The following is a 115,343-nucleotide window of genomic DNA, read 5'->3' as shown; positions in this document are numbered from 1 at the left end:
CGTTACCGCCTGACGGCTCGCGCGTATTGCACGGGCAGCAAGTCGTACGCCTGCTCAACACCCAATTTGAGTGCCGCATGATATGGCCAATATGGATCGCGTAGCATCTCACGGGCTAAGAGGACTACATCGGCATGACCATCGGCGACAACCGATTCGGCTTGCTGCGCATCGGTGATCATCCAACCTACGGCAACTGGCAGTTCTGTTTCCTGACGAATGCGACTGGCGATCGGCACCATGAAGCCCGGTCCCCACGGAACTTGGGAGATGTCAGGCGTAACAAAGCCATGGCTGACATCCAGCATGTCTAATCCGGCTGCCTTGAATCGCTTGGTTAGTGCGATCGACTCGTCCACCGTCACGCCACCCTCGATCCAATCGGTAACCGACAAGCGTGCCGTCAGCGGATAACGTTCGGGCCAGACATCACGCACCGCTGCCAGCGTTTCCAACATGAAGCGAATGCGGTTTTCAAAGCTACCGCCGTACGCGTCGGTGCGTTTGTTGGCTAGCGGCGAATAAAACTCGTGCGCCAAATAGCCGTGGGCAAAGTGCAGTTCCAACCACTGGAATCCAGCCGCCAACGACCGCTGGGCGCTCATCACGAAAGCTTCACGAATTCGCGCGATGTCATCCAGCGACATGGCTCGCGGCACTTTGCTTAACCCGCCACCAAAGGCTTCCGCCGATGGGGCCAGCGTCTCCCAACCAATGCGGCCAGTCTGAATGTGATCATCGCCTTCCCACGGTTTGTTCGCGCTGGCCTTGCGACCAGCATGCGCCAATTGAATTCCCGGCACGGCTCCATGTTGTTTCATGAAGGCCGCGATCTTAGCGAACGGTTCAACGTGTGCATCTAAATAGATGCCACTGTCGCCGGGGCTGATGCGTCCTTCGGGGGTGACGGCGGAAGCTTCAACAATCACCAAGCCCGCGCCGCCGATCGCGCGAGATCCCAGATGGACAAAGTGCCAGTCGTTCGGAAAGCCATCGGTCGATGAATATTGGCACATCGGAGACACCGCCACGCGGTTTCGCAAGACGACGTCCTTGAGTTGAAAGGACTCAAACAGTTTCGGCATTGGTTGTTCTCTAGGTGTAAGCTGTAAGGTTTAAGGTGTAAGGTTTAAGGTCTTTAGTAGCGGAAGCCGTCAAGGCTTTCGAGAACGTCCCTCGATCATTTAAACATTCCGTTCACGTCCGAAATGCTTGACGCATTCCGCTACTTCTATCGCGGGGCTCGGAGAGACTCGGCTACGTGGTCACGTAGCAGCGTCTCTCCGAGACGCTGATTGATTACGAGTCTCGGAGAGACTCGGCTACGTGTCGAGCCAAATACAGGCCACAGTAGACCATCGATGAAATGATATGGTCCTGAGCTTGTTTGGCCAGCCAGGCGTCTAGTTGTTGATCGGGGATCAGGTGAGTGACGATGTCTTCTTCTCCGATTCCACCACCCTGCTCTACTTGTCGTAGTCCGGTGGCGAAAAAGTAATCCATTGTTTCGCTGGTAAGGCCGGGGCTGGGGGCACTACGCCCCAAGTGCTGCCAGTGGGCGGCTTCGTAGCCGGTTTCTTCCAGCAGTTCGCGGCGAGCGGCTTGTTCGAGGGGTTCGCCTGCATATTGAGCGGAATCTCCGGACAGGCCGGCGGGCAATTCGATGCAACGGCTGGCGACCGCTTCGCGCCGCTGCTCGATCAGCAACCAGCGACCGTCTTCGGTGCGTGGCACGACCACCACTACGCCGCTGGCCTGTTTTCGCTGCACGAATTCCCAGCGATCTCGTTGCCAAAGCTGCAGGAATTTGCCTTCGGCGATGATCTTGTCCATGGATACTCTCTGCGTGCTTGAACTAATTGGCTTCTGCGAATAGCATTTTCCCAGCAGAATTGTACTCGTTTCGTCCATGGCGGCATTTCACTGGGAACAACAATCCTATGCACTACTCGTTTGAGGGCAAGAATGCCCTGGTTACCGGATCATCCAAAGGTATTGGCCGAGCAGTGGCAATTGAGCTGGCACGCGGCGGGGCGAACGTCACCATCAACTGCAGTTCCAGCCGCGGAGCCGCAGAAGAAGTTAAAGGGCAAATCGAAAAACTTGGACGCAGAGCGCATATCGTGGTCTGCGACGTATCCGATCAGGCAGCCGTTGACGATATGGTAAAGCAGACCGTCGATCAATTCGGTAGCTTGGATCTGTTTGTTTCCAATGCAGCTTATAGCGATCGCCAGTTGATGATCGAAGCCGACATGAAAGGCTTTCGCAAGACGATCGACATCTGCATGTGGGGTGCTCTGTACGGAGTGATGGCTGCGTCCAAACAAATGGTCCAGCAGGGCAAAGGCGGCGCGATTACGATCGTCAGCTCACCTCACTCGAAGATCGCTTTCCCCACAGCCATGGCCTACAACATGGCCAAAGCGGCCATTGATCATATGGGCCGCACTGCCGCCATTGAACTGGTCAAGTATGGCATTCGCGTCAATATCTTCCATCCGGGTTGGATCGATACACCGGGCGAGCGCAAATTCTTCACTGAACAGCAACTCGAAGAGGGTGCCTCTGGTTTGCCATTGAAGCGATTGGGCACGTCCGAAGAGATGGCTCATGGCATCGCTTTCACCCTCAGCGATCAAGCCGCTTACATGGTGGGCACTACTTTAACAATGGACGGTGGAGTCGAACTGCCCTGGTGGTCCAAACGCACCGAAGGTGGTCAATAGCCAATACGTTTCCCGTAGCCGATCTCGCCAGAGATTGGATGAGTCTTGAGTAATGCGTCCAAAGTCTGGCGACTTCGGCTACGGCCAGAGATTGGATGAGTCTTAAGTAATGCATCCAAAGTCTGGCGACTTCGGCTACGGCCAGAGGTTGGATGAGTCTTGCGTAATGCATCCAAAGTCTGGCGACTTCAGCTACGGCCAGAGGTTGGATGAGTCTTAAGTAATGCATCCAAAGTCTGGCGACTTCGGCTACGGCCAGAGATTGGATGAGTCTTAAGTAATGCATCCAAAGTCTGGCGACTTCGGCTACGGGATGAGCCGGCTACGAATGCTAGCATGAGAACTTGTAGCGATCGTAGTGGTCGTGCTTCAGGCTCTCTTCAATCGGACTGAAACGTCTATAGTCAATGGTCCAGTCCTAACAGTCAGTCTACCGATACGAAGCTTGACCAGATCGGGCTGATCGGGCGTTAGCCGCTAAAAGTCGCGCAAAGTTTTGCGTGGCGCATGATCAGGCTAACGGAACCTCGACGTAAAGGTAGCAAGGATGCGACGCCGAAAACTTAAGCGCTTCGGTACACTGCTGTGTGCTTTCACCATTGCACTTGGTTGTTCACCGAACAAGAAGTTCGTGTTCTCGGAACCCCAAGGCGAGAGCTACTATCAGAGTTTTGCAACTCAGATTGAATATCCCAATGTCCGCTCCTGCTTGACACCCGAAGCGACCGGCACTGCTGCGCCGTTGACCACGGATAACCCAGCAGAACTGCCGGCATGGGAAATGACGCTCGATGAAGCGGTCAAGATGGCCATGCAGCGGGCCGACGTTTTGCGATCGCTGGGGGCCAGCGTTGTGCAAGCGCCGGCTGGTACGCGAACGCGGTTCGATCCAACCTTGACCGAAACCAATCCGCTGGGCGGCGTGGAAGCGGCTCTCTCTGCGTTTGACGCTACGGTTAATAGCCAATTGTTTTGGCAAAAGAACAATCGCCCGGCCAACGTCACTACGCAAAACCCGTTCATTCCAGCCACACTGGACCAGACCCTTGGAGTCTTCACGTCTGAACTGGCCAAGCGAACAGCCACGGGTGCACGATTCGCGCTCCGACATAACGTCAATTACGAACTGAGCAACAACCCGTTTCGTCGATTTACGAGTGAGTATGCTGGCTTCTTCGAAGCCGAATGGCGTCAGCCGTTGATGTTAGGAAACGGTCTGACCTATAACCGCATCGCTGGACCCAACGGTGGCTCGCCTGGCGTTTACAACGGCGTATTGATCGCCCGCGTCAACACGGACATCAGCTTGGCTGATTTTGAACTGGGCGTCATCAGCTTCGTCAACGATGTCGAATCGGCCTATTGGGAGCTGTACTTCTCTTATCGCAACCTGCAAGCTACCGTCGCCGGACGCAACAATGTCTTGTTGACCTGGCAATTGGTCAAAGAGAAGCAACGCATTGGCGCTCGTGGTGGTGAAGCCGATGCCGAGGCTCAAGCGCGCAGTCAGTATTACCAACTCGATGCGCAAGTCAAAGAAGCTCTCTCGGGTACCAATGGTTTATTCGCCGCCGAGCAACGTCTGCGATACCTGCTGGGGTTGCAGGCCACCGACGGTCGCTTGATCAAGCCTGTGCAAGCGCCCATGGAAGGTTTGGTTGTCTACGATTGGAATAGCTCGCTCAGCGATGCGCTGGGACGTCGGGCGGAAATTCGCCGTCAGAAATGGACAATCAAACGTCGCGAAATGGAATTGGTAGCGGCTCGTTTGAATAAGCGGCCCACAGTCGACTTGCTGTCCCTGTATCGCTACCGTGGTCTTGGAAATCACTTGATCGGTGCGGATGAGCCACTCGAACCACAAGACAACCTGTACCAAGATATTCTTAATGGCCAATACCAGGAATGGCAATCCGGTGTCGAACTGGCTTACCCTGTTGGTTTGCGTGCCGCCAGCGTGGCGATCACCAATGCACAATGGAACTTGACTCGCGAGCAAGCATTGTTGCGCGAGCAAGAGTTGCGGATCTCGCACGACCTGAGCAACGCTTCGCGTCAGATCGATCGCGCTTATCAATTGCTGCAGACCAACTACAATCGCCAAGATGCGGATCGTTTGCAGACCGAAGTATTGCGCGATCGCTATCGCGCTGGTCTGACCAACATCGGCTTCTTGTTGCAAGCTCAACAACAGTTGGCTCTCAGCACCAGTGCCTACTTCCGCTCGTTGGTCGATTACCAATTGGCGCTGCGTGACTTGCATCGCGAGAAAGGTTCGCTGCTGAACTACGTACAGGTTGGACTGAGCGAAAGTGAATGGGCTGCGCCGGCTTACCAAGATGCCTACCAACACGGACAGTATCTGGCACCGGTAAATGATCCAAGCCGCGTGTCCCAGCCTGGTCCAGTTACCAGTGGATACTTCAACCCGGCTGAAGCTCGACCACAGTTCATGTCCAACGACCCGATGGTCATCAGTGAACCTGTGCCACCACCGGCGCCGGCCAACAATACGCCGGCCAACGATGCGGGCTCGTCCGCTAGCCCGTCCGACAGTGGCAGCGGCAATAGCAACCCGTCCGATGCTAAACCTGGTGACTCGGGTTCATCGAATCAGAAGGCTGGCTCAGGCGACCTTGGCTCGCTGCGAGCCACGCCCTTCAGCTTGCCCTAAGCCACACCACTTCAGAGCCTGGCCAACATCGGCCAGGTTCACCGACAGATTCTGTCGAAAGCGAGTACTGGGCGTCAGCACTACCACGTGCTGATGCCCAAACTTGTGGCTGATTCTAGGGAAACAGTCGGTGTTGTACCGATTCACCGGACATATCTCTACTACGCGCGTGCCCGGAACTGCGTAAATCAAATTCGCTAGCGCCGCTCCATGAACTGCCACCACGACCTCGGCATGTTGCATCAAGTTAACTTGTTGCGCGAAGTCGAGTTGTTCAAACATGCAGGATTCAAAGCCTGCCGTTGCCAGCAACCCCACCAACTCAGCCTCGTTGGCCACCTTGCGATGCGCGGCAACTTTGCGCGAGATGTAAATGCGTCGCGGCAAGTGCTGGCCCGTTCCCAGCATCATCTTCTGCTTGTCTTGTCCGGCCAACTCTGCTTGGACGGCAGCAATCAACTGCGTAGCGTGCTGCTTCCACGCACCCAGGCCAGGATGACTGGGCCGCAGTAGTTCATCGGGTGCCAGGTGTAGTGCGCAGTGCGGCTGAATAATGCGCTCGGCTGGAACACCCAGAAGCTGTAGCGTGCGGCGCTGATAACTGCTTTGACAGTCGACTACAAACCAGTCAGGCTCCAGGCCTGCCTGGCGAACCATCATCAGTCGTGGCGCTACTTCCAGCATCCAGTGATAATAGTTGTGGCACCATGGATTGTTCAGCAGGACAGCGGTGCCCGGCAGCTTTTGCGGTGCAGGTATGCGCCTGCGGTAACGCAGATCGAGCAACCAGCGCGCTCGCAGGAAACGCGGATCGAACTTCTTAAGGCGTTTGAGATTGCGTGGGTCGTCATCGGGCAAGTAGTAACCGAACTCGGCAACCATCGTCTGATTGGGACCGAGCACACAACAATGTCTGCCGACAAACGAAGATTGCTTCAGCGACACAATGCGCTGGCGAAACGGTGGTTCGGCGTGCGCGGTGCGCGGTTGCGATTGACCATCTCGAATGGTTTGAAAGGGAAACTCGCCCCAATCATGGTCGCAGCCCAGTTCATGAAATCTCACTAGCTCCGGAAATCGCTCGGCCATCTGGTCATACGTGGCCACTTCCCGCGGCGGTAACACGCCTCGGAAATTGAGAGTTTGCCAGGACAGTGGTACCAAATACTTCGAGAATCGCCAGAATCGTCCAATACTTGGTGGTGGCAGATTTGTAGAAGAGTTGACCACCGTGGCGACTCGCTGTGGGTTGATATATCTAGTGTACGTTCTGACAGGCATTCATGGCGAACTATTACTGAGCTTTGATTGTCGTAGCAAGAGCAATCTCTGCGTTTTGCGGAGTGAGCACCAAAAAAGGGTGTCTTGGGTTGCCCGGGGACACTCCTCGTCTGGTGTCGATGTTCGTTTTTTTGGCCCAGCGCGACTTGTTGCGGCATCAAACGCTTGCATTTGCGAAGAAAACTCACCACATTCAAGGTGAAAATCGACGTCCCGAAAAGATTAATCCGCGTAGCTGCCACCATGAATCAGACACCAAACAGCCTGGCTGCGACCAGTGACCCAGTCATTGCGCAGTCCACCGCACACGATCGTAATGGTAGCTCGGATCCAACCAGCATCCTGCGTCAAGTGTTGTCGCTGTACGATCAAGGGCGTTACCTGGACGCCCTGTCCGCCTCCGGTCCGCTGGGTGATCTGCGTACATGGCAGGGGCCTGAAGCACGTGTGTTGGCCGGACGACTGGCCGGCAATTTAGGCGCGCCACGCCTGGGCCGCGCCTTGCACTGGCTGGCCGGGCGCGAGTTCCCCGACCATCCCCAAACTCAATACTACGCGGCCATGAACTACTGGAGCCGCTTTGGCACTGTGCATGCCTGGCGACGTTATCGAAGCCGTGATTTGCCGGCGGGTGCCGATACGACTTTGCAAGCTGATTGGCTGGCGCTCAAGGCTGTGATGCTCGGAGCCATGCGTGACTTCTCACGCGCCGAACCGTATATGATCGATGCCCTGGAGCTCGATCCAGAGAGCGCTTGGTTGCACGTTGAGCTGTCTGAGTTATTGGACCGACAGGACCTGCATGAGGAGTCACTGCGCGCGGCGCAAGAATCCCTGAAACTGCGAGCCAACTTTCGCCCTGGTGTGCAAGCCACCGCACATCGCCTGGTTCAATTGCGACGCGATGATCAGGCCATGCAAGTTCTATTGGATGCCACCCAGCGCTTGCAAAGCGGCGAGGTGTGGTGCCAACTGGCTGCGTTGCAGCGCGAGTTGAAGGACTATCAGTCGGCTTGGGACTCACTGCAAAAAGCTGAGTCGTTTTGGCCACTGGCCAAGTCAGACAGTCATTACCTCAAGTGGCTGGCCGGTGAACGCTGCGATATCGCATACTTCCTGGGGCGATACGACCTGGCTATCGAGCTGGCCGAGAAAACTGAACGGCCTTACTTCAAACGCATGGCCGAGCGTTTGCGCGCAGCCATCGCCAAACGTTCTGCCAGCGGTCACCGGGACGAGCCTCCGCCGCGCGTTCAGTTGCCGGTCCCTTTCGTCCGTCAATTTCACGATACCTGCGTTCCGGCCACTCTCTCTTCGCTGGCCCAGTACTGGAACAAGTCAGTCAAACACGAAGAGATCGTCGAACGCATCTGCTATGAGGGCACCAAAGCTTACGACGAACGCCGCTGGGCAGAAGACAATGGTTTCGCACCGCGCGAGTTTCGCATCACCGAAAACACGGTCGAGCAACTAATTCGGCAAGGGGTGCCGATGACGCTTACCACGGTTGACCCCGGCAGTGCACACTCGCAAGGCATCGTGGGTATCGATGTCTACCGAGGCACGCTGCTGGTGCAGGATCCCAACGAGCGTCATGTGGGCGAAGCTGCTTCGGATAAATTTCTTGAGCACTACGCCAGCACCGGCCCACGCGGAATGTTGATGATTCCATGCGAAGAAGTCTCGCGCATCGCAGGTATCGAACTGACGGATGCCGAACAATATGATGACCATTATGTGGCTGACTGCGCACTGGCCAGGTACGATCGGCAGGCGGCCGTCGTGGCGATCGAGCGGATGGTGGCTCGCGCACCGGAGCACCGCTTGACGTTGCAATGTCAGTTGTCCTTGGCCCGCTACGATGCCAATCCGGCTGACCAGATGCGCTTAGTCGATCGACTATTAGAGCAGTTTCCTACCGACGCCAACTTGATGTTGATGAAGGTGAGCTTGCTAAGTGAATTTGGCCAGCGCACCCAGCGCATCGATATCCTGCGCAGCGCTTGTACGGGCGACAAGACACATCCGATCTTTTGGTCTCGCCTGGCAGCTGAACTGCTGGATGATGCGCGCGACCACCCCGAAGCCTATTGGCAACTCAAGCGGGCTCTGCGATACAACCCCAGCGATGGCCGAGCTCTTTCGCTGCTGGCAGATTTCCTATGGAATCAACAGCAACGCGACGAGGCCCTCGAATACTACCGCCTGGCTGCGTCGCTGAATGAAAAAGATGAAGGGCAATCGCGGCGTTATTTCATGGCCGCGCGGTATCTCAATCAAACGCAAGACGCACTGACTTGGTTGCGCGATCGTTATCATCGCTTGGGTGATCGCAACAGTTCCCCTGGCCGAACTCTGGCTGGATCGCTGGAGGTGATTGATCAGACAACAGAATCGTTGAAGATCATCGACGACACGGCAGCCCGACATCCAGAAGATGGTGAACTGTTGTGTTCGGCCGCGATGTATTTTGCGCGTTACAACCAACTGCCACGCGCTGCCCAGTTGCTGCAAGCTGCTGAAGGCAAGTGTAGCGAGTTGACCTTGCAGCGCTGCAAAGCCTCAATCGCTCTGTACGAAGGGCAACTGGCAGAGGCACGCTCTTTGTTTCTGAATGTTGTGCGACTCGATCCGCTGGATATAGATGCCCGCGAACGTCTCTTGCAATTAGACCTGGATCTCGATGGAAACGAGCTGGCCGAAAGTCGTCTGCGCGAGGCTGTGAAAGAGTTTCCGCACAGCTATTCGCTTCGCGTGATGCTGATTCAATTTTTGCGCAGCTACAAATTATCTGAAGTCGATGAAGAACTGAACCAGTTTCTCCAGTTTCATCCGCGCGACGCTTGGGCTCGGCGCGAGGCAGCCATCGTGGCCATCTCGTCGCATGATCTGACGCGGGCCGCCCAGCAGATTGCCCTGGCCCAGGAACTCGAGCCGCACAACGAGATCGCTTACTTTTTGCAAGGTAAAGTGCTGCAGCAACAGGGTGACATACCCGCAGCCCGCAGCGCCTATCGACGGGCGCTAGAACTGAATATCGACTACGATGCGGCCATCTCCAGCTTGGTGGAAACATGTGATCGTCCCATCGATCGCAGCGAACAACTTGACTTCATCCTGACGCAGCTCCGTAAACAAACCACGTATGGCGATGCGGTGATTTCCTATCGCGATGCGGCCAATGGGCGACTCGAACCGAGCAAATTGCTGGAACACTTGGAGGAGGCTCGGGCGCAGCGACCAGACCTATGGCAGGTCTGGTCCATGGTCACCCAACAATACGCCGCGATGAATGATCGCAAACAAGCGATTAACATTGCCGCGCAGGCAACTGAACGTTTTCCGCTGGTGCCGCGGACCTGGCTGGACCTGGCCATCGCCCATCGACGCGCGGGCGATCACGATGCAGAACTGGCTGCTTTGGAACGAGCTCGCGCCATCAATCCCAATTGGAGCGAAGTTGCCCGTGAACTGTCCGAATTGTATATGAGCCGTGATCAATTTGATCAGGCAGAGGAAGTCCTGCGGCAAATCTTGAAGTCCGATCCTCGCGATGCAGCAGTTTTAGGATCGCTTGGTGAATGTCTCTATCGAGCCGGTAAGAAAGCCGATTCTCTGCAGCCATTGGTTACGGCTTGTGTGTCGACACCGGGTTACGATTGGGCCTGGGCGCGCCTGTGTGAATGGTCGAGCGAAGTGGATGGAGGTCAGAGCGCTAAAGATGCCGCCGAGAAGGCGAACGCTGCCCGACCCCATGATACGCGCTGCCACCGTCGCATGGCCGAAGCGCTCAACGAAATCGAAGATATTCCGCGTGGGCTCGAGTTTATTGAAAAGTCTTTGGCGTTAGATGATCGCAGCGTCGATTCCCATGTACTGAAAGCGTTCTATCTGGGACGCTTGCACATGTGGGACGAGGCGCTCGAGGCCTGCAATCCGCCGGTGTTTGCGGGCGATATCCCGGTCGCACTGCGTATGCGCCGAGCCTACATCCTGTATCGCAAAGGCCTGGTTCCACAAGCCATCGATGAAATGCGCGGTGCTTTGGAACGCGATCCCGATCACTACGGTGCCTGGAATCAATTGGCCGATTGGGCCGATGAACAACAACGCGCCGATGTATACAAGTTGGCTGCGGAGAACATGGTTCGGCTTGATCCTCATCAACCCGCTCCGCGCGGCTACCTGGCCGATGCCTTGTTGGCCGAAGAAGATGGACGGCCAGAGGCCAAGCGGCAGTTGCGTACCGCGCTGGAGTTTTCGCCTGACTATGCATTCGGTACGATGCGTTTGTTCGATTTGCACCTGCAAGACAAAGAACTGGACGACGCCGAAAACGTACTGGAGTTGGGCGCAGCACACCTGCCAACAGGCTATGACAAGTGTCTTAGAGCCCAGTTGCTGGCCGGTCGCGATTCACAAGAGGAGCCTCTGGGCCAGCAGTCACAAGAGTTCATTCTGCAATGGTGCCGCGAAGAACCGAAGGAGCGTCCACCGCTGTTACGAGCTCTGGATCAATTGGACACACGCTTGGGTAATCGCTTGATTGATCATTTGGCGGCGATCGTAACTGGCGATGGTCCCGAGAGCCGGTTGCCATCGATGGCGATGGCCTATGGTCGATTGTTGGCGCGCTTGCGGAATCCGAAAGAGTGCCAGGCCGCTTTGAAATCGCTACCTGATGGTGACGCCTGGCACGAAGCGGCCCGTACGCTCATTCGAGCTCTGGTTCACTTCAAGAAAGAATTCAGTCTGCTCGACGAGATCGTTCACAAGTATCGTAAACGCTTGAAATCAAGAACCGAAACTTGGGCGGCAGTCAACGGCGGTCTGCTCGATTACGGCCGCAACGGCGTGGTGGTCAATTGGTCGAAGGATTGGAACTCGCGCAACGATCTGGTTGCGACTCAAATGGTTCCGGTGGTCGCATCGCGCTGGGAGTTGTTTCAGCTAAAGGCCGCTCGACAGGCAGTTCAGCATGGTCTGTCATTGGCAGAAGACGACAGCACTCCGCTGCTGCGCGTCTGGGCTGGACTGGACGCATTGTTGCAGGGCGATAACGCTCAAGCCTTGCAGCATGCCCGGGCGGTCAGCATGCACCAGATGGCTGGTTGGTACACGTTGGGTTATCGCATGCTGGTGGCCGCGCTGGAATCGATACCTGGACTGCTGGGAGACGATCCGCCACGCACAAAAGCTGAGGCCAGGCAGATGGTGGCTTACTTGACGCCAGGCGTGTTCCCAGTCGAGCCACAGTTTGCCAGCGACCGAGTCACCAAGTGGATTCTGCGTCTACTAGCGGCGAGAGTAGCCAGCGCCCACGGTCTCACACTGCTTAGTTGGCAACATCGTCTGATTGCCTGGTGGTACACCCACCAGTGATTCTATATCTGACGCAAAGCAATCAATCCAATCGATTGGCCCAGGGGCTAGCTAAGCAAAGTTAAAGTTCAGCTGCCCATGTAGTGTCCAGGTGGCGATGTCCTTGATCACTTCTTCTTTGCCTTGGTCGCGATGTAAATCGTGCAGCATGCCCGTGTAAGACTTGAATTGCAATGGCGAGCCTGCTGCGCCGGCTCGAGCAGCCAACTCCGCCGAGGCGCGCGGGTCGGTGATGCGATCGTCCGAACCGTGCAAGAGGAGACTGGGACTCTTCAGTTGGTCGGCATGCTCAATTATCCATAAACCACTATCAATCAAATCCGCACCCAGCCGCAGCGATACGCGGCGATGCATCAAGGCATCTTGTTGATATGCAGCTTGCTCTGAATTCAGGTGGGACAACATCTCTTTGCGCACGGGAGCCTTTAGTTGCCAGTGCGGGGCGATGGCTTTCAAAATTCGAGCCACACGCATGAAGGTTGGTCCCGGCGGATTAACGGCCCGGAGCATGGGGGCCGATGCAATCGATCGCTCCGGCTGGGCAAAGCCGCGCATGACTGCGTTGAGAACTAAATTGCCTCCCATGCTATGTCCATACAAACAGACAGGCACCCTTCGATCATCTGGCCAGCCATCTAGTCGAACCGCTTGATCATTGGGGGCTTCGGTATCCGATGCGCTGTGAGCCAGTTCATCTCCACCTCGCGCCCAAGTCAGCAACCAACCAACTTCGCGCAGCAAACCTTCGTACGAATCGATGCATCCGCGCCACCCAGGGGACAGGCCATGGCCCTGCAAGTCCATGGCGACCACTCCGATGCCCTGTGGCACCAATTGCATGGCTAGCGCTGCATAACGACCCGAGTGATCGCCTAATCCGGGCACGATGGCCATGATCGCAAGGGGAGCCTGCTGAGGCCACCAACTGCGTGCCATGCGGCGACCACGACCTGGCAACAGCAGCCAGCGTTGACGCTCCAGCACTCGGGTCATGGGAGTAGGCACAATCGTTAACGAATCCCTATTTCAGTTCGAAGGTCGCCACCAGAGGCGCATGATCGCTGACATCCAACTCGGCAGTGCTCAGCGTTAGCCGCCCATCCCAATGCGCGTCACCATCGTTGCCCGAGCCGACAATCGCCAGTTCTGGACGCACGGCGATGCCCGTAAAGACCCAATCGCGTGTGGCAGGATCATCGGCCATCAAACTCGGACTGACCACAATTCGATCGAATTGCTTTGGCAAAATGAGATGTGTTTGCCGAGCATCACTTGGGGCATGTCCTAGCAGATCGATCAACTGGGGTGGATTGGCTTGGTCACCGCCGTCGATCAAGTACTTCATTTCGCCGGCCAGTTCACCAACGGGATGTTCGGAGTTGATATCGCCCAGAAAGATGACGTCGTCACCAGCATCGAGTTGTTGTTCAAGCCAGCGACGCGCTAGACGACCTTGCTTAGTACGTTCAGTCTCCGATTCAACCGTGGCTCGCAAGTGCATATTCATGATTGTCAGTGGTGATGCCACATCGGCCCAGCGGAACTCGGCTACCAGGTGCTTCGATAGATTGTAGTACTGCTTGCTATCGAACATCACCTTCGACTGCTCATAGCGGCGAAAATTTACCAGGCCACTTTTCTGAAGAATACCTACATCCTGTTCGGTAAACGAATCGCTGCCTTGAATGAAGGCTGCTCGGTAGGACAAGCTGTGTTTGTCACGCAGTTCTTTGGCGATAGCCGCTAACGTTTGGCCTCCTTCGATCTCTTGCAAGGCGACGATGTGCGCATCGCAGGTGGCGATCGCTTGAGCCACTGCGGCTACTTTCCACTGCCAATACTCAGGCGATGGCGATGATTGTTGCTTGGACAGGTCACTCTTGTTATCGGATTGGTCATGATCGAACATCCACTCGACGTTCCAGGTCATCACGACCAGCTTAGCCGGAGCGGGATCGAGATCCGGCTGGCCAGCCCGGAGGCTAACAGACAAGTTGGCAACCAGAATAACGGAAACAAGATACGCAAGTTGTTTAAGCATTGGGTGAAGTTTTGAGATTAGAGATATCAGCACGTGGACACGTCCGTGCTTAGAAACTTGAAATCAGCGCGCGATGACTCGGTGGAAATGCAATTTGATTTCGCGGGCCACTACGCGGCGCACGCCTTCGACCAGGCAACGGGGTTCGTTTTGCGACTGACCCTCGGCCATGATGGTCTCTAGTTTCGCGCCTGGTGGCACGGTAAAGGTGGTTTGATTGATAATCTGATTGCCTGCATCCAGTTCTGGCACAATAAAATGGCACGTCGCGCCGTAGGTCAACATGCGAGAAGCGTAGGCATCATGGTATGGTCGCAGTCCAGGAAAACTGGGCAGCAATCCATGATGCAAATTAATGATGCGGCCACCGGCAAACATCCAACACGTGTCCGGCGGCAACACTCGCATGTAGCGCGCCAGTACGACGTAATCAACTTCGTATTCGTCCAGCAAGCGAACCATGGCCGCTTCATCAGCGGATCCATCTTCGCGCCCGATCGAATGCCACGGGACGTTGAACTCGGAAGCCAGCGACTGACATCGCGACCGATTGCCGATCATGACTGTGGCGTCGGCATCGATTTGCCCGCTGTGCACAGCTTCCAGCACGGCTCGCGGCGTGGCTTCCTGATACGTGGTGCAGATTGCCAATCTGGGTTTGCGGCCGATCGGTTCGGGCGTCCAGACACGGACTGATAACTTTTTAGCTTTGCCAATCTCGGCCATAGCGCTGCGAATACTGTCCCAATGGCTCTCATCGATCTGCAGTCGGCACATCATGGCGAAGACAGCCGCTTCGTCATGATCGTACATCTGAATTTCGGCGATGTTTGCGCCCTGGCCGGTGATTTCATGAATGATGGGATCTGCCAGCCCGACGTTATCGGGGCCGACGGCGGTAACAACAATTTCCATGGGATTTATCAATTTGCGTGAGGATCGGATGCAATGGCTGCCTGCATTGACAAGCCGCCCATTTGCAGGCCTAATCGTACACGTAGCCAGATTTCTTCGAAATCACCCCCAAAAAGACACGCCAGAAGCGACACTCCAGAGCAACGAACCAACGTGCATGAATAGTGTTTACCAGTTACCTGCAATTAGCCTGATTCGCGTTTCGGGCCGGGATGCTGTGAAGGTCCTCAATGGCTTGTGCACAGCCAAATTGGGATCGCTAGCGGCTGGCCAAGCGACAGAAGCGATGTTTACAGATGACCGCGGCCGCGTGCTGGCGCATGCGATGCTTGCGCTGGAACCAGCTGATACGGGCACCGTTTGGATCGTTGGACTCTTGCCTGCGCCCGCCCAATTGGCGGCGCACATCGACAGATTTATCTTTCGTGAAGATGCCTCCCCCCGGGATGTCAGCAGCCAATTTAGCGCCTGGCTGGTCGATGACCCCGACGAGCAGAGTGCGCTGGGCCTCGCCAGCCCAACAGATCTGGCGCCCGTCGATGTTGCCAGTGGAATTGAAGGGGCCTGGAGCTGTCGCTGGCCTGTGACGACCCTGCACGCGCGTCTGGGCCTCATTCCGTCTGGTTCCCAAGAGCGATTCGCTCAGCAGTTGCGAGACAGGCAACTGACGGTGGGCTCAGCAGATGCCTGGCAGACGCAGCGGATTGCCAACTTCTGGCCCGTGGCTCCCCATGAAATTATGGAACGTACTTTGCCGCAAGAACTAGATCGCGACCAGCAGGCGATCAGTTTCACCAAAGGCTGCTACTTGGGACAAGAAACGGTCGCGCGTTTGGATGCGATGGGCGAAGTACAAAAGAAGTTATGTTTAGTAGAGCTCGACGGTTGGGCCCCCGAGGCGGGTATGAAGCTGGCTCACGAGGGTAAAGAAGTTGGTACTCTAACCTCGGTCGCTCCTGACCTGGTAGCTGGTAAACGCCTGGCCTTGGCTTACATGAAACGTGGTTGGATGAAGCCCGGCAGCCACTTTGAACTGGCCAGTTCCGCTGCAGCGGCGGGAACCGTCACCGGCGGCGTCGTGGTTCCGCATCCCTAACGACATTGGATGACATGACCGATTGGATCATCGATTGCCAGGGCATTTCCAAAGTATTCGGCAGCTTCGTTGCGTTAGATGACTGCCACCTGAAAGTGCCTGCCAACTCCATTGTTGGTCTCTTGGGGCCCAATGGGTCTGGCAAAACCACGCTCCTCCGCACGTTACTCGGATTTCAGCGTCCCACCAAAGGTACGGCGACCGTCTGCGGATTCGATTGCGTACGCGAGAGTCTGGATGTGCGCCGACAAGTGGCCTATCTACCTGGTGATGCGCGGTTGTTTCGATCGATGAGTGGTAAAGGCATTCTGGAGATATTCAGTGGCCTGAGCCCGCATGGTGATCTGACGCGCATGGTGAATGTGGCGGCGCGATTGGAACTGGACCTGCGGCGGCGCGTGATGTTCATGTCGACCGGCATGCGCCAGAAGTTAGCGCTGTCCATCGTGCTTGGTTCCATCGCACCGTTGATCGTCTTGGACGAGCCCACGGCGAACCTGGATCCCAATGTACGCAGTGAAGTGGTGGCCATGGTGCGTGAAGTTCGTCAAGATGGTCGGACTGTGCTGATGAGTTCGCACATCTTTAGTGACATCGAAGATACATGCGACGAAGTTGTCATCCTCCGCGGGGGGCACCTGGTGCATCGTCAACGCCTCGCAGAATTGGATCAACTGCACATTGTGCAAGCTCATGTCAATGGCTCGCAATCGCAACTGGGCGCTCAGTTTCATTGGCCTGCCTTTGTGGCTAGTCGCCAATGCAGTGCAGAGCAAGTGGAACTGCATCTGAGCGGGCCTCCGCAAACGTGGTTGGCTTGGCTGAATGATTTGCCGGTTTCCGATATGCGCATCGAACGAGCGAGTGTCAGTTCCATTTACTCGCGTTTTCACAGGTCCTGAATGTTCCGCTTGCTAATCAAAAAAGCTCTGATCGAATCATGGCCTCTGCTGAGCGCTTGTGGACTGATGGTCTTTGCATTTTGCTGGACACGCGTCTGGATCGTAACGCGGTTTGAACTGGACCGCTTGCAGAGTTTTGTTGAACAATTGCGGCCATTCGAACAGTTTATGCCCGTGCCGCTCGATCAAGTATTAACGTATTCGGGTTCGCTGGCGCTGACCTTCGACGAACCGGTATTGATTCTCTGTATTCTGGTATGGTCGATTTCGCGCGGCTCCGATGTTGTCAGCGGCGAGCTGAGTCGCGGAACGCTGGAAATGCTGCTCGCTCAACCGATCAGTCGCACCAAGCTGATGACGGCTCATTTGTTGGTGGCGATCTCGGGCGTTGTCTTGTTGGCAACGCTGGCCTGGTTGGGGTTGTACATGGGCATTCAAACCAACAGCGTGCGTGAAACCACACAGAACAGTTTCTCATTGCAGTTTTGGACATTGAAAGTACCGATCATCACCGGCGCAGAAGAAACCGTGATGGTGCCGCTGAGCCAGCGGGTGGATGCCAGCCTGTTCATCGCGCCGTGCTTCAACCTGATGGCCTTTAGTATGTTCATCCTGGCCCTCAGCGGACTGATCAGCTCGGTCGATCGATATCGCTGGCGCACCATCGGCTGCGTGCTGGGTTTCTATGTGCTCGAGTTCTTGTTGTTCCTGTTGGCCAAGGCGGCCCCGGAGCTCGGTTGGTGTCACTGGTTTACGTTCTTTACGTTGTATCAACCCGACGGCATCGTACACCTGGCCGGTCGCGATCCGTCAGCCCTGTGGGCTTTGTGGGCGACCCCCGGCGCATTCTGGCCCACGTGGCTGGGACCCTTGGGTATCTCGTTGGCCTTGCTAGGGATGGCAGCCATCTGTTTTGTCAGCTCGATCATCTGCTTCGAACGCCGTGACCTGCCCGCGCCCGTGTAAATGTGGCATAGGCTTCCAGCCTGTGGTGTGGCATAGGCTTCCAGCCTGTGGCGGTAGCGGAATGCGTCAAGCATTTCGAAGTTTGACCGTTTTCGCGAGCCCAATGCTGAAAGCCTTGACGACTTCCGCTACGGGCAAAAAAAGTTTGGCGGACGCAGCGGAGTTTCCTAACTCTTAATGGTGTAACCGAAGCACAACTGTGTGCTTCGAATCATCCCCCACCTTGAAAGGGTCTCGAAACATGTCTCGAAATCGTCGCCAATTTTTTGTCGGATTGTTGGGCGCCTTGTTGGCATTGGCTGGACTGGTGAGCATCGGTAGTCAATCGGTGTCAGCTAAAGATGTACGAGAACCACGTTTGGAAGGCACGCTCACGGGCATCAACGTGGCTGCTCGACGCGTGGTCGTGCGCTTGCAGAATGGGACCTCGCGCACACTGACAATTCCGGCAACCGCCAAGATCGAGCGCAATGACCGCCCTGTATCACTCAACGCGTTCAAAATCGGCGACCGCGTGCAAGCTCGCTTCACCGCAAATGGTGTGACCGTTACCAAGTTCGAAGGCGTAGGACCGTAATGGTTCACTTGACCTCGAAAGGGTTTTCATCGAGCGTTTGTTGCACAAACGCTTGATCGGCTGGGCTAAGTTTATTCAGTGGGACCTTGACCGTGCGACCATCGGCGCGGCGCAATTCGACTGAACCGTTTTCGAGACCCACAAATGCGGCTTCGATTTTGAAGCGGCCGGACTTGTCGCTCCAGGTTCGCGTCGGAGTGCTGATGTCAACGTCGCTTTCGATAGTCTGAATACCTTCAAAGCCTTCGCCGGCATTGCCTGAAGGCTGAGCAAAGGACTTACTGGCACCGACCGGTTGATCTACTTCCGGCGGTGCAAGTTGAATTTGCCGACGCAGCAATGTCAGCTCTCGGCCTGGTTTGCCCCAACTGAGCGTGTCAACTTTGACTTTGCCGCCCGGCATCAGGGCTTTGATGGTTGCGGGAAACCAAAAACTTCCGCTTTCCTGGACCTGCACGATTTGCCCAACGACCAGTTTAGTGGTTGAGTCCACTTCCAAATCCGTCGAATCGACCGGCGAGGGACCTTCGTAGGCTTTGTTGAGCTGGTACTTTTTCTTAAATTCGTCAGACCATTTGGCTAATGCTTTAGCCGCCAATTCTGCAAGCTCATGATCTTTATGTTTTAGCAGAGATCGAATAGCTGACTCGACTTGCGGATCTGGATCCTTGGGGGATTTGGTTTCCAGTTTGGTCAACGTGTCCTTGATAGTCTTGGAGTCGCGACTGGCCAGGCCGGCCAATGCTTCGCGTTTTTCGTTTGGCGACAGAGGAGCTTCTGCCAGGGCTTTGGCCTCGGCAGCTTGCCGCTCCCTCTCTTCCGCTGCGCGTTTGGCCTCTGCTTCCATGCGCGCCAGCTCTTCGGTCGAGAGTCGCTCGAGTTTGATGGTGATCGGAAACGTGGTCGACGAATTGCCCTCCTTGCTGATTAGTTTAAGCGCGACGTCGAGTCCTTGCGTTACTCCATCCTGTTTGTTGAAGACCCACGTGCCAGCGCCATTCATATCGAATGATTCGCCATCGGAGCCGGGCGAAGTGAGTTGATAGGATTTCTTGATATTGACAAGGTTGCCGCTGTCTTGTTGGATCGAGTAACGCGTCACCTCGCTGGCGGCTTGCACACTCTTGTTAGAAGTGTTGCCCATGCGCGGACCAAAGGGTCCAAACCCACCACGCCGATTCTCCTCCTCTTCAGAAATCGAAACACCAGAGTCGACCACCCAATCGCGCTGGTTGTCCTTGGGCAAAATCTCAAAAGGCATCTGCGAAACGTTGCCGAGCAAAAACGGCAAGTGCGAATCGCCTTCCATCGCCAATACACGACCCGTTGTCGTCATCGTGATGCGATTGGTTGTTTGGACCTTACCAGCAAAACTCGGTCGGCTGAACGGACTGGGTGGTCCACCGAAACCCCGGGGCCCAAAACGTCCACCAAAACCTGGTGGGCCAAAGCCACCACTGGGTTGCCGATTCGGCTTGGCCTTCGATGATTCATTTAATCCACCACGATAAGTTAAGGTGGATTGCTCGGCGTTGGCGGAGTTAACTTCGTAATGAATGGTTCCTTGAAAGGTCGTTAGTTCGTCATCCTGATCGACGGTCACGGTTACGTTGTAGGAAAACTTTTGACCAGCTTGCCATTGATAGCGCAGCTCTTGAGCAGTGCCGCAGACTACCGCTCCTTGCCAGACACATAGAGCAATGGCTGGTATAACCCAATCCGCCTTAGGGAAACACATATTCATTCTCCGCGGGAGCTTCAAAGACCCGTGTCGAGGTATTGGTTTCAGAGGGTAAAACGCGAATCAATTCCCAAACATGTTTGAGGGCACGCTCAGCGGCATCCTGTTCGATCCCCGAGCGCTCGAGGAACGCCGCTTCAAGATCGCCGAGCGCATGGATAGTGCCGATTTGCGCCAGCTGGTCGTAAGCCTGCATGCGATCTTCAAACTGTGTGGACTTCAAGAGCTCGAGGGCTGCGCGCTCTTGGGCGCTAACCTCCGGAGCTTGACTGAGTGCCGCTGCTGTGCTGATTGCAGACGTCTGGGGTGAGTTGTCAGTCTCGGGTGTGGAGGGATTTTGCGCTGGCATTGGGCTGTCGGGTGACGCAGACGAATTGTCGATCGGCAATCGCAAGTCCGATAGCCTGGCTTGTTCAGGCGGTAGAGCTTGCGAGCGACGCTGGCCAGTTGGCAAGACCACAATAGCCAAGACCATGACGATGATTGCATGCCGCCAGCTGCCTGTGGGACCCTGCGGTAAACGTGGATCCAGAATTCGTGCCAGGCGATGCTTCACCGGTAAGACATCGCCCAACATATTCAGTGCCAGGTGCGGACCTTGGTATCCCACTACCGTAGCCGCCTTGAAAATGGCTTCGGCATAATCTCGGCGTTGCCCTTTCAAGGCGCGGACTGTTAACTCATCGCAGGCCTCTTCGCAATTGCGCCCCATCGCGCGACTGGCCAACCACACAGCTGGATGAAAGAAATAAAGAGTTCTCAGCACCGCTTGTATAAATCGCCACCAACAATCGCCGCGCTTTAAATGCGTTAGCTCGTGCACCAATACCGCCTCTAACTCAGCCGGTTTGAGCGTCTCCAATACGGCCGTCGGTAGCAAGACAGTCGGCCGGAACCAACCGACCACTAGTGGCGTGGTGCATTGGCCACTATCGCGCAGTTGCACTTGTCCACGCAAACCAACTTTCTGACGCGCACTGTTTAATAGTTGAGTAGTTCTCTCGTCGCCAACATCTTTGGCTTGCGACAGCCAACTCTCCACTAACAACCAGCCATATGCGATAAAACCAAGTTGGCAAATGACCATCCCCAACCAGACCATGAACAAACTGACCTGCCAAGGTGCGGTGCGACTGATGCTGACGATTGTCAAGCTGGAAGAAGTGTTTGTATCACTGTGAACACTGGTCTCATGGATCGCCGCAACTGCGGATGGCGTTGGTTCTGCAAGAGCTACCACTTTTAAATCGGGCCACCACTGCCCGGTCCACCACATGAGTCCAGTAGGTGCGGCCAGGTCAGGTGGCACGACCAGACGAGCCAACACCAGCAGCCACAGTGCAAACCGCAATCGTGCCGATGTCCCACGCAGACAGCGGTCCAGGATGTACAAAAAGACTACGAGCACCGTTACATGGATGCTCATGCTGATCATCCACGTCCACCACGCCCCTGCGAGCCAGTCGAGCTTGTCTAGCAATAACTGACTCATAATTGGCTACTCGGCTTCCTCATCGTATCGATCCAACATGGCTCGCAATTCTGCCACGTCCTTGGCGCTCAGCTTGCGACTCTCAATCAAGCGACTTACCAGCGGCGAGAGCGAACCCTCCAGCACGCGATCGAACATGTCGTCCACCACGCGACCTACCGCCGATTGACGACGCAGTTTGGGAACATATTCGTATATGTTGCCATGGCGACTGGCAGTGACCACACCTTTCTCAACCATGCGGTCGAGCATCGTCTTGACTGTGCTGTAGGCCCAGCCCTGTTGATCGGCCAGCAACCTCTGTACTTCCGTAGCACTCGCCCGACCGTGTTGCCACAGGCATTGCATCAATGCCCATTCAGCACGTGTCAGTTCCACTTGTTTGGCCATGGCCCACTCCTCAGGTTTCTCTACAACTGTAGAGATGATAGCCAAGCGAACAGTTCAAGTCAAATAGAAATTGGTACTTCGTGGGTTTCTTAAGAATCTGAAATATGCCGGCGTGATGTCAAGCCAGCGCAAACTTCAATACATTGCCACTGGCGACTTGGTGAAACCCAAGTCGCGTCAGTAGGCGAATGGTGGCCACATTGTCAGCGGCAGCGACGGTGCGCACCAAGTCCACGCGATCTTCGCGCAGTTGTCGAAGCGATTCAGCCAGCAAGAAAACCAGTTGATCTTCTTTCTGCTGGCCGGTGGGGACTGTTAGCGGCCAGAGATGAGCAACTTGCTCGGGTTGCGGCAGCAACTCGTGACCGATCATCCACAGAATAACTTCCGCCGAAACTTTTCGCTCTTGGCGGCTGGTTAGTTGAAAGCCGACTGGTTCGCTGTGTCCTAAGAGGCTGGCGACATACCATGGCAAGAAGGGCTCGTCGAGCAATCGATCGACGTGTGCCATGCGCCGAATTTGAATTTGAGTGCGATCCATGGGCGGCTGGAACTGGCCCAGATCTAACTCCCAAGCTGACATGGCGATATCGACTTGCCAGCTCTGGCCGGCAAACCAATTTTGTTGCCTCGTATCGTAAGCCGGTAGACCGATCATGCCATCGCCGGGAACCAAGCCCGCCAGGTAGGGTGTGGCCGGTGGCGGAGGACAATATTGAACTTGCATGACGCCCAAGGAAGACAACTTCTGCATGCCATGTTGGAGCAATTGTGTCGCGACGGTTTGTTCGCTTTCGCTGGGGGTCACACACAAACAGCTTATCACCGCTTGTGTCGGATTGAGCGTTTGCAACAGCTCGTCGGGTTCAAATCCAATCAATATGAAGCCCACGATCTGATTGCCCAACTCAGCAACCAGCAACAAATTGGTATCGAAGTAGGGTTTAGCCAGAACGCACAACTCGAGCGTGAGAGGCGTGATCGCCGAAGGTAGACCGATGGCAGCATAGTGGGCACTAAGCACTCGACAGAGTGGCTGAACATCGGTGTTTTGAAAGGTGCGAATCTGCAAAGACACGTTTGTCTTGGAAAGGTCCATGGAGGGCGCGAGCAGTCGACTAGTGATGGGATTGCCGTAAATTGTACTCGTTCCTACCGCGGGTGGCACCCACCCGTACTCCTATCTTCTCCTACTCCTACTCCTACTCCTACTCCTACTCCTACTCACTGCAATTTTGAGTACGAGTACGAGATCAATCGGTGATTCGTCCAAAGTCTGGCGACTTCGGCTACGGATGTGATCTTGTAGCCGATCTCGCCAGAGATTGGATGGATCTAGTGTAGTGCCTCCAAAGTCTGGCGACTTCGGCTACGGATGTGATCTTGTAGCCGATCTCGCCAGAGATTGGATGGATCTATTGTAGTGCCTCCAAAGTCTGGCGACTTCGGCTACGGCGAGTATGCGTGGAGGTGGGCGGATTAGTTAACGACGTTCCGCGGTGGCTTGCCTTCGAGTACGCGGCGAACGTTATGGCAGCCTTTGCGACGCATCTCCAGCAAGCCTTCTTCGCAATAAAAGGCGGCGTGAGGTGTTAACATCAATCGCTCGTGCGCAGGATGGCTGGGATCTCGCCAGGCTTTTAGCAGCGGATGTTCGGGATTGGGCGGCTCGATCTCCAGCACATCCAGGGCAGCGCCCAACAGATGTCCACTTTCCAAGCCACGGAGCACGGCCATGCAATCGACCACCCCGCCCCGCGCGGTATTGACGACGATGCCGCCTGGCTTCATCTGGGCAATGGCAGAATCATTGATCATATGTCGTGTTTCCGTCGTCAGCGGACAGTGCATGCTGACCACGTGGGCTTGCGCTAACAGTTCTTCCAGAGAATCGGCTACGCGAATACCGAGAGCTTTGTCGTAACCGGTATCGATGTTGGGATCGTAATATACTACATCCATGCCTAAGGCTTTACCGCGCAAGGCAGCGGCCGATCCAATGCGGCCCAGACCGACGATGCCGAGCACGCGTCCGCGCAGACGAAAGAGCGGTGCAGCCAGCGCATAGGTCCAGGCCTGGCCGTCTCGCTGACAGCGATGATTGAGGAAGTGCATGCCGCGTCCCAGAGCCAACATCGCGCCGATAGCGGTATCGGCCACTTCTTCGCTACCATAATCGGGAACGTTGGCTACCGGGATACCCAGTTCTCGGGCAACGCGACAATCCACATTATCAAAGCCGGCACCGCAGCGGACGATTAATTTGCAGTGCTGCAACTCACGTAACGCGCGAGCATCGACCTGCACAAAGTGATACACCAGCAACGCGTCGGCTGGCGACAGCCGACCATAAAGATCCGAAGCGACTTGCGCATCGAGCGCTTCGACCTCTGCCAGGTCGCCCAGAATCTCGCGTTCGATATCCAGCGGTTCGTTCAGGAAATCAGTAATCAATACTCGCGCTTTGCCGCCTGCCACTTACTTCTCCTCGGGTTGTTCTTCGTAGCGCTTCAGTTTGCGATCAAGTGTCGAGCGTTCGACACCTAACACCACCGCGGCGCGACTTTTGTTGCCTTTGAATGCTGCTAGCGTCGCCAGAATATGTTCTCGTTCCAGTTGATCGAGACTGATCGGTCGATAGGCTGGAGTGGCGCTAGCGTCGTTTGGGTCGGTGGATGATTGTAGCGAAGAATGGTTGGTCGAAATCAGTGGTGTCAAGGATAAATCGTCGGGCTCGATGATCGCGCCCAGCCCCAGGACCACGGCACGTTCAATGACGTTGCGCAGCTCGCGTACGTTACCTGGCCACGAGTAGCGCGAGAGTAGCTCCAGAGCCTCGGGTGAGATTCCATCAATGCGCCGCCCGGCATGCCCGCGGAACACTTGTAGAAAATGTTCAGCCAGTATGGCCACGTCCCCTGCCCTGGCACGCAAGGGTGGTACGTCGACTTCCACCACGCGCAGTCGGAAATACAGATCCGAGCGGAACTGTTTGTCGCGCACGGCTTGTTCCAAGTCGCGATTGGTGGCGGCGATCACCCGCACGTTGGTCTGAATTGGTTTGTTGCCGCCCAGGCGTTCGAATGTTTGGCCTTCCAAGACTCGCAGAAATTTGGCTTGCAACTCAGGAATCATTTCACCGATTTCGTCTAGCAGCAGCGTACCGCCATGGGCGGCTTCGAACTTGCCGATCTTGCGTTCGGTGGCGCCGGTGAAGGCACCTTTTTCATGACCAAATAGTTCGCTTTCCAGTAGCGTGGGTGCCAGGGCCGCACAGTTCAGACAAACCAATGGTCCATCGCGACGCGGACTGCGCATGTGAATGGCTCGTGCAACCAATTCTTTGCCTACCCCGCTTTCGCCGCGAATAAGTACGGTGGCTGAGGTCGGTCCTGCGCGTTCGATCGCGCTGCGCACTTTTTGCATGGCTGGGCTGCTGCCAACCATCTCGTGTTGCCAACCCAATTCACGCTCGAGGACTTCAATCTTGCGTTGACTGGTGGCCAGCGATTGGCTGAGCTGTTCGCGCGAGCGGAGATGGGTTAAAGCTAAGGCCAGGTTATCAGCCACTGCAATCGTTAATTCCAAATCAGTGTTGCTGAGCATGCGTTGATCGAGTGAGGTATAAACATGCAGCAAGCCTGTGACCTGCTGGTCCTGCTTCAGCGGCGCGCAAATGATACTGCTCGTTTCGCGCTGACCTGATTCACGGGCCAGCGACAACTGTGTATCGGTCTGAACATTGCGCGCCAGTACCGCGCCGCCATCTCGTAGCACCGCGGCTACCAGAAAATCGCTAACGCGCCGATAGGCCTGGCCGGGGGCCTGCCGGGCTGCCAGGACGGTTTGAGCATTTGCACTTGGTGCCCATGCCGGCAATGTCTCTGTAGTCGAGGCAGCGGCCGCACCGGCCAAATCCCCTACTTCGCCTAGCAATAAGACTCCGCCAGCTTGAATTCCCAGTCGATCAAGCAAGCGATCCAGCGCACACTGCGCCAACTGGGAGGCGCTATTGGTGGAAACCATCTCGAACACCAGTCGGTATAGAAACATGGCATCGGAGACATCTTCAGCCGGACCTGGGCGCGCGTCGGTCCAGCGCGAGGCGGTCATGCGTCCGACGATCATCGGCGGATCCTCACCCAGTGCAATCGTCTGAGTGGACGAGACCTGACCGGATTCTGGTAGAGTAGCCGCCCCGAAAGCCTGGCTAAGATCGGCAACGTAGGTCATACGACAACCGGCCACCACAATCGTATCGCCTTCGACCAAGTTATGTTCGTCGGCCAGGATTCGGCCGTTAACCTGCGTGCCGTTGCGCGAGCCCAAATCTCGGACTACCCAGGCCCCCCGCCGCAGGGCGATTTCCGCGTGCCGGCGGCTGGCGCGATCGTCGCGAATGACAATTTGGTTCTCCGACGAGCGGCCAATCACGACCGGAATCTCCTTTTGAAGGCGAAAAACGTCGGTCCAGCGGCTGCCCTGGCTGATCACTAGATAGGCTTGCATCGATAGGCGAAGTCCAAAAGCTCTTGAAAGAGGGGAGAGAAGTGGCAGAGAAGTCGTCGAGAAGTGGTCGAGTTTGTTGCAAACCCTGCGAGCGGTAAGTATCCTCAAAAGGAGCCTCATCCCGAATTCCCGAGCCCTAATCTTAACCTAGGCAGCACAGCTGGTGTGCCCCGCTCTAGGTGGCAACTATTGAGGAAACAAACATGACATGCGGAAGTTCCCGCCGGAGCTGGCTCCGAAATCTCGGTTTCACGGTCAGCCTCTGCACCCTATGGGCAGTGGTTAGTACAACCTCGTACGCTCAGATTGTTTTCGGGGTGGTCGGTGGTGTCAGCATCGATGCTGAGGGTGTTGTTCAATCGGTCACGCAAGCTCAGCGCGATGCCTACCTGGCAGACCTGCGCAAAGCTGTGTTGGGCGCCGAGGGCGATATGGCCAAGCCCAATGCGATGCGCATGATCTCGTTGCGAAAATTGCAAGAGGCCATTCTGCAAGCTCGTAGCACCGGCGAAACCTTGCCAGAAGAGATGCGTTTCTTGGCAGGTTTGCAACGTGTGCAATACGTCTTCGTCAATCCAGAAGAAAACGATATCGTCATCGCTGGCCCAGCCGAAGGTTGGAAGATTCGCGAAGATGGCAGCGTGGTGGGCATCAAGAGCAACAAACCAGTTGTACGCTTGGAAGACTTGATGGTCGCCTTCCGTACCGTCGAAGCTGCTCGCCAAGCCCCGATTTCTGTTTCGATCGATCCCACGGCTGAAGGCACTCAACGTCTGAACCAGGTTCTGCGCGGCGTTACTGGTGGTCCTGGGTTCCAACCGCAAGTCGTCGAAGCCGCCGTGCGTCAAGCCTTTGGTCCTCAAACGGTCACCTTTACGACCGTCTCGACCGATACACGCATGGCTCAAACCCTGGTGGCCGCCGATTATTGCATGAAGCTGTTGGCCATGCACTTGCAAGACTCACCAGTCGCCGGTCTGCCCAGTTACATGGAAATGATTCGCAACGTTCGTCAATCCAAGAATTCGCAACCTCGCTGGTGGATCGCTTGTCAGTACGACGCTATCCGACATAGTGAAGACGGCCTGGCTTGGCAACTGGACGGTCGCGGTGTGAAAGCCATGACCGAAGAAGAATTCGTGGCCACCGACGGTCAACGTTCGGCTGCCAAACACGTCAACAAGCAAGCTCAAATGTGGGCCGACCAGTTCACTGCCAAGTTCGATGAACTGAGTGCTTTCAATGCTTCGTTCGGCGAACTGCGAAATGCGATCGATTTGAATGTCGTCGCCACCCTGATCACCGCTCAACAACTGGACAAGAGCTCCGGCTTGGATCTGGCAGTACTGCGTGGCAGCAAGGGTGATGTAAACACTAACGGTCAAGTTGTCCCCAAAGTGATTCCCGCTCACTGCAGCCTGCTGAAGGGTGTCGCTGGTTGGGTTGTCTCAGCGAGCGGTGGCGTTGAAATCAATCCTTGGCAAATCGTGGCCGAGAATCGCAAACCCGACGCAACCCTCGTCAGCAAGCGCACCCCAGCCATCTCCGGCAACGCCAACAGCTGGTGGTGGGACTAAGTCGCAAGCGTCCCTTGTAGAGCAGCTGTCGCCAGCTGCTTAGAACCTTTTAACCACGGTTTCTTCCGACCACTGGACAAGTGTTACAGGCGAACGACTTGCCGGGCGCTGAGCGGCTGGGGACAGCCGCTCTACCTAGAGCAGCTGTCCTCAGCTGCTTAGAACCTTCTAACCATGGTTTCTTCCGACCACTGGACAAGTGTTACAGGCGAACGACTTGCCGGGCGCTGAGCGGCTGGGGACAGCCGCTCTACGTAGAGCAGCTGTCCTCAGCTGCTTAGAACCTTCTAACCACGGTTTCTTCCGACCACTGGACAAGTGTTACAGGCGAACGACTTGCCGGGCGCTGAGCGGCTGGGGACAGCCGCTCTACGGCCGCCCACGGCTTAGTCGCGGATGACGCGTTTCAGGGCATCGAGCGTAGCGGGTTTGATCAAGTGATGATCAAACCCCGATTCAAAGGCTCGCTGCCGATCGCTTTCTTGTCCGAACCCTGTCACGGCAACCAGTTTGATGTTGGACGTTGTCGAGCTGGCCTTGAGTTGTTCTGCAACTTCGTAACCGCTCATGCCCGGCATGGCGATATCCAAGAAGATCAATGACGGTTGATAAGTAATCACCGTTTCCAGGGCTGATGGCCCGTCAAAGCAGAACTCAACTTGTTGTCCCAAGCTCTTGAGCAGCATGCACAACATGCGCCCCGAAGCGCGGGTATCATCGACCACCAGAATGCGACGCTGGGGCAGATCGGCATCGCTTTGATCGCTGTGGTTTTCTTCGGTCACGGTGATATTCGCTTGACTTTGTTCAACACATGGCAGATGGACCGTAAAACAACTGCCCTGGCCCAGCCCGGGGCTGGTGGCTTCGACTCGACCATTGTGCAATTCCACTAGATTCTGAACCAAAGTTAGCCCGATTCCCAGTCCACCATGAGCTCGCTCGAGCGTTTGATCGACTTGGGTGAAGAGTTCAAAAATCCGTCGCAAATCCTCAGCTGGTATACCCGGTCCATTATCCTCGACTCGTACCTGGCACTCTTGTCCTACTTGTTGCAGGTGAATCTGAATTCTGCCTTCTGAGCCCGTATATTTGATGGCGTTGTTCAGGAGGTTACCGACAATCTGGCACAACCGCGCGCGATCTCCACATACCCAAACTGGTTGCGTGGGTAAGTGCAACCGAACCACGTGCCCGGCTTGTTCAGCTTGGCTGTTTGCGGTACGCGTGGCGCTGCGTACAACATCGGTCATGTCGATCGTGTCTGTGCGCAGGAGTATTTTGCCACCAGCGATCCGCGAGACATCCAGTAAGTCATCGATCAAACCGGTCATATGATGGACCTGGCTGGTCATCACTTGCCGAAGCTCGTCCAATCGCTGCGGATCGGCGGTGACCGATGGCCAGACATCCAGGGCATGAGACAAGGGTGCGAGCGGGTTACGCAATTCGTGCGCCAGCACTGCCAGAAAATGATCTTTACGACGATCGGCTTCGGCCAACTGCTGCGTGCGTAGACCGATGCGACGTTCGAGCTCTTCCGCTTCAAGCTTGCGCTCGTGCCACATGGCAGCCATCAATAGAAACGGGCCAGATATGGTCGCTAGAAAACCTTGCACCACCATTGCACGATGACCTGGCTCTTCGATGGTATTGGCAAAGGCTCCTAAGCCCTCACGCGTCGCAATCGTAATGATGACCGCCATGATGGCGGTGTGGCAAGCTACGGCTACGGTCCCAAAACGCAGGGCAGGCCAATACAACAAAGGAATCAGCAAAAACGGAAGCGAGAATTCATCCAGTCGCTCGCTGAAAATCAGAATGGTGCTCAGCGTTACCAAGGCAAAGCAGACCAGCAACTCCAAACTCCGCCACAGCGTAGCGGTCTTAAATTGAAAGCCTGCTTGAAGCGCCCAGATGATAGGCGCTACGATTAAGATACCCACGCAGTCAGCCAGCCACCAGACAAAGTAAACGTCTTGAAAGCGGCCGTCGTTGAACCACACGACTGCGCCGCTAGGAATCACGCCGCTCACTAGCGGAACTGTTGCAGCTACAATAAGCAATCGTTTTACGTCGAGCGATCGCTCGAGCGAAAAACGTTCGAACGACTTGAAATTCAATAACCACGCACCCAGGGCCGCTTCTAAAATATTGGCACCCGTCATCGACAATGAAAACAGCAGCGCCTTTTGATTGACCAAATCTGAGGCCACGTTGGCCATCGCCGCCGCCAGTAAATAAAGATGCCAATGTCGGACCGAGGTGATGGTTAGTACCATCAAGAACAAACCGCTGGGCGGCCAGAAGGTGGCGACATGACCAGGCTCGAAGGACATTAGATGTCCCACCTGGGCGGCCAACGCGTAAGCAATTCCGAATAAAATTGCCAGGACAACGCGAGGGATGGTGCCAAACGAAGCCGGTTCGGACTCTGAAGTGGAATGCGTCACTGGATGGCCTTCGACTGGTTGTACCAGATGAGCTAGAGCTTCTCCAATCCGAATCAAGGTAAATGCTGCGGTTGCTCGACCTCGGACTTGATGTGATTAAGAACCCGTAAGTGTATATCATGAATTAGTTTGTTGCTCCACCATTGCCAGTAGGCTTGCGGGTACATGTCCACCGTAAACCAAGTATGACCCTCCAGACGCATGCGTCCTGCTCCTAAATCAACCAGGCGAAACTCTCCTCGCTGGCTCGACAGGTAGCCGTCCAAGTGTGGAGGATGAATATGGCGATAAGGGCTCAGTTCGGTCAGCGGGCTGGGCTGGCTGGTTACGTTAAAAGCCAGTCGCAGCGGCTCATCCCAAACTGTAATGGGCTCGACAAACGCACCGGTGGAAAATTCGCAGTAACGCGTGGCGCCAACGCCCGAGCCTTCAATGCGGGCACTCTTGGGATAGGCAATTCCATAAGCTAACCATCCCGTAGGCGGTTCGGTAATCGGGCTGAATGCAATCACATGCGGCCAGACGGTTTGGCAACTGGACGCAATTTCCACACTGCTGACCACTTCCACAGTCGCGGGCGACATACACGTTCGTTCCACCAGGGCCATGACCGGCATCAGCACAATTGCCGGTAAAATACTTCGACTACGCGCCGATTCGGCCATCGCAATAATAAATCCCAGTACGCCGCCTATCACGCCGCCACCATAAACCATCGGCGCCGCCATGGCCACGCAAATCAATCCCTCCAAAGCCGTTAGTAACAACATCAGCATCGCACAGGTAACACAGAACATGCTCAGGCCAAGACAAGCCAGCAGCCCGCTGCGGGTGCGAGATTGAAATTGGTGCGCGGTGATGGCCGACATGATGATCGGTGTCAAGATGAACAAAGCTCGGCCATAGTCGCCTAAGGCGTAGACGGCGATGACGAGCGAACTGGCTCCGAATAGCAATCCGAGAAAGACCGCTCGTAGCGCCTCCAAAGTTGGCTCTTTGGCCAGCGGCGCACTTTGCTCGTTGGCGATTAACGTGTCGGTACTCAGCTTGTTGGTACTCAGCGGAGCAGCCAGCATGTCCAATTCATCACCGGCCTCTCGCGGGCGACTGGGCAAACATCCCAGCACGAGCAAAAAGGGCACATTGATGATGGGACATAACATCCAAAACGCTGTCCAGGGCGACGCATTGATATCCAAGCACCGCTGTACGGTCAGCATCAACCCGATAAATAGAAACGGGAGGGTCCAAGCCAGGATGATCCCTGGGACCCACGCGGGTGCCGAATTAAACACCACGCTCTTGAGCGTTACAAAGGGCAAGATGAAGGCCCAGGGCGTGTAGAACTTGCCCGTGACGGCAAAGATAAGCACGGCTTCGCAGCTGTACTTAAGCAATGCCAAGCCCAGCCCCCAAGCCAGATAGGGGCCAGGTTTGATTGGCCGACTGAGCGCATCATCGACATCTAAATTTCTAAGCATTTCGACGCATCCAAAGCGGGATCTGGTCGGAAACGTCGGAGCTTAGATCCGGGCGGATAGGCAATGATTGTAGAGACCATTACCCCTACATGCTCAACCGCTAGCCAACCGTCGGACTTAACGCGTCTAGTTCCCACAATTTGCATTCTCACAATTTCTGTCGCGGGCTCAAACGCAGCGCCAGAGCAATGACGATGGTCAGAGCGACGGAAGTTATAAACGCACCGATCGGAGATTGTACTCCGGTTAAATCCGAATCCAGACTGGCCGAGCTGACTAGGCTAATGCACATTAGCACTAGCGCGAGTAGTCCGTAACCAAACGTCAGCGCGAACGACATCATCGAAAGACACAAAGCCGCCACCAGCCCCGTCCATTGCTTGAACGCTAGTGGCAAAGCGGAGAGCAATGTCGCCAGCAGCAAATCGCTAATTGAGAATCGCAAGGGTGGCCGCGACATGGGGAACCGAATTAAATAATTGACAGAACTTATCGCGGAGCTGCGCTCAGGCTCTCGCTCGTTACTTGCCCGCCGGGCTGACTCACTAGTGTAACCCCGATTGGTTCCAAATCGGGCCAGTAGGACATGAGAAAACTGTTGCGACCGTCGAAGACTTGCACAGTTTGCTCGCAACTGCGACCTACGGCGCGGCCGTCGGCGGCTGGCCGCAGCGACAATCGATGCGTGCCCACAGGCAGTTCCAAACGCAAAACCTGAATTTCACGGGGCAGTAGACCCCAGCATCGCGTGTCGGCCGACTCGGTGGCTTCCCAGGCTACGCCCACAGCGTCCATGCCCAGTGAAGCCAGGGGAGCTGATGCCTGCAACTGATCTTTGGCCAGATAGACAGCGCCTTTCTTGATCACGCGCCGCGAAACGGCGCGAGCCATGACCTCCGGTAACTTGGCTTCAAAGGTGCGCGTGGCCAGTTCATCCAAGTCGGTCAGTGGCAAAGTGTAACCGGCCAATTGTCCGCCTGAGGAAACTGAGATGACGTCGAACTGTTTCGGCGGACTGGCGATCCGCGGGATCTTTACCGGAGCGAGAGTGGGCGGCACGCTGTATTTGCCTACCGCTGACACAATTCGGTCGGCGATCAGCAAGGCATCGCTGGTCGCATGCTCGGCCACTTCGACTTTGTAAGGCCCACGGCCTACGAGCGCAAACACATAAACAACCCCTGAGCCTTTTGAGCTGTGGACCCCGTGGGTTACCCGCTGAATGTCTTGCGTGATGAATGAAGGATCGGGCAGAAACTGCGCGGTCAGTTCGTAAGCCCGCAGCGCATCGTCATAGTTTGCATGTGTGGCTTCGCGCAGTACACCCCGCAGATAAAAACCGATCGGTGGTGGAGAATAGGCGTTAGAGGCTATCGGCCCCCAACGTTCAGCCGCTTGCAGCTGCAACTTCTCGTGCTTGTCGATCAGCTGCAGCGCATAACTTTCGGCATCGATGCCGTCTTGCATAAGACTCGAGAGCGATAGAAACGTGCGTACCAGAAGCTTCTCGTAATCTTCGCCCGCGTAAGCGCGACGTTGATCGTCGGTCAACATCGAAGTGACGCCCTCGACCGCGCTGGCTTGCTCCAGGTGATCCCACTTGTCGCGTACTTCGCGCAATCGCTTTTCCGCCGAGGCGGGATCGCCGCGCACCAAGTCGGCCATCGCCAGGTCGAGTTCCACTACCGTGGCATCGCGGCCACCCTTGTCGGCCAGTTTGGCCAGACGCTCGTGAGCCGCATCAATCTGGTTGTCGTAAAACAGTTGACGCGGTTGTTGCAATCGCTGGGCATGCGTCGAACATCCCGCTAGGACCACCAGCAGGCAGGCAAATAGTTGCCACCATCTCCAGTGGTTGATGCACGCGATTATTTCCATGCCTTCAGCGGATTGTAGTTCCAGGCTTTGCCGAGATAAGTACTGTGATAGCCCTTGCGGACCGAGGCTTGTTCTTTGGTTTGTGTACCACTGGCCGTATCAATGAGCTCGAGCGTCAATAGATAGTCACGCTGCGTCGATGAGTTGCGTTCGGTCGAGCCGCTGGTCAGCTGGGCATACAGCAGATAGTCCACTGCCTGGCCTTCGCGCTGGAGCACCGCCGTAAAGAGCTGCATGTTGCTGGGCACGAGTAGATCTTCTGGCCGCAAGCGTGTCTCGCGCAGAGCCGCTTCCATGACACGGCGATTGATCACTTGGAACGACGGAGCCCGACTGATCTGCGTATCGATCTGTTGGTAGATTTGATCTTTAAAATCTTTCAACTCTTCGATGCTCTTGTTCTCGATACCTACAAAACACACCGTGCGTGGTATGGGATTACCATCGGGACCAAGCATCGGAGGATGCAATTGATTTTGAGTACCTAGCAACCGAGCCACCGATTCATCGACCAGTGGGTTGTAAACTTCGGCCCCGGCGTCATGACTACCGACAATGTCGGGCTGGTTGTTTTTGATGAGGTGACCGTACGAATAGCCGCGACATCCCACTGCAATGCTAGCAAGTGACAACAGAGCGAGCCCATAGCAGGCGGCTTGTTTGATCGAGTGGCGTTGCATCGCGGACACGTTTCATCCTTCGACTGTGGGAGGCATCACTGACTGCTAGCATCCAAGCCAGCCCCAGCGCGCAGTGACACCGTTAACTGTTTAACTCAAACAGGCTGATTGAGGCAAGTTCATTATTAAATCGACCACCCAGCGGGGTGCTCGTCAATAATTCACCTGCCGTAGCCGAAGTCGCCAGACTTTGGAACGTAGCCGATCTCGCCAGAGATTGGATGAATCTAGTGTGGTGCCTCCAAAGTCTGGCGACTTCGGCTACAGAAGAGCCTCCAAAGTCTGGCGACTTCGGCTACGGGATCGTATGCTAGCGTTTCGAGGTACTGCCATGCTAAGAAATGCTCTGCTCATCGCGCTAGTCGCGTTTCCAAATTGTTTGCTAGCTCAGTGGACGGCTGGGGTTGCGAAAGCTGTCATTACTCCCAAGACGTCGGTCTGGTTGGCAGGCTATGGCGGCACGCGGGTCGCCGATGGCCAGCTGCATGATCTGTGGCTGAAAGTGTTGGCCCTGCAAGACCATGCCGGCAACCGAGCCATACTGATCACTAGCGATTTTCAGGGTGTCCCGAAGTCGATGAGCGATCGAGTCTTCGCCAGGCTCGAGTCCGAGCACGGCCTCCAACGCCATCAGGTTATGTTCACTTTTTCGCACAATCATTGTGGGCCGCGTTTGGGTGATGATTTGATCGACTACTACCCGGTCGACGATGCGCAAGAGAAACTGGTCCAGGAGTACACCGATCAAATGGTGGTCTTGACGGCCAGCACAGTTGGCGAGGCGCTGCGTGTCATGCAACCAGTCGAGCTGCGCGAAGGCAAAGGCTCTACGAGCTTTGCCGTCAATCGACGCAATAACGCCGAAGCCGATGTGCCGCGCCTGCTGGCTGAAGGCCAGCCGCTGGTGGGACCTGTCGACCATGATGTGCCAGTGTTATCGATCGTTGATCAGCAAGATCGCCCGCTGGCTATCGTGTTTGGATACGCGTGCCATCCCACCACGCTCAGTTTCACCAAGTGGTGTGGTGACTATCCAGGCTTTGCGCAGTTAGAAATCGAGCGACACTTTCCCAGTGCCCAGGCGATGTTTATCAACACCTGCGGTGGCGATCAAAATCCGTTGCCTCGGCGCAGTGTGGAGTTGTGTGAGAAATACGGCCAGATGTTGGCCACCGCAGTGCGCGAGGTCCTCAACGCGCCCATGCGGACGATTGCCCCCGGCCTCAAGCAGCAGTTCGCTATGGTATCGCTCGACTACTTGCAAGTGATGGATCGCGGGGCGCTGGAGGCATTCAGTCAAGATGCCAATGCCATTCGCGCTCGTTGGGCTAAACGTTTGCTGCAACAACTTGATCAAGGGCACGACTTCGCTCAAGCGTACCCCTATCCCATTCATGTTTGGCGGCTGGGCAATGATACGCTCATGATTGGCATGGGGGCTGAGACGGTCGTTGATTATGCACTACGGTTCAAAAGCGAGTATGGCGCTAACACTTGGGTCTGTGGTTACACCGACGACATGCTTTCATACATTCCATCGCGCCGCGTTTGGGAAGAAGGTGGATACGAAGGGGGATCCAATCTGTATGAGTATGGCCGCCCAGCCTTGCGTTGGTCGGGCGATATCGAAGATCGCATCACTCAAACCGTTGCAGGGCTAGTGGCCAAGGTGCAGCAGTAGCCTAATCATGTTCCAGTTGATCGCGCTGGCGTAGAGCTGGGAACATCCAAGCCCAGGCAACCACTACGGCCAATGTTCCGACGCCACCCAGTAGCACCGAGGCCACCGGTCCCAGCCAGGCGGCCATGACACCTGATTCGAATTCGCCCAGCTGATTAGAGGCTCCGATGAAGACACTGTTGACGGCGCTGACGCGACCGCGCATGTCATCAGGTGTTTCCAGTTGCACCAGCGATTGTCGAATCACAACGCTCACGCAATCCGCGGCACCCAAGATGGCCAGGCTAGCCATCGACAACCAAAACGATTGCGACAACGCGAATACGATGGTGCCTGCTCCGAAGATGGCCACCGAAATGAACATCTGATACCCCACGCGTCGTCTGAGCGGATATCTTGCCAGCAATAGAGTCATGGTCAATGCTCCGGCGGCCGGTGCGGCTTGCAAGGCGCCCAGACCGGTCGCATCGACATGCAAGATGTCTTTGGCGTAGATCGGCAGCATGGCCGTCGCTCCACCGAGCAGTACGGCAAACAGGTCCAGCGAGATCGCTCCCAAGATAACCGGCTTGGCAAACACGTAGTGCAAGCCTGCCAGCAGCGAGCGGCTTGACTGAATGGTAACTTGCGTGCGCGGGATAGCCCGCATGCTGAACATCATCAAACTGGCGATCAAGAACATGGTTGCGGCCACGATATAGACCGCGGTGACATTGATCATAAAGATCAGCCCGGCCAGGGCTGGTCCGCCGATGATGGCAATTTGAGTAGCCGCTGTTGACGTAGCCAGTCCGCGTGCGAAGAGTTCGGGTGGAACGATATTGGGCAGGATCGACTGCATGGTCGGCATTTCGAAAGTTCGCGCCGCGCCCAGCAGCGTGACCAATCCAAAGACCAGTTCGCGCGAGAGCCAGCCGTTCCAGCTACCGACGGCTAGCGTCGTGCAGGCGATCCACTGGGCGAGCGTACAGCAGCAGGCGATCACTCGTCGGTCAAACCGATCCGCCACTGCGCCGGCCCACAGCGTCAGCAGCACGCGGGGCAAGAACTGGAACAGTCCCACCAGTCCTAAATCCAGCGGGCTACCGGTCAGCACATAGACAGACCAACCCGTGGCGACCACCTGCATCTGGTAGGCGCTCATCGACATCACGCGCGCGACCCAGTAATGCCGAAACGCGGCGATGTGAAACAAAGATTCCAAGACGATTTCCTTCGTTGACCCGATTCAAGGCCCCCCAGTCTACCCACAAACCCGGCTTGGCGGACTCTTCGACCTGGGATGATTCGATGAAGCTATCTCCGAAACCGCTTCCCCCACCCCCTTCACGAAAGGGCCAAACTTGGCTATTATTTTCATTCTCTAAAGCACCCTCAGCAGGTTCTTCCAGAATCCGTTTGCATCCAGCACGCGAACTTCCGAGACCTGCCGTGTGTCCAGAGTATGCCCAGCCCTTGTAGCTCAGTCGGTAGAGCAGCTGACTCTTAATCAGCGGGTCGTAGGTTCGAGCCCTACCGGGGGCACTATTTGATTTCAAAAGCCCTGGTTTTCCAGGGCTTTTTTCGTTTCTGTTATGCGCTATACCACCATGACGACATCGCCCAGCCCGCCCGGCGCAGTGCGAGACGCCGTGCAAATGGATCGCGCGCAGTGCAGAAGCTTCTACTCTTTATGGGGAGCAGAGATTACTCTATAAAGCTTACAAAACAGAACCCAAGGGCATTCGTTCATGCCGATACCACCATTCGACGGAATCAAGAGCATTCTGCCGCCCTATGTCGGTCGGTATGACTACGACTCTAATCTAATGTCTCCGTACTACTGCACAGTTAATGAACTGGCTGTGCGGTTCTCAACTAGCCCCGAACGCATAGACATTCTAAAACGATTCATGGACCTGCGGCTCGAACTTTGCACCCACGGGATTCGCGGTTACCAGTGGATAGACGGTAGTTTTGTCGAAGATATTGAGACGCGAGAGTCTCGCGCGCCCAGAGACATTGACGTCGCTTCCTTCTGCGCCATTGATGACGCTACCGGCTTTGCCCTGCCTGACTATTTGACGGATCACGAGATAACGAAGACAATATTTAAAGTGGACCACTTCGTACTGCCAGTTCTAACCAATCCTTTTGTACTCGTGGACGTCGCAAGGTATTGGTTTGGATTGTTCTCACATCGGCGAGGGGATGACCTATGGAAGGGCATGCTGCGAGTTGACCTTCCGTGTCAAACAGAGCAGCAAGCTATAGCTTTCCTGGGAAGCTTGCGATGAATGAACTGCAACGACTAAAAATTGAGGCCTCTGAGCTTAACCGGCTTCGTACTTTGGCTGAGGAAAGCAGCCCATTCCTGGCTCGACAGTTGCAGCAGCGAATCAATGCAGTTAGCCACGGTATAGAAGAACGTACGGATCCTGAGACGCTATTCGACTTATCGCCTAATGAACCAGACCACGCAGCTTTTTTCTTAGCTGGCGATTCCGAGCACTCTGGTATACGGCCATCGCTTGCTGGCGAAGTGCTGCAACAATATGAGCGTATGTTCATTGGTCAGGCCATTTACGATGAGCGGCAAGCAGTTATCGCAGGCGGTGGATCAAGACGGCCACGCGGTCAACCCGAGCCACGCATAGAGCTAGTTGCCACTCCCAAAGGTTCATTCGGCTTCGAATTCGCCCCAGTTCCTGGCGATAACGCGGGTATTCACGCTCGGTCGCTTGAAAAGGTGGCGGCCACCGTCAACGACGTTGTGAGTAGCGAAAATCTTGAGACTGCCCTAAGCCGAATACCGACAACTGTAATTCAACCCCTCAAGATGTTCATCAAGGCGATCAGTGAGGCCCAAATGAGCCTGCGATTTGCATTTGAGCGAAGCAAGTCCTTTGCGATCTCTGCCGCGACGATTCGTGAGGCTTCATCCCGATTGGTGCGAGACGTGGATATTCAAGATGGCAAGAGTGTGACTGGGGTCTTAAGGGGCATTACATTTGAGAGCGGTACGTTTGATCTCATCCCTCTTGTAGGCGCAATCATCACCGGAACGCTCTCTGAAACGCTTGAAGAAGAAGACTTGCTGCGTGTGTACGGTTTGAGCAATCGTCAAGTGCGAGCCAAAATGCGAATAACATCGATTCGCAACCTGGACGACACATTTGTACGCAAGTACGAGTTGATAGACGCACAGCCGACGGGCGACCAACAGCTCAGTCTGCCTTTGCCCGCTCCCAATCCTCCGGCGTCACCATCAAATAGTGATCCTTAGCCACTGGCTTGAATAGCCGAGCCAGACGTCGCAGACGTGTGATGGAAATTTCGCCTGCCGATCTTTTACGCGTTCGCCAGTGAGTATCAAATGTGATTTTGATAACGACCCAAACAGCGAATCATCTGAGGACGAACAGAATCAGCCAGGTGCAGTAAATGCCCCTCTATTGCTCGAGTGGGATTCCGAGTACGGCGAGCGTGCGATCTTCAAAGACTTCTCTTCAACGCCGCGAGCGTGTGTTAGTTCCAACGGTGAGCCATTTGATCCACCGCTCACCTCGCCTGTGGTCTACCCTGTGCTCAACGCGACCAGGTATCAGACGACATTCACGATCGCAACAAAGCTCCAGTACGAGAACAGGGTCAATTCATCTGGTTGGAACGGTGCGCCAGCTTATTCCGTGCTTTGTACCTCTATCCGCGCCACGCAGGTGGTCGAGGATGGCACCAAGCTATGGCGAGTGATTTACCGATTCAGGTACAACCCGCTGCCTGATGGCTACAAAGCCATGCCGCTCAACCGCGGATCCTACTACCTCGAGTCGGGCCAGCCGAAGGAGTTCAAGACAGCCGGCGGCATTCCATACGTTGGCATCCTCACAGCGACTGGCGGCAAGGCCACCGAAGGATCCGAGACCTACGGCGGCAAGAACCAACTCGGCTTCAAGAACTATGAAGAGGTCAACTTCGCAGGCCTCGGCCTGACGTTCTAGAGGTAGGGGGGCGCAAATATAGTGCCTTGGGGTATCGGAGACCGCACGTCGGGCGCGCACATTTTTGCGATTTTTTTTCGGGCGGGGGGGAATCAAATAAGTTCCGATTTCCACTCTACGTCGAACAACTCGGTGTACAGGGACGAAAAGCATCCCTTGAGAGTTGTTACGCTCGGTCTACCCTCGATGCCTCTAAGGAAACACTCAAGCAGCTTTTCGCATAAATGAGTTTCTGGTCCCTCTAGTCTATGTCCTAACTGAAGAAACCTTGCATTTGTACTACCGCGCATTAACCTAGCATTCATTATCTGAAACACGTGGTGCGGCGATGCCAGTATTTCCCCAGTGAAGAGTTCGTAGATGGTGATCGCAAATGAAAAGACATCGCTCTTATTGGTCACCGCCTTTGGCTTAATTGCCTGTTCCGGCGACATGTATTTCAAGGTACCTAACCCCTGTTGATGTGTCATAGTCAGCCCGCCGGTTGAGATGGATTGGTGAAAGTCTCCCCATTTAACCACTCCAAAGTCTCCCAACTTAATTCTCGGAAGGCCTTTCCTAGTTTTTCCGTCGAAGAAAACATTCGCCGGCTTTATGTCACGATGAACCAGCTTTTTGCTGTGAATGTAAGTAACGGCATCGGCTAGTTGTAGCGCGATGAATAGTCGCTCTTGGGTGATGGAAAGTTCACCACGGGCAGCGGCGTGAATACCTCGCAGTTCGGCCTCAAGGGTATGGCCTGCAACTTTCTCCATAATCAGGAATGGATTCGAAGGCGCTGGCTGTTCCGAAAAGCACGACCCATTTTCATTGTCTACATACTCAAATACTTGGACTAAGTGAGGATGGTCCAATCGCGCGCCTCTTTGTCCTTCATGCTTGAACCTTTCAGCAACGTCATCAAAAGAGCTCGACTCAATATACTTAGGGTCCGGAGCAAGGAACTTTATTGCCACCAAGGAGTCATCACTTTTCCTGGTAGCTCTCCGAACAACTCCAACGGCGCCGTCGCCGAGCTTTCCACCCAGAACGTACGTTGTTTTTCCGACGGTGAAGTTTTGACCTGACTTTGCAAGTAGGTTGCACCGCGCTAATCTGTGAGCCATCTGTGACCTTCGTTTATTGTTTGTCCCGCTTGGCGATAGCATCGCGCGCCGATTGTGGCAGTTTACTGAAGATAGCCTGAGTTCTACTGGGAAGTGAGATCGTGTACTCAATGACAACGTTAAGTACTTCGAACAACTCAATTGCAGTTTGGAGGCTGTCCGTGTCAATTACTCCCGGGTGCACGGCCTCGTTGCCCGTAACTCGAAGAACATCGAGTGATTGCTGAACTATTTGTGGTAGCCCCTTCGATACCAGGGACGCTATGTCGTCATTGATGTTCTTTCCCTTTTCCCCTAGTGCAGTGCATAGTACTTGTACTGCTAACCTCAAAAGCGCAGCAGCCGCTCTTGGTGAAAACGCGCAGATTGACGCTGCTTCCGCGTAAAGCTTGGCTACAGCTGGGGGCATGTCGAGGTTCATTTCGGGTGCCGGAGAAGGCATCGGATACACCATCCGGTCATCCACCCAAAGAGTTCCGTCATTGCAATTTATGCACATTCCGTATGTTATTCGATAGTTGCTTCCCGCATTACAGTTAAAAGCGTGCGATCCCCATCCGATCTGCTGTGCAATTCTCTTGCAGTGTGGGCAGAGGAAACTCCTCTCAAACGGTGCTGGCTGTAGATTTTTTGCTTCAGACACGATTTTGTTCCTTAGTAGCCGTTGATGCTATCACTCACGGAGCAATATTTCCATCACATGGTTCACGGTGGCGAAGAAAACCGACACGCGAGATAACGTGCAATGCGCAGTGCACACTTCGTCTCGTCAACGCAAAAACAGTAAACCTTCGAGCCCTACCGGGGGCACTGCAGAAACGTGAAAGGCCTGGAACTCCAGGCCTTTTTTCGTATTTGCGTCTTGGTGACGATTATATTGCCACCGAGCAGTTTGCCACGTACGCTACACCGGGGGCCTGATGGCTCGCTGGACTCGTCCGAGCGGGCCTTTCAGAAATACTCGAAGCGCGTCGAATCTGGACTGACTCCGTCGTACAAAAATACGTGGTGAGTAGTCAGTTTGTCGTCAATCAGAATTTCAATTTTCGCATCGGTCGGCGGAATGGTTGCGGGGCTCGCCAGAATAGCATGGGAAGGCCCCGCTTGAGCGAGCGAAAAGACAAGCTCGCCTACAACGAGTCGCAAGTCAACCCGAGCTGAATAACGCGGTCTATTCATGTCACTACGCGAACTGATGGCTAAGGCTCCAAATACTGCCGCGTTCGCGGGCTGAAGTGGTAAATTGTTTCCCTGCCCTATAGGAAACTTACTTGATGCATAAACTAATTCGACCCGCTTAAATATGTCTGGAATTCCGAAACGCACCGGTCGGTCGCAACTATCGGATGACGAGCTGTTGTTGTTCGATATGATGTTTGACTGCAGCGCAGCGGCAGGGCAGATATCCGCGGATGTTTATGCAGCGCATTTGAACTGCGAGTATTGCCATGGGCTGGACGACGAGGCTCTACGGTTGACCATCGAATCGTTGCTGGCGCGGAAGCTTCTTCACGTAGTGGGCAGTTCCGATCCCAGCGATCGCCGTTACGGGCTCACACCTCTAGGTGGACAGTGGTGGGAAGCCGAACGCCAGCCTGTATGGCAACAATTTGTGAGCACCTCTCAGAGGCAGCTTGGTCTTTTTCAGTCTGGGTCGATCGTGGCCACTTGCCTGGATGAACAGGTTGGTCGCAAGTGCCTGGGCGCGATGTTCGCCGCCGGACAAATTAGCCCCACGGGTTCCATACGCTCGCGGATAATATACAACCTGAGACTATTGCCTTGGAAAACTTTCCCTGTGGTACACGTGCTACGCTGTCGCACAAGTGATGATATCAGACACTCATATCACGCCGTCGACTGGGAAGTCTATGAATCGTCGCGCTGTTGGTGGCGATCGATTGGAGAGCTGCTGAGGTTGCCAAGTTGACCGGCGCTGACGCTTGAGACTTCTTGTGACAGCTCAATTGCTCGGCTGGCTATCAAGTTCTAGAATGCAACTCAAGCCACCTCCAATATTTACTTTGCCGGGAATGTCAGCGATGAGCCAGCCACTGGATGATCCTTATCAACCGCCCACGCTCTCCGAAGAACCCGGGTTGGCTAATATCGAATCGGAAGTTTTGCGGAATGTGGCTTTCTGGCAGCGTTTCTTCTCGATCTTGGGATATGGCATCACCGGGCTGGCGATGGTGGTGATCGTAGCTCAAGTTATAGCTGCTTCGACAAACAGCATGGCCAGACCGGGCGCGGCTACAGGAGCAGTCGTCAGTTCCATCGCCGTACTGGCTGTTATCTTGCTGGTCTATCTGATTCCCGCCATGCGTCTGGGCGCCGCGGCTAAAGCCACTCGCGATTTTGGCGAAGGCAGAGTCTCGCTCGGGCAGTATGCCCACCATCAACGAGCCTTTTGGCGCTATGCAGGCATGATGATCAGTACCATTCTGGTGATTTACCTGTTCTTTGTCGTGGTGTTATTGATGTCTGGGCTATCCGCATTCCGTTTTCGTTGAATCGTGGGGCCTGGTTCCCAGGCTCTGCCTGGGAACCCACTGCCTTGCAGGCTCCGCCTGCGTCGTTCCAGGCCTCTAGGGCGTTCTGATGTCAATCGTCGTGAACGTTCAATAACCGCGGCTAACGCCGTCGGTTTAGGGGGATCACTAATACTTTATACGTAAAGTATTGTATTGCGCTCGTTGTGCTGAACAAAGAAGTGTACAAGCGAAGGAGGGGCCCTGAGCCGCGCTGTGTTCAGCACTAGACGGGTGGCTTGCGACAGCCGACGGTGATTGCTAACTTCAGCGGCGACCAAATACATTCATTGCGACCTCGTTCCCCTCTGTCGAGACTGCTATGTCCTTACGCGCGATTGCCCGCTCACTGGCTGAACGTCTGTCCTCACGCTGTGCTCCGCGCTGGCAGCGTCAGCGGCGGCGGCTGACCAAGAAATTGTTGGTCGAAGGACTTGAAATACGTCAGGTAATGGCAGTCAATCCCCTGCTGATCGACTTTGGCCTCGATCCGGTGACCTCGTCGCCTACCAACTTTGTGGAAGTCAACGGCACGGTCTTCTTTCAGGCCAATTCGCGGGCCGCCGGAGCTGAGCTCTGGAAGAGTGACGGGACGGCTGCAGGCACGCAGATGGTGAAAGACCTGCAACCGACTGCCGCCTATGGCTCATATCCATCCAACCTGACCAACGTCAACGGTACGCTGTACTTCACAGCCGCCGATCCGGCCACAGGTCAGTCGGAACTTTGGAAAAGCGATGGCACGGAGTCAGGTACGGTGCTGGTCGATGGTAGCGTCGGCAGTGTTTCGCCCAGTTGGTTAACGGCGGTCGACAATACACTGTTCTTCGTGGCGTTCCGTCAAGGTTCCAACAGCACCGGGGCGGAGTTGTGGAAGACCGATGGCACGGCAGGCGGCACGGTACTGGTCAAAGATATCGTTCGCGGTGTCGGTAGTTCCAGCCCGACGCAGCTAGTCAATGTCTCAGGCACTCTGTATTTCGCAGCCACCACCAGCGCCGGCAACGAACTTTGGAAGAGCAATGGTACGGCTGCCGGCACTGTGCAGGTGCGCGACATCGTCACCGGCAATGGCAGTTCCAGTCCGACCAACCTGATCAACTCCAACGGTACGTTGTTCTTTGTGGCCACCAACACAGCCAATGGTACTGAGTTGTGGAAGAGCAACGGTACCTCGGGAGGCACCATCGTTGTTCGCGATATCTTTGCTGGTACCAACAGCTCCTACCCCGCTTACCTGACGGATGTTTCGGGGACGGTCTTCTTCTCTGTTAACAGTGAATTGTGGAAATCCAACGGTACGGCCGCCGGCACGGTGCAAGTGGAAACGGGTCTCGGTGGCAGCACGTTTCCGCGTAATTTGGTCAACGGCAATGGTCGACTGTACTTTAGCGCCTTTGGAGACACAGGTGACGAACTGTGGGCATCCAATGGCACGTCTGCAGGTACCGTGTTGGTCAAAGATATAACCGGTGACTATGCGAGTTCATCGCCACAGCGGATTATGAACGTCGGCAGCACGATCTATTTCACAGCTTCAACCGCAGCCACTGGCCGCGAACTTTTCGTCAGCGATGGCACCACCGCGGGCACCGTGCTGGTCAAAGATGTTAATCCTGGCATCTACGGTTCGTATCCAGGGTCGCTGACCGCAGTCAATGGCCAGTTGATCTTCGTCGCCCAGGATCCAACCACAGGTGTTGAATTGTGGGGCAGCAATGGGACCACTGCCGGCACGACGCTGGTCAAAGACATCGAGCCCACCAATTCCAGCGGCACACCTACCAGCTCTGTGGTCGTGGGGGCTACGGAGTATTTCGTGGCCAGCACTGCGGCCAACGGAGTCGAACTGTGGAAAACGGATGGTACGGCTGCGGGTACGTCGCTGGTCAAGGACATATCGCCCGGAGCCAGCGGTTCCTATCCATCGGATTTGATCAATGTCAACGGCACACTTTACTTTGTGGCCTCCGATGCAAACGGTCGCGAGTTGTGGAAGTCCAACGGTACCAGTGCGGGCACCGTACTGGTCGCGAACTTGAACGGTGTTTATTCGAGCACGCCGCAGCAGTTGATGAATATCGGTTCGGTGTTGTACTTCACCGCCGCCGACAATACTATTGGCCGCGAACTCTGGAAGAGCAGTGGCACAGCCGCGACCACGACCTTGGTGAGTGACATCAGGTCTGGCTACTACAGCAGCTACCCGAACAACTTGACTGCCGTGGGGTCGACGCTGTATTTCCTGGCCGACGACGGCATCAACGGACGAGAGCTCTGGAAGAGCAACGGCACGGTTGCCGGTACGTCACTAGTCAGTGACATCGGGCCCGGTAGCGTCTCGGCCTATGCTTCTGGACTGACGGCTGTCGCATCCACGCTATACTTCTCGGCCAATGATCAAATTAACGGATTTGAGTTGTGGAAGAGTAATGGAACTGCCGCTGGTACGGTGATGGTTAAGAACATCGCCAGCGATCCTTATGCCAGCTCCGAGCCAACCCAACTGGTCAATGTAAGTGGCACACTGTACTTTGCGGCCCGCGACGAGAGCGGGGGCAACTTCGAACTCTTCAAGAGTAACGGCACCAGCGCAACCACCGTCGCGATCGAAGGTACCGAGAGCTTGTTTGATGATCCTAATTTCCTCACCAACGTCAACGGTGTGCTGTACTTCGCTGCCTTCGAAGAACTGAGCAATAGCGGAGTCGAATTGTGGAAGAGCAACGGTACACTCGCCGGAACCCAGTTGGTCAAGGACATCTTGCCGGGGCTGAGCAGTTCCAATCCACAAAGCCTGGTTAACGTCAATGGCGAGCTGGTCTTTACAGCCTTTTTGCCAGAGACAGGCCGCGAACTTTGGAAAAGCGACGGTACAACGGCTGGCACACAGCAGATTGTCGATCTGTGGGTTGGCCCGGTCGGATCCGACATCACCAACCTGACTGCCCTCGGCACACGCGTTACCTTCACTGCCGATAACGGCAGCAGTGGTGATGAACTGTTTATCCTCTCGCCTAACCAAGCCCCAACCATTACATTGCCACCCGCGTTGCCGACCACAATCGAAGACACCGCCGTAGCACTCTCCGGAATCTCCATTGACGATGTCGACTCGGACACTGCGTTCATTGAAGTGACGCTGAGCGTCGATGTGGGCACGCTCGCTATAGACACCTCCGTACTCGGCGGAGTGTTGGCCGGTAACGTGGTTGGCAACAACACGGGGCTAGTAGTCCTGAGTGCACCGCTGGCCAACATCAATGCGACACTGGCTGCGACGGGTTTGAGTTTTACTCCCCCCGCCAACCAATCGACGACGGCCACGTTGACTCTAGCGGTTAACGACTTGGGCAATATCGGACTGGGAGCACCGCTCAGCGCTAGCGGCTCGCGCACGATCAGTATCGCACCGGTCAATGATGCTCCCGAGGTGGTCGTCAACTCGGGGCCTGTCAACTACACAGAAAACAGTTCAGCCACTGTGCTGGATGCGGCAGCTACGTTCTCAGACATCGATTCTGTGGACCTGGATACGGGTGTCGTGAACGTGCAGTTGAGCGCCGGTGATAGTGACGATCGTTTATCGGTGCGCAATGAAGGTACGGCGGTCGGGCAAATCGGTCTGGCCGGCAGTGACGTTACCTTTAGCGGTGTCGTTATCGGTTCCATTAGCTCCGGAGCCAATGGCGGCGACCTGGGGGTCACTCTCAACAGTAGCGCGACACCGGCTGCGACAGAAGCCCTGCTGCGAAATTTGCAGTTTGCTAATCTGAGCGAAAATCCAAGTGTAGCGCCGAGAACGCTAGTCATCTCGATCACTGACGGCGACGGTGGTACTTCATTGCCAGTGACTGTCACCGTAACCGTAGCGGCGGTCAACGATGCGCCCGTTGTCGGGTTGCCTGGTAGTCCGAGCGTATACGTTGAAGACGCAGCGCCCAGCGTCATCGATCCTGTAGCCGTCATTAGCGACAGTGAAAACAACCTGGCCGGTGGTACGGTTACGGTAACGATTGTCGTGGGTGCCGACGTCAATGATCGCTTGGAGATCAACAACCAAGGCTTCTCGGTTGGACAAATCGGACGATCTGGCAACTTTGTGCTCTATGGTTCGGTTACCGGGCCCGTGGTGATTGGCTCGGTAAGCGGAGGCGTTGGATCGACGGCGCTGAGTATCGCTCTGAATGCCAATGCCACCACTGCTGCGGTAGAAGCTTTGCTTCGCAATGTGACCTTCCAAACGTTAGGTGATACTCCGTCGACCGCCGCACGCACCATCTCGGTGCAAGTCAGCGACGGCGCATCGGCCAGCAGTCTGCCTGCTCTGGCGACGATCTCCGTTAGCGCGACCAACGATGCGCCGGTCCTTGATCAAGTTACCAGTTCGATAAACTATACAGAAAACGGTGCCGCACTAATTCTCGCTTCGGCAGCCACTGTCAACGATGTTGATTCAGCTAACTTCGCCACTGGCGTGCTGAGCGTAACGCTGACGGAAAATGGGGCGACAAGCGACATCTTGGCGGTTCGCAGCCAAGGTAGCGCGCCTGGCCAAATCGGGGTCAGCGGAGCCAACGTGCGATACGGCGGAGTGTTGATTGGGACACTGGCCGGCGGTACCTCGCTGGCACCTTTGACCGTGACACTCACGACCAATGCAACCAGCGTAGCCGTTCAAGCGTTACTGCGCAGTGTGACCTACCGCACCAACAGTAACGCACCGACGACTCTACCACGCAGCGTCCAGTTCGTGTTAACCGATGGTGATGGTGGTGCCAGTGTACCGGTGGTTGAAACTCTAAACGTCATTGCAGTGAATGATCGAGCCGTGTTGGAGTTCATTCCCGCCACTGGCACATACAGTGAGAACGATCCACCGGTGATTTTGGCTCCCGCCGCAACGATCGTCGATCCCGATTCGTTGAACTTCGCGGGTGGTAACTTGACAGTGCGCTATACTGCGGGCGGAACGGCCAGCGATCGCCTGGCGGTGCGCAACGAAGGTTTCGCAGCGGGGCAAATTGGTTTGGCTGGTACCAGCGTGCTCTTTGGTGGTCAGACGATCGGTACCCTAGGTACCAACGCCGGCATAGGCACGACGGCCCTCACGATTTTCTTGAACGTCAACGCCACGCCCGTCACCACCCGGGCCTTGCTTCGCAACATAACGTTCTCCAATATTTCGGAAGACCCAGCCACGCCGCCGCGCACGATTCAGTTCTTGTTAAACGATGGCGATGGAGGAACCAGTCTGAGCGTGACCCAAGTGATGACGGTCACCGCAGTCAACGACAATCCAACCCTTACGCTGCCCGGAGCGGTCGCCAGCTACACGCCTTTGGCCCCGGCTATCGATATCGATAACACTGCCACTGTAGCGGACGTCGATTCAGCTAACTTTGCCGGCGGAAGCTTAACTGTGTCGGTGATTGCCAACGGTTCGGCCTTGGATGTGCTGGCCATTCGCAATGAAGGTACCGCAGCTGGACAGATCGGTACGTCGGGCAGCAACGTGACCTTCGGTGGAGTCACCATCGGTAGCTTCACCGGTGGTACCACTTCCACGCCACTGAGCATTACGTTCAATGCATCAGCCACGAGCTCAGCCGTGCAAGCCTTAGTGCGCAAGCTGACCTTCCGCATCGACGGCCTGTATGGACCAGGGCCGGCCAAGTTGATCAGCTTGCAACTCACGGACGGCGATGGTGGGAGCGCCAGTGCAACCAAGGAAGTCAACGTCTAGTGGACAAGTGTGGCATAGGCTTCCAGCCTGTGAATAAAACGTGCGGCCGATAAATGTAGCGGAAGCCGTCAAGGCTTTCGAAATCAAGTCGCGCCGTTCGTACGAAAGCCTTGACGGCTTCCGCTACAGGGTTACGAGCCGGGCATTTCCGCGTGGGTGATGGTGACGATCACTTCGTTGGGATCAGGAAAGATGGCGTTCAAATCCGAGGTGAGTGGGATTCTCAGTTCAACTGGACGCGAGGTGCCGGGCTGGATGGGTTTATTGAACGAGCCAGCCATGTTGGCTTGGGCCATGACGCCACCATTGCTCTTATCGGTAACCGCCACATCCACCTTGATGCGGCTGATCGGTTCGCTGGATACATTCTTGAGCTGAAAATAGAGTGTCGGTGATCCAAGTGGGCTTTCACCGAGTCGAGCTTTGGAGGCGACAGCCCAGGGGTGCCCGACCGGTTCTTCGTAAGGTTCCAACTGGGATCGAGTTTCAACGGGGGCTGACCATTTGGCGCGTGAACCACTAAACGAATTGTCGCGAGTTGTGCCGCTTAGATAATCCAGAACAGTGGATGAAAAGAGCAACAGCCCAATCAACACCAAACAGCCAATGGTCGAAAGTGTTAGGCCCGCGATCGCCAAATCGCGTGGCTGTCTCTGCACGCCAGCAATCGACAGCACCAGACTGACAGGCGACAGAATACCTAACGTTAATAAGGCTACCAACGAAACCACAAAGGCCGCCGTTCCCATGGGATTGGTGGGCATGTGAATTTCGAATACATCAAACTCTCTCTTCGCCATTAACCGGGCCTCGTGACGGATTGTCTGTGAGGGGAAATCAGATTGCACTTGCCCCGAGGGATACCAACGTAAGTTTACCAAGCGACTCAGAAGAACACTACTCGGCCCAAAAGGGCTGTCATATTCTCATTGGCGTCGGCTAAGGTTCTCTACAATTGTAGAGAGTGGTGCTATGGTACTCGCTGGCAGAGACTCGGGCAAGGGTGCGATGCCTAGCAGTATAGATGTTGCCGCAGGTACATTTACTAGCTAGCGCATTGAAATTTACGTGAATGTTTTGCTAGCTGGCCTGAAGCGTTCAGCTACACCCGCTGGTGGCGGTGCAAAAGTCGGGCCCCAATTGTGTCGGAACCCGGCGACCAATTTCGCCTTTCGCGGTCGTACTCCTACTCCCACTCGAATCGATTCGATTTGTTAGTCCAGCGATCCAGTAGGAGTAGGAGTAGGAGTAGGAGTAGGAGTAGGAGTAGGAGTAGGAGTAGGAGTAGGAGTAGGAGTAGGAGTAGGAGTAGGAGTACGAAACGGCGCGATGGACAGTGTTTAGTTTATGTATAAAGTACTTTAGATTTGATTAGCCGGAATGAAACTAATGAACTCGCTGAGCGTTGGTGGCGCTTGAGATGATTAGCTGTGAAAAAGTCTTTCGCAGGTAATACAGTACCGACCAGGCGACGGTCGCCAAAATAATCGGCACCACAATGCTCTCTGGCCAGCGGTAAGCCCCGGTAAACAAAAAGAAAATCGAGCACAGGAACTCGCCCACTGCCACAATGGATAGCGGATAGTAAACGGCTTGCACCAATAAGCGATGTTGAGGCTTGGTTATGCCGCGGTGGTACATGAACTTCAAGCACCCCAGCCACACCAAGGCCACAAAGCAATTGCTTACCACTTGCAGGAAGGTAAACTGCGGGCCAGAGAGCTCGCGACGCATCAGCATGAGCAAAGCGTTGACCGCTGCCAATTGAAACGTCCCTACAAACAAGTCGATCAGGCAAACACGCGGTCGCCCCGGTGTGTTAGCGCCCACATGAATTGCCAGGTCTAGATAAACCAGTCCAGGCGCCCAGACAGGGCAGAACAGTATTAGCGACAGCACGATGCCGAAGGTGAGAATCTCGATAATGATGTCAAGAAAATTTGGCATCGGTGATGTTTGAGCTAGGGCATCTTTCTGACTTGGCCCGGCCGAATGGGCATGCCGCTATCGGCGCTAGCCACCGCTGCAAAACACAGTGCCAGGCTGTCTAAGTTATCTGAGGCGTCGATCGAGGTGGGGCGATTCTCTTCGATGGCGCACAGCAGTTCGCCCATGGTTCCGTGAAAGCCATCGGGAAACCATTGACCGCTGAGCTTGGGAGTCCATGAACCCTCAATGACGTTCACCGTCAGCGATTGCTCTTGATTGCCTGAGCCCGAACTGGTCAAGCTGCCCAACGTACCAGAGAGATAAGTGCGTTCTTGCGAGCCGGCGGGCACGCAGGCATCAAAGGCCAGCGTGGCCTGAGCTTCGTCGAACTCGATCACCGCTTGAGCCAATAGATTGGGCTTCAGATCCTGACCCGGGGCGCGAGCAGTTGAGGCAAACACACGCTGCGCCGTGCAATTGGGCAAGAAACATCGCAAAATATCAAACCAGTGAATCGCATAGTCATACAAGACCAGGTGTCGGATCTCTTCAAAGGGAGTGCCGCGTACCCAACGATGATCCCAGTGACATGACATGTGCGCGCCGAAGACTTTGCCGATGAGGCCTTGCTGCGCCACGCGTCGAGCATAGCTGAAGTGCGGCGCCCAGCGGCCGTTTTGATTTACAGCCAAGTAGCGATTGCGTTTGGCAGCCAGTTCTACCAGTTCCAGTCCCACGTCCAAGTCGAGCACAAACGGTTTTTGGCTGAGCACATGTTTGCCCGCATTCAAAGCTGCGCGAATCAAGTCCACGCGCTCGGCCGGGTGCGTGGTAATGTCGACAACTTCGATCGATTCATCGCGCCAGATTTGCTGCAGGTCATCGGTGGCCAGGGCTTCGGGGTAATAGTCATCACGTCGTGAGACCGCCCGCGTCTTGTTCAAATCGGCCAGCGCGGTCACTCGAAATCCGGCGGCTTTGTAGGCTTGCAAGTGATAACCCGAGATGCCTCCACAACCAATGATACCAATGTTGGGAGCGTAGCTCTTGGGCGATTGAGGCAAGTAGGCGACGGCGGCGAGTTGATCAAGACGACAAGTCATGGAGCAGGCTTTGGGCTGTAAGCTTCAGGAATTCTCACGACTGCTGGTCGAGCAGTTTTTGTCGCAAGGATTTGATGATGGGTCGGGGCACAAATCGCGAAAGCATTTTATCGTCGCTCAAGAGCGCGATTTGTTTGATCAGCGAACTAGAGACGTGGGCATATTCTTCGTCGGCCATCAGGAAAACTGTTTCCATGTCTTCGTCCAGTTGCCGATTGGCCATCATCATGGTGAACTCGCCAGCGATATCTGTTAACGGTCGCACACCGCGCACCATGACCCGCGAACCACAACTCCGCACGAACTTGACAGCCAGGCCATCAAAAGAACGCACCTCGACATTGGCCAAGTCTTTCACTACACGCTGGATCAAATCGATGCGCTCGCTGGGCGTGAACAGCGATTTCTTTTCAGCGTTATAGCCAATTCCCACGATCAGTTTGTCAAACAGCTTGGCGGCCCGCTGAATGATATGTAGGTGACCAAGCGTAACCGGATCGAACGAACCGGTGTAGACGGCAATACTGTGGGCTTTGGCCATAATGATGTTCCGTTAAGTGTGGCATAGGCTTCCAGCCTGTAACTTCCTCTACTGGACCGATGCAGTAGACCTGCCTGGCTGCAGAAATCCCTCCAGGCACTCGATCAAGCGACTAATGTCGTCGCTATTGTTGTATGCATGGGTACTAGCTCGCAAGCGGCCACCGCGCACACTGGTGACAATTCCTCGGCTTAGACAGAGTTTGCGAGCTTGCAGCGGATCGCGAGCACCGGTGGCCTCGGGCCAGCCAATCGTCACGATGCCACTGCGATGCTCCAGGCTGTCAGGGACAGACGTCCAGCAACCGAGTGGCTTAAGCCGCTCAGCCAGTTCAGCCACGTTTTCTAGAATCGCTGCGGCAAATCCACTGCCGGGCCGATGCGCCTGGCATTCCAATAGGAGTTGAATGCTGCTCTGTAGTCCAATCAGCCCCGGCATGTTGGCTGAGCCGCCTTCGTAACGCGCGGCAGTGGATTTAAGTGAAATATTATCGGGATCAAAGGCTGCTCGCTCATCCAGACTGTGCCAACCGATCATCAGCGGATCCAGCAGTTCCATGCGATCGCGCCGGATGTACATCAGTCCAGCGCCTTCTGGGCCGAGCATCCACTTGTGACCATCCGCTGCGCAGAAGTCCACGCCGCAGGCGGAGACGTTTAGCGGGAAGGCGCCGATGCCCTGAATTGCATCCAAGAACATCATCGCGCCGCGATCATGAATGGCTTGGCAAAACCTGGCGACATCGATCCGCCAGCCCGACAGAAATCCAACCCAACTGACCGCCACCAAGCGCGTCGTCGAATCGATCGCTTCCAGCAATTTCTCCAGTTGCACGGGACTAGCGCCACTGGGATCAGCTGGCACGGGAACTTCGCGGACCTCAACGCCACGGCGGGCCAAATTGCGCCAGGGAGCCAGGTTCGAGGGGAACTCGTTGGCCGGTACGACCAGGCTATCGCCGCTTTGCCAACGCAAGCCTTCGGCCACCAGACCGATGCCGGTAGAAGTATTGGGGATGAACGCAATTTCGTCTACACTGGCTGAAATTAGTTGAGCCAGCTGCTCACGCAGAACTTCTGTGCAGCGGCTCCAGTCCATCCAGGGGGTGTCGCCCAACTGGCTGGCTTGTTGGGCGTACTTGGCAATCGCCTCGGCTGCGACCAGCGGCAGTGGCGAGACAGCGGCATGGTCGAAGTAGGCAAAACGCTGGGTAATCGGCATGTGCCGGCGGAGGTCAGTCCGCGCAAACCCTGAGCCAGATGGGGGTTCCGCGCGCTGGTCTGGTGGGTTCATAACGGTCATAGTGGAACTTGATCTAAACAATTTACAAACGAAAATAGGCTAAATAGGCAGTCCAGGTGACAGCCAAAGAAGTTGGACTATACTACGCTGGAGCCCCGAATGGCTAACGACTTCTCTGCGACGATCCCTCGAGGTTGGTTGATGCCTAAAGCATTGTGCTTGACTGGATTGGTTATTGCCATCCTCGTGTTCTTAATCTTTCTCGCCGACCTGATCTTTGGGATGGCGGGCATGGTGTCGTTGGCGCCGTTCAAGATGAGCAGCCTGACAATGGATATCATTTTTCTACTATGTGCGGCCGGCCTGGGTTTTGTGAGCTGGACCAGCTTTAAAGAGCTGAAGTAGCTTTGGTGTGATAACTCAATGCTGCCGCAGCCCGCTCGAACTAAGTGATCCAGGCGTCCAGAGTGACTCAGACTGCGTTTAGAGGCTTTGCTTACATCAAAGCGATGCCAGATGGCACCGCACTCCAAAGGCCGCACTCCAAAGGTGCTCAGTGCGCGCTCTGCAGTTGATCGGAGGCCAGCAGGCAATCTACGCCGGGCCAGGCGACGTCGCATCGCGTGTGAAGCCGCTCGGCCAGTTTGAGAGTTTCGCCCGTGGGACGCCAGAAAGAACTGATCATGGCGGGCAAGTTCAGTTCATTGGCATCGCAGACGGCGACTGGTTCTTCGCCATATTGGGCAGGCACCATGGTACAAGACTCGGCCATGTCTAGTTGTGTCAGACGTGGTTGAATGTCATGCAGTTGCGAGGGCGTGACTGCCAACAGCCGATGAAGGCGTCCACCGCGCAAGGCGGCAGGTGGTATTAGTGATTCCACATCTTGAAGCACAATACTGCGCGTACCGCTGCTGTTATCTGGAACGGGCGTAGCGGGAGTAATTCCAGCTTCACGCATCATGCGGCTGACCAGGTCGACGGACAATCGCAAGAGATGCTCGAGGCTGAGCATGTTGGCGGCTGCCTCTTGGCCATCGTGGTCGCCTGAGAAGGCGTTGAAGCAACGACCGACTACATAACGCTGCAACGTCGCATCGAGGGTCGATTGGATACGTTGGATCATGTGGCGCCAAGCGACCGGCACGCTGGACTGTTCCAGCGTAATTTCGCCAGCACCTTGCATCTTCTGTTCGGCTTGCAAAGACCCAGCCCAACTGACAAGTGTGCCAGCGAACTGTTCGATTTGCGGTTGAGCCTGTTGCAACTGCTGCATGCAACGATCGGCCAACTGTTTGATGTACAGGCGTAGCGCAGCAGATTCCATCTGCGAGATGGCTTCGCGATGTGGTGTATCTTCGTCAGCCAGTTTTCGCAAGTCTGCTTCGGGGCCGGTGGCCAGCATCAACATGCGTTCCACTGTGCGCAGCACAATTCGCTGTAGCAGTTTCCACGAGATGTACGAAGGACGAATGTGGCTGGCCAACCACTCGCGACAGCTGCGCAGATCGCGTTCCAATTGCAGGCGCGTGGCCTCCGGACTCTGCGAAATGCGATTGCGGAAAGGATTGGGGCTGCCCGAGTTCTCATCGGCTGAGGCATCGTCGTTAACAGCTAGACGCAACAGCCGTAAACATTCGGAGGACAAGTGTTCGACAATGGCCGTGGTTTGGTTCTGCGACCAGCCAACGGCATCGCTGGTGGTTTCGAGATTGCCCTGCAGGTTTACTCCGCTGGTTACGCAAGCATGCCAGCGGGAAATTGCTGCGCTGCAGCATAGACGAGCGACTTGCGCAGGTTGTAGGTCTTGACCAAGCTGAACCAGTGAACTGCGGGCAGCGCGTAACCAACTGCGTGGCTTGATGTCGTGATGCGGACCTTGTGGATGGCGGGTAGAATCCAGCGTGGGACCGACCAAAGTGTGGCTATCCACCCACAGCAGTTCGCTCAAGTCTTCGACGGCGTTCTCACTATCTTCGTTGTTGGCAAAGATACCACCGTCGACCATGGTGACCCAATCATAGGGTTTGGAACTGGCTGATTTCTTAGGTGCGTTGTTTGACATCAATGCGGGAATGAAGTTCCCATTTTCCATTTGGGCATCCAGCTCGCACAGCGTGGCGATCGCAGCGGCCGCCGGTAACGCATTGTGATTGCCTGTCGTCGTCGCAATGGTACCGGTGCCGATCAGGAAGTAATCGTGGCATTCCAACTGCGCCAAAACATTGCGGACCATGCGACCGATATCAGCCAGCAGCGCGCTACCAGTTCCACCGTGCATCGAAGCACTGACATAAATTCGAATCGGCTGACACTCGTCGCCTTCCAGTTGCTGCCGAGTGGCCAAGAGCTTCTTCAGCTGGTCATATAAGCGATGTTGTACTTCTTCGAAGTGATCGACCAGTGACAGTGTGGCCAGCGGACGAACGCCTTCTGTCTTCTGCGAGCGGGGAATGTTGTATAGCCAACGCCGCGAGATCACATTGAAACGCTCATCATTGCGTTCACGATAGTCTTGCGGTCGAAAGAGTTTTAAGTGGCAGACGTTGCGATAGTCCAGACCACCGGGCAAACGCGTATTGGAAATTTCGCTCAGCAAGTCAAAATCGGTGTCGATCGCTAACCATTGATGGTCGGCCGAGCGTCTGCGATTATCGATTTTTTGATCGAGCAAGTTACGCAAGCGGGTCAAAGCATGGCAGCCGAATCCACCGAGCCCGATGAACATGCATAGCGGCGCTTGCCATCCGTCGGCAGAATCGGCTGTCGGCAGTGGAGGCATGGCTTGCAAGCCACACAGCAAGGCTGGTGAGGTGCATGTCGACGTTCCGCGGCTGTCGCTGCTAGAGTCGGATCGAGTGTCAGCCGAAGCATGCCCATTTGAATTTTGGGAATCAAGGTTGCGTTCAGGCTCGTTCAGCCGAACTTTGGATGCATACTTTTCGTGGGTGCCGCTATTGCGCAGCTCGTCGATGAAAGCGCGACAACTGCTGTAGCGATCCAGTGGATGCTTGGCCAGTGCGCGCGCGACGACTCGACGATCGGCGGGCGGCAGTGGTTCGAGGTTTGGCGCTTGATGCAAATGCTGACGCGCCAGTTCACCGGCCGTCTTGCCATCGAATGGCAGTTTGCCAGTCAGCATTTCTTGATACACAACTGCCAGCGAATACAGATCGCTCAATCGATCGGGCCGGCCATCAAATAATTCTGGTGCGGCATGCGTTGGCGTCAGGCCACTAACGATCGACACATTGGGATCATGCAAGTCTTTGATCAGACCAAAGTCGGCTACTTTGATGCGATCGGCCATCAGCAACAAGTTACCAGGCTTGACGTCTAAGTGCTGCAAATCGTGTTTTTGGGAGAGATAATCCAGCGCATCGCCTGCGTCGCGCAGGTAATCCAACAATTGGTCGCGCGGAATGCCCTGCATCTGACGTCGACGAGCAGCGTGGAAACTGTCCATCAAACTGCTTTCGGCCAACTCGGTCACAATGATCAGTTGACCGTTGACGATTTCGATGCGTTCCAGCGACAGTAATAGTGGATGATGCACCTGGCGAATACGTTGCAACGATCTCAGTTCGCTGCTGGCACGCTGTTCATCCAGCGTCCCATAAACCAGCTTGACTGCTTTCCGCAGTCCACCGGGGGCATCGGCCGACCAAACTTCTCCATAACCACCGGCACCTAATCGTTGCCGAAGGATATAACCTGGAATAGGTTCATAGCCTGCGCGAATTACAGAGGGATTGGTCATAGTTCACATCACTGTTGGGGCTGGCAGGTCGCTGAAGTGTCGGTCCATCTCCGACACAGCGAACTCGTTAAGCGTTAGGGGATGGCTTGGGCAATTGCAGCATCGACATCGACACAGCTGCGGTTGCCAGTGGTTGTTGGCTGACCGACACGTCGGGCATGATCGGTTCGACAAAGTTCGGACGGTATGGCTGGCTGGCCATGTCCATAGGATTCAGGAGGGGTTGGGGCGCTAGGGGATTCAGCGAGCTGCTGGCAGGTGCCGGCGAAGCTCCGGTGGCCAGGGCAGGTGAGGAGACTGCCACGGCGCCAGCGGGAACCGCAGAGGCGGGTGTTGTACTAATTGGGACGATGCCGGCGTTATTGGCAATTAAGTTACCGAAGTAGTTGCGGCAAGCATGTTGCAAATAATCCAACCGCAGATCCAACGGTTCATTCATATATGCACAGTAGGCACGAACCTGTACCAGCAAATCGCGCGCATAACAGCGGCGCAGCGGACGTCCCACGCGATAGAACTGTTCCTTGACCAGTTGCTGAACAACCTCCGGACGCCAAGGCAGTCCAAAGGTCTGACACGAACGTCGGAACAACTCCGTGAACTCAGCTTCGCTAGGATTGGTGATCTCAATCTTGAAAGGCACGCGCCGCAAAAACGCTTCGTCCACCAGGTCGTGCGGTTGCAAGTTGGTAGAGAACAGTATGATCTGTTCGAAAGGCACCACGATCTTCTTGCCGGTCGGCAGCGTCAAGAAGTCTTGTCGATTCTCCAGCGGCACAATCCAACGATTGAGCAATTCCTCAGGTGCTACGCGTTGACGACCGAAGTCATCGACCAGCAAGCTACCGCAGTTGCTCTTCAATTGCAGCGGCGCTTCGCAAATGTTGCTGCGAGGATCGTGGCGAATCTCCAGGTTATCCAGCGTCAACTCACCACCGACGACGACCGTGGGACGTTGAATACGTACCCACCGACGATCGAAGTCCTGCATGTGCAAAACGGTTGTATTGTCGACGTTCAAGGAGCCCAGGTGCTGAGGCATGGGCAAATTACGATCAGCCAGTTTGTGGTAAGCCGGATCGAACAATTTAATAATGACACCATCATCGATGATGGCATGCGGTATCCATACGCTTTCGCCGCGCAGGGCGGTGAGGCACTTGGCCAGTGTAGTCTTGCCGTTTCCCGGAGGTCCGTACAAGAAGATGCCGCCATTACCGTTAACAGCCGGGCCTAAAAAGTCGAGCCACTGACGCTCGAAGGTAATGTCCGAAAGAGCCTTGATCAGCTGTTCGCGTCGGATGGGATCAAACTGCGAAGCTTGAGCTTCCACCGAGACGATGTAGTCGGCCAGTGGCACAGGAGCTGGGCCCACGTAAGCGAAAGCTTTGCGATGCTGAATCGCTCGGTTCTGGCCATTTTCGGTCAGGCTGTAATAAAAGTCATTGAGTGGTGCGGAGCGAGCATGCGCCACGATCTGACGCGTACGTAGCGCACCCAGTTGTTGATCGAGTATTCCAAAGGGCAGTCCCAAGCGTTCGGCGATCTTGCGACCACTGGTGGTGCCAACTGCCAAGAGCACCTGGCAGATCAGCGATTCGACTAGCGTTTCGCTGACGCCTGCATCTTCCAAGCTGGTCGGCTCGGGCGGCCAGTATTGATCATCGCTGAGCACGCCGGGTAAGGCGTTACTAGTCAGTGTGGCTGAGTTACGAAGAAGGTTGGATGCGGCTAGATTCATAACTGGTTACTCTGCTTTCCCGCCCCGACGGTGGCTGGAGGCATGGGTTAGTTTCTGAGTGATACAGCCATTTCGGCGGGCGAAACGACAATCCACGCGGCATGATCACACTTCCGTTAAAGTAGGCCGCACATTAAAACTTCTGCCATGCAAAGCCGCTTAGCGCAAATATTTTGCCTAACCGCTGAGCTTGAATACCGGTTCTAACGCGCAGGTAAAGTTTGAGAGCTGCTGGAAGTGGGGACCGGCGCTGCGACAAGAGCATGGAAGTTTCAAGCCGCAGCCACTTCAATCACAAATCTAAAAAATCTCCACCGATTATTGGCTGCAGTACGTTAAGCGTGTCCTACATTACATGAGCGTTTGTAGACACCAAGATTTACTTGCAGCGCGAGATCATTCGTTTCCCGAGAAAACGCCGATCATGCAACCTTCAACACCACTAGTATTGAGCAGCCCGGTTTCTTCAGCAGAAACCCAGCCCAGCGAAGAAGCTGTGTGGATGCTGCTGCGCACCGGTGGCAGCGAAGCAGATCAACGCGAAATCCTGGTCGATCCGGTTCCCTTTTCAGTGGGCCGCCAACCTGGTTGCTGTCTCCAACTAAATTACCGCACAATCTCCGGTCACCATGCTGACTTGCAACTAGATCGCAATCAACTGTGGGTTGTCGACCGCAAGAGTACCAACGGCACTTACGTCAACGGCCGACGGATTACCGAACCGACACCGCTTCGCGAAGAAGACTTGCTGCAGTTCGCCGATGTGGCCATGCGGGTCAAGTGCGATGTGCGGCGAACAACCTGTCATACACTGCAAGAAGATGTATGTGATCAAGCCTTGGCCTTGGTCCAGTTCGATCGCTTAATGGAGAACCGCCTGGTTACTCCGTTCTATCAACCCATTGTCGATATCTTCAGCGGACGAGCTCTAGGCTACGAAGTGTTGGCACGCAGTCGCGTATTTGGTATGGAATCCTGCGCGGCCATGTTCAATGCCGCTGCGCGACTGAATATGGAAGTCGAACTGAGCCGCATGCTGCGCTGGGAAGGAGTTCGTGAAGGCTTGAACCTGCCCGCAGAGGCCATTCTGTTTGTTAACACGCACCCTTTCGAAATCTCTCGCGAAGGTTTGATCGACTCGATGGCTCAAGTACGTCACCTGAGCCAAGACGCCAAGATCATTTTGGAGATTCACGAAGCGGCCGTTACCGATCCCGCCGAAATGCGCACCATGCGCGCTCGCTTGCGAGATTTAAATATCGGTGTGGCCTATGACGACTTTGGTGCCGGCCAAACTCGCTTGAGCGAATTGGTGGAAGCACCACCCGACTACCTGAAGTTCGATATGTCGATGATACGACGCATCGATCAAGCGCCCACTGAACGTCAACGCATGTTGGGTTCGCTGGTCAAAATGGTGCGCGAACTGGGTATTGCGCCGCTGGCCGAAGGTATCGAAACCGCGGCTGAGGCCGGGACGTGCCGAGAACTCGGGTTCTCGACGGCCCAAGGATTCTACTTCGGCGCGCCAGCGCCTCTGCGACAATATTCGCCCATTCCATAAATAGCCAGACGCTTTTCCTTTCGCGGAGCGAAAGGAGACATTGTGGACGTTTTTGTCCATTTATTGCCTAAAAAAATTCTTATGGCGCGCGCTTGCGAAGTTTGCGTTGCAGCGAACGACGATGGATGCCCAGGCGACGAGCCGCTTCCGAGATGTTGCCACCGCAATCGGCCAATACGCGGTGAATGTGTTCCCATTCGGCCTGCGCTAGCGTCGGTACCGGGATCTCCTCTTCGGCTTGAGGAATCTCGATGTCGTTGCCAACCCGAGCAAACGCGTTGAGGATGTCATCGGCATCGGCTGGCTTGGGCAAAAAGTTGGTAGCTCCCAAGCGAATCGCGTCGATGGCAGTAGCAATCGATCCGAATCCCGACAGAATCAAGATCTTGGTATCGGCATGGATCTTTTTCAATTCAGGGATCAAAGCCATGCCGGGCTTGCCAGGCATTCGCAAGTCCAGCACTGCCAGATCGGTTGGCGCCTGACGAAAGACAATCAGTGCCTCGTCGTAGCTGCCAGCCACCGAGACGCGAAAGCCGCGCTCTTGAAATGCTAGAGCGAGTCGATCGCGCAACACAAAGCTGTCGTCGACCAGCATGATGCTCTTGGCTCCCAGTTCGGGAGCTACATTGACGGGTGCGGTCTCAGTCGCATTCATCATTTGGGCCCTTTATAAAAGTGGAGTCACTCATGGAACTCGTGGTCGAGTTCCTGCTTGTGGATGCAGAACGCATTGGGGTAGGAACGTGCATTGAAGTGCCTCGTCCCATAATTATACCCCTCCCCGTGCAGGTTTGCACGGTAAAGTAACCTCGGCCGTAGTTCCATGCCCAGGTTTGCTGGTGTAGGTGAGTTTTCCGCCTAGTCGATTCAAGACGTTTTGAGTCAAGTACAAACCCAGCCCCATGCCGCGACCGGGTTCTTTAGTCGTAAAGAATGGTTGACCAATGCGCTGCAAAACCTCCGGTGTCATGCCATCGCCACGATCGACCACCAAAATGCGCCACTTGTCACCTGCCAGTTCGCCCTTCAATTGAACGTCGGCTCCAGGTTGGCTGGCATCGATAGCATTTTGAACCAGGTTGCGAATGGCTTGAGCCACGGCTTGTATGGGCAGCACGGACAAGGTCGGCTTGGCTTGATCGCTCACACTGACCTGGACGCGCGTCGGCTCTCTTACTCCCAAGATAACTTCCTTGAAAAACTCTTCGACCGTCGTCTCCGTCAAACGTTCGCCCGCCGCATCGCCCGCGGCACTGGCCAATCGATCCAGTATCTGACGACAGTGGTCTAGTTCACTGCGAATGAGCGCGATGTCTTTGCCTACTGAAGGTGGCAACGAGTGTTTCTCAACTGTGCGCGACAGCTCTTTGACAACCACGGCGATCGTGGAAAGCGGCGTCGCCAGTTCGTGTCCAGCACCCGCAGCCAAAGTAGCCAGTCCCTCGAGTTGTCGAGCTCGCAGGCGTTCATCCTCGGCCGCCTGTAACTCCAGCTCGCGCTGCTTCAATTCTCCGGTGAGCATGGTAATGAAATAGGTGATCACACCACCGCAAGTTGCAAACGAGATCAATAGGCCAATGCGGCCAATTGACCAGCGCGACGATGCGCCAGTCCAACTATTTTCCAACGCTGGCAATGGATTGCCGACAAGCATCAGCGTGATCACGCAGATTACTGCACCAATCCACAGCGACCAAGCCCACACAGGCGTCAGAATCACACCGGCTACGGCTATGTTCACAAAGTAGAACAACGCAAAAGGGTTTTGTAGTGAACCGGATAAACCTAACATGCCGGTAAGGGTCAACAGATCGACCAGCATCAGGCAAGCCACCAGATGATAGGTCGGCGAATGTTTATCGTCTTTGCGATGGCGCTTGCTAATCAAGTCCAGCCAGAATGAATACACCGCGTTGGTGGCGGCGGTAAAACCGACCAGCGCTAACAGCGGCCAGATAGGCAAGGTGATGCGCATCAGCCAATGCACACCAGCGATGACACACAATTGCCCAGCGACCGCTACCCAACGCAGGTGTAGCAGCCACACCACCGACTCGAAAGTCGGATGTGGATGAGCAGTCGGACGTGTTAGGTTTGCTGATTCCATGATGCCTGGCTGACTTCTTGTTGTGCTTCGGAGCGCGGTGGTGGCAACATGGTGCGCATCAAATCTACGCACCCCAGCGGACGAGCCGAAGCGAGGACTTCACCAGCCTCAAAGCCAGCGGCATTGCCACTGGCCACCGCCGTTGCACGTACACGTTCCAACACTCGCTGCTTCTCAGGTGGAAACTGCGTCCGGTAGCAAAGTATCGACGCCAGTTTCTTGTCTAACTGATCAGAAATATCGACGGTGATTTGAGAACTAAATCCCATGTCGACCACGGATTCAAAAGCGAGCTGAAAATACAAAGACACCGGGATCGCATGTACCGGCAAGCCTTCGAAGTGCTCGTCCCACTTGGTCAGTCGCGAATAGAAAATGGCCGCTTCGGTAATCAGCATCGCTTGATAATGATCGGGCGAAGCCATCGGAGTTTTGTTGCCAAATCCAATGACGATCTTGGGCTGATAACGGCGAAATTCAGTGGCCAGAGCACAGCGAATCTCAAAGCCATCGAACAAGCGACGATTAGTGAACGGCAGGATCTTGCGTACTGTCACTCCCAACACTTTGGCCGCCTCTTCGGCTTCAGCCACCCGAATCGCCGGATCATCACAGCGTGGTGTGGGCTCGCCATTGGTCAAATCGATAATTCCAACTCGATATCCCTGGCTGGCCAGTTTGGCCAGCGTACCACCGCAGGCGATTTCCACATCGTCTGGATGGGCACCGACGGCAATCACATCTAATTGCTCTGGCGCTGGCGTGCTGGTCAAGGTAATCGTCTTTCCACTAGTCAATTCTGACATTCGATCGCGGACCTCGTTAACAAGAACTGCATGGCAAGACCCTGCGACTAAATTCATCCTAGTCAATTTTGCCGCAGGTGTCTGGTCGTAATACTGACCAAGATACGCGTTCTGACGCCCTGTGACACTCTGTCACCCGAATTCCGGCATTTATAGTTGCTATAAATGATGCAATTGTTTTCTAACCACGTGGGCGCGTCCACGTGCTTAGCAGTGCGTAGGAGGATGGGAACATGTGCCGACTGCTTGTAATCGGGCTGGTAGTGTTGATTGGACATGGTGCGGCCAGGCCGCTTGAGGCTGACGAGCCATGGCGCGACTACTTGCGTCAACGCACCCAGCACATCGAAGCACAATCGCGGCAAGCCATTGAGCAGATCAAACCGGACAACTGGCCAGAGATTCAGTTGCAGTGGCGGGCTGAATTGCAAGAGATGTTGGGCTTGTCGCCATGGCCACAGCGCACAGACCTGGCTGTGCAAACGACCGGCGAGCTCGCGCGCGACGATTATCGAGTTACCAAGTTGTCGTATCAGTCGCGACCCGGTCTCTATGTAACCGCCAATCTCTATCAACCCACCTCGGCTCCGCCTGCGAGCGGTTGGCCAGCTGTGTTGTATGTTTGTGGTCATGCCAACGTGCGCGATCAAGGCAGACTGCTAGGTAACAAGACGGGCTACCATCATCATGGAATCTGGCTGGCGCGTCACGGTCTGGTCTGTCTGACCATTGACACTATTCAACTGGGCGAGATGCATGGCGAACATCATGGCACTTACAAACTTGGCCGCTGGGATTGGATCTCGCGCGGCTTCACACCCGCCGGTGTCGAAGCCTGGAATGCAATTCGCGGCATCGACCTTTTGGAATCATTGCCAAACGTAAACAAGAATCGAATCGGTATCACCGGGCGCAGTGGTGGCGGCGCGTATAGTTGGTTCGCCGCCGCCCTGGATCCGCGCATCGCAGTGGCCGTGCCTGTGGCTGGCATTACCGATTTGCGCAATCATATTGTCGACGATTGCGTAGAAGGTCATTGCGATTGCATGTACTTCATCAATTACTTCGGCTGGGATTACAATCGTTTGGCAGCGCTCATTGCGCCGCGGCCGCTAATGTTGGCCAATAGCGATCACGATACCATTTTCCCGCTCGATGGCGTGATGCGCGTGCATCATGACGTGGCTGATCTGTACGCGCGTTTGGGCGCAGCCAATAAATTTGGTTTGCTGCTGACACCAGGTCCTCATCAAGACACTCAAGAATTACAAGTCGGCGCGTTCCGTTGGTTGCAAACCCATCTAACTGATCAACCACCGTTGGTCGAGCGGGCTGCCAGCAAAGAACTCGAAGCCCGAGATTTGCAAGTCTTCCAACAAGAGACTCCCCTTGATCAACATGTTTCCGACTTGTCCGCGTGGTTCGTGCCGTCAAATACGCCAGAGGTAACTGCCGAGGCCGGAGCGTTGGCCTCGCAGCTGGAAACGCTGCATCCCAGCCCCCTGTCCCATCAGTATCAACAGCAGGAACAAGGCAGCGTCAACCAGCTGAACTATCGGTGGTTTGCACAGCAAACTAGCGACAACGACTCTTGGCGATCGCACATGTTAATGCTCCAGGCTGGTGATTCTGCTGTTGGTGAAAACCAAAGCGTTGCCATTCATGTGGGCGCTTGGATGAAAGAACACATTGAGCCTTCGACCATCGAGACCGTACTCAAGAACGAAGCCGAGTTAGTTAGTCAATTCGCCAATGAGCCAGATAGGCTCCACATTTTCCTATTGCCACGCAGTCAACAACTCTGGTCCGCAGCAGGACTTTCGGTGCGCGAGCGAACACACTTGGAGCGACGGTTCTATTTGTTGGGCGAGTCCACCGAGACGCTAGCGCTAGCGGATATGGTGTCTCAACTAACATGGTTATCTAACCTGGCTCGTAACCCATCAGAAGATGGACTCAAACTGGCACTGCCATCGCAGTGGCAAATCATTGGGCATGGCAGACACGCTCCGCTAGCAGCGCTGGTCGCGCTGCGAGCTAGCGCTAGTGATGTAGCGTTCAAGCAAATCAAGCAGTTAGTCTTGCGCGACTATCCATACGATTGGCGCTTGGCTCCCGTCTTGCCTGGCCTGGCACGCCACCTGTCGCTGCAGAGCCTGATAGAAACTGCTCGCAGCACATTCGATGTTATCGAAAATACGACTCGCAGTCCCAGCGAAGTTGGCGAGGGCTACGACCAAAATCATCAGCTGTTAATCGACACGGCATCATGGCCACAGCAAGCCACTGGGCTGCGACTGGTTGAGCCGCAGGCCAACGGCATTACCGTATGGTGTCGAGCCACACGCTGGATGTTACCCAACTTGGGCGATCAACCCACGGTCGAGTTTGCCGATGAACCTGAGACAAAAGCTAAACAGCGTCGCCATCCGATTCTGCCTCAAGATGGTACGGCCGGTCTGCGCTACGCTGCCCCTGGCGTTTCGGCGGAACTGCGCGTACGCTATCGCCGCACGGGGTCTGAATCATGGTTAGAAACTCCGTGGACACCGGTCACTGCCCAGACCGACTACTCCCATCTATTCCGCTTGAGCGATCTCCAGCCGGACAGCCAATATGAATTGCAAACGCTAACGCGAGCGTTGGGTGACCAGGAAATCAGTTCCACTCAGTCAGCCAGCTTTCGAACATGGCCTTTGCCAGATGCGAGTCGCCATCTGCGCATAGCGATCGGGACTTGCCAAGAGTTTGAAGATCGCGATGGCGAACATGGCATGGATTTGTATCGTACGCTGCTGCATCGAAAGACCGATGTATTTATCCTGGCGGGCGATGTTGTCTATTACGACAAGCTCGCTCGCAGCGCTGCGTTGGCTCATTATCATTGGCAGTGCACTTACTCTTTGCCCACGCATGTCAACTTTCATCGCCAGGTGCCGACGTTCTTTCTGAAAGATGACCACGATACCTACGTCAATGACTCTTGGCCGGGACAATACTTGCCTTGGACGCGCGAGTTTACCTTCGCCGATGGGCAACGCATCTTTCGTGAGCAAACCGGATTACCAGCGATCCCTTATCGTACAGTTCAGTTAGGACGTGACCTCCAACTTTGGCTGATGGAGGGACGCGACTTTCGTGATCCAAATTCCAGCGAAGATGGGCCCGATAAGTCCATCTGGGGTCCGGAGCAACTGACGTGGCTTGAAGATTCGCTGGCACAATCGCAGGCAACCTTCAAGGTTATTGTCTCACCCACGCCGATTGTGGGACCCGATCGCGATAACAAAGGCGACAACCATTCCAATTCAGCCTTCACCGCTGAGGGAAAACACGTACGACAACTGTTGAGTCGATTTGAAAATCTGGTTGTCGTGTGCGGTGACCGGCACTGGCAATACCACAGTCGCGATCCAGCCACTGGGCTTAACGAATTCTCCGTCGGACCGGTGACCAACCGCCATGCTGGTGGCTGGGACCCCGACGACTTCCGCAGCGAGATACACCAGTTCCTGCGCGTGGGCGGCGGCTATTTGGAACTGGAGTTGGACGTCGAGCGCCAACCCGCTCAACTGCGTCTGACACACCGCGATCCTTACGGCGAACAAAAACACGAGTTTGTTTTGAGGAGTAAGGAGTAGTGACCGTCACCTCCCCCGGCGCAGCTGGGGGAGGTCGCAGACAAGGCGTTAGCCGAAGTCTGCGGGAGGGGGCAGAGCACCAGGCAAGACACCTGCGGTACCAATCATCTCTACTGCCAAGACCCCTCCCGAATCTCGCACGGCTCGATTCGACCTCCCCATGCTGCGCATGGAGAGGTGACCGTCCACCTTACACCTTACACCTTATTTCCCCATGCGTTAAGGTTTACGCAAGCCACACTGCAGGCATGCTCGCGTAGAAACTCAACGGCGCCACCCGGCAGATTCGATCTACACCGAAAGCCGAGAGAATTCCGCGCGGACGGACCATTCGCACTATGGTGCATAAACGCTTGCATTTGATACTGAACCTAACTGTCTGCGTGAGCCTCTGCGCGCTCGGCAATCAGTTGGCGTTTGCTCAAGCGGTAAAGTCTGCGCAAGTTAACCAGACCGCAGTCGCCAGTCGTAGTGGGCTAAAGCCTGATCCAGTCCAGGTAGTTGAATTCGAAAAGGTTGCCGAGCAACTGCGGGCGGATGAACCGGTGGTTAGGCTGGCCGGGTTGGATGCAGGACACAGGCTGGAAGCCAATAATTCACACAGGCTGGAAGCCTATGCCACAGACAGGCTGGAAGCCTATGCCACACTTAGTGGGCACCAGGTGGCTTGTCAGGCTGCATGCTGTTTTCCGCTAGCCAAATTGCTCGAGCAACGGGCGGTGACCCTGCTGTTGGAGGCTGAGAAGTGTCGGCGTAGCGATGAAGAGTTAGCCAATCTGCAAGCCGCATTCTTGCGACGCCAGGCGGCCTGGCAACGCGATGTGGCGGCGGCCAATGCGCTGCGTGCCTACTACTCGTGGATCGCCAATCGACGGCAGTTGGAAATTGTCGATGAAGCGCTGCAGTTTCAACAGCAGCAAGTCGCAGTGCAACAGGCGCTTATCGACAAAGGCGTGTCGATTGCCGACCCCACGGAACTCGTGCGTCAGCGGCTGGAACTGTTGGACAAACAAGTGCAGTTGCAAGCTGCCGATGGTCAGCTGGCCTCGGCGCTGTTGCGTTTGACCTGCTGTGCCAGCGATCTGCGGACCGCAGTCGTGGAGGGACTGGATATCCAACCACTGCCGATCGATTGTGATCGCTTGCGAACTTTCGCCCTGGAACATCGCCAGGATTATCAAGCGCTCGTTCAGTTGTGTCAGTGTTTGACCAGCGAAACCGTGCGGGGTGTGGCCAGCATGTTAACACCATTGGTGGGCGCTGGAGTGAACATGCCAACGCTGAAAATGCCGTCGCTGAATTTATTTGAGAAGCTGTCGATTGCGATGCATGGTGACGAACTACTTTCGCAAGTTCGACAAGAGTTGCGACTGGCCGTCCAAGCGTTGCGTTTGCGCATTGAGCAAGATGTCTGCGATAAGTGTGCGGCCCTCCACACGGCTTACGAGCGGGTGGAGATCGCGCAGGCAGTTATTGAGTCATGGAATCAACGCATTGCGGCCCTGGAGCGTTTGGAGCAACTGGGCGATGCACGCGGGGCCGAGATGAGCCTGGCACGCAGCCAACTCTTAACGGCTCGTTCCACGTTGGTAACTCGCCAACTGTCTGCCAAGCTGGCCGAAATCGACTTGGCGGAGGCCGTGGGCCAGCTTTCCCAGCGATGTTGCCAAGGCGAGGCCTGGCTGGTGCGTTAGCTCGTCGGCAGACGGCTACTCCAAGTCCAGTGACGGTCGCTAGTCATCTGGACATCTTCGGCCTGGATGCCGTGTATGGCTACCAGGGCTCGGATTTCTTCCAATGTTAAGGCAGCATGTAATGAGTTGCGAAACATGGCCTGAGCTTCGGGCGTTTCACCGCCGGTGATGCGCTCGACCAGTTCGTCAATTTCTGCTTGCGAGTTCGGACGTGCCAGGTCGCGGAGGAAGATGCGCCCACCGGGGCGCGTCACGCGGACGATCTCAGCGATGGCCGACTGCGGTTCGGGCAAGTGATGAATCAAACTATTCGAGATGACCGTATCAAAAGTCGCGTCATCGATTTTGAGGTCCTTGGCATCGCCATGATGCAATTGGATGCGAAAGTCCATCGAATTGACCGAAACGTTGTAGCGGGCGACATCCAGCATGCTCACCGCCCCATCGCTGGCCAGCACGCGACACTGGGCAACGCGACGACACAACTCGATAGGAATACGGGCTGTACCGGTACCTAGATCGAGAATGTCGTGACCGATATCGCCACCGGAGAGTAGATCATCTACGAAAATTCGATTGACATCCGCATGGTCCATCTGGTCATAGGTGACCGCTTCCTGCGGATCGTCCATCAATTCGGGTTCAAGTTGCCTGGTCAGTGACACTGAAGAATACTTCCAACTCTAGAGTATTGTCTCCTTTTGCTCCGCAAAAGGATCATTGCACTGCTACCGGCTGCTCCGCAAACAGAATTTGATTTGCTACGGCTGCGCCGCAACAGGTCCTTGCCTTTCGCGGAGCAAAAGGAGACAGATGTTTATCGCCGCGACCTGCGTATTATGTCCGAAGTTGGATCCAGTGCAAACACTTGGTCAACTGCGCTCCAGGCTATATTGGCAAGCCCTTCGCCTTCGCCGGCTGCGCGTGTGGCCTGAATTCCTCGTGCGTTAATCGCGTTGACCACTTGCAGGACATCCAGGCCGCTTACGTTTCCGTCGCCGGTGAGGTCGAATGCTAGAACAAGGTCGGTGGTATTGACCGTTGAGACCGCGAGTGTGTTTTGGCGAGACGTGCTATCGGCGGCATTGATGTAGTTGACAATCTGCAAGACGTCCAGACCAGAGATGATGCCATCTCCGTTGAAATCATGAGCGGGGTTGCCTTCGCCAGCGCCCAAACTTCCCACAGTGTTTCCGAGAGTGGCCGCGGTGATGTTTTCGACCTTCAGTCCCCCGGCTTCGCCATACAGCAGGAATTCATAGCCGATGCCAATGGCCGCCGAGATGCTCAGCGAAACTGGCTGGTCGTCTGTGACCCGCACGCGAAAACGCACGACATCCTGCGGTTCCGCCGAGTCGGTCGTAGCATCACCAAAGCCGCCCAGCGTCACGAATCCATTGGCTTTGGGCGTAGCCATGCGTCCATTGATAAAGTCGTTGAGATACTCTGGTTCGCCTACAACGGTCAAGTTGCTGCTGTTGAAAGTCACATCAAAGTAGGCGGCAAAGACGCCTTGAGCAAACGTGCGCTGGTCTTGCGCACTGAGGACGACCCACACCTCGTCGCCCGCCTGCGGTTGGTCAACAACTTGTCCGTTACTATCCTCCAGCCGCGCGAGTATCTTGGCGCGAGCATCGCTGTGTTGCGGCGGAGTGGGAGTTGGGTTGTAAACTTCTATGTTCGCGCGAATGGTGGTGACTGGGCCTCGGTTGTATTGATACTTGACCATGACTGGATGTATCTGGCTGGGCGCATCTGCAGGCACGCTAACGGTCATTTGCCCATCACTGGCGACAAAGGCTGTAATCCCTTGAGGAGCTTCGACCGATACGACAGTGAACAGAGCTGGGTCCCAGCCTGCTAGCAAGTAGAACGTCGAGGTTTCACCCGGCGAAAGTTGTCGATAAAAATAGATGTCCGCCGGTTGGGTAAAGAAGACTTGCCCGACAGAATGCTTCAGATCATTCACCTTCTGTGCGATAACGGAGTTGTTGGTTATCGAGAACAGATGGCCGTCATATACAAACGTGCGGTTAACCGCTTCAGGATAAGCAATGGTCTCAACGGCCCGTAGAGGATCAGCCGCAGTCAGGTCGATCCTTAGAATTGGCTGACGAAATGCATTCGGTGAATTCAGGTCCACCGAATTGACGACCGAGCCCAGCGTCAACAGTCCGGTCTGGGCATCATAGTTGACCGCTAGTGCATCGACCTGGCCCCACAGCGACATCTGAGCATCTGCGCTCACCCAGCGATCGATGACGCGAGGATTAGTCAAATCGCTGGCTTCGTAGAGCGACACCTGCACTCTATTGCCCCAGCTTTCCGATGAATTTGCTTCGTAACCGACTCCAATCCAGTGAGTCTCATCAATCTTCTGGAGATAGGTGGTGAATCCAGGAATCACCAGTTCGCTCAGTTCGCGAGGATTGGTCGGGTCGGAAAGATCGATACCATGTAGCGGATCGAATCCCCAAGGAACTATGGCTATGTTCTCGCCGGTCGTCACTAGGGCACGCTCACCATCGAAGTACGCGCTCAGCAATATTTGCTCGGGTGCAATATTCTCGAGCTTTCCGAGAACTTTCCAGTCGCCCCCCGAATTACCGATAGTGTAGATATCGGCTCCTAAACTGCTGCGCCCCGCTATTCGCAATACGCCATTGTGTTCGTTCATCCAGCGAGAGTTCAGTATCGAAATCGGTACCACGGTACTATCAACTAAACTAACTTCACCGTCGGCAGTCAAGTTGAATTTGTAGATCTCGGTTTCGATTGCAAACGGACGCCCGATCCAACTTTCGTGGGAAAAGTTATTGACCCACAGTTGAGGAACCGCGCCATACAAATAGAGCGTGTCCCCTGTCACGTAGGTGCTGACATCACTGATGCCAATGAGCAGTTCTGTGCCAATCAAGCTTGGTGTCGCAGTGCTGATGTCCAGTCGCACGACGGACGTACGCCATTGCAATTGCTCCGCACCGATAGCCACGTCTTCCCATGTGCCTAAATCCTGGGATGAAGCATCAGTGCCCTTTTGATAATTGGGCAATATGGCTGAATAGATTTGGTCTCGGTTGCGGGCCAAATAAGTGCTGGCTGATTCAAAGCGGTCGATGCCATCGCTGCCTTTCGCGTGAGCAACTTCGGGCAAGATCAGTGCATTAAAACTGTTCGTAACCAGTGCCAGTCGTCCATTGTGCAATCGGGCCGCCACCTGCTGCCCATCAAACTGAAAGCTGGCAATCGACTGCGGTGCAAGTCGGTTGGTGATGTCAAAGATTTCGACCTGCGTACCGCCCAACCATCGCTTGTTTTGTGTGCCGTACAAAGTCTGCTCTATCGTAACGCTGGACAGACGCACCAGCCGATTACCGCTAACAAATAGGCTAGAGCCGTAGGTGCCCTCGATGGTTTTGAGGGCGGACGTCATGTTGGCAGGGTCTCGTACATCCACGACGGCAATACCTTCGCTCGTCGAGATATACAGAAATCCATCGGCTGTCACCTCGAACATATCGCCTTCATCGACCCCGACAGTTTGCACGTTGGTCATGCCAGTTGTGGCAGATGAGGTGTAAGCTAGTGAGTTTGAATCGGCGGACAGGGAACGGAATTGAATGTTCTGTTCGCTGTCGAACATCAAGGGGTAAGCCAGTTGATACCCTCCCCCTACTTCATTCACTGGCTTGTCGAAAACGCCCTGCCAGTACTGAGTTACCAATGTTGCTAGCTTGGCATCCAGTTCGGCTCGTGAGCCGAATTGCTGCAACTGGTTGGATTGGCCATCGGCGGACCATTTTGAGTTGACGTAGGCAGCCAGTCGCTCAGAAGGTGTTTGCTCAATCGCGAAGATTGGCGGAGAGACCATTAAGTCGCCAACAAAAAGCTCGCGTCGTTCGAACGTTTCTAATCGCAAAGCCTGGCGAAGTCCGCGAAGTTTTCTACTCATCATATCACCGAGTCGGGCTAGGGCCGCCTGAGGGAGGAGGCAAACAGCATGGTCCCAAACTACGACTGTTTGGTACGCATTATAACTGAGCGCAGTATGAAATCGGCTCCGTTGCTTCTCTATGGTCGATCGTTCCCGCCTCTGTTACGCGAAAGCCACTGAAAATGCCAGATATCGGTAACCTGACGGTCACGTGCCCACCTCTATTGGGTGGTGTGTTATTCCTCTTCATCCTCAGCCAGACGGATTTTCCCACGCGCAATGTAGCCGGCGCGACGTTTGGCGTAGGCCTGGGAAGTCGGCAATTGGTCTGCCAGCCATTGTTCCAAGTCCTCCGGCGGTGGCTGATTAGGATCGATGCGCTCGACCAAGCGCTCCATAAATATGCGGCACCAGCCACAACCGGTCCCTGCCCCCTGACACTGGCTGAGCAAGCTAGCCCGCCGCACCTTGTGCACGCGAATGTAGTTCATGACCTTACGCCATGAAACATGAAAGCACATACACAGTTCATCGTCAGGTTGCATAGTGATTCTTTGTGATCAGGTGAACGCGCTCACGTGCTTTGAGCCGCATTCCAGATCAGCTCGCGGCCGATGCGACAGGCCATCAGAAAATCTGGGATGTCTAGGGATTCCGAAACGGTATGCACGTCGCGTTGGCCACAGCCCAGCGTGACCGTAGGTATGCCATGGCGGACGAGCCAATTGGCATCTACACCACCATTGGTAACGGCGAGCGTGGCTTGCCCACCGAGCGTCGTGATCGCGCCGATAGCTGAGGTGACGACTGGTGAATCCTCGTCTAGTTTGAATGATTCATAATCGACGCGGCGCGTGACTTCGGCCTGCACGGCGATACCGCTATCGCTTTTGATTTGCGACGCAGCATTCATGAATTCGGTTTCTATGGTTGAAGCAATCGTATCGCGAAACTCGGCGTCGTGACTACGCGCTTCGACGTCGATCTCGACGCGCTCGCAAACGACATTGGTGGCGGCGCCACCTCGAATGACTCCGATGTTGCTGGTGCCCTGGCGTTTGCCTTTGCGCACCAGTCCTAGCCAACCGCCGCGCTGCAGGGCGGCAATGGCCAGCCCGGCGGCGCTGATGGCACTTGCGCCTGCTTGTGGAGCTAACCCGGCATGCGCGGCCAGTCCGTGCAGCACGATCTTTAGCTTTTCACCACCGGTGGCACCGATGGTCAACTTCAACGGACTTCCGCCATCAAAGTTATAGGCCATCGCTACATTGCCAAGCTTGGCAGGGTTGAGACTGCGACTGCCCTGCAGTCCAATTTCTTCTTGCACAAAGAAGCACAACGTAAGTGGCGGCATGGGGCGACCGCTTTCCAGAGATTCGACCAAGGCGATCAACACGGCGGCTACTCCGGCCCGATCATCAGCGCCCAACCCGGTATTCTTGTCAGCCGAACGGATCACCGTCCCTTGCCGTTTGGGTTGGCAGCCCACGCATATCGGCACCGTATCCATGTGAGCCGAGAGCATGATGCGCGGTCGCCCTCGAGAGCCAGAGAGTTTGACAATCAAGTTGCCGATCGCGCCGGGGCGAGGCGTCTTCTTATGAGCCGTGTCGTAGCTGATCGCGCTGGCCGGCACATCGTAACTGCTCAGAAACTCGGTGATCGCTTCCGCGACTTGCGTTTCTTCGCAACTCGTTCCGCGAATGGCCATTAATTCTGTTACCAGCCGGATTGCGCGCGCTTCGTTCATGGTGTTGTAGTCTCCGTGCACATGGACATGTCCATGTGCTCACAGCAAATGCTGTGCTTTGATTTCGAGATACTTGTTTACCAGGGGTGAGGTCATTTCTTCGGGAAATACATCCAGCGCCAAACAGCTATGGGCCTGCATGCGGCGAATGACATGGTGACGCCACAATAGCAGTTGGCTGGCCGCGGCACTGCGATATAGGACACTCTCGTCGGGTGCCGGATTGTCCGCGTACTGAAATAAACTGTGATCGCGCAACAGCACCAGCAGCGGCAGATGGCAACCAATCAAATTGCCCATATAGTTCTGAACCTGGTCAGCGTTCACTTGATCGATGATGTTCGTGACCAACACTACTAAAGAGCGTCGCCGACAATGAGTCGAAAGATACAAGAACGCTTGATCAAAGCGAGATTGCACCAAACGTGGAAACTGATTGAAACCGGCGTGCAGCAGACGATTCATCTGTCGCTTGCCGCCCACGGGCGGTACATAGTTGTGGATATGATCAGAAAAACAGATCAGGCCTACAGAGTCGCCTTGGGCCAGAGCCACATAACTGAGCAGCAGAATAGAGTTCAGCGAGTAGTCGATCAAGCTGAGACCTTCGTATTGATTGGTCATCATGCGTCCGCAGTCGAGCAGGAAGATGATGCGTTGACTTTGATCTGCCTGAAATTGTTTTACCGTTAGCTTCTGGCGTCGAGCCGTACTGCGCCAATCAATGTGTTTGTAGTTATCGTCTTCCTGATAATCTCGCAGACGTTCGAAGTTGTTTTCCTGGCCAGCTCGTCGTGTCTTGCGAACACCGATCAAACTGAGGCGTCCGGTTCTGGCCAGCAAAGCGTATTCGCTGATCTGCTGGATATTTGGATAGACGTGCAATGTTCCAGGAGCAGGCAATTTGCGGGTGCGAGTCCACAATTCAAGTCGACTAAGCAGGCCTAGATACACATGCTCCAGCAGAAACTCGCCGCGTTTGCCGGGCATCAAGCGATGGTGCAGCACGGTCCGTGTACGAGGTTGCAAAGTACACTTGTGCAACGGCGGATCTATAACCAGGCCGTCGGAAGCATCGTCGGTAACCTTTAGTTTCAGCTGCCGCGACCCGCGATAAACCATCGCCAGTTCCACCGGATGCCAGCCACCCAGCGAAGCCACGCGAGCCATCGTGCGCTGGGCATCCAAACTGGCGAGTTTCGGAATGCTGAGTAAATCAACGACCGCCAGTACAACGACGGCAGCATCCAATCCCGCTACCAATATCCACCACCAGGCGGGCATAACCGGCAAGACTAACGTGGCGATCACAGGCAGTGAAAAGACTGCCGCCAAACGCCGCGTAGGAAAGGTCCTAGTCAATAGAATCAACAGCACCAGCGGGACCAATGCCAGTATCATCACCGACCACGGCGTGATACCCAGCTGCTCGAAACTAAAGGCCTCTGGAGCGTTTTCCATTGTGCTTTCTTAAGGAATGCGGCGGCCGAGTCGCCGCTTTGATGTTTGGACAGTCATCGTGTTCAGGTTGATGGACGTAGCACAGGCCAATTGGGCGTGCCTTCTGCCATCCACTCCCAATACTCACGAGCGGGGGACTTCGATACTTCTTACAAGTTGTCGCAGTTGGTCATCGACTTTCAGGCCTTCGACTTCGGCTTCGGCGGTCATGATGACGCGGTGCCGCAGCGCAGGCAGCACAATTTCAACCACGTCGTCGGGGATCGCATAATCGCGACCACGCGCGGCGGCCAAGGTGCGTGCACCTTGCATCAAGGCCAAGCCCGCTCGTGGCGAGGCTCCCAAATGAAACGTGGGCCATTTGCGAGTCTGGCGCACCAACTGGTTGATGTACGTGACCAATTTGGGTTCGACGCGAATGTTGGCGTTCTGGGCAGAGATAGCCAGCAACTCTTCGGGCGAAGTGATCGGTCGCAGTTCGGTCGCCAGTCGTTGGTTCAAGTCGATCATCTGGCTGTGCAGCGTGAGGATGCGTTCTTCTTCTTGTTCGCCGGGATACTCAACTACCACTTTGAACATAAAACGATCCAGTTGAGCTTCAGGCAAATTGTAAGTGCCTTCGCTTTCGATCGGGTTTTGCGTGGCCAGCACCAGAAAGGGTCGTTCCAATTGATGGCTAGTGCCATCGACCGTCACGCGATACTCCTGCATGATCTCCAGCAGAGCGGCGTGAGTTTTTGCAGGCGAGCGATTGATCTCGTCGGCCAGTAGTAGCTGAGTAAATACTGGCCCGGGCCGAAAGCGAAATTCTTGAGTGCGCATATCCAATAGAGGCGCGCCTGTGATATCGCTGGGCATCAAGTCGGCAGTAAATTGAATACGGCCAAAGCGGCATCCCAGGATCGTGCCCAGCGAACGCACAAAGAGAGTCTTGCCCATCCCCGGCAAACTCTCAATCAAGATATGGCCGCCGGACATCAAGGCCACGAGGGTCGTGAGCACCAGTTCTTCTTGCCCAATAAAAATCTTGTGAAGCTCTTGAGAAACGGTTTCGAACACTTCTTTGGTGGATCGCATCGGTGCCTGTTCTACGAGCAAGAGATTGCGCTGATTGAAAAATGAATCATTGGTGATTTACGGTTTGTCCGCTTGATTGGCAACTTGGGTCGGTGTCGTGGCCGATTGTAACCAGTTGGGCAGCGACTCGCCGCGCACTATTCGCAAGTAATCGGCCGATAATTGAGCGGCGAACTGAATATCGCGCGTGCGCGAGAGCATTAATCCTAACGCCTCAGCATGTTGTCCGAAGTCGCTGGTCGAACTCTCGGGCAGTTTTTGAGCTCGACCATAAATGGGAAACAAGGCCAGGCATATAAGGACGCCCAACAGAGCCAGGTGGGCCATTAAAATGTTCAAGGGCCACGTGATCAGCACGCTCAAACCGGCGACCTGGTCTTCATCGTCAGGAACTTGGCTGACTTGAATGCCCGAATTAAATGGCAGAAAAGCGACTCGGCTACCGGGCTCCAACTGACTAACCAGGTGTGAGGTCAAATTCATAAAGTGCGGCTCGACCAACATCGCATTCAGTAGCGGCGCACCGTTGGCTAGCAGCAGAATACGACTGCCTTCAAACCGCTCATTGGTCAGTTCGGTTACCAAAGGCGTGCCGTCTTCGCCCGACAATAATACCTCTGCTTGGCTGGTCTTGTCCCATTCGCTTTCCCAAGTTTCATCGTCGTTGATGTCGGTATAAGTCCAAAATGAGGTGAAGACCGTGGGTTTGTCTTGGTTCTGCTTGGTGGTGCGGCGTCGGAACGTAGGGAAGGGAAAGGCGGGCGTCATCGTACTGGTGCGCCAGGTGGGTGGACTGGCTTGCAGTTCAGGATCGACTGTATCCAAATAAACACGCACGGGCCAACTGGCCGCGTCGCCCATCAAGTGACTAAGCGGTCCTTCGAACTGGGTGATCGTCCGCGCGGGCTGGGAACTGCGCAGAGTGAACCAGCGACAGAATACATCCTCGTCTACGTTTGAATACAACTCGCGATCCAATTGCGATTGAGCCCGGGCCAAATCGAATTTCGCCCGGGCGGCCTTTTCCGGTGGCTGCGCATCCAAAGTCTTGCCGTAGACGTAGGTTTCAGCAGCGAAATCGCGACCAAAGTACAGGATGGTTCGTCCTGGTTTATCGGCCAGCCACTGCTCCATCCAGTCACGAGCTTCTTTGGCCGGCGGCGCGAAACCGTTACCGACCAAGATCAGACAATCCACGCGTTTCAGTCGGGGCGATAAACGCGAGACGTTCATCACCCGCATTCCCGATTGCATGCAGAGTTTTTCGAGAACCCCTAAGCCGTTCACACTATTGAGCTTCTCGGGATACTCGGTTGATCCGTAGCTGGTCGGAATGTTGGGCATGCCACACCCGGCCAGCAGGCTGGCGCAAAACAATACGGCTGTCACATAGCAGAGCAACCGACTGACCGATGTTAAGCGAAGGGACCTCCCTACCGATTGGTTCATATACGTGACACCTCTTGTGTACCAGGTGCCGGGGAGCTGTTGATAGCAGTGGCGGCTTGGGCTGCAATTTGCGCCTCCATGATCATGGCGACTTCGCGGTGAAATTCATCCAGCGATTGCCACAATCTCATAAACCGAGCTTGATCGATATCGTGCCGACCAAAGTACACATCTTCGAAAGCCAGAACAGCTGGCGTCAAGAAATCACGCAGCCGTCGATCGGCGCCTAGTTCCAGCAGGTACATGCGATTGGTCTTACCGCGATGCAGCACCAGTTTGCCAGCTCGATCCAACGCCAACAGCATGTAAGCGTACAGAAACGATACTGCAGAATTATAGTCTCCCGCTTTGGCCAACTGCCGAGCGCGTTCCAATGGATCGCGCATCTCTTCGACGGCGGCAAACGGCAGATCGACCACCCGCGTGGGATCGATCTCAATTTGATTGAAGCGCTTGGGCGAAAGCTTACTTCGATCCCAGCTCTTCATTGAAATGGAGGCTAACAGCAGCGCCAAACCAATAAGCGCGATACCTAAAATCACCCAGACCAAGGCGCCCAGGCCATCGCCCAATCCGGACCAGTTTACTCTGGCTGCTGGTGGTGGTGTCGGCTTGGTTGCTTCTGGCGCTGCTTCCCAACCGGTGGAACGCATCGCATCGTCAAACTCGTTGGATACCGGCGGTGGACGATAAGCAACCTTTTCCGAATCGAACCACGGGCGACCTTTGAGAGTTTCGATTGCCCGCTGCTGCCGCTCTTGTGAATTGGCCGCCCGCTTGGTGCAACCGGCTAGCAGCATGCCTGCGACTAACATCAGCGTCATCAATACTGCGATGCGCATGTGGTGCAGCGCGTGCGGCCTATGCGTCGTGCGTGTGGCGCCTGTCAACGTAGAAGGATTCATAGGGCGGGTACCTCTTCATCCAGAGGTTGGCCTTCCGGAGTGATATTCATCTGAGCCAGGATGCGGCTGCGTTCGGCTTTTAGTTGCAACTGGACTTCCCAGCCTTCCAAACGAATGCGCGAATCGAGATAGGTAAGAAATCGAAACACGGTGGCGTAGATGCTGGCCAACCACATCATCAAGGGTAGTACGATCGTCAGCAGCATGTGATTGGAAAGCACAGAATTGAGAAAGTCGATCTTCGTTTGACGAATGCCGACAAAATCTCCGACCAACGTCACTGAGTAGAAGATCCAGACCAGGGCGGCAGTCACGATACCGCAGGTCATCAGCCTACCAATGGAATCGCCGAGTATTGGAGTGTGCAAACTGCTGGAGCGACGCCAGTAACTTAGCTCTAGTTTCTTGCGGGCCTTCAGCCTGCAAGTTTCCAGAGCCAGGATCTCGGGCGCATAGGGAGCGGCCCCTCGCCGAAGCGCCGCCCAACCGCAGCAGCATAGCAGCAACAATACAATTTCAACGAAGGGGTCAAACGGTTCGTCGTGACCAATGAATAGCTCCAGTACTAATCCGATCAAGCCCGCCCGCAAAACACCCAGAATCAGGACTGCCCGCCACGCGATAGGTTTGAGTTCCTTGAGCAATTGACGATACGACAGTTCTTCGAAGAAAATCACTTTTCCGATCAGCAGCGTAGCCGGGAGCGAGGCCAAGGGATACTCTAAAAACCACAGTGCAATTAAATGCATCAAGTAGCGATTGTGCGCAGCCAGTTCCGGTTGCTCTAGTTCGGAAAGTGCGTATTGCCCCTGGGGGCCAATCATCCATGCGATTAGGGCGACGTTTAAAAAAATGAGCGGCAGGCCCAACAGAGCGCTGCTGGTCAATAGCGGTCGCCAGTACCGGCGGATCACGAGCAAACTCAGATCCAACAGTTCCAGTGTCGAGCGCCCCCGAATGGCAATTTCAGTCTTGTCCAATTGCACGTTCGGGCTCCGGATAACCTAGGACCGCAAAATAGAACATCAGCAAGGTGCTGGAGCCGATCAACCACAGTGCCTTTAATCCATAAGGCAAGTTACTGGGCGATATAAATCCTTCCGTCAGCGCCGCCAAAAAGAACAACACGCCAGCCACGCTGATAATCGGTATCGCCCGCTTGCCTTCGCGATGAAACGAAGCGGTGCGGGTTAAACCGCCAGTAAACAGCCAGCCGCGAATACCGATGCGCAGACCAATGCCAGCTGCCAGAGCGATGGCCGTCAATTCAAACGCACCGTGAGCTGTCACAAACTCCATAAAGCGTTCACCACCATCCACGTCGCCCCGAGCCATAAAGCCAAAGGTCGAGCCCAACAAGACCGCATTGAAGACGGTGGCAAATAGCCCAGGCAAAATCAATGGTCCCAACGCAAAGCATTGAAAGCCGATACCAGTATTGTGCTGGATGTAATACGCGGCCATCATCAGGCTCGTGCCCGGCGACCTACCCATCTCTTGGCCGAAGTCTTCCTGTAGCTGTTGGGTCGCATCTGGACCAAGCACTTTTTCACCAAACAACTCAAAAGTTTCTTGATCGTAGCTCAGATAGGCAGAAAGCGCAAAGAGTCCAAAGAACAGCAGGCTGGTGACTTGTATACAAGGATCTCGATAGATTTCACGCGGCACTACTTTGAAGGCCAGATCGAACCAGCGTCGGTATTGAAAACGCTGCGAGGCGTAAAGTGTATTGTGAGCGCGGCCGACCAGTGCATGCAGATACTCGACCATCGAAGGCGAAAGTTGATACTGTTCCGCCATCGCTAAGTCCGCGCAAGCGCGACGATAAAGTTCAGATAGCTCGACCACTTGGCTAGCTGGTCGTTTGTATAATCCGCCGCTGGTTACCAGACCCAGAAGTTCCTCTAATCGATCCCAGTCGGCTCTACGCTTGGCAATGGTCTCGGCCAGTAAGCTCATAACGAACCTCCACGTTTTGTATCCAGCGTTTCACGGGGCGGTACGATTGAAGCAGGCACTATGTCTTCGTCTTCTCGCGCAAGACTATCAAATGCGGTATTATCCGACGCGACTTTTTCCGGAATAATGTCAGCATCTAAAATGTCGGCAGTCAACACTGCCGCAGTTGATGGTGCGGCCTTGGCCTGGATCTTGATCGACTGGTTTTGCTGGCTTGTAGGCAGTTGGCCTTTCTTTCTGGCCGCAGTGATTTTAGCCAATCGCTGATCTTCGCTTTGATAAATGCGGACGTAGATGGCACTAAGCAAGAGGTCGGCGCTGGTGTCATCGCGCATCTCGAACTGTTTTAGTAGTGGTTGAGCCAGGTGGCTGGCCAATTCCTCGCGACGTTGCGTGTTGATAAACGTGCGACGCTCCATATAGAGTGCCGTTGCTCGGGCCAGGGTCCGACTGACTTGAAAGGTAGGAGGGATCATCTCGGCCAGCGCATACGCCAGAGGATCTTCGGGCTGGAGATTGGTGTTGTACCCGCGTCGCCCTTCCCAAACCACCATCGTATTGGCAGCCAGGTCGCCGATGCGTTGCATGCGCGTCGTCAGCGTCATGGCCACCAGTCCCACCAGGCACGTCGGCAACAGCGCGATCGGTGGCGCACTGGGCATCAACAGCGTTAGCGTTAAGGGTGGCGCGAAATCACACATCCGCAGCAGATTGCGGAGGGCAGCTTGCGAGCCATTGATCGGTCGACCATCGGCCGAGATGACTCGCAACGAACAAACCATCTTGCCAACCGTGCGACCGTTGAAGTGTGACTCCATGTAAGTTCCATAGAGCCAACTGAGCACAAAGAAACCCAACAAGGCAGCGGTCATCATCAGCGGTCCCGAGGCCCCCAAGGGCATACCGACCAACGCACTGATGAACACTACCAATGCAAAGACGGACGCGCGCAGCGCAAAGTCGACCAGGAAGGCGGGCACGCGCTGGAACGGGCCTGCCACCATATATTCAAACTCGATGTTTTCCGGCGTAACCACACGTACGACACAGTCGATCTTTCGATGGTGTTGATGCATGTGTCCAATTGTCCCACAAGAGCCAGCCCCGTGCAAATCCGGTCGCGTTTAACTTTTGCATCGCAACTCAAGGTCAACGCGCGGCAATCGTACTTACGTTTGTGTGCGGTCCAACTTTTCTTCGGCGGCGCTGGCTCGAATGTAGTTGGGTGAAAGTTGCTGGGCCGTGACGCATTTGCCGTCCCGAAAGATCTTGGAACCCAAGTGGGCGACTTGTTGAGCCAAGGGTTGCCACAACTCGGCTGCAGCCAGCTGGACATTAACAGATTGAAATTTCCAGTAGCTATCCAGGGCTGAGCCGCTGACCCATACGGTTTCGTCCCTAGAGGATTCAGCCGATGGGCTGGCTGCCGATCGGCCCTGCCACGGGCTCTGCAGCCACAGGTCAGCATCACAGACGCGGGACGACTGGTCTTCGGTTAGTTGTTGCGATTGACTGGACCCGACCAACCAAGCGGAAGTGAATACCTGTTTGCGAAAGGCATTGATGGCAGCCACCAGCCGCAAGCTGGTTGAAGAAGTCGAGTCTGATGACCAGTGGTTTTGCGCGAAGCGCAGAGCGATGGCTGCCAAAGTGTCGACTGGCGCGATTGGAATTTTATGTGCCCAGCCCAGTATCTTGGCGGTGGCCAGTCCGACGCGCAGCCCGGTGAAAGAGCCTGGTCCGTTGGTCACGCTGATCAGTTGCAACTCGGCGGGTTTGACTTGGGCGTGCTGCAACACGTTTTCAATCGTGGGAGCGAGAGAGCGAACGCTACCCCCGGCGTGGGGCAAAATCTGCTGTACAACCAGTTGTTCCTCTGTGGCATGGGCTTCCAGCCCGTGTTCGCATTGCGCACTTTCAGTAACCAGCAAGGCAACTGAGCCGCCTAGGGAAGAACATTCAATGGCCAAATGCCAGCGACTGGACATGCTGTAACGATTGTTCAGGTTATAGGAGTGTAGAAAGCCGCACCTTCGTTTTAGCCACCTCTTGAACTGAAATTTAGAGGGGCCGGCGCGACGAAAAAGCTACATCTGAGGTGTTCTAATTGTTGGTAGTGGAGCCTTTCCGCACCGGGTGCAAATGTACAGTCTCCGGTAGACTGTTAACATCCCTAGAGGAACAACCATTATTTTTCCGACCTTCGAGTCGATCCAGCAGCGTCCTTTCCTGCAGCCAGACGATAGAATATTGCCTTTGGCTCGAAGCTAAACCCAACAAAAGAGACCGACTGTGCGCCAGGCGTTGATCAGTGATATTCACAGCAATCTAGAAGCTCTTACCACAGTGCTGGCGGATATCGCGAAGCAAAAAGTTGATCGCATTGTCTGCTTGGGTGATATCGTAGGTTACGGTCCCAATCCGTGCGAATGCTTGGATCTGATTATCGAAAAGTCGGACTTGACGATTCTGGGCAATCACGATCAGGCGGCGCTGTTTGATCCTGAGGGTTTCAACCCTGTGGCCTTGAAGGCGATTTATTGGACGCGTGACGTGCTGGATCGCGCGCCCGGGCGAGCCAGCGTGGTCAATCGACGTTGGGATTTTCTGAGCGAACTGCCCAAGAAACGCCAAGAAGGCAACATTCTCTTCGTGCACGGTTCGCCGCGCGACCCGACCAATGAGTATGTATTTCCCGAAACGATTTACGATCAGAATCGCATGAAGATTCTGTTCGACCAGATCAAGCACCTCAGTTTCCAAGGTCACACGCATGTCCCGGGCGTGTTCACGACCGATGGCGAGTTTGTCCCACCAGAGAAGTGCGAATACAAATACCAATACGGCGATGAAAAGCTGATGGTCAACGTGGGCTCGGTCGGCCAGCCCCGCGACGAAGATCCGCGGGCTTGCTACGTCGTTCTGGATGATCGCAAACACGAGATCGAATTCAGGCGACTAGAGTACGATCTGGAGAGTACGATCCAGAAGATCTACGACATCGATGACCTGGATGACATGCTGGGTGATCGCCTAAGAGGTGGCCGCTGATTTCGACCTGGGGGAGAAATCAGCTCTATCGGCCCGACTTGCCCCCAGCCACCCTGCTTTCGCCCGAGCAGCCGTCCCTCTAAACTGTTAAGGCCGACCTTCTGCCTACCACAGCATCCGCGCCGTGATGGCCCCGGATCTATCGTCGGTTGGAATCAGTGCCCAGGGATCAGTGCTTTGCGTCGAGCCATTCTTAGTGATATTCACGGCAACCATGTTGCCCTGCAGGCCGTGCTGCGCGATGTTGAAGCTCAGGGCTGTCAAGAGATCATCTGCCTGGGTGATGTCGTAGGCTATGGTCCCGATCCGCAATTGTGCGTCGATGTGGTGGCCAAGTTTGACGCTTGTATCCTGGGCAATCACGATCTGGCAGCGCTCTTTGATCCAGAAGGCTTCAGCAGTGCCGCCGAACAAGCCATTCTGTGGACACGCAAACAGCTAGAGTCGGGAGATTCAGCCGAGAACTGCCGACGGCGATTGGAGTTTTTGGCGCGACTGCCGCGTGTGCGTCGCGAAGGTGCGACCCTGTTCGTGCATGGGTCGGTGCGCAATCCCATCAACGAGTATGTCTTCCCCGAAGACATTCACAATCGCCGCAAGATGGACAAACTGTTTTCGATGGTGCAGAAAGTCTGTTTCCAAGGCCACACGCACGTGCCCGGTGTCTTTACGTCGGAAATGAAGTTCCATTCGCCGACGGAAATCAACCATGCCTTTCAAATGACCGATGAGAAGATCATGGTCAATGTTGGTTCGGTTGGGCAACCTCGCGACGGCGACTGGCGAAGTTGTTATGTGATATTAGATGAGCCCTGGATCCACTTCCGCCGCGTCGAGTACAACGTGGCCGAGACCGCCCAGAAGATTTTTGCCACCGGAGAACTCGAACGCTTCCTGGGCGACCGCTTGTTCGAGGGCAAATAGGCGAATCCAGCCTGACAATCATTGCCTAGCGCGTGCTCGTGATGCAAAATTACGGTAGAACGAACTGTTCCTACATTTGTTTTTTGTTGACAAGATTGAGACCATCGGATGCAAACGATTACTTTGCGTGTCGTAACTGGCTCGGATCGCGGCCGGGTCTACGCGGAGTTGCGTCCACCCATCACGATTGGTCGCGAAGAAGGTAACTCAGTTCAAGTCAACGACGAACGAGTCAGCCGCTTTCACGTCAAGATTCAGGAAGATGACGGCCGACTGGTCGTGACCGACCTGGACAGCACCAACGGCACACGCGTCAACGGCCATCCCTGCAATCTGAAAATTCTGCGCTACGGTGACACCATTTCGATAGGCCGTACCGTCCTGATCGTCGGCACACGAGAACAAGTGGCCGAGTGGTTCAGCGATGAACCCACGCGCTCCTTGGCTCAACGCGGCTCGACCACTTCGGCCAGCGGAAGCGACGTCGAGGATATCGAACTGAGTACCGACATGGATCGCACTCGCAGCGCCAGTAGTCGCAATGACCCCTGCCTGCCCAAAGGCATGTCGCCCGGCCAGGCTGCTGAACTGCGCGAACTGCTCGATCACTTACACGAAGGCCTGCGCGTGGTCTTCGACAGCGCCTCGGTCGATGAACAAGCCGGCAAAGTCGTCATGGACTTCCGCTGCTGGCATAGTCTCATTCGAACACAAACCGAACTAGCGCAATTGATTCGCGCCATCGAAGATCCGCAGAGCATCTATCCTCCAGACCGTGAGACGGGTTTGTAAGGGTCAACCGCAGCGGAATGCGTCAAGCATTTCGGTGTAGCGGAACGCGTCAAGCGTTTCGGTGTAGCGGAACGCGTCAAGCGTTTCGGTGCTACCATGCACACAGGCTGGAAGCCTATGCCACAAGTTACACAGGCTGGAAGCCTATGCCACAAGTTACACAGGCTGGAAGCCTATGCCACAATTTACACAGGCTGGAAGCCTATGCCACAATTTACACAGGCTGGAAGGCTATGCCACAGAATCATCTGCGAGCTTGTCACTGTTGTGGGCTGGTGCATCAAGTGCCGCCGATGGCGGCCGGGGAGGAAGCGGTTTGTTCTCGCTGCAACTCCATTGTCGATGCCGATGATCGCAGTGGGATGCAAAGTGCCTCGCGGTGCCTGGCTGCGTCACTCGGTGCGCTCGTGTTGTACTTTCCCGCGATCCTTTTGCCGATACTCAAGATTGAAAAGCTTGGCCATCATCACGAGGCCAGCTTGTTGGGCGGGACCATCGACTTGTTATGGCACGGTAGTTGGTTTGTAGGCCTGGTCGTGTTGATCTTCTCGATCATCATTCCTCTCATGAAGATCTTGGCCTTGATGGAATTGAGTTGGCTCAGTCTGACTGGCAAAGCACATCGGGCTTGGGTGTATCACGTCGTTGAGTGGGCTGGACGTTGGAGCATGATGGATGTGCTGCTGCTGGCGTTGATGGTTACGCTGGTCAAGCTGGGTGACCTCGTTCAATTCAGCTTAGGACCCGCCGTCTGGGCGTTTGTCCTGTGCGTAGTGATGAGCCTAATAGCGTCCGCCATGTTCGACCCCCACGCCATCTGGGAAGAGTCTTAGTAGCCGATCTCGCCAGAGATTGGATCCTTGGTTTGCAGAAACAAATGTTGCGGGCGATTGCAAACAGTCCGTAGCCGATCTCGCCAGAGATTGGATCTTGGATTGCAGAAACAATCGCGTAGCGTCCAAAGTCTGGCGACTTCGGCTACGGGGGGGCGTCTTTGGTTTGCTTGCGGCGTTTCAGCCGGTGGGATTTCTCGGCCCGGGTGAGATAGCCCCAACGGAGTGGTTCGTCTTGTTCGTATTGCTTGTCGAGCGTCAAAGCAGTTAGCGCTTTGCACATTTCAAAGCCCAAATAAAAGGCGTGGCTGGCGTCGATGTATTTTTCGAAGGGGCTATCCAGGACTTCGTTGAATAGGCTCATCGGATCGGCGCCTTGAAAGTGCAATCCGGCGGCTAGAAAGTGAATGATTCCATCTTGAGCGATCAATCGCACGTTGCGGTCGACGATCGACTCGGCCAATTCGTCTATCACTTCCGGACTGTACCGATTCAGCTTGCCATCGCGCAGAGTGACCAAACGATCGTCGAGTCGTTTGGGTGGCACGTTGTGTTTGACGGCGTAGTGCACCATCCGTCGCGCGATGTCACATTCTTTCACACTCGTGCGAGCCCAATTGATGACGTTGGTCGTCAGCACGCTGTGAATCTGCAACTCTTGGCAGATGCCCAACAGTAACAGATTGATGCCGGCAGAATCAGCATCGGTTAGTTCCGTTATGTTTCCGATACCCATCATCATCGGGAGTGTTGGATAGCGCAAGCGCACGCGCGCGTAACGCTCGAGACTGCGTGCAAAGCCGCAGCCAATAGGTTCGAGAATCGGATCCAAGCGCACGCGCAGCCCATGTTGGAGTAAAAAATCGATCGTTTCGAAAAATTTTTTTTCTTCGTCGGGCGTGTCTGGAATCACCACCACTTCGGCGTTCCAATCGAGCGCTTGATCGCGATTGGTACTATTGACTGAGAGCACGATTTCGGCGCCCGCGCGACACGCTTGAGCGACTTCATCTGCATCAAACGAATCGATGGATACACGCAGGCCACTCTCGCGCAGCGCTACCACGGCATCACCGACTTGATGCCAAGTGTGACCCGGTGTGCAACCCAGGTCGATCACATCGGCGCCTTGTTCACGCAGAGCTTGCGCATGGGCAATCAACTGCGTGAGCGTGAAGCTTGGCGCGTGATTGATCTCTGCCAGTATCTCGATCGAGTACTCGGTCAGCTCACTCATTTTTTCCCGTTTTTTTCCGAATATTTCAGCGAGATTGCGAATGTCGCGCGGGCCACAATCCACCGGTACATTCAGCGCCAGTCGCAGCTCCTCCAGTCCCGATTCCAGATAGCCCGGTACGATGATGCGCGTGATACCACCGGGCACTTCTAACTTGCGCAGCAACCACTTCGGAGTCATCAGCGCAGCAACCGTTATCGGCAAGACAGCGATCGAATATTTGAAACCGATCTTCAGTGCAAGCTCTTCGACGACCGAACGCACAGCACCTTGCGCTAGTTGTCCGGTAACGAAGAGAATGTGTGTATCGGGAGTCACTGCAGAGTCACTTTGCATGTTGCTAAACCTCAGCGCGTTAGTATGTCACAAGGCTTGCGACACGCGAAGAGATTGCCAGAAAAATCGGTTTCCATCTTGACCTATTCACAACACATACTAAAAAAAGAGGCTGTAACGAGGAGTTCGTGGAAAAACAACTGTCGTCCTTGTTGTTTTTCGTGGCCGGGACTCCTCGTTATTTTTTTGCGCTCATGTTATCCATTGCCATAAACAATTTTCACTTCCCATCACTTACTCTAATCAACGCCTGCTAACTCATTGACCGCAGTATGCTGACCATCTTGCTGGAAGAACCGCATTTTCTGGTGATCAATAAACCTAGCGGGCTCTTTTCGCAAAGTGCACCTGGCATCGAGAATGTTCAAGAGTTGGTCGTGCAACAACTAGCCCAGCGCGATGCGCATCCTGGTCGGCCCTTCATCGGTCTGCCGCACCGTTTGGATCGCGGAACTTCCGGAGCCATGTTGCTGGCTCGCAATCAACGCGCCTTAAAACGCTTTGGGGAACAGTTTCAAAGTCGCAAAGTCGGCAAACACTACCTGGCTATCGTTCAGGGCACCATGCCTGCCCAGCAGCAGACCATGGCCGACTACTTGCGGAAGATTCCCGAAAAGCCACTGGCAGAGATTGTGGCTGCCGACAGCGAAGGTGCCCGGTTGGCCGAGATGATCGTCCAGCCAAAAGCCTGGCAAGCTGGTTACACGCTGGTCGAAGTCGAACTGTTAACCGGCCGCATGCACCAAATCCGTTTGCAACTGGCCAGCCGCGGCTGGCCTGTGGTCGGCGACTGGAGCTACGGAAGCGATCAAACCTTCGGGCCGCTCGACCCCGAAGGCTACCGCCAGTGCTTGGCTCTGCATTGTCGTCGGCTGGAGTTCCGTCATCCTCAAACCGCCAAACTCGTGAGCGTCGCCGCCCCCCTGCCCGATGCATGGACGCCGTTAATGCAAGCGTTCTCGTTTAACCCGTAGCCGTCAGGCGAGGTGAACCCGCTAACCAATCGCCAGTGTGCTCCTTTGTTCGCCTAGCCTTCGGCCATCGTTTAACCCGTAGCCGCCAGGCGAGGTGCACCCTCTAACCAAACGCTGCGTTTACCCCTGAGCGACTGTTTGCTTAATGGAGCAACTTGGTGCTGCTACCTCAACCTCTTCGGTCACCTAGCCTTCGGCCACGGGTTAAACGCGTTTAACCCGTAGCCGCTTCGGCGAGGTGCACCCTCTAACCAAACGCTGCGTTTACCCCTGAGCATCAGCGCGCTCAAGATGGACAATAACCACTGCAGCGTGTACTCCTTCGATTGCCTAGCCTTCGGCCACGGGTTAAACGAGCCACTTGTCGATGTCCATCTCGTCGAAAACGCAAACAGAGCATCCAGAAAAGTTCGCGTAATCGTTTCATTTTAACTCACCCTAATCAATGCTAGCTGCCGATAAGAGAACGACGGTTGGTTTCGTTCCTCCCCCGGACAGTAGCATGATGTCAAGAACTTCCTCAATGGTCCTGTGGTTAGGTATTGCCGCTTGGACGAGTTCCGTTGGTTGCACGATGTGCAGTCCAGGACACATGTGGGACTATGGCGGAGTGGGTGGAAAATGGCAGCGAGGCAACCCGACATGCGGTCGCGTGGGCTCGACGCTGAGCGACGCAGGCGCGTACCAGGTCGGTAGCTCAGTTGAATTCGGCAGCAACTATGGCGACTCCTGGGATCTGGTTGAAACGCCAGAAACAGTCGTCTCGCCCGAAGCCCAGATCATCGAAGGCGAATTCTTCGACGCAGAGCCCGGCACGATTATGATCGGTCCGTAGGCATGATCGGTCCCTAAGCCTACTTGCCACTGACCCGATCACCCAAGCGTTCGGCCAGTCGCAGCAGCGTCTTGCTGGCATCCCCTTCGGCTAGCTTGGCATGAATGATGTGCACTTGCGTCCGGTCATTCCAGGCTGCATCCAGCGCGCTCAGGAATTCACCCTCGGTTTGCACGAGATAACCTTTGCCTGCTCCGTAGAGTTCAGGCAAGCGATGATAGTTCCAAGGCAAGATCTCGTTATACTTCCAATCGCCGGCGTGCAAAAATCGCTCCGTGCCGTAGCCATGATTATCGAGCACGATCAGGATTGGTGAAAAATTGTTGCGGACCAGTGTCGACAGCTCACTGCCGGTCATCTGGAAGGCGCCGTCACCGCACAGCACGAGCACACGCTCTTTAGGACGTGCAAAGCAGGCGCCCACGGCTGCCGGCACAGAGAAACCCATGGATGTGTAATAAGCGGGACTGAGGAAATCGGTGCGCTGGTGAATGCACAGTTCCGTGGCCGCAAACAGGGCATCGCCGATATCGGCGATCACGATCGTATCTTCATCCAGCCTTTGGTCGATCGCTTTGATCATGCGGCTGATCTTCAGTGGTTCCTCAGGCTGCGGCTCGAAGGGCTTGGACGAGCGCGGTCGCAAGCCATCGGGGATCTCGCGCACCGCTGGCTGCGGCGCAGCGGCGATCAGTCCGTTGATGAATTCCTCCAGCGGAACATGATGATAGTAGTGATACGAAATCTGCAGCTGTTCACTGGTGACGTATATGCACTTGGAAACATCCAGCTTGGCAGTATAGATACCCAAATTAATGTCGGTCATAAACGCGCCCAGTAGCAGGACGCAGTCGCTGTTCTCGACATACTCGGTGACTTCGGCGCGGCCCATCGCGCCTTCGTACAGTCCGATGTACAGCGGGTGTTTCTCCGGGACCACGCTCTTGCCTAGCAACGTCGCGGCCAATGGAATGTGCGCCTGTTCGGCCAGCTTGAGTACCTGGTCTTGCAAGCCGAAGCGATGGATCTCGATACCCGCGATAATCATCGGTCGCTGTGCCTGGCTGAGTCGCTGGGTGGCTTCGTTCAAGGCCTCTTGCAAGACGGCCGTATCGGTGCTCTGTACTTCGCGGCGATAGGCATGGGCCACTGGCGGAACAACGCTGACCATATCGCGAGGAATTTCGATATACACCGGACGCTTGAATCGGTCGGCCGCATCAAGAACTCGATCAATTTCGCTGAAGGCCAACAAAGGATCGTTCAACTCCGCCGTCGCGATGCACAGCTTCTCGAAGACTTGTAGCTGCGTGTGAAACTCTCGCACCTTGTGATGCAGCAGCGGATTGTTGGTGCGTTCATTCAGACCTGGTGCACCGCTGATCAAAACCACGGGCGACTTTTCGGCAAAGGCCCCAGCCAGACTGTTGCACACACTCAAGCCACCTACGCAGTACGTAACGCAAACAGCACCCATGCCATTGATGCGGGCATAAGCATCCGCCGCGAAGCCCGCGCAATCTTCCCGTGTGCAGCCCACCACGTTGATGGGGCTCTTCTCGAGCATGCTGTAGAAGCTCAACACATAATCACCCGGGATGCCGAAGACATCGCGGATACCATAGTCCTGCAAGCGGTTGATAAGATATTGACCAATCGAAACTTCACTCGAGCGTCGGCTTCGATTTGTTGACATTCACTACTCCTCAAGCGTGTCGATCAAAGTTGAAAATCCACGAGTCGTTCTGCCAGTCGGCGGGCAAGTCAGTTACCTTGGGGCATTAATCATGCATGTCCCAAGCATCAAGCCATATCGTTTTAACCGGTTTCATTTTGAACTGTTCACTCAATTCTTGATGCATGTGTTTGAAGTGTCCGGCTCCGTAGAAGATACCCAGACGCTTCTTACCGGCGTCCAGTTCTCGTTTGAGCACCTCTAGCGCCTTGGCATTGCGTTCGGTAATCAACGTACTCTTGCCATCGTCGCCCGAGATCGCCGCCAATTGGCCATCCATCTCTTCCATCTGCTCAGCCAGCACACGCTTCATAGCCAGTTCGCGATTTTGGGAGAGCATCGCACTCAGCAGGTTCAGGTCACCGCTCTTCTTCGAACTCTGCATCGCCAGGCTCGAGCCCATCGAACGCATGATGAAGGTCATCAACCCTTCCTGACGCTGACTGAGGCTCTCCGTAAACTCTTCGGGGTTCATATCGGCATGTACAAAATTCTTGGCCTGGTAATCAACCTCGTCGAGTTGAAAGCTCAGGCCGAGCGCATCCTTCATACCGCTTTGCACCGCGCTGACCGGGCTACCATCTTTAGCCTCGCGCTTCTCGAGATCTTTCACGCGCTGCGGATCGCTGACCATTTCGTACAGCAGTGCATCGTAACTGCGGAACATATCGTTGAGCGTCTTGTAGTAGTTCTTGTCGGCGATGTGAATGGCGCCCACCAATTCGACCGTGGCACCCGCGTACGGCCCGCTGTCAGCCTGGTATGTGACAACGGCAGTCTGCAGCGTGACAACTTTGTTGCCCTCTTTGACGGTTCGCACAAAGATCGGTTCGTCGTTCTGCTGGGTGGCTTTACTGGACTTGGCATCCGCTTTCGGTTTTTGTGGACCATCATCAGCAATCGCGCCGGTGCCAAGCCATCCGGAAGAAAGCAGCACAATGACCAAAGCCCTGTTCCACGCTTGCCAGATATTCAGTCGCGTGAGCATTATTTCGTTAACCTTCGGTACGTAGCCTGAGGCAGCCATAGCGCTGCCCGATCGGAGATATAGGCACTTCGTGCCTTACAGTTCAGTTTGGCATAGGCAGGATGTCTGTGCCATCACTTCAACTGCAGTTTTGTTTCTCTAATCTCAAAAAACTCAGGCTGGAGGCTGGTGCGCGGTTACTCAGGCTGGAAGCCTAAGCCACAAGCACACAGGCTGGAAGCCTATGCCACACGTTACACAGGCTGGAAGTCTATGCCACACGTTACACAGGCTGGAAGCCTATGCCACAAGCACTTACCCGAAGTAGGCGACAGCGTTGTTGAAGATTGCCAGACCGTCGCCGTGCTGGGGCTGTGGGTCACGGCGCGTCCAAAAGGGGTGGTGGGTGGCTTCGATGTGGCGTTCGGGATGAGGCATTAAGCCAAAGACGCGGCCGCTGGGATCGCTCATGCCAGCCACGTTCAATTCCGATCCATTGGGATTGATAGGAAATGGCAGCAGATCATTAACCGCTGTTCCGTCTTCTTGGGCGTAGCGCAGAGACAACTGCCCAGAGCCTGCGAACTGGCAACCGCTATCATCGCTGCGCAGAACCAACCGCCCTTCAGCATGGGCCATGGGCAGGTACATCCGCTCGATGCCTTGCAGGAAGACGCAATTGTTGGGCGTGGTTGCCAGGTGAACCCAGCGATCTTCAAAGCGGGCTTGGCGATTGAGGGTTAGTGTGGCCGGCGGTTGAGCAGGATTGGTGAAGAAAATTCCCAGTCGCATCATGATCTGAAAACCGTTGCAGATTCCCAGCACCAATCGATCTTGGCTGCGGAATTTCTCGACCACATCGCTCAGGTGGACATTCAGCTGCTGAGCCAAAATGCGGCCGGCAGCGATATCGTCTCCGTAACTGAATCCACCTGGGAAGCACAAAATCTGATGATCGTCGGCCAAACTGGGCGATTCGATCAAGCGATTGACATGCAGTAGAGTTGTTTTGGCGCCCGCCAGTTCGAAGGCAAACGCAGTCTCGACTTCACAATTTGTCCCAGGGGCTCGCAGAATGAGCACCTTTGGCGTCGCCATTAATCAACCTCGCGAGTGTCAAGAAATTAGTCAGCCGTCGACACACCTTAAAGTGTGACCCCACAGAGCCGCTCTGCCAAGGGGACTCCCCTTCCGCTCGGCAGCGGGAGACTATCAAATATCGGCTCGTCAGCCTCGCTGTTTTGGACTCTTGGGTAGAAGGTGCTTAGCTGGTATGCCGCAGATCAAGGCTTTTCGCGGATTGCGTTACAACATGGCTCAAATCGGGTCGCTCAGTGATTGCATCGCGCCACCATACGATGTGGTCGATGGACAACTGCAAGCCGAACTGTATGCCAAAAGTCCGTACAACTTCATTCGCTTGGAACTGACCAAGCCCGAACCGGGAGACACGGATCCCCAGGCTGTCTACAGCCGAGCCGCAACCCTGTTTCGTCAATGGCGTCGCGATGGCGTTTTGCAAGTCGAGCCCGACCCGGCCCTGTACGTCTATCACCAGGTCTTTGATTACGCTGGGCGCACCTATACGCGCCGCGGCTTTATGGCTCGCATTCGCCTGGTGCGTTTTGGTGAAGGCAACATCTATCCGCACGAACAAACTCATGCCAAAGCCAAAGACGATCGTTTGCGCCTGACTCGGGCTTGCCAGGCCAATCTATCGCAGATTTTCGGGCTGTATCCAGATCCAGAAAACAATGCACAGAACTTACTCGAAGAGCACATTGCTGGTCGCGCGGCACTGGAGGCCGTTGATCACTTGGATGTCACGCATCGCTTATGGCCAGTTAGCGACATGAACGTAATTCAACAAGTGGCTGCCCTGGTCGAAGACAAGCCGATGTTTGTGGCCGATGGTCATCATCGTTACGAGACCGCCTGCAACTATCGCGATGAACTGGCAGCCGCTGCCGGTGGTACACTGCCCGAAGAACACCCGGCCCAGTTTGTGCTAAGCATGATGGTCAGCATGGACGATCCTGGCTTGATCGTGCTGCCGACGCATCGCTTGATCGAAGGCTGTGCAGCGCTAACGGCGGCTCAGGTATGCGAAAAGTTAGGTCAGTATTTCGATTGCCAGCAGGCCGGACATGGTCCGCAGGATGCCGGCAAGGTGTGGCAGCGCATTGAAGATCAGAATGATCAAAGTGTGCTGGCTCTGTATACCACCGCCGATCAACAGTGGACGTTGGTTTCGGCCACGGTCGCGGCCCTGGATCGCATGCGCGAGATCGCGCCTGACCAGAGCGATGATTGGCGCGGGCTCGGTGTGGCCATCTTGCATCGCTTGGTCTTCGAGGATTTATTGGGCGTCCATGAAAAGGAACTGCCCAAGCCCACTTACGTTCATCTGGTTGATGAAGTGGTAGCTGGTTTAGAAGGCAAGCTGGAAGGTGCTAAGAGTTATCCGCTGGCTGCCTTGGTCATGCCCGCAACAGTTGACGATATTCGCGCGGTCAGTCTGCATAACGAACGCATGCCGGCCAAGAGCACTTACTTCTATCCAAAATTGCTTAGCGGCCTGGTGGTTAACCCGCTAGATGCAAATTGAAGTTTCGAATTCGAATTTCAATTTTCAAGTTTGAGCACGCTCGCGCAGTAGGCGCTCGTACAGTTCTTCGTACTTGCGCAGTTGATCGTCCAAGCGATAGTGTCGCTGGATGTGCGCTTGATTGAATTGACCACAGCGCTCGCGCAAAGCTTCGTCCAGCGCGAGGGCCTCGATGCGTTGTGTTAGTTGCGTCCAGTTATGGGGCTGGGCTGTTTGAGCGGTAGCTAAGTCGCTGGGGTAGCCGTCGCTGGGGCTGACCAACTGCTCGACGCCGTCGACCGCGAAGGCGACAAAGGGTCGAGCCACCGACATGGCTTCCAACAGCACGTTAGGCATGCCTTCGTACACCGCTGGCAAAATCAAGATCTGGCACGCCTGCATCCACGCCGGCACGTTGGCTTGCCAACCCACCAGGTGCACTCGGTCCGTTAATTTCAATGCCGCCAGGCGCGCGCGAATGGATGACTCCAGCGAACCCTGGCCGACCAGGACCATATGCCAATCGGGCAAGCGTCGCATCAGGTCGGGCAGATGATCGGCCAGCGGCAGCAAACCCTTCTGGGCTTCAAGTCGTCCTACGAACAGCAGTGCCGACCCGTTTAGTGGTAGACCGAGTTGAGATAAATCTACGTGGTTTGCCTGCCGTGAATCGTTGAGCGATTGTGTTTTGGTCCCATTGGGGATGACGCTTAGCAGTGTGGAGGGCAAGCGTTCATTTTCCAAGGCATGTTGCAACACGGCTTGGCTGACGCAAACCATATGCTGCATGCGGCGGGAAACCAAACGCTCAAGCCACCAGCGTCCACTGCGTGGCTCACTGACGCGCATGCCAGCTACCCACGGTGTCTTTCTGGTCCACAGTGCCCAGCCACAGATGACATTGGCGTGCCAGAGCATGGACTGAACAATATCGGGTTGAAATTTGTCCAGCGCACGTCTCAGCCACCGCGCGATCCGCCAGGCGTCGCGCGAACCCCGCGCGTGGCCGAACTGAACTTCGATGCCGGCCAATTGCAATCGTTCGAGCAAAATGGCTTGTGGTCCGCGCGGTGGCGGGCCGAGCGACCACACGGCCACTTCGTGAGCGCGCGACTTTAAATAGAGTGCCAATTCAGTCAGGCACAATTCGGCGCCGCCAGGATCTAGTTCGGTAATTACAAGCCCAATGCGCAACGCTGCAGTTCCTTATGCGTTCCTCATTCTAGCCTGCCAGTGTATCCTTTAGGTACTTAATGCGAGGCCAGGAGCAAATTGATGTCGTTATCAGCGGATGATTTTAACAATCTGAATCAGTACGATTACACGCTACCCAGAGAGTTGATCGCTCAGCAGCCGTCCGACCAGAGAATCGACGCTCGATTGTTAGTGATCGAGCGAGCCAGCGGTACGATCTCGCATCATCATGTCCGCGATTTGCCCGAGTTTCTGCAACCCGGCGACGCCTTGGTACTGAACACCACCAAAGTAATTCCGGCCCGCCTGGTCGGAGCTCGCACCAGTTCCGGTGGCCGCTGGGAAGGGCTGTTCCTGCATAGCACGGCCGACGGTATTTGGGAATTGCTGAGCAATACGCGAGGGCATTTGACGCCGGGCGAATCCATCACGCTCCGTGATCGCGAAGGTCGAATGGCCGAAGCCCTGGTAGTGGTGGCGCGATTGCCGACCGGTCACATTGCGGCCAGGCCGATCGAAGGCCAGCCGTTCGAAGAGTTCCTGGAGCGGTTTGGTCGCGTGCCCATTCCGCCCTACATTCGTGATGGCCAGATGGTGGATGATGACATACAGCGTTATCAAACGATCTATGCCCGCGAAGCCGGTTCGGTGGCTGCGCCAACGGCTGGACTGCACTTCACCGCTGACTTGCTCAATCGTATTGAACAGCGGGGTGTCACGCGGGCGCCAGTGTGTTTGCATGTAGGGCTGGGCACATTTCGTCCGATCAAATCGGAGCAGATTGACCAGCATGTAATGCATAGCGAATACGGCGAAATTAGTGAGGCGGTGGCCAAACGCTTGACCAGTTGTCGGCTCGACGGCGGTCGGATCGTCGCGGTCGGCACGACTTCGGTCCGCGTGTTGGAATCAGCCTGTGCGCACAATAGCGGTCAGCTGGCTGCCTGGCAGGGGCACACCGACATCTTCATCCGTCCGCCTTACCAATTTCAAGCTGTCGATGCCTTGATGACCAACTTTCATTTGCCCAAGAGTACCCTGCTGGTGTTGGTTTGCGCCTTAGCCGGTCGTGAACTGATCCTGCGCGCCTATGAAGAGGCCATCGCTCAGAAATATCGATTTTATAGTTATGGAGATGCGATGCTGATCCTCTGAAGTTTGAGTCACGCATGTTCTTTTTCCGTCTCGATGTTCAACCCTCTGAATTCTGTCATGAAGCAAGTCATAGCCATCGTTCGACCTTATCTGGCTGAGAAAGTGCTGGAGAACCTCAAGCTTGCTCCGCTTGAAGCGCTGGCGGTGCGCGAAGTAAAGGGCTTTGGTCGGCAGAAGAACTATTTGGACGAATACAAAGCGGGCGAATTCGAATCGGTGTTTTTGCCCAAAGTAGAAATCACGATGTGGGTAGAAGACTTTCGCGTCGAAGAAGTTATGCGGCGCATCATCGAAGTGGCACGCAGTGGGCGCATGGGCGACGGCAAAGTCATCGTCCTACCCGTCAGCAGCCTGGCTGGGGCAGAGGTTATCGATATCTAACGTAGCCACCGCCGCCAAGCGGTGGCTACGCCAGTGCCTTACAGTCGAGATTCTTCTTCGACGATGCGTTGCAATCGCTCTTGAATGCGGCTGGTGGCATCCTGCTGAGCCAGGTTGGGGACAGCTTCGGACCGCAGGTCGCGGGCTGTGTTGGGTGGCACTTTGGTTACCAGGCGACAAATATTGCCATCGTGCAAGTAGATGCGATTGCGTCCGCCAAGTTTGGCGGCGTATAAGGCTTCGTCACTGCGGCGCACCAGTTTGCCGATCTTGTCGTCGGTCTGAATCACACCCACACCGCCGCTGAGCGTTACCGGGATGACGGTATCTTCATGTCGAAACTCGGTGCGGCCGACCACAGAACGCAGGCGGTCGAGCGAATCAGCGGCTGCCTCTAGCGGCTGCGACCACAGGACGGCGAACTCTTCGCCTCCGTAACGCGCCACACACTGAGCTTCAGGGAACTCGGTGCGCATCGTCTCGGCCACTTTCTTCAGCACCGCATCACCGGCTTGGTGACCGTAGGTATCGTTGATCTTCTTGAAGTGATCGATATCGATCAACCCTAGTGTGAAACTGTGATGTTTGCTGAGCCACACGCTATAGAGATCATCCAGCGTTTGATCGAAGGCCTTACGATTGGTCAAACCCGTCAGGCCATCGGTGCGAGCTTCTGTCAGGTAATCGGCAATCTGATGGGTTTGCGATTCCAGCCTGGCTTCCGCTGAGTCCAAGCGGTTTTGCAGCTGTTGATTGGCTTGCATAATCTGCGTGAGCAAACCCAAGATCTCTTCGCGCGGAGCTTCGTTATTGCCTTGCACGCGTTGGCTGATCGAGCTCAGTTGAGTTTGGTACTTGGAGACATCGCCAGCGAACTCGCTAGTCCAATGCGACAAGTTTTGCAGGAAGGAAAGAAATTGTTGTCGGTCAACCACCTGGCTGGCTACGCCGGCGCGTCGGCCCAGCGCAAATCCCAACAAGACGCCCGCGACCAGCAGGCCCGTACCGACAGCCAATCCGAGCAAAAAAATCGGTGCGTTCGGTGGCATGATGGCTGCAGCTCCCTGCAAAACTTCCGGTGATAAGCGGGTTACACTTCCGGCAAAGTCGTATTCTTGCCGATGACCACAATTCCTGCCGGGCTGATCGTAAAGCCTCGCGCGCGATCCTCCTCTGGATCGTAACCTATCTGAATGCCGGGAGGAATAGTAACACGTTTGTCCACAATGGCTCTGCGAATCTTGGCATGGCGTCCAACTTCGACACCTTCTAACAAGATACTGTCTTCGACTTGAGCATAGCTGTTGACACGTACATTGGGGCTGAGCACGCTTCTTTTAACCGTACCACCGCTGACCACTGTCCCCTGACAGACGATGCTGTCGAGCGCATGACCCATGCGATCAGAGTCACCATAGCTACCAAAAACAAACTTGGGTGGCGGCAAGTTGGGCTGCAGCGTGCGTACGGGCCAATGATTAGAGTACAGGTTCAGTAGCGGATCGATGCCGATCAAATCCATATTGGCTTCGTAGTAGGCATCGAGAGTTCCGACATCGCGCCAATACGCGTCTTGCTTGCGGTTTTCGTCTTTGAATGGAAAAGCGAATACGCGATATTCATCGATGATCGACGGAATAATGTTTTTGCCAAAATCGTGATCGCTGTCCGGTTCGGTTGCATCGCGGCACAATTGTTCGAACAAAAATCGCGAATTAAATACGTAGATTCCCATCGAAGCCAGCGAGTGATCGGGGTCGCCGGGTATGGTTAGCGGTTCAGCTGGTTTTTCCTGAAAACCGATGATCCGCTGCTGCTCGTCGACCTGAATGACACCAAACTGAGTTGCCGAAGGTCGATCGACCCGCAGGGCGCCGATCGTCAAATCGGCGTTGTTGGCGATGTGATACTCCAGCATCGACCGGTAGTTCATCTTGTAAATGTGATCGCCGGCCAGGATCAAGACATACTTGGGACGATCTTTTTCGATCGCAAAAATATTCTGATAGACGGCATCCGCGGTGCCTTGGTACCACTGTTCATCGATTCGCTGCTGGGGTGGAACGACATCGATAAATTCCTGTAGTTCGCTGCAAAAGTACTGCCGCCAGCCGAGATTGATATGTCGGTCCAGACTGAGCGCTTTGTACTGGGTTAATACGAGTATGCGGCGCAGCCCAGAATTGATAGCGTTCGAGAGTACGAAGTCCACAATTCGATAGCTGCCACCAAACGGAACGGCCGGTTTGGCTCGATCGCGAGTTAGCGGTTCCAGTCGCGTGCCTTTGCCACCCGCCAGCACGATCGTCAAAGTTTCCTGCATCATCAAGGGAGCAACCTTTCCTCCTGTCGTGGACGCCAACCGTGGGGATCCAACATCCAATTTTTGGCCACCGGCGCATGCTGCAGGTAAAGGATAGCAAAATTAAGTGTCACCTGGGTGACAAGCGACGCCGCCGAAAGCCTATTTCGTACCGCCGGCGGTCGGCGGCCACGTTTTTGCCGTCAACCAGGACGCAACCGAGGCTAACGCCGGCTAACGCCCTAACGCCTACGGCTTAGGCTGTGAATTTCAAGCCGGGCCAGTGCCTGCGGCCGGGCGAAATAGGACCTACTTTAGGGCTGTGCAAATTTGGCAAATTGGCTATCCTATGCGTCCAGAGCGAAATCACCTTTCACCAGCAATTCACTTGAGATTAGAGAGTTCTTCATGGGCACCGAGCGTACTCGCGAACTTCGCCGTCGTCGTCATCGTCGTCATAAGGTGGCTGCTTTGACCAAGAAAGCCGCCAAGGCATCCAAGAGCGAAAAGGGAGTAATCATGGAAAAACTCCGCAAGTTGACCCCCGGTGCCGATGTAATCATTGAACGTCTCGGACTGGCCAACTAAGCCTGCCAATGTGGCACATGAAGTGTCGCTGGGATATGGTGTTACTGGTGGCTGTAGAGAATAAATTTTGAGCCGGTGTCCACCTGCCAGGGACGACCAGGGAATTACACAGGCTGGAAGCCTATGCCACACACACAGGCTGGAAGCCTATGCCACACACACAGGCTGGAAGCCTATGCCACACACACAGGCTGGAAGCCTATGCCACATAGTGCAAGGCAAAATTCGCTTTTGGCCCGCAAGATGCATAAGATGATTCGACGCTTGCAAATCACTGACGATTCAACCTTTGTGAAAACCACCAGGAGCGACCTGACATGGGTGCAAACACGCTTGAAATCACCGACGACAACTTCCAGAACGAAGTAGTAAATTCCAACGAGCCAGTGTTGGTGGACTTTTGGGCCCCTTGGTGTGGCCCATGCCGCCAGATCGCTCCGTTGATTGATCAACTGGCTGACGAATACGCCGGTTCGGTCAAGGTCGGGAAACTGAACATCGACGAGAATCCACAAGTGACCAGTCAGTTCGGTATTCAGAGCATTCCGACATTGATGGTATTCAAAGGTGGCGAAGTGACCGAACGATTTGTGGGTGCGCCCCCTCGGGCCCGCATCACCGAAGCGCTCAACTCCGCCAAGGACTGATCGAGACGAGACTGAAAAGCTAAAACAGCTTAACAGGGTCGAAATAAAACAGCCGGAAACGCATGGCTCGCTGAGTATTCGCAGCGAGCCTGGGCGCTACCGGCTGTTATGCGTTTTGTAATCCAATCGTGGAGAGCCGCCATGGCTGATGGAAACCTGGATGTCGAGCAACTAGCCGCCTATTTGCACTTGAGTCCCCAGCAGATCATCAAGTTAGCCGAGCGTGGCGATCTGCCAGGACGCAAGGTAGGTGGAGTATGGCGGTTCGCCGAAGGCGAAGTTCATGCCTGGCTGGAAAGCCGAATTGGAGCCAGCGATAGCGAGGCCCTGCAGAAGGTCCAAGCCGTGGTTGATCGTTGGAGCGATTCACACTCCGGACAAATTCGCCTGGTCGATTTACTCGTTCCCGAAGCCATCGAGATCCCTCTGTCGGCGCGCACTCCCCGGGCTGTCATACGCCGGATGTGCGAACTGGCTCAAAATACTGGATTGTTGTGGGATGTGCCGAAAATGGCCGAAGCCGTGCAGGCTCGCGAAGAGTTGCATCCCACGGCGCTGGATTGCGGCGTATCGCTGTTGCACCCGCGTCGCCCTCAAAGTTCCATTCTGGGCGGACCGCTGTTAGCGCTGGGCGTGCTGTCCAGCGGCCTGCCATTCGGACATCGCGGCGGAAATCTAACGGATGTCTTCTTTTTGATTTGCTCGACCGATGACCGCGTGCACTTGCAAGTGCTGGCCAAGTTATCGCGACTGCTCGACAGTACCAACTTCCTGAATGAGATTCATGAAGTCGGCTCAAGCGGCGAAGCGCATCAATTGCTCCAACGCTGCGAACAAGAACTCGATCTGGCCGACTCACAAGAGCTCAGCAACGCCTGACATGGGCCAGTTTACCCTAGCCTGGATCAGTCCAACTGCCCACGCTTATCAGCGATGCACCACCAGCGCGGGCGAGGTTTGTGACAGCGATCGCTATCTGCTCGAGCGTATCAAACGTGAGTGTCTGGCTCATCACGAGCAGTTGAATTTGATACTGTTGTCGGAGTTGCAGCTGGATGAAATTCGCGATGCTGATCGCATCATTTTCAGCAGCCACACACGCAGCGATTATCCACAAGTGGCCATCGACCAACTGCAACAAGCTCAACTGGCCATTCCCTGGGGAGTAGTTACGGGCCACTGGCACTTGGGCACTCGTCGCAGTGGAGTTGGTATTACGACGCACTGGATGCAACCCTGGTTTCGCTGGTGGGAGAGTTGGTATGGCTGGTTATTTCCACAGTGGGCTCGGCCCGCCGCCTTATGCGCGACTCAGTATGATGCGGTAACGGTGCCACAGGATTTGACGGTGGTTGATTCGTTAGCGTCAACTGGCACTATGATTCGCCACGATAACCAACTGCTTCTGTGTTGTGCATGTTCGCTAACGCGTGATGCCTGGCACTGGATGGCCAAACAAGGCGGTTGTAGTGTGACGGACTATGGCAGACTGGATGCGGCGAGTTTTGATGCCACAGCCCACGTGGCTGGTGCGCCGCGTTACCTGCTGTGGGATGATTCGTGGCTGACTTGTTTGCCAGGCGCTAGTGCCCAGTCGCAAGCGCTGCAGCAGCTCTCGGCGCTGCGTAAGCGATTTCCAGCCGCCAATCTGCTGGCTGGTTTGAGTTTGAGCTATCTAGATCTGTGGCCGCACCTAGAAGCAGCCGGGGTAAACGAGATCTTTGTCAAACCGAGCCATGGCCTGCCGCTGGCCGACTATCTCTATCACGAACTGCGTCCACATGCTCAGAACGCAGTTAGGCAGTAACGGGTTGGCGCGAGTAGCGACACAGAATGATGTGTACAGCGGGAATCCAATACAGGGCCAGCACGGTCGCTCCAAAGACGCCGCCTGTAATCACCATGGCCATCGGTGGCCAGAAGGTGCCACCCTCTATGAGCATCGGCACGAACGAACAGCCCACAGTAAACGTGGTCGATAGCACATGCCGCGTAGAGCGCATTACGAGGTTGAGTATGGAATCGAGATTGCCCAGTCGCGCCTTTGGGTCGCTCCGCAATTCCGATAGAACCACGATCGAATCGTTGATCGCGATGCCGACCATTCCCATGGTACCCACTATCGCGGTGAACCCCAGGGCAAAGCCTGTCGCCCACAAACTGTAGAAAGCCATGCCGAACGAGAAGATACCCACGCAGAAGATAATCATCGAAGCCCGGAACGATTTCAAACTGAAGACCAAAACGAAAACCATGGCGGCGGCCAGGATGCTCAAGTATGACATCAACTGCCCAACGGCTTCATTGCGTTTAGAATCTTCGCCACCTAATTCGATCGTCATGCCTTCGGGCGGCGCATTATCTTTCTTGCGTAATTCGGCTTGCACAAACTTTAGCACGGTCGATGGCAATACTCCGGCTTGCAGGTAAGCCCGAACTTCGTTCATACGCCGACCATCGAAGCGGGCGATCAACGCCGGTTCGGCTTGCAAACTTACTTTACCCAGTGAGGAAAGCGATACAGGTCGGCCACCATTTTCAGGCATGATGTCAATCGAGTTGATCTTCTCCAGTTCATCGCGCTGCGAATTGGCGACGCGAACTCGTACCGGTAACTCTTCGGTACCTTCCAAGATCGAGCCACCCAGGCGACCCTCTAGCGTCGCATCCAATTGGCCAGCGATCGAAGCCAGGTCGATCCCGGCCAGGCGCGCCTCGTCTTCCTGGACATCGTAAACGAGCTTGGGTTGCAAGTCGGTCAGATCTGCCTTGGTTTGAATAACATCTGGGTGCTTTTGCAGGATCTCGCGTACGCGCTCACCGTAGGCTCGCAGTTGATCCCGATCGGTACCAAAGACGCGCAGTTCGATCGGCGCGTCAAAGGGTGGGCCTTGTTCCAGTGCACGCACGCGCACCTGCGCATTGGTGATCTCTTGATTCAGTCGCTTTTGCAAGCGGCGGATGAGCGGCACATTGCCAGATGTAGTTTTCGATTGCACCAGGGCTTGCGCGTAACGTGGAGAATCTTGCATAGTGCCGACCATGTTGTAATAGAACGATGGTGCACTCTTGCCCAAGACCCAGTTAACACTGTGGACCAGCTTATCCTTCAGCAGCAAGTCGCGAACTTGCAACGCAGTTTGCCGAGTCTCTTCCAACGATGCTTCAGGTGCGAGCTCTAGTTCAACGTGGAATTGATTGCGATCGGCCGAAGGGAAAAACTGGACCTTAAACAGTGGCAGGACCGCAAATCCTGGGACCGACAGCAGGACTCCTAGGATGGCCGTCACATACGGATGCTTGAAGCTCCACACAAGCGTACCCTTGTATGCGCGCGCGAGCCACTTGTTGGAGAAACCAGTATTCCAAAAGGTCGGCGGTCCCAACTTCGTAGGACTAAACATGGCGGACAATGTGGGAATGATGGTCAGAGATAAAGCCAAGGAACAAAGCAACGCCATGATCACCGAAGTGCCAATCGTGCCCACGAATTCTCCCGAAGGTCCCGGCATCGTTGCGATCGGCAAGAACGATAGAACGGTAGTAATAGTGCTGCCAAATAGTGGCAGCGCCATGTGCGAGACGCCGTGCTTAACCGCATCCAATCGCGATTCGCCTTCGCGCAATCTGCGCTGGACTTCATCCACGATGATGATGGCTGTGCCTTCCAACATGCCCAAGGCAATGACCAAGCCGCTCAACGACATTTGGTGCAGTGGAATGCCGCCGATTCGCAGGCCAGCAAATACCAGGCAAGATGATAACGGGAGTGCCAGGCCGACAATCCACGAGCTGCGCCAACCCATCATCAGGAAGACGACTGCGAAGACCGTTAGCGCGCTGATGGCCAGGTTGCGTACGAGGCTATTCATCCGCGTAGCGACGTAGCCATTTTGTTGAAAGACGCGTTGGAGTTTGATACCCGGTGGCAACGTGCGTTCAAATCGCTTGAGTGTGGCCTCTAGTTTCGCATTCCAGCCATCGATACGAGCTTGCGGAATTACAGCCGACGCAACCATGATTGCGGGCAAGCCATTGACTAGCGCCAGGCTGCGCGGCGGTTGAGCGATGCCTTTGCCAATGCGGGCGATGTCCGATAGGTAACTGGTCTGTCCCGATTCCGTCGAACGTACGGGGATCCGACCAATGCGTCCTAGCGAATCGAATTCGCCGCTAACTTCCAACAGCATATCGGCACGCGCGCCGCGGATTTGCCCGGCAGAAACCTTGGCATCGCTGCCAGCAATCTGCCGCGATAGGTCTCCCACGCTCATGCCCAAACGTGCCAACTCGGCTTGTTCTACTTCGACGACGATTTCCTCTTCGGGATCGCAGTACAGTTCGACGCTTTCCGTGTTGACAACGTTGCGGATCTCTTCTTCCAGTTCGCGGGCGGAGCGACGCAAGACGGAATAGACGGGCTCGCCAGGTTGTTCCCAAACTAGGGCCACGATGGAAGCAAAGGCACGTGCCTTGACAACATCCACCTCGGGAGCTGCAGCCGTCGGCGGCAGCTGAGGTCGCAAGTCGCTGATCTTGTCCCGCACGCGCGCCCAAACTTCGTCGACTTCGTAAATCGCATCTTTAAGAGTGACGGCAACGATCGAGATATTGGGTCGAGACATCGACACGATCTCTTTGACTTCGTCGAACTCGCGCAGCTCGTTGATGATTTTGTCAGTTACCAACGACTCCACGCGATCAGCATCGGCGCCCAACAAACGCGTGTTGATGACCGCTGCGCGTTCGGTCAGTACTGGATCTTCCATGCGTGGAAGAACCAAGAACGACGAAACGCCCGCCATGACGATCGTCACGATCGTCAATATGAGCAAGCGAGTGTCTTTTAAGAACAGTGTGATCACGGGACCAGCTTCTCGGAGGACTTAGACTCGGGCGTAGTTGATTTCTCGATCGGCCGGACCTTTTGTCCAGCGGACAGACGATGGACGGCCGACACCACCACTCGTTCGCCTTCTTCAATGGCACCGCGGACTAGGATGCGACTGCCTTCGGTCTGCAGAATTTCCACCGCCCGGCGTGCGACCTTGCCGACTTGTGCATTCTTGTCTGGTTCGACGATGTAACATTCCCACAAACCGCGCTGGGCCTGTACGACAGCAGCGGTGTCGAGCCAGAAACCTTCGACAGGAATTTGACGCGTCAGTTCTAACCGGGCGATATCACCAGGCACAACCTTTTGATCGTCTTCCGCGGCCAGCGTGGCAACCACTTCCTGCGAGCGGGTGGTTTCGTCGACCTGAGCGACGATCGATTTCAGCCGCGCAGGCACTGTCTGATCACGAATGACGACGCGAACTATGCTGCCAGGTTGCAGCGTTTGGGCGAGCGTAGGTGGAATGCCCACATGGGCTTGAAGAACGCTATCTTCGCTGACGACCAAGACCGTTTGGCCAGGCTCGACAACATATCCCTCGTCGATCTCGCGGGCGACGATCGAGCCGGCGAATGGACTTTTGATTATGCTGTGTTCCAAATCGACCTGCGCCGCAGCGATCGCGGCGTCAATCGACTGCACAACAGCTTCTTGGGAAGCGATCTTTTCTCGACGCGTGCCCAGTTCGAGATCTTCGAGTTGTTTTTGCGCCATATCGCGCGCAGCTTCCCAACGCTGAACCGCTGTTTGTGCTTGATCAAATTCTTCGCGAGCGACCAATCGGTCCTTCAGCAATCGTTCGCGACGGCCTTGATTGGCCAAGGCCAGGTCGAGTTGAACTTCTTGTTCGCGCACATTGGCGCGAGCCGCATCGATAGTCTCTTGACGCGGGCCGGCCTTCAGTTCAGCCAGCAGGGCTTCGGCCGCCCGCTTGTCGGCCTGTAGTTTGCGGATCTGGGCTTCTAACTGTTCCGTATTCAAACGCGCCAGAATCTGGCCGGCGGTCACACTTATACCCTCTTCCACATCGATCTGATCGACGCGACCGGGGCGTTCAAAGCTCAATTGACTCTTGCGTTTTGCTTTGACAATACCTGCAAAGGTGGACTTGGTTTCCCAAACCTTGGCTGGCCGCAGCGTTTCGACTTCAACGGCGATCTCGCCTGCTCCTTGAGCCAGCAGCTGCGTCGCAGTTAGTCCAGCCAGAATTACGGCCAAGGCTAATGATCGGATGTTCATATGAGAATTTCCACCTATGTAGAGCGTCTGTCCTCAGCCGCTCGAACCTGCAGACCAAGTATCTTTCGACCCGGGGTCTGTCCCCTCGCAAACCGGGCCAAACCGGGGACACACATCCGCACACACCCGAGATCTGTCCCCAATATTGCTCCGAAGACTCCAGCGCCACTTTAACATAGCTAGCAATTCGATGTGAGTTGTTAGAGTTTGCGGTTTGGGCCAAGTTGTGCGGCAGACTGTCAGCTATATGTGGCAGAATCGGTACAGCTCATTTCTCTTACCAGCCTTCTGCGACCGATGATCGTTGTCGGAATGTCGTTTTTGAGACGGGCACCAGGGGCCAAGGATGCTTCGATCTGGAGGAAAGTTCATTGGGCACGTGACCTTGATTGGTCTAGTGCTTGCATTGGGAGCTTGCGCCGGCAAACCTTTCGGTGGCCAGCCTGCTCAACCTTTGCCTCCACCGATGCCAGTTTATTTGCAGCCGCCATCGGCGGTGATGCAGGCGTCGGCATCGACGCCTGTGGCCGAAGATCAATGGACGACTTTGGGAGCAGGGACTGTCCCTCACCACAATCAAGGCATAGTGTCAGCCGGGTATTCTGCCACGGGACCTCGGCAATATCGCGATGTGTCACTCATACAAACTGTAGAGATCGCGTTGGCCAACAGTACGGTCATTCGCGATCTCGGTGGACGAGTGGTGACGCAGCCAGGTTTCGCCAACAGCAATCTCAACCCGGTACTCGTTGGCAGTGACCCTCGCGGCGGGGTGGATGCGGCGCTGAGTGCCTTCGATGCACAATTGATCGGTAGCTTCGCTGGTCGACGTAACAACCGTGGTCTGCAGCAGTTTGTACCGTTATCCAGCAATACCGAAATCGTCCAAAACCAAAGTGACTTTCAACTTGGCGCACGCCGCACCTTTACCACCGGTACGCAAGTGGGCCTCACCAATTTTGCCAACTATCGCCGCGATGATCTCGGCGTTCCGCCCAATCGCTTTTCAAGTGCGTATACCGTTGCGTTAGGTGGTGACATTCGGCATCCGTTGGCCTTGGGCAGTGGTCGCGATTTCAATCTCATTGCTGGTCCCAATGCCCAGCCCGGTGTCTACAACGGTATCTTCATTGCGCGAGTGCGTCAGGATATCGCCCAGCATGATTTCGAAATTGCTGTGCGTGATTACATCGGCAATGTGGTGCGAAGTTACTGGTTGTTGTGCTTTGCGTATGAACGCATGGCGGCCACCGACGATGCACTGGAGATCGCCAAAGAGCTGTGGGTAGCGGCCAAGAAGAAACAGGCAGAGGGGCTGATCGATTCTGACGAAGAAGCTCTGGCTCGCGATCGCTACCTCGCGCAACAAATCGCTCGCGACAATGCGGCTGTGGGTAGCCCTGATCGTACACTTTCCGGCATCTTGGGCACTAGCGGTGCGCTATTAAGTGGCACCGAGCCCGGTGTCGAATCGATGGAACGCAGGCTGCGTTATCTGATCGGCTTGCCCGCTTATGACGGAACGATATTGCGACCGGTTGATCGCGCCAGTCATGCACCGCTGACCTTCGATGCGTCGGAGTCGCTTGGTATGGCACTGCAGCGACGTCCGGAACTGGCAAGACAGAATCTGCTTGTTCATCAAAAACAAATGGAGCTGGTGGCTTCGCGTAGCTTTGCTCGGCCGCGCGTGGACCTGGTCAGTGAACTTCGCGTGTTGGGCTTCGGCGACCACCTCGGCGGCGCTGGTCGCGACCAGGATCAGAACGCTGTCAACGAACTTCTGGGCAGCCAGCTGCAAGAGTGGGCGCTGGGTGTTGAAATGCAGCGGCCGGTCGGTCTGCGACTTGGACGTACAGCCCAGCGCAATGCATTAGTGTCGCTCAATAAAGAATCCGAAGTTCTCAAACAGCAACAGATACAAGTCTCGCATGAAATCAATGCAGCTATCGCCGAAGTCGAGCGAGCCCAGAAAGTGCTCGACTTGACCCGGGATCGTCGCGAAATCGCCCTGTCTCACCTGAGTGCTGTATCTCGCAAGTTCGATGAAGGCATTCCCATCACGATCGAACAAGTTCTGGAAGCCCAACGGGCGGCTACCGATGCAGAGACCGCGGTTTCTATCGCCGCAGTAGATCGTGCGATTGCGATCAATAACTTCTTGATCGCCCGTGGTACGTACCTGCAAGACTTGGGCCTGCTGCTGGTCGACTCGCCCAAAGAGCCAAGCTCTAACTCAGCCGGCAGTCAATGGTCGGGCCTGACACCGCAGGCCACCACGCAGGTTGAGTTAGGTGTACCAGAACCGCTGGCACCTGCTGGACTACCCGAAGTCATGCTGCTATCGCCACAGCCCTAAGCGAGGCAACCGTTTATGGCTCGCCATACTTAAGTTGGATGTCAAGTTTAGGCATGGCCTGCTTGAGGGGCTCAACGCCGGCTTCTGTGACACTGGTGCGCGTGACCTTCAGTTCATTGAGGCTCTTCAGTGGCACCAGGTCGGGCATGCCTGCATCGGATACGGCTGTTGAACCTAGGTGCAAGAAAGTTAGTTTGCCAAATTTAGCAAACGACTTCAGGCCAGCATCGGTCAGTTGCGTGTTATCGACGTTCAGCCATTCCAGGTTCACCAGCGGAGCCAACCAAGCCACGCCCTGGTCGCCGATGGCGTTGCGCCACAAGTTTAGCTTCTTCAGTGAAGTAATTTTGCCGATGGGTTCCAAGGCTGCATCGTCGATCTTGCTGCATTCACTAATGTCGAGCTCTTCCAATTTCAGCTTGGTCAACTTTTCCAGACCTTCTTTGCCCACCGAAGTTTTAGCAATGCGCAGCTTGGCAATATTCGGCATCGATGCAATCGTTGACAGAGCAGCGTCGTCGACCAGTGAGCCTGCCAGGTAGAGTTCGCGCAATTCCTTCAGCTCGCTCAGTTCGCTCAAACCGACTTCGGAGATGAATAGAAAATCGCCCGCCAGCACTTTCAGCTTGGGGCAATTCTTCAAGGCCGACATGCCTTCGTCAGATACCGTTGTCTCGCCATTCTTGCCTGACATGCGCAGCGATACGAGTTCACCCAGGCCACTTACGGCCGCTTTGAAATGAGCGTCGGCCAGGCGGCACTCGCGAACATCGAGTTGTTTGAGCGACTTGAGCTGGCCGATCGCTTGCCAGCCCGGCACTTTCATCTCACTGGTATTGATAACGAGGGTTTGCAGGGCTGACAATTTGGCCAACTGCACCGCTACCTCATCATTAATGGGCTTGTCTTTGAAGCTCACTTGCACCACCTGACCCGCTTTGTTTTTGGTCAGTTCGGCGCCGGCCGCCTCGAGAGCTTGGAGTGCTTCGGCCGAGTCAGCCGAGACGGCTGGGGTGGCCACATTGGACGCGTCAGCCACGCGCGAAGATGATTTAGATTCGCAGCCGGTGTACGCAGCCGAGCCAAGCACGATTAGCAGTAGAGTAAACTTGCGCATGAAACCAGTTCGCATATTGTAGAAGTTGTCGTATGGGTAGGAAGAAGCAGTCACCGTACCTTACATTTGTACGGCGAGTTATTCGAAGGATTCGTTGGCTGCGGGGAATGAGCCATTGCGAACGTTATCGCGATAGCTCTCGAAGGCAGTTTTCATCTGCTGGCCCAAGTTGGCCAGTGGTCGCACAAACTTCGGTACGTAACCACTGGTCAGGCCCAGCATGTCGTGAGTCACTAGCACTTGGCCATCGCAGTGCGGACCGGCACCAATGCCAATGGTGGGCACGTCGAGTTTCCCAGTCAGTTCCTGGGCCAGATCGCCCGGCACACATTCAATCAGCACGGCAAACGCGCCTGCCGCTTGTGCCGTTAGCGCATCATGCATCAGTTTCTCGGAATCGCGCATGACTTTATAGCCTCCCAGAGCATGCACACTCTGTGGTCGCAAACCCACGTGCGCCATCACCGGTATGCCGGCCGATACGAGGGTACGAATGGTCTCGGCTTGTTCGGCACCACCTTCCAGCTTCACTGCCTGGCAGAGGGTGCGTTTCATTATACGGGCCGCCACACGCAAGGTTGCTCTAGGGCCTAGCTGGCCATGCGGAAAGGGCAGATCGACCAACACCATTGCCCGCTTGGTCGCACGAGCCACCATCTGCCCGTGATAGATCATATCGCGCACCGTTACAGGCACCGTCGTAGCTTGACCCTGAACGACCATCCCGAGGCTATCACCAACCAGCAAGATGTCGATACCAGCTTCATCCAGAATGCGCGCCGTCGGAAAGTCATAAGCGGTCAGCACCGTGATCCGCTGACCGCGTTGTTTCATTTGTTTCAGCGTACTAACGGAAACAGGCTTGACGGATTCCGACTTCGACATGGAGTGCTCGAACCAAAGGTGAGTGTGGAAAAAAGCATTATAGTCGTATTTCGTGGCTCAGGACCCCTTCCGAATCGTCGCTATCGCTCGATTCGACCTCCCCAGGGCGAAGAGATCAATACAGCTTTTAACTCGTTGCTACGAAAACACTGCGTGGCGCACTCCGCTGCAAAACACTACCACTTCGGTAACGAGCCCCCTCCCGCAGACTTCGGCTGAACGCCTCGTCTGCGACCTCCCCCAGCTTCTTCGCCGGGGGAGGTGACTGTCACCTCTCCATGCGCAGCATGGGGAGGTCGGAGCCGGCGATAGCCGGGCTCCGGGAGGGGCGAGTCCAACTTGCTGACATTTCGAGTAGGAGTAGGAGTAGGAGTAGGAGTAGGAGTAGGAGTAGGAGTAGGAGTAGGAGTAGGAGTAGGAGTAGGAGTAGGAGTAGGAGTGGCTTGCAACAGTTATACGCAACGTGCAGGCAGCATTAGAAATTGGCTAGTTTCCGCCTCGAGCAGGACGATGAACGTCAGCAATGGGGTAACTCTCAAACGGCATTCACGGATTGAGCGCGGTTTGAAAGTTTGATCGACTAATCTCAACCATGTGCCAACACTCGACCCTGGAACGGATTCCTTCAGGTTGCAGCCGACTTGTGCAATTTATTTGGAATTTGGTTCTATGTCGAAGAAAGAGACCTTTCGGGTCGTTACACGTGGCAGCGACGGCAAACTGCGTATTCGCGATTTTCCTAGCAGCGATCCACTGCTGGAAATGCATACGCAAATTGGCGTAGATGATTGCAGCACCGATCTGCAGCTGCGTGGCTTGCCGATTTTTCGTGGTTTGATCGGACCGATGCCCGAGGGCAAGTCTATCATTCGCTACGAATCTCCCGAAGTCTTCGAGACGCTCACCAAAGAGTGGAGCAACACCAAATCGAAACGTCGTCGCCGTCGTCCTAGCCAGATGATGCAAGAAGGCGCCGAGCCAGAGCAGCTGTAGGTCGATTCGGCCTCCCCCAACTTCTTATTACTTCGTTGGGGGAGGTGACCGGTGGACTATTTTTGTTCCCAGCCTTTTTTGATGTTCTCGGCCTTCATGGCTTCCCACAGCTGTTGAATCTGTTCTGCCGAATTTGATACCCGCACTTCACGAGCCAATGGCGTGGCGCGGTTCGGGCTGTAGTCGGTAAAGTGAATGACATAAGCGGGATACTCTTCAGCTAGCTCCGCTTTATTGGTTTGCCACATGACGAACTTGCGAACCATCAATTCGCCTTTGGCTTGCTTGGTATAGACCTCGCGCGCCATCACCTGGCTGCTGGGCAAAGTCATTTGATGCGCGTCGCGATCGATCATAGGAACTTCGACCAGGTCGGCGACCTGCGCGATGCGGACATCGTCGACAGTGACTTGCTTGTCATCGCGCATTCGGACAAACTGGGGCGAAATTACGCTGACTAGGGGCAAGCGACGAATGACTCGATAACGCTGCGCATTGGCGTCCCAGTCGAGTGTCATGCGTTGGATCGGCGCACCCCGTGTCGACTGCGAGACGAGGTCGAGACAATTAATTTCGGCGACCCATCGCGGCTGGACCATTTGGTAAGCCACGTGATCCGAATTCACTTCGGCATACTCGCTCTCGACGACGCGATCCTTCAGATCAGCCAATAACTCGCGGCGCAGGTCATCGGTAAAGCCACCGCCTACGCGACAGAGAACGTGTAACGCACCATCGGGACGCATTACGGCCAGTAGCAAATCGTGCATCATGCCTAGTCGGTCACCAGTCGACTCAGTAAATCCAATCACCGCAGCGTCTAGCGAATAACGCGGTTTGA

General features: G+C 55.2%; 88 protein-coding genes and 1 tRNA gene (1 of these 89 only partly in view). 35 read left to right on the top strand and 54 right to left on the bottom strand.

Translation table 11 applies throughout. From position 1 onward, the window contains the following. Positions 1-2 precede the first annotated feature (2 nt). Positions 3-1,085 carry an NADH:flavin oxidoreductase/NADH oxidase gene (locus SH573x_RS24950; RefSeq protein WP_479350750.1) on the bottom strand — a complete coding sequence of 361 codons (1,083 nt, stop codon included), beginning with the start codon at positions 1,083-1,085 and terminating at the stop codon, positions 3-5. A 214-nt stretch (positions 1,086-1,299) separates the two neighbouring features. After that, positions 1,300-1,833 carry an NUDIX hydrolase gene (locus SH573x_RS24945; protein WP_479350749.1) on the bottom strand — a complete coding sequence of 178 codons (534 nt, stop codon included), beginning with the start codon at positions 1,831-1,833 and terminating at the stop codon, positions 1,300-1,302. A gap of 107 nt (positions 1,834-1,940) precedes the next feature. Here SH573x_RS24945 and SH573x_RS24940 point away from each other — a divergent pair, with 107 nt between their 5' ends. Then, entirely contained in the window at positions 1,941-2,729 is a 789-nt protein-coding gene (locus SH573x_RS24940) for an SDR family NAD(P)-dependent oxidoreductase (RefSeq protein ID WP_479350747.1), read from the top strand. 547 nt (positions 2,730-3,276) lie between these two features. Further along, positions 3,277-5,403 carry a TolC family protein gene (locus SH573x_RS24935; protein ID WP_479350745.1) on the top strand — a complete coding sequence of 709 codons (2,127 nt, stop codon included), beginning with the start codon at positions 3,277-3,279 and terminating at the stop codon, positions 5,401-5,403. Here SH573x_RS24935 and SH573x_RS24930 read toward each other — a convergent pair. Further along, positions 5,356-6,633, bottom strand: a complete 1,278-nt coding sequence (locus SH573x_RS24930; protein WP_479350744.1) for a glycosyltransferase family 61 protein — start codon at positions 6,631-6,633, stop codon at positions 5,356-5,358. The two genes, SH573x_RS24935 and SH573x_RS24930, sit on opposite strands and share 48 nt — an antisense overlap. Positions 6,634-6,927: 294 nt before the next feature. Here SH573x_RS24930 and SH573x_RS24925 point away from each other — a divergent pair, with 294 nt between their 5' ends. Beyond that, on the top strand, positions 6,928-12,066 hold the full coding sequence (locus SH573x_RS24925; RefSeq protein ID WP_479350742.1) for a tetratricopeptide repeat protein: 5,139 nt from the start codon (positions 6,928-6,930) through the stop codon (positions 12,064-12,066). Positions 12,067-12,117: 51 nt separating this feature from the next. Here SH573x_RS24925 and SH573x_RS24920 read toward each other — a convergent pair whose 3' ends face one another. The 3 genes from SH573x_RS24920 to SH573x_RS24910 all read right to left on the bottom strand — a co-directional run bounded on the left by SH573x_RS24920 (position 12,118) and on the right by SH573x_RS24910 (position 15,022). Beyond that, positions 12,118-13,059: an alpha/beta fold hydrolase gene (locus SH573x_RS24920; protein ID WP_479350741.1), complete on the bottom strand. Its 942-nt coding sequence runs from the start codon at positions 13,057-13,059 to the stop codon at positions 12,118-12,120. A 28-nt stretch (positions 13,060-13,087) separates the two neighbouring features. Further along, positions 13,088-14,107, bottom strand: coding sequence for an endonuclease/exonuclease/phosphatase family protein (locus SH573x_RS24915; protein ID WP_479350740.1), 1,020 nt, complete (start codon positions 14,105-14,107; stop codon positions 13,088-13,090). Positions 14,108-14,170: 63 nt separating this feature from the next. Beyond that, positions 14,171-15,022 (bottom strand): formyltetrahydrofolate deformylase, encoded by an 852-nt coding sequence (locus SH573x_RS24910; RefSeq protein ID WP_479350738.1) that lies wholly within the window; start codon positions 15,020-15,022, stop codon positions 14,171-14,173. 157 nt (positions 15,023-15,179) lie between these two features. On the opposite strand from SH573x_RS24910, the gene ygfZ reads away from it, so the two are divergent. From ygfZ to SH573x_RS24890, 4 genes are all read left to right on the top strand, one after another. After that, positions 15,180-16,118, top strand: coding sequence for a CAF17-like 4Fe-4S cluster assembly/insertion protein YgfZ (gene ygfZ, locus SH573x_RS24905; protein WP_479350737.1), 939 nt, complete (start codon positions 15,180-15,182; stop codon positions 16,116-16,118). Positions 16,119-16,132: 14 nt separating this feature from the next. Further along, positions 16,133-17,020 (top strand): ABC transporter ATP-binding protein, encoded by an 888-nt coding sequence (locus tag SH573x_RS24900; RefSeq protein WP_479350735.1) that lies wholly within the window; start codon positions 16,133-16,135, stop codon positions 17,018-17,020. After that, positions 17,021-17,986: an ABC transporter permease subunit gene (locus SH573x_RS24895; protein WP_479350733.1), complete on the top strand. Its 966-nt coding sequence runs from the start codon at positions 17,021-17,023 to the stop codon at positions 17,984-17,986. Between the two features lie 241 nt (positions 17,987-18,227). Further along, the gene (locus SH573x_RS24890; RefSeq protein ID WP_479350732.1) at positions 18,228-18,563 is read left to right on the top strand and encodes a hypothetical protein; all 336 of its coding nucleotides are present in this window, start codon (positions 18,228-18,230) and stop codon (positions 18,561-18,563) included. Between the two features lie 4 nt (positions 18,564-18,567). On the opposite strand, the gene SH573x_RS24885 is transcribed toward SH573x_RS24890, so the two are convergent. The 6 genes from SH573x_RS24885 to SH573x_RS24860 all read right to left on the bottom strand — a co-directional run bounded on the left by SH573x_RS24885 (position 18,568) and on the right by SH573x_RS24860 (position 26,695). After that, the gene (locus tag SH573x_RS24885) at positions 18,568-20,301 is read right to left on the bottom strand and encodes an SHD1 domain-containing protein (RefSeq protein WP_479350730.1); all 1,734 of its coding nucleotides are present in this window, start codon (positions 20,299-20,301) and stop codon (positions 18,568-18,570) included. Then, a complete protein-coding gene (locus tag SH573x_RS24880) occupies positions 20,288-21,796 on the bottom strand; it encodes a M56 family metallopeptidase (RefSeq protein WP_479350729.1) in 1,509 nt (502 codons plus the stop codon). The genes SH573x_RS24885 and SH573x_RS24880 overlap by 14 nt, the downstream gene beginning before the upstream one ends. A gap of 6 nt (positions 21,797-21,802) precedes the next feature. Further along, entirely contained in the window at positions 21,803-22,186 is a 384-nt protein-coding gene (locus tag SH573x_RS24875) for a BlaI/MecI/CopY family transcriptional regulator (protein ID WP_479350727.1), read from the bottom strand. Positions 22,187-22,304: 118 nt separating this feature from the next. Continuing rightward, a complete protein-coding gene (locus SH573x_RS24870; RefSeq protein ID WP_479350725.1) occupies positions 22,305-23,354 on the bottom strand; it encodes a GNAT family N-acetyltransferase in 1,050 nt (349 codons plus the stop codon). Between the two features lie 311 nt (positions 23,355-23,665). Beyond that, a complete protein-coding gene (locus SH573x_RS24865) occupies positions 23,666-24,664 on the bottom strand; it encodes a C-terminal binding protein (protein WP_479350723.1) in 999 nt (332 codons plus the stop codon). Continuing rightward, positions 24,665-26,695: a sigma 54-interacting transcriptional regulator gene (locus tag SH573x_RS24860; protein ID WP_479350722.1), complete on the bottom strand. Its 2,031-nt coding sequence runs from the start codon at positions 26,693-26,695 to the stop codon at positions 24,665-24,667. Positions 26,696-26,973: 278 nt separating this feature from the next. On the opposite strand from SH573x_RS24860, the gene SH573x_RS24855 reads away from it, so the two are divergent. Next, positions 26,974-28,272, top strand: a complete 1,299-nt coding sequence (locus SH573x_RS24855; protein ID WP_479350721.1) for a DUF1598 domain-containing protein — start codon at positions 26,974-26,976, stop codon at positions 28,270-28,272. A 386-nt stretch (positions 28,273-28,658) separates the two neighbouring features. On the opposite strand, the gene SH573x_RS24850 is transcribed toward SH573x_RS24855, so the two are convergent. From SH573x_RS24850 to SH573x_RS24830, 5 genes are all read right to left on the bottom strand, one after another. Beyond that, complete coding sequence (locus tag SH573x_RS24850; protein WP_479350720.1) at positions 28,659-30,725, bottom strand: MASE1 domain-containing protein; 2,067 nt, start codon at positions 30,723-30,725, stop codon at positions 28,659-28,661. 53 nt (positions 30,726-30,778) lie between these two features. Further along, positions 30,779-32,206: a DUF805 domain-containing protein gene (locus SH573x_RS24845; RefSeq protein WP_479350718.1), complete on the bottom strand. Its 1,428-nt coding sequence runs from the start codon at positions 32,204-32,206 to the stop codon at positions 30,779-30,781. A 148-nt stretch (positions 32,207-32,354) separates the two neighbouring features. Further along, on the bottom strand, positions 32,355-32,666 hold the full coding sequence (locus SH573x_RS24840; RefSeq protein WP_479350716.1) for a hypothetical protein: 312 nt from the start codon (positions 32,664-32,666) through the stop codon (positions 32,355-32,357). Positions 32,667-32,695: 29 nt separating this feature from the next. Beyond that, positions 32,696-34,084 (bottom strand): COG3014 family protein, encoded by a 1,389-nt coding sequence (locus SH573x_RS24835; protein ID WP_479350714.1) that lies wholly within the window; start codon positions 34,082-34,084, stop codon positions 32,696-32,698. Then, positions 34,075-34,764, bottom strand: a complete 690-nt coding sequence (locus tag SH573x_RS24830; protein WP_479356805.1) for an LpoB-related protein — start codon at positions 34,762-34,764, stop codon at positions 34,075-34,077. Before SH573x_RS24830 ends, SH573x_RS24835 begins: the two co-directional genes overlap by 10 nt. Positions 34,765-35,095: 331 nt before the next feature. Between SH573x_RS24830 and SH573x_RS24825 the strand changes: the two genes are divergently transcribed. Beyond that, positions 35,096-36,445 carry a neutral/alkaline non-lysosomal ceramidase N-terminal domain-containing protein gene (locus SH573x_RS24825; RefSeq protein ID WP_479350712.1) on the top strand — a complete coding sequence of 450 codons (1,350 nt, stop codon included), beginning with the start codon at positions 35,096-35,098 and terminating at the stop codon, positions 36,443-36,445. A 1-nt stretch (position 36,446) separates the two neighbouring features. Here the strand turns inward: SH573x_RS24825 and SH573x_RS24820 are convergent, their stop codons facing one another. Then, the gene (locus SH573x_RS24820; RefSeq protein ID WP_479350710.1) at positions 36,447-37,649 is read right to left on the bottom strand and encodes an MFS transporter; all 1,203 of its coding nucleotides are present in this window, start codon (positions 37,647-37,649) and stop codon (positions 36,447-36,449) included. Between the two features lie 247 nt (positions 37,650-37,896). Here SH573x_RS24820 and SH573x_RS24815 point away from each other — a divergent pair. The 4 genes from SH573x_RS24815 (at position 37,897) to SH573x_RS24800 (ending at position 40,425) form a co-directional block, all read left to right on the top strand. Further along, positions 37,897-37,969 (top strand) — tRNA-Lys (locus tag SH573x_RS24815). A 206-nt stretch (positions 37,970-38,175) separates the two neighbouring features. Continuing rightward, positions 38,176-38,721 carry a DUF6932 family protein gene (locus tag SH573x_RS24810; protein WP_479350708.1) on the top strand — a complete coding sequence of 182 codons (546 nt, stop codon included), beginning with the start codon at positions 38,176-38,178 and terminating at the stop codon, positions 38,719-38,721. After that, positions 38,718-39,710: a hypothetical protein gene (locus SH573x_RS24805; RefSeq protein WP_479350706.1), complete on the top strand. Its 993-nt coding sequence runs from the start codon at positions 38,718-38,720 to the stop codon at positions 39,708-39,710. The genes SH573x_RS24810 and SH573x_RS24805 overlap by 4 nt, the downstream gene beginning before the upstream one ends. 169 nt (positions 39,711-39,879) lie before the next feature. Continuing rightward, complete coding sequence (locus SH573x_RS24800) at positions 39,880-40,425, top strand: hypothetical protein (protein ID WP_479350704.1); 546 nt, start codon at positions 39,880-39,882, stop codon at positions 40,423-40,425. 92 nt (positions 40,426-40,517) lie between these two features. Here SH573x_RS24800 and SH573x_RS24795 read toward each other — a convergent pair whose 3' ends face one another. Together SH573x_RS24795 and SH573x_RS24790 are read right to left on the bottom strand one after the other, a co-directional pair. Beyond that, positions 40,518-41,531 (bottom strand): serine/threonine protein kinase, encoded by a 1,014-nt coding sequence (locus tag SH573x_RS24795; RefSeq protein ID WP_479350702.1) that lies wholly within the window; start codon positions 41,529-41,531, stop codon positions 40,518-40,520. 13 nt (positions 41,532-41,544) lie between these two features. After that, positions 41,545-42,174, bottom strand: a complete 630-nt coding sequence (locus SH573x_RS24790) for a DUF4145 domain-containing protein (protein ID WP_479350701.1) — start codon at positions 42,172-42,174, stop codon at positions 41,545-41,547. 660 nt (positions 42,175-42,834) lie between these two features. On the opposite strand from SH573x_RS24790, the gene SH573x_RS24785 reads away from it, so the two are divergent. From SH573x_RS24785 to SH573x_RS24775, 3 genes are all read left to right on the top strand, one after another. Then, positions 42,835-43,461 (top strand): hypothetical protein, encoded by a 627-nt coding sequence (locus tag SH573x_RS24785; protein WP_479350699.1) that lies wholly within the window; start codon positions 42,835-42,837, stop codon positions 43,459-43,461. 112 nt (positions 43,462-43,573) lie between these two features. After that, positions 43,574-44,044 carry a hypothetical protein gene (locus SH573x_RS24780; RefSeq protein WP_479350697.1) on the top strand — a complete coding sequence of 157 codons (471 nt, stop codon included), beginning with the start codon at positions 43,574-43,576 and terminating at the stop codon, positions 44,042-44,044. 340 nt (positions 44,045-44,384) lie between these two features. After that, complete coding sequence (locus SH573x_RS24775) at positions 44,385-49,808, top strand: ELWxxDGT repeat protein (protein ID WP_479350696.1); 5,424 nt, start codon at positions 44,385-44,387, stop codon at positions 49,806-49,808. A 131-nt stretch (positions 49,809-49,939) separates the two neighbouring features. Here SH573x_RS24775 and SH573x_RS24770 read toward each other — a convergent pair whose 3' ends face one another. From SH573x_RS24770 to SH573x_RS24750, 5 genes are all read right to left on the bottom strand, one after another. Further along, entirely contained in the window at positions 49,940-50,608 is a 669-nt protein-coding gene (locus tag SH573x_RS24770; protein ID WP_479350694.1) for a DUF4190 domain-containing protein, read from the bottom strand. Between the two features lie 586 nt (positions 50,609-51,194). Further along, positions 51,195-51,755, bottom strand: a complete 561-nt coding sequence (locus SH573x_RS24765) for a hypothetical protein (protein ID WP_479350693.1) — start codon at positions 51,753-51,755, stop codon at positions 51,195-51,197. 14 nt (positions 51,756-51,769) lie between these two features. After that, positions 51,770-52,840 carry a Gfo/Idh/MocA family protein gene (locus tag SH573x_RS24760; protein ID WP_479350691.1) on the bottom strand — a complete coding sequence of 357 codons (1,071 nt, stop codon included), beginning with the start codon at positions 52,838-52,840 and terminating at the stop codon, positions 51,770-51,772. A gap of 34 nt (positions 52,841-52,874) precedes the next feature. After that, positions 52,875-53,381 (bottom strand): pantetheine-phosphate adenylyltransferase, encoded by a 507-nt coding sequence (gene coaD / locus SH573x_RS24755; RefSeq protein WP_479350690.1) that lies wholly within the window; start codon positions 53,379-53,381, stop codon positions 52,875-52,877. Between the two features lie 48 nt (positions 53,382-53,429). Continuing rightward, positions 53,430-54,683: an aminotransferase class V-fold PLP-dependent enzyme gene (locus SH573x_RS24750; RefSeq protein WP_479350688.1), complete on the bottom strand. Its 1,254-nt coding sequence runs from the start codon at positions 54,681-54,683 to the stop codon at positions 53,430-53,432. Positions 54,684-54,782: 99 nt separating this feature from the next. Between SH573x_RS24750 and SH573x_RS24745 the strand changes: the two genes are divergently transcribed. Then, the gene (locus SH573x_RS24745) at positions 54,783-55,028 is read left to right on the top strand and encodes a hypothetical protein (protein ID WP_479350686.1); all 246 of its coding nucleotides are present in this window, start codon (positions 54,783-54,785) and stop codon (positions 55,026-55,028) included. 148 nt (positions 55,029-55,176) lie between these two features. On the opposite strand, the gene SH573x_RS24740 is transcribed toward SH573x_RS24745, so the two are convergent. Beyond that, on the bottom strand, positions 55,177-58,383 hold the full coding sequence (locus SH573x_RS24740; RefSeq protein WP_479350684.1) for a protein kinase domain-containing protein: 3,207 nt from the start codon (positions 58,381-58,383) through the stop codon (positions 55,177-55,179). 67 nt (positions 58,384-58,450) lie between these two features. Further along, the gene (locus SH573x_RS24735; protein WP_479350682.1) at positions 58,451-60,124 is read right to left on the bottom strand and encodes a DUF8689 domain-containing protein; all 1,674 of its coding nucleotides are present in this window, start codon (positions 60,122-60,124) and stop codon (positions 58,451-58,453) included. 424 nt (positions 60,125-60,548) lie between these two features. Here SH573x_RS24735 and SH573x_RS24730 point away from each other — a divergent pair, with 424 nt between their 5' ends. Then, a complete protein-coding gene (locus SH573x_RS24730) occupies positions 60,549-61,688 on the top strand; it encodes an EAL domain-containing protein (RefSeq protein WP_479350681.1) in 1,140 nt (379 codons plus the stop codon). A gap of 79 nt (positions 61,689-61,767) precedes the next feature. Here SH573x_RS24730 and SH573x_RS24725 read toward each other — a convergent pair whose 3' ends face one another. The 3 genes from SH573x_RS24725 to SH573x_RS24715 all read right to left on the bottom strand — a co-directional run bounded on the left by SH573x_RS24725 (position 61,768) and on the right by SH573x_RS24715 (position 64,604). Then, complete coding sequence (locus SH573x_RS24725; RefSeq protein ID WP_479350679.1) at positions 61,768-62,349, bottom strand: response regulator transcription factor; 582 nt, start codon at positions 62,347-62,349, stop codon at positions 61,768-61,770. Positions 62,350-62,460: 111 nt separating this feature from the next. After that, positions 62,461-63,798 (bottom strand): ATP-binding protein, encoded by a 1,338-nt coding sequence (locus tag SH573x_RS24720; RefSeq protein ID WP_479350677.1) that lies wholly within the window; start codon positions 63,796-63,798, stop codon positions 62,461-62,463. Beyond that, the gene (locus tag SH573x_RS24715; protein ID WP_479350675.1) at positions 63,780-64,604 is read right to left on the bottom strand and encodes a PIG-L family deacetylase; all 825 of its coding nucleotides are present in this window, start codon (positions 64,602-64,604) and stop codon (positions 63,780-63,782) included. The genes SH573x_RS24720 and SH573x_RS24715 overlap by 19 nt, the downstream gene beginning before the upstream one ends. A gap of 233 nt (positions 64,605-64,837) precedes the next feature. On the opposite strand from SH573x_RS24715, the gene SH573x_RS24710 reads away from it, so the two are divergent. Both SH573x_RS24710 and SH573x_RS24705 read left to right on the top strand, forming a co-directional pair. After that, positions 64,838-68,245: an alkaline phosphatase D family protein gene (locus SH573x_RS24710; RefSeq protein ID WP_479350673.1), complete on the top strand. Its 3,408-nt coding sequence runs from the start codon at positions 64,838-64,840 to the stop codon at positions 68,243-68,245. 338 nt (positions 68,246-68,583) lie between these two features. Beyond that, positions 68,584-69,939 carry a TolC family protein gene (locus tag SH573x_RS24705; protein ID WP_479350672.1) on the top strand — a complete coding sequence of 452 codons (1,356 nt, stop codon included), beginning with the start codon at positions 68,584-68,586 and terminating at the stop codon, positions 69,937-69,939. Here SH573x_RS24705 and SH573x_RS24700 read toward each other — a convergent pair. The 12 genes from SH573x_RS24700 to tsaB form a co-directional block, all read right to left on the bottom strand. Further along, positions 69,936-70,604 carry a class I SAM-dependent methyltransferase gene (locus SH573x_RS24700; protein ID WP_479350670.1) on the bottom strand — a complete coding sequence of 223 codons (669 nt, stop codon included), beginning with the start codon at positions 70,602-70,604 and terminating at the stop codon, positions 69,936-69,938. The two genes, SH573x_RS24705 and SH573x_RS24700, sit on opposite strands and share 4 nt — an antisense overlap. Positions 70,605-70,756: 152 nt before the next feature. After that, positions 70,757-73,894 (bottom strand): beta-propeller domain-containing protein, encoded by a 3,138-nt coding sequence (locus SH573x_RS24695; protein ID WP_479350669.1) that lies wholly within the window; start codon positions 73,892-73,894, stop codon positions 70,757-70,759. 215 nt (positions 73,895-74,109) lie between these two features. Then, positions 74,110-74,418, bottom strand: a complete 309-nt coding sequence (locus SH573x_RS24690; protein WP_479350667.1) for a (2Fe-2S)-binding protein — start codon at positions 74,416-74,418, stop codon at positions 74,110-74,112. A gap of 29 nt (positions 74,419-74,447) precedes the next feature. Then, the gene (locus tag SH573x_RS24685) at positions 74,448-75,623 is read right to left on the bottom strand and encodes a M20/M25/M40 family metallo-hydrolase (RefSeq protein WP_479350666.1); all 1,176 of its coding nucleotides are present in this window, start codon (positions 75,621-75,623) and stop codon (positions 74,448-74,450) included. A gap of 39 nt (positions 75,624-75,662) precedes the next feature. Further along, entirely contained in the window at positions 75,663-77,084 is a 1,422-nt protein-coding gene (locus SH573x_RS24680; protein WP_479350665.1) for a DUF58 domain-containing protein, read from the bottom strand. A 123-nt stretch (positions 77,085-77,207) separates the two neighbouring features. Continuing rightward, positions 77,208-78,182 (bottom strand): AAA family ATPase, encoded by a 975-nt coding sequence (locus SH573x_RS24675; RefSeq protein WP_479350663.1) that lies wholly within the window; start codon positions 78,180-78,182, stop codon positions 77,208-77,210. A 36-nt stretch (positions 78,183-78,218) separates the two neighbouring features. Then, positions 78,219-79,610, bottom strand: coding sequence for a hypothetical protein (locus SH573x_RS24670; protein WP_479350662.1), 1,392 nt, complete (start codon positions 79,608-79,610; stop codon positions 78,219-78,221). Continuing rightward, on the bottom strand, positions 79,607-80,515 hold the full coding sequence (locus SH573x_RS24665) for a DUF4129 domain-containing protein (RefSeq protein WP_479350660.1): 909 nt from the start codon (positions 80,513-80,515) through the stop codon (positions 79,607-79,609). The genes SH573x_RS24670 and SH573x_RS24665 overlap by 4 nt, the downstream gene beginning before the upstream one ends. Further along, the gene (locus SH573x_RS24660) at positions 80,512-81,501 is read right to left on the bottom strand and encodes a hypothetical protein (RefSeq protein WP_479350659.1); all 990 of its coding nucleotides are present in this window, start codon (positions 81,499-81,501) and stop codon (positions 80,512-80,514) included. The genes SH573x_RS24665 and SH573x_RS24660 overlap by 4 nt, the downstream gene beginning before the upstream one ends. Beyond that, positions 81,482-82,474 (bottom strand): stage II sporulation protein M, encoded by a 993-nt coding sequence (locus tag SH573x_RS24655; protein ID WP_479350658.1) that lies wholly within the window; start codon positions 82,472-82,474, stop codon positions 81,482-81,484. Before SH573x_RS24655 ends, SH573x_RS24660 begins: the two co-directional genes overlap by 20 nt. Further along, on the bottom strand, positions 82,471-83,550 hold the full coding sequence (locus SH573x_RS24650; protein ID WP_479350657.1) for an RDD family protein: 1,080 nt from the start codon (positions 83,548-83,550) through the stop codon (positions 82,471-82,473). The genes SH573x_RS24655 and SH573x_RS24650 overlap by 4 nt, the downstream gene beginning before the upstream one ends. Before the next feature lie 93 nt (positions 83,551-83,643). After that, positions 83,644-84,462, bottom strand: a complete 819-nt coding sequence (tsaB, locus tag SH573x_RS24645) for a tRNA (adenosine(37)-N6)-threonylcarbamoyltransferase complex dimerization subunit type 1 TsaB (protein WP_479350655.1) — start codon at positions 84,460-84,462, stop codon at positions 83,644-83,646. Between the two features lie 304 nt (positions 84,463-84,766). On the opposite strand from tsaB, the gene SH573x_RS24640 reads away from it, so the two are divergent. The 4 genes from SH573x_RS24640 (at position 84,767) to SH573x_RS24625 (ending at position 88,074) form a co-directional block, all read left to right on the top strand. Then, positions 84,767-85,525, top strand: coding sequence for a metallophosphoesterase family protein (locus tag SH573x_RS24640; protein ID WP_479350654.1), 759 nt, complete (start codon positions 84,767-84,769; stop codon positions 85,523-85,525). Positions 85,526-85,702: 177 nt separating this feature from the next. Next, positions 85,703-86,449 (top strand): metallophosphoesterase family protein, encoded by a 747-nt coding sequence (locus tag SH573x_RS24635; protein ID WP_479350652.1) that lies wholly within the window; start codon positions 85,703-85,705, stop codon positions 86,447-86,449. 108 nt (positions 86,450-86,557) lie between these two features. Further along, positions 86,558-87,241 carry an FHA domain-containing protein gene (locus SH573x_RS24630; RefSeq protein WP_479350650.1) on the top strand — a complete coding sequence of 228 codons (684 nt, stop codon included), beginning with the start codon at positions 86,558-86,560 and terminating at the stop codon, positions 87,239-87,241. Positions 87,242-87,387: 146 nt separating this feature from the next. After that, positions 87,388-88,074, top strand: coding sequence for a paraquat-inducible protein A (locus SH573x_RS24625; RefSeq protein WP_479350648.1), 687 nt, complete (start codon positions 87,388-87,390; stop codon positions 88,072-88,074). Between the two features lie 145 nt (positions 88,075-88,219). Here the strand turns inward: SH573x_RS24625 and SH573x_RS24620 are convergent, their stop codons facing one another. Then, positions 88,220-89,647, bottom strand: coding sequence for a DUF6513 domain-containing protein (locus tag SH573x_RS24620; protein WP_479350646.1), 1,428 nt, complete (start codon positions 89,645-89,647; stop codon positions 88,220-88,222). A 272-nt stretch (positions 89,648-89,919) separates the two neighbouring features. On the opposite strand from SH573x_RS24620, the gene SH573x_RS24615 reads away from it, so the two are divergent. Further along, positions 89,920-90,621: an RluA family pseudouridine synthase gene (locus tag SH573x_RS24615; RefSeq protein ID WP_479350644.1), complete on the top strand. Its 702-nt coding sequence runs from the start codon at positions 89,920-89,922 to the stop codon at positions 90,619-90,621. Positions 90,622-91,123: 502 nt separating this feature from the next. Then, complete coding sequence (locus SH573x_RS24610) at positions 91,124-91,456, top strand: hypothetical protein (RefSeq protein WP_479350642.1); 333 nt, start codon at positions 91,124-91,126, stop codon at positions 91,454-91,456. A 19-nt stretch (positions 91,457-91,475) separates the two neighbouring features. On the opposite strand, the gene SH573x_RS24605 is transcribed toward SH573x_RS24610, so the two are convergent. The 3 genes from SH573x_RS24605 to SH573x_RS24595 all read right to left on the bottom strand — a co-directional run bounded on the left by SH573x_RS24605 (position 91,476) and on the right by SH573x_RS24595 (position 95,256). Continuing rightward, positions 91,476-93,152 carry an alpha-keto acid decarboxylase family protein gene (locus SH573x_RS24605; RefSeq protein WP_479350641.1) on the bottom strand — a complete coding sequence of 559 codons (1,677 nt, stop codon included), beginning with the start codon at positions 93,150-93,152 and terminating at the stop codon, positions 91,476-91,478. Positions 93,153-93,237: 85 nt separating this feature from the next. After that, complete coding sequence (locus SH573x_RS24600) at positions 93,238-94,179, bottom strand: hypothetical protein (RefSeq protein WP_479350639.1); 942 nt, start codon at positions 94,177-94,179, stop codon at positions 93,238-93,240. Between the two features lie 294 nt (positions 94,180-94,473). Further along, the gene (locus SH573x_RS24595; protein WP_479350637.1) at positions 94,474-95,256 is read right to left on the bottom strand and encodes a phosphoribosylformylglycinamidine synthase subunit PurQ; all 783 of its coding nucleotides are present in this window, start codon (positions 95,254-95,256) and stop codon (positions 94,474-94,476) included. A 175-nt stretch (positions 95,257-95,431) separates the two neighbouring features. Here SH573x_RS24595 and SH573x_RS24590 point away from each other — a divergent pair, with 175 nt between their 5' ends. Continuing rightward, positions 95,432-96,766 (top strand): DUF1015 domain-containing protein, encoded by a 1,335-nt coding sequence (locus tag SH573x_RS24590; protein WP_479350635.1) that lies wholly within the window; start codon positions 95,432-95,434, stop codon positions 96,764-96,766. A gap of 24 nt (positions 96,767-96,790) precedes the next feature. Here SH573x_RS24590 and SH573x_RS24585 read toward each other — a convergent pair whose 3' ends face one another. Beyond that, positions 96,791-97,939 (bottom strand): glycosyltransferase, encoded by a 1,149-nt coding sequence (locus SH573x_RS24585; protein ID WP_479350633.1) that lies wholly within the window; start codon positions 97,937-97,939, stop codon positions 96,791-96,793. Positions 97,940-98,020: 81 nt separating this feature from the next. Between SH573x_RS24585 and queA the strand changes: the two genes are divergently transcribed. Then, the gene (gene queA / locus SH573x_RS24580; RefSeq protein WP_479350632.1) at positions 98,021-99,094 is read left to right on the top strand and encodes a tRNA preQ1(34) S-adenosylmethionine ribosyltransferase-isomerase QueA; all 1,074 of its coding nucleotides are present in this window, start codon (positions 98,021-98,023) and stop codon (positions 99,092-99,094) included. Positions 99,095-99,151: 57 nt separating this feature from the next. Further along, positions 99,152-99,475 (top strand): P-II family nitrogen regulator, encoded by a 324-nt coding sequence (locus SH573x_RS24575; protein WP_479350631.1) that lies wholly within the window; start codon positions 99,152-99,154, stop codon positions 99,473-99,475. 38 nt (positions 99,476-99,513) lie between these two features. On the opposite strand, the gene SH573x_RS24570 is transcribed toward SH573x_RS24575, so the two are convergent. Both SH573x_RS24570 and glgC read right to left on the bottom strand, forming a co-directional pair. Next, positions 99,514-100,524, bottom strand: coding sequence for a GGDEF domain-containing protein (locus SH573x_RS24570; RefSeq protein ID WP_479350630.1), 1,011 nt, complete (start codon positions 100,522-100,524; stop codon positions 99,514-99,516). Between the two features lie 41 nt (positions 100,525-100,565). Continuing rightward, entirely contained in the window at positions 100,566-101,801 is a 1,236-nt protein-coding gene (gene glgC, locus SH573x_RS24565; protein ID WP_479350629.1) for a glucose-1-phosphate adenylyltransferase, read from the bottom strand. A gap of 384 nt (positions 101,802-102,185) precedes the next feature. On the opposite strand from glgC, the gene SH573x_RS24560 reads away from it, so the two are divergent. The 4 genes from SH573x_RS24560 to SH573x_RS24545 all read left to right on the top strand — a co-directional run bounded on the left by SH573x_RS24560 (position 102,186) and on the right by SH573x_RS24545 (position 104,819). Next, positions 102,186-102,365, top strand: coding sequence for a DUF6800 family protein (locus SH573x_RS24560; RefSeq protein ID WP_479350628.1), 180 nt, complete (start codon positions 102,186-102,188; stop codon positions 102,363-102,365). A 317-nt stretch (positions 102,366-102,682) separates the two neighbouring features. Further along, positions 102,683-103,012, top strand: a complete 330-nt coding sequence (gene trxA, locus SH573x_RS24555; RefSeq protein ID WP_479350627.1) for a thioredoxin — start codon at positions 102,683-102,685, stop codon at positions 103,010-103,012. A 141-nt stretch (positions 103,013-103,153) separates the two neighbouring features. Continuing rightward, positions 103,154-103,891, top strand: a complete 738-nt coding sequence (locus tag SH573x_RS24550) for a PTS sugar transporter subunit IIA (RefSeq protein ID WP_479350626.1) — start codon at positions 103,154-103,156, stop codon at positions 103,889-103,891. Position 103,892: 1 nt separating this feature from the next. Further along, complete coding sequence (locus tag SH573x_RS24545) at positions 103,893-104,819, top strand: hypothetical protein (RefSeq protein ID WP_479350625.1); 927 nt, start codon at positions 103,893-103,895, stop codon at positions 104,817-104,819. On the opposite strand, the gene SH573x_RS24540 is transcribed toward SH573x_RS24545, so the two are convergent. Further along, positions 104,809-107,877 carry an efflux RND transporter permease subunit gene (locus tag SH573x_RS24540; RefSeq protein WP_479350623.1) on the bottom strand — a complete coding sequence of 1,023 codons (3,069 nt, stop codon included), beginning with the start codon at positions 107,875-107,877 and terminating at the stop codon, positions 104,809-104,811. The genes SH573x_RS24545 and SH573x_RS24540 overlap by 11 nt on opposite strands. Further along, on the bottom strand, positions 107,874-109,148 hold the full coding sequence (locus tag SH573x_RS24535) for an efflux RND transporter periplasmic adaptor subunit (RefSeq protein WP_479350621.1): 1,275 nt from the start codon (positions 109,146-109,148) through the stop codon (positions 107,874-107,876). The genes SH573x_RS24540 and SH573x_RS24535 overlap by 4 nt, the downstream gene beginning before the upstream one ends. Before the next feature lie 346 nt (positions 109,149-109,494). Between SH573x_RS24535 and SH573x_RS24530 the strand changes: the two genes are divergently transcribed. Next, the gene (locus SH573x_RS24530; protein ID WP_479350620.1) at positions 109,495-111,507 is read left to right on the top strand and encodes a TolC family protein; all 2,013 of its coding nucleotides are present in this window, start codon (positions 109,495-109,497) and stop codon (positions 111,505-111,507) included. A 13-nt stretch (positions 111,508-111,520) separates the two neighbouring features. On the opposite strand, the gene SH573x_RS24525 is transcribed toward SH573x_RS24530, so the two are convergent. Both SH573x_RS24525 and panB read right to left on the bottom strand, forming a co-directional pair. Beyond that, a complete protein-coding gene (locus SH573x_RS24525; RefSeq protein ID WP_479350618.1) occupies positions 111,521-112,624 on the bottom strand; it encodes a leucine-rich repeat domain-containing protein in 1,104 nt (367 codons plus the stop codon). A 78-nt stretch (positions 112,625-112,702) separates the two neighbouring features. Then, positions 112,703-113,509, bottom strand: coding sequence for a 3-methyl-2-oxobutanoate hydroxymethyltransferase (gene panB, locus SH573x_RS24520; RefSeq protein WP_479350616.1), 807 nt, complete (start codon positions 113,507-113,509; stop codon positions 112,703-112,705). Positions 113,510-114,178: 669 nt separating this feature from the next. On the opposite strand from panB, the gene SH573x_RS24515 reads away from it, so the two are divergent. Continuing rightward, positions 114,179-114,502 carry a hypothetical protein gene (locus SH573x_RS24515; RefSeq protein ID WP_479350615.1) on the top strand — a complete coding sequence of 108 codons (324 nt, stop codon included), beginning with the start codon at positions 114,179-114,181 and terminating at the stop codon, positions 114,500-114,502. Positions 114,503-114,558: 56 nt separating this feature from the next. On the opposite strand, the gene SH573x_RS24510 is transcribed toward SH573x_RS24515, so the two are convergent. Continuing rightward, on the bottom strand, positions 114,559-115,343 hold the 3' portion of the coding sequence (locus SH573x_RS24510; RefSeq protein ID WP_479350613.1) for an ATP dependent DNA ligase. The gene runs 727 nt beyond the window's last position; 785 of the gene's 1,512 nt are visible here — the last part of the coding sequence; its start codon lies off the right edge, out of view; it ends in the stop codon at positions 114,559-114,561.

The organism is Rania fehmarnensis (assembly GCF_056494185.1).
The sequence above is the reverse complement of the archived record's forward strand: the minus strand, read 5'-3'. Positions and strand labels throughout refer to the sequence as shown.

What these genes read in the sequence shown, in the direction of transcription:
- SH573x_RS24770 (WP_479350694.1), bottom strand. Translation starts at nt 50,608, where the DNA reads ATGGCGAAGAGAGAGTTTGATGTATTCGAAATTCACATGCCCACCAAT.
- SH573x_RS24900 (WP_479350735.1), top strand. Translation starts at nt 16,133, where the DNA reads ATGACCGATTGGATCATCGATTGCCAGGGCATTTCCAAAGTATTCGGC.
- SH573x_RS24765 (WP_479350693.1), bottom strand. Translation starts at nt 51,755, where the DNA reads ATGCCAAATTTTCTTGACATCATTATCGAGATTCTCACCTTCGGCATC.
- SH573x_RS24595 (WP_479350637.1), bottom strand. Translation starts at nt 95,256, where the DNA reads ATGGCGACGCCAAAGGTGCTCATTCTGCGAGCCCCTGGGACAAATTGT.
- SH573x_RS24560 (WP_479350628.1), top strand. Translation starts at nt 102,186, where the DNA reads ATGGGCACCGAGCGTACTCGCGAACTTCGCCGTCGTCGTCATCGTCGT.
- SH573x_RS24735 (WP_479350682.1), bottom strand. Translation starts at nt 60,124, where the DNA reads ATGAATCTAGCCGCATCCAACCTTCTTCGTAACTCAGCCACACTGACT.
- SH573x_RS24860 (WP_479350722.1), bottom strand. Translation starts at nt 26,695, where the DNA reads ATGCAAGCCTATCTAGTGATCAGCCAGGGCAGCCGCTGGACCGACGTT.
- SH573x_RS24725 (WP_479350679.1), bottom strand. Translation starts at nt 62,349, where the DNA reads ATGATGAATGCGACTGAGACCGCACCCGTCAATGTAGCTCCCGAACTG.
- SH573x_RS24950 (WP_479350750.1), bottom strand. Translation starts at nt 1,085, where the DNA reads ATGCCGAAACTGTTTGAGTCCTTTCAACTCAAGGACGTCGTCTTGCGA.
- SH573x_RS24795 (WP_479350702.1), bottom strand. Translation starts at nt 41,531, where the DNA reads ATGGCTCACAGATTAGCGCGGTGCAACCTACTTGCAAAGTCAGGTCAA.
- SH573x_RS24535 (WP_479350621.1), bottom strand. Translation starts at nt 109,148, where the DNA reads ATGAACATCCGATCATTAGCCTTGGCCGTAATTCTGGCTGGACTAACT.
- SH573x_RS24650 (WP_479350657.1), bottom strand. Translation starts at nt 83,550, where the DNA reads ATGCATCAACACCATCGAAAGATCGACTGTGTCGTACGTGTGGTTACG.
- SH573x_RS24845 (WP_479350718.1), bottom strand. Translation starts at nt 32,206, where the DNA reads ATGCTTAGAAATTTAGATGTCGATGATGCGCTCAGTCGGCCAATCAAA.
- SH573x_RS24710 (WP_479350673.1), top strand. Translation starts at nt 64,838, where the DNA reads ATGTGCCGACTGCTTGTAATCGGGCTGGTAGTGTTGATTGGACATGGT.
- SH573x_RS24810 (WP_479350708.1), top strand. Translation starts at nt 38,176, where the DNA reads ATGCCGATACCACCATTCGACGGAATCAAGAGCATTCTGCCGCCCTAT.
- SH573x_RS24890 (WP_479350732.1), top strand. Translation starts at nt 18,228, where the DNA reads ATGTCTCGAAATCGTCGCCAATTTTTTGTCGGATTGTTGGGCGCCTTG.
- SH573x_RS24745 (WP_479350686.1), top strand. Translation starts at nt 54,783, where the DNA reads ATGGCTAACGACTTCTCTGCGACGATCCCTCGAGGTTGGTTGATGCCT.
- SH573x_RS24925 (WP_479350742.1), top strand. Translation starts at nt 6,928, where the DNA reads ATGAATCAGACACCAAACAGCCTGGCTGCGACCAGTGACCCAGTCATT.
- SH573x_RS24575 (WP_479350631.1), top strand. Translation starts at nt 99,152, where the DNA reads ATGAAGCAAGTCATAGCCATCGTTCGACCTTATCTGGCTGAGAAAGTG.
- SH573x_RS24625 (WP_479350648.1), top strand. Translation starts at nt 87,388, where the DNA reads ATGCCACAAGTTACACAGGCTGGAAGCCTATGCCACAATTTACACAGG.
- SH573x_RS24515 (WP_479350615.1), top strand. Translation starts at nt 114,179, where the DNA reads ATGTCGAAGAAAGAGACCTTTCGGGTCGTTACACGTGGCAGCGACGGC.
- SH573x_RS24705 (WP_479350672.1), top strand. Translation starts at nt 68,584, where the DNA reads ATGGTGCATAAACGCTTGCATTTGATACTGAACCTAACTGTCTGCGTG.
- SH573x_RS24895 (WP_479350733.1), top strand. Translation starts at nt 17,021, where the DNA reads ATGTTCCGCTTGCTAATCAAAAAAGCTCTGATCGAATCATGGCCTCTG.
- SH573x_RS24945 (WP_479350749.1), bottom strand. Translation starts at nt 1,833, where the DNA reads ATGGACAAGATCATCGCCGAAGGCAAATTCCTGCAGCTTTGGCAACGA.
- SH573x_RS24620 (WP_479350646.1), bottom strand. Translation starts at nt 89,647, where the DNA reads ATGCAAAGTGACTCTGCAGTGACTCCCGATACACACATTCTCTTCGTT.
- panB (WP_479350616.1), bottom strand. Translation starts at nt 113,509, where the DNA reads ATGTCGAAGTCGGAATCCGTCAAGCCTGTTTCCGTTAGTACGCTGAAA.
- SH573x_RS24680 (WP_479350665.1), bottom strand. Translation starts at nt 77,084, where the DNA reads ATGGAAAACGCTCCAGAGGCCTTTAGTTTCGAGCAGCTGGGTATCACG.
- SH573x_RS24915 (WP_479350740.1), bottom strand. Translation starts at nt 14,107, where the DNA reads ATGCTTAAACAACTTGCGTATCTTGTTTCCGTTATTCTGGTTGCCAAC.
- glgC (WP_479350629.1), bottom strand. Translation starts at nt 101,801, where the DNA reads ATGATGCAGGAAACTTTGACGATCGTGCTGGCGGGTGGCAAAGGCACG.
- SH573x_RS24665 (WP_479350660.1), bottom strand. Translation starts at nt 80,515, where the DNA reads ATGAATCCTTCTACGTTGACAGGCGCCACACGCACGACGCATAGGCCG.
- SH573x_RS24590 (WP_479350635.1), top strand. Translation starts at nt 95,432, where the DNA reads ATGCCGCAGATCAAGGCTTTTCGCGGATTGCGTTACAACATGGCTCAA.
- SH573x_RS24570 (WP_479350630.1), bottom strand. Translation starts at nt 100,524, where the DNA reads ATGCCACCGAACGCACCGATTTTTTTGCTCGGATTGGCTGTCGGTACG.
- SH573x_RS24940 (WP_479350747.1), top strand. Translation starts at nt 1,941, where the DNA reads ATGCACTACTCGTTTGAGGGCAAGAATGCCCTGGTTACCGGATCATCC.
- SH573x_RS24750 (WP_479350688.1), bottom strand. Translation starts at nt 54,683, where the DNA reads ATGACCGTTATGAACCCACCAGACCAGCGCGCGGAACCCCCATCTGGC.
- SH573x_RS24605 (WP_479350641.1), bottom strand. Translation starts at nt 93,152, where the DNA reads ATGTCAACAAATCGAAGCCGACGCTCGAGTGAAGTTTCGATTGGTCAA.
- SH573x_RS24830 (WP_479356805.1), bottom strand. Translation starts at nt 34,764, where the DNA reads ATGCAACGCCACTCGATCAAACAAGCCGCCTGCTATGGGCTCGCTCTG.
- SH573x_RS24610 (WP_479350642.1), top strand. Translation starts at nt 91,124, where the DNA reads ATGATGTCAAGAACTTCCTCAATGGTCCTGTGGTTAGGTATTGCCGCT.
- SH573x_RS24910 (WP_479350738.1), bottom strand. Translation starts at nt 15,022, where the DNA reads ATGGAAATTGTTGTTACCGCCGTCGGCCCCGATAACGTCGGGCTGGCA.
- SH573x_RS24670 (WP_479350662.1), bottom strand. Translation starts at nt 79,610, where the DNA reads ATGAACCAATCGGTAGGGAGGTCCCTTCGCTTAACATCGGTCAGTCGG.
- SH573x_RS24920 (WP_479350741.1), bottom strand. Translation starts at nt 13,059, where the DNA reads ATGACCCGAGTGCTGGAGCGTCAACGCTGGCTGCTGTTGCCAGGTCGT.
- SH573x_RS24775 (WP_479350696.1), top strand. Translation starts at nt 44,385, where the DNA reads ATGTCCTTACGCGCGATTGCCCGCTCACTGGCTGAACGTCTGTCCTCA.
- SH573x_RS24835 (WP_479350714.1), bottom strand. Translation starts at nt 34,084, where the DNA reads ATGGAAATAATCGCGTGCATCAACCACTGGAGATGGTGGCAACTATTT.
- SH573x_RS24840 (WP_479350716.1), bottom strand. Translation starts at nt 32,666, where the DNA reads ATGTCGCGGCCACCCTTGCGATTCTCAATTAGCGATTTGCTGCTGGCG.
- ygfZ (WP_479350737.1), top strand. Translation starts at nt 15,180, where the DNA reads ATGAATAGTGTTTACCAGTTACCTGCAATTAGCCTGATTCGCGTTTCG.
- SH573x_RS24880 (WP_479350729.1), bottom strand. Translation starts at nt 21,796, where the DNA reads ATGAGTCAGTTATTGCTAGACAAGCTCGACTGGCTCGCAGGGGCGTGG.
- SH573x_RS24530 (WP_479350620.1), top strand. Translation starts at nt 109,495, where the DNA reads ATGCTTCGATCTGGAGGAAAGTTCATTGGGCACGTGACCTTGATTGGT.
- SH573x_RS24550 (WP_479350626.1), top strand. Translation starts at nt 103,154, where the DNA reads ATGGCTGATGGAAACCTGGATGTCGAGCAACTAGCCGCCTATTTGCAC.
- tsaB (WP_479350655.1), bottom strand. Translation starts at nt 84,462, where the DNA reads ATGTCCAGTCGCTGGCATTTGGCCATTGAATGTTCTTCCCTAGGCGGC.
- SH573x_RS24600 (WP_479350639.1), bottom strand. Translation starts at nt 94,179, where the DNA reads ATGCTCACGCGACTGAATATCTGGCAAGCGTGGAACAGGGCTTTGGTC.
- SH573x_RS24730 (WP_479350681.1), top strand. Translation starts at nt 60,549, where the DNA reads ATGCAACCTTCAACACCACTAGTATTGAGCAGCCCGGTTTCTTCAGCA.
- SH573x_RS24525 (WP_479350618.1), bottom strand. Translation starts at nt 112,624, where the DNA reads ATGCGCAAGTTTACTCTACTGCTAATCGTGCTTGGCTCGGCTGCGTAC.
- SH573x_RS24785 (WP_479350699.1), top strand. Translation starts at nt 42,835, where the DNA reads ATGTCTGGAATTCCGAAACGCACCGGTCGGTCGCAACTATCGGATGAC.
- SH573x_RS24825 (WP_479350712.1), top strand. Translation starts at nt 35,096, where the DNA reads ATGCTAAGAAATGCTCTGCTCATCGCGCTAGTCGCGTTTCCAAATTGT.
- SH573x_RS24685 (WP_479350666.1), bottom strand. Translation starts at nt 75,623, where the DNA reads ATGAACGAAGCGCGCGCAATCCGGCTGGTAACAGAATTAATGGCCATT.
- SH573x_RS24935 (WP_479350745.1), top strand. Translation starts at nt 3,277, where the DNA reads ATGCGACGCCGAAAACTTAAGCGCTTCGGTACACTGCTGTGTGCTTTC.
- coaD (WP_479350690.1), bottom strand. Translation starts at nt 53,381, where the DNA reads ATGGCCAAAGCCCACAGTATTGCCGTCTACACCGGTTCGTTCGATCCG.
- SH573x_RS24805 (WP_479350706.1), top strand. Translation starts at nt 38,718, where the DNA reads ATGAATGAACTGCAACGACTAAAAATTGAGGCCTCTGAGCTTAACCGG.
- trxA (WP_479350627.1), top strand. Translation starts at nt 102,683, where the DNA reads ATGGGTGCAAACACGCTTGAAATCACCGACGACAACTTCCAGAACGAA.
- SH573x_RS24885 (WP_479350730.1), bottom strand. Translation starts at nt 20,301, where the DNA reads ATGTGTTTCCCTAAGGCGGATTGGGTTATACCAGCCATTGCTCTATGT.
- SH573x_RS24715 (WP_479350675.1), bottom strand. Translation starts at nt 64,604, where the DNA reads ATGTCAGAATTGACTAGTGGAAAGACGATTACCTTGACCAGCACGCCA.
- SH573x_RS24720 (WP_479350677.1), bottom strand. Translation starts at nt 63,798, where the DNA reads ATGGAATCAGCAAACCTAACACGTCCGACTGCTCATCCACATCCGACT.
- SH573x_RS24545 (WP_479350625.1), top strand. Translation starts at nt 103,893, where the DNA reads ATGGGCCAGTTTACCCTAGCCTGGATCAGTCCAACTGCCCACGCTTAT.
- SH573x_RS24630 (WP_479350650.1), top strand. Translation starts at nt 86,558, where the DNA reads ATGCAAACGATTACTTTGCGTGTCGTAACTGGCTCGGATCGCGGCCGG.
- SH573x_RS24690 (WP_479350667.1), bottom strand. Translation starts at nt 74,418, where the DNA reads ATGCAACCTGACGATGAACTGTGTATGTGCTTTCATGTTTCATGGCGT.
- SH573x_RS24695 (WP_479350669.1), bottom strand. Translation starts at nt 73,894, where the DNA reads ATGATGAGTAGAAAACTTCGCGGACTTCGCCAGGCTTTGCGATTAGAA.
- SH573x_RS24615 (WP_479350644.1), top strand. Translation starts at nt 89,920, where the DNA reads ATGCTGACCATCTTGCTGGAAGAACCGCATTTTCTGGTGATCAATAAA.
- SH573x_RS24760 (WP_479350691.1), bottom strand. Translation starts at nt 52,840, where the DNA reads ATGACTTGTCGTCTTGATCAACTCGCCGCCGTCGCCTACTTGCCTCAA.
- SH573x_RS24875 (WP_479350727.1), bottom strand. Translation starts at nt 22,186, where the DNA reads ATGGCCAAACAAGTGGAACTGACACGTGCTGAATGGGCATTGATGCAA.
- queA (WP_479350632.1), top strand. Translation starts at nt 98,021, where the DNA reads ATGTCGTTATCAGCGGATGATTTTAACAATCTGAATCAGTACGATTAC.
- SH573x_RS24655 (WP_479350658.1), bottom strand. Translation starts at nt 82,474, where the DNA reads ATGAGCTTACTGGCCGAGACCATTGCCAAGCGTAGAGCCGACTGGGAT.
- SH573x_RS24780 (WP_479350697.1), top strand. Translation starts at nt 43,574, where the DNA reads ATGAGCCAGCCACTGGATGATCCTTATCAACCGCCCACGCTCTCCGAA.
- SH573x_RS24740 (WP_479350684.1), bottom strand. Translation starts at nt 58,383, where the DNA reads ATGACCAATCCCTCTGTAATTCGCGCAGGCTATGAACCTATTCCAGGT.